The sequence below is a fragment of the Corallococcus sp. M7 genome (genome assembly GCF_054512695.1).
In genome coordinates, this window is record NZ_CM137252.1 from 2,452,013 (window position 1) to 2,567,355 (window position 115,343).

Consider the following 115,343-nt stretch of genomic DNA (forward strand, 5'->3'; position numbering starts at 1 on the left):
CCGTGCCTTGGAGTCCGGAGCGCTGGCGGGAGCATCCGCTTTCGTGGCCTGGAGTTCCTCCCGGACCATGCGGCGCAGATCCTCCTTCAACGCGGGCACGTCCAGCCCCGCCACGACGGCCGGAGTGTGACGGGGCGCCGCCTCCAGGCCGTGCCGCAGCGCCCGGAGCTCCTCTTCCATCCGTTCCAGTCGGTGGGGTTCTTCCGCCGCAGGCGCCACCGGGGCGGCCCACCGGGCCAGTCCAAAACCCGTCCCCACGGCGGCCACCAGCGCGGCCACCTGGAGTCCCTTGGATGCCATCGCCATGGGTCGTCCCCTGGCTACAACTTCTTCGGGGCCTGGGTGGAGGCGTTGCGCACCTCGATGTGCGTGCAGTTGCCGGTGCTGTCGTAGTCCCCCCGGATGAAGGAGTCTGCCGTCACCGTACCCACGAGCGCGATGAGATCCGGGTCGAAGATGCCGCAATAGAACTGGTTCCCGTTCGCGTCTCGGGCCCAGATGTATGCGTAGGTGAAGACGCCCGCCTGGATGCCAATGTCGATGTATTGGAGCGAATCCGTGCTGTTCCGGGCGCTTCCGAAGGAGCCGGTGACGATTTGAAGCGTGGTGTCAATGTCGACAGGGTAGTCGTACCGCCACCCCGCCCACGCGGTGCTGCTCATGGCCAACGCGGCCACTCCCGCCGCAACGACAGACGCCTTCTTCCACATGGAATGTCTCCAGTCTCGATGGGCACGAACGTGAAACGAATCAGTGAGGCCTGGCTCCCGTGCCAGCCGGTGCCGCCATTTCACGTACCATCGGGGTCTGACACTCCAGGTGCTAGGGCTTCTTGTTGCGCTCCCTCAGCGCCTTGCACGGGTCGTCCTCCGGCATGGCCGGCGTGAACCACACGTAGTCGTAGGGCAGGGTGGCGGCGCCAACGACAGCCGCGTAGTCCTGGGGGTTCAGCGCCTCCGGTGACACCTCCAGCAATGCCACGCTCAGGACCGTGACGTCCTTCACGCGGCGCTCCAGGTGCGCGGGGACGCCCCGGTCCTTGCGGACGTGGCCGTTGCCGGTGATGAGGACCGCGCCGTCCGCGGGCACGGTCTCCAGCAGCCGGTCCGCCATCATCGCGTCGCGCGCCCGCTGCGCCAGCGCCATGGGCTCCAGCATCTCTTGGGGAAGCTGTCCGCAGTGCGAGCGGTCCAGCTCCTCACGGACCGCCTTCGCCTCCGCTTCGGGCACGGGCGCCTCCAACCCCAGGCGCGAGCGCAGGTCGGAAGGAAGCGCCTCCGGGCCCTTCATCACCAGCTCCCGCACCTGCGCGCGGGGCAGGTTGGCGGCGACGATGGGCAGGTGTGCCTGGAGGCCCGCGGTGAACACGGGCTCGTAGAGGCTGAAGGCGGGCCAGCCGCCGTGGGCCCAGTCCACCGCCTTCGCCAGGCCCTCCACGTCCTCCGGATGGGCCTTCAGCGCCGCGTCCACGGCGGGCTGCTGCGTGACGTCCAGCATCTCGAAGGCGAGCGCGGGGCGCTGACCGGAGGCCGTCCTCGCGCGCACCAGCTCCGCCTGGAGCCGGTGGTGATCCGGGTGGTCATGACGTTCGCCCAGGAGCACGAAGCGCGCGGGCACCACCGCCGCGCGCAGGGCGCTCTCGTCCACGAAGCGGCCTCCCGCCACGTCCCAGATGCGCCCCACCAGCGGGTGCTCCTGATGCAGCGTCGTGGCCCACTCCCGCGCGGGAGGAGGGGAGGGCTGCTGCCTGCTGGCGCAGCCGAGGGACAGCGCGAGGACGAGGGCGGTCGAGGTTCGCGTCATCCCTTCATCTCACCCAGACCCCGTGTGGATTGCCCGCCGGAAAGCGGTGGGGGTCTCGCTCCCGGACATTGCGTCCGGGAGGACGACCGGCGGCGGCCCGCCTGCCCCACGGGGAATCAGTGGGCGGGTTCGCGGTCCCCCCGGCCGGGAAACCCTGCTCGGTAGGCGACGGAAAAGGCCGTCCTGGCGGAATCCAGCGTTGAAGTGGGGGGAACAGCTGGCTAGGTCCACATCAGGTCACCTCGTCCACGCGTCCCGCACCCCTCGAGTCTCCCCTGAGCCGTCCGACGAACGAACAGAACGCGCCGCAGCCGGTGGAAGCCGCGGGGGCCGCGCCTCGTCCCGAGGGATGGCTGGCGACGTTGCGCGGCGGGAGCGTGATGGGGCGGCTCATCCTGGAGCGGGACTGGTCCGGGACGCCGCTGGGGCCCATCTCGTCGTGGCCGCCGACCCTGCGCACCCTGGTGAGCATGTGTCTGACGACGCGCTTCCCCATGTTCATCTACTGGGGGCCGGAGCGCGTGCAGCTCTACAACGACGCGGGCATCCCCATCATGGGCGCCAAGCACCCGGACCATGCCCTGGGGCCGCTGCGCGACGTCTTCCCGGAGCTGTGGCCCCACCTGGGGCCCATGTTCGACGCGCTGGAGCGCACGAAGCAGGCGAACTGGGCGGAGAGCCAGCCGCTGCCCATCCAGCGGGGTGGCTTCGCCGAGGAGGCCTACTTCACCTGGTCCTACACCCCGGTGCTGGATGACGAAGGCGCGGTGGTGGGCTTCTACACGCCCGCCCTGGAGACGACAGGCCAGGTCCTGGGGCAGCGGCGTCTGCGCACGCTGCACCTCCTCACCCAGCGCGCGGGCGGCACGGGCTCCGTGGAGGAGGCGTGCCGGGCCGGCCTGGACGTCCTGGCGGAGAACCCCGCCGACCTGCCCTTCACGTGGCTCTACGTCACGGAGGCGGACGGCGCGCGAGCCTCGCTCGTGGGCTCCACCGGCATGGGCGCCCGGAGCGCGGCGGTGCCCGCGCACCTCGACCTGCGCGCGCCGGAGGACGGAGGGCTCCTGGCTCCGGTGGCTGCCACCCGCCAGGCCGTGCGGGTGGAGGACGTGAACGGGTGGCTTGGAGCACTGCCTCCTCAGGAGGCCGCGGAGCCGCCCCGGTCCGCACTGGTGCTGCCATTGCCGCACGCGGAAGGGGACCGCGACCTGGGCTTCCTGGTGGTGGGCCTGAGCCCGTCCCTGAACCCCGAGGGCGAGTACCGGGGCTTCCTGGAGCTGGTGGCGGGGGCCCTGGCCACGGCCGCCTCCAGCGCTCGCGCGCGGCAGGAGGCCGTGGAGCGGATGGAGCGGCTCGCGGCGCTGGACCGGGCCAAGACGGCCTTCTTCAGCAACGTGAGCCACGAGTTCCGCACGCCCCTGACGCTGATGCTCGGGCCCGTGGAGGACGCGCTGTCCGACACGGCGGAGCCGCTGGCGCCGCGTCTGGCGGAGCGGCTGTCCCTGGTCCAGCGCAACGCCACCCGGCTGCTCAAGCTCGTCAATACGCTGCTCGACTTCACCCGCGCGGAGGCAGGACGCGTGCGCGCGGCCTTCCAGCCCACGGACCTGTCCGCCTTCACCGCGGAGCTGGTGAGCCAGTTCGAGTCCATCGCGAAGCGCGCCCAGCTCACCCTCACGCTCGACCTGCCGCCCCTGGCGGAGCCCGTCTGGGTGGACCGCGAGATGTGGGAGAAGGTTGTCTTCAACCTGCTCTCCAACGCGATGAAGTTCACGTTCGAGGGGGGCGTCCACGTCCAGCTGCGCACCGGGGACGGCCAGGCGCGGCTGACGGTAAGGGACACCGGCAGTGGCATCCCGGAGGCGGAGCTGCCGCACATCTTCGAGCGCTTCCACCGCGTGGAGAACGCCCGCTCGCGCAGCCACGAGGGCAGCGGCATTGGCCTGAGCCTGGTGCAGGAGCTGACGAAGCTGCACGGCGGCACCGTGAGCGTGACGAGCGTGCTGGGGCAGGGCACGACCTTCCGTGTCGCGGTGCCCCTGGGCACCAGCCACCTGCCGCGCGAGCAGCTCGTCTCCGAGGGCAAGGGGCCTGAGCACTCCGTGGCGCGGAGCGCGTCCGCCTACGTCGAGGAGATCCGCGGCTGGCTGGGCTCGGCGGCGGGCCACGAGGAGGGGGCGCGGGCTCCGGAAGGAGTGCGGGCCACTCCGCTGCTGCCACCGATGTCCGCGAGGGTGCTGGTGGTGGACGACAACGCGGACCTGCGCACGTACATCACGGGGCTGCTGGACGCATCGCTGACGGTGGAGACGGCGGAGGACGGCTACGCCGCCCTCCAGGCCATCCGCGCGCGTCCGCCCGACCTGGTGTTGAGCGACGTGATGATGCCGCGCCTGGGCGGCTTCGGTCTGCTGCGCGAGCTGCGCGCGGACCCCCGGCTGCGGGCCATTCCCTTCGTCCTCCTGTCGGCGCGCGCGGGCGAGGAGGCCTCGGTGGAGGGCCTGGAGGCGGGCGCGGATGACTACCTGGTGAAGCCCTTCTCCGCGCGTGAGCTGGCGGCGCGGGTGCGCACCCAGTTGGAGATGGCGCGGGTGCGCCGGGAGGTGGCGGAGCTGTCGGCGCGCGAGGCGGTCCTTCAGGACGCGGTCCGCGCGCGGGACGAGTTCCTGTCGGTGGTGAGCCACGAATTGAAGACGCCGCTGGCGGGCTTCCGGCTCCAGTTGGATCTCATCGAGCGGGGGCTGGGACCGGACGTGCGCGCACGGCTGGGCGAGCGGCTCCTGTTCACGCGGCGGCAGGTGCACCGTCTGGCCACGGTGGTGGAGACGCTGCTCGACATGTCCCAGCTGTCCTCGGGGCCGGTGCACCTGGACGTGGAGGACGTGGACCTCTCCGCGCTGGTGACGGAGGAGGTGGCCCAGGCACGAGAGGAATTGTGCCGCGAGGGCTGCGAGGTGGCCGTGCGCGTCGCGGGCCCGGTGCGGGGCCGGTTCGACAAATCGCGCGTGGAGCAGGTGGTGCAGGGCCTCTTGTCCAATGCGTTGAAGTACGGCCCGGGCAAGCCGGTGGAGGTGCACCTGGATCAGGTGGACCCGAGCGCGCGCCTGACGGTGGTGGACCACGGCATGGGCGTGCGTCCGGAGGACCGCGAGCGCATCTGGCAGCGCTTCGAGCGCGCGGTGTCCGTGCGCAACTTCGGAGGCCTGGGTCTGGGCTTGTGGATCGCCCGCCAGGTGGTGGAGGCCCACGGAGGCACTGTGGGCGTGTCCGAGACGCCCGGGGGCGGCGCCACCTTCACGGTGTCACTGCCCCTGGCGGGTCCGCGAGACTGACGGAGCGTTACTTCGCGGGCGCGAACGAGTTGATTATCACCGGTGAGGAGCAGGAGATGAGCGTGCCCGGGCCGGCCTCTCCCGTACACGCGCGAATGGTGAGACGAGGGCCGTTGGGGAAGTTCCGGAAGCACTGCACGTCCGTCCCTGCGCCATTGGAGTTCCAACACCTCGTATCGCTTCCCGTGCCCTGGTTGTAGATGGTCGCCACGGCGGAGTGGCCATCCGCCGCAGTGTCCCGGACGGTGAAGGTGTCGGTGTTGGAGTTGTAGAACACGGTGGCGCCAGGGTGGACGATGGTCGTCACCTCGCTCTGGGTGACATTGCCCTCCGAAGGAGCCTGCGAATCACCCTCCTCGGGCATCCCGCCACAGCCGAACAGCAGCCCACCCACCATCAACGCCAGCGCAGGAATCGAACGGGTCATCGTTTTCCCTTTCGTCTGTGAATGCGGGAGCGCATCCATGGATGAAAGGGATAGTTGGATTTGGTTGGTATGTCAAACTAGTCAGGAATTGCTGTTTTGGGTATATCTTTGTGGCGCCCCCGGAAACAGCAAGGCCCGCACTCTCCGTGGGGAGAGGCGGGCCTCGGCTGTCTGGCTATGGGCAAACCGCTACTTGGAATCCACCACCAGCACCATCCACCGGTCGGTGGCGTGGTCGATGCGCACGTTGGCGGCGCCGGCCTCCTGGAGCTGCTGCACCACGCGCTCCAGGAACTGGAGCTGCTCCGCGGACGCGTCCACGAACACGTTGCGCGAACCCGGGCCCTTCGCCTTCGGCTTCTTCGCCGGCGCCGCACCCGCGTGCAGCTCCGGCGCCGCCGCGGCCTTCAGCAGCGTCCCCGCGTCCTCCGCCGTCACCTCGGACCGCTCGTCCTGCACGTCCACGTCCTGCTCCTCCTTGGGGGCGGCGACCGGAGCGGCGGGCTGCGAGGCCAGCTCCTTCTTCGCCTGTTCGCGCAGCTCGTTGAACGTGCGCAGGTTGATGGTGGCGCCGAAGCGGTCCTTGAAGCTCTCCAGGGCGTCCTGGCGGCTCAGGTCGGGCTGGTTGCGGAAGAGGTCGAGCAGGAACGCGTGACGCTCCTGCGACTGCTCCTGGGAAGTCCTGGGCATGGTGGTGTGGCTCCGGCGGTGTGGCCGCTTGAAGAAAGGCGGCGCACCCTATACCCGAGCCTCCCCCCGGAACGAAAGCCGGGCACCCCTACCGCCCGCGAGGCCCCGGACGCGGCGTGCGGCCCCCACCCCGAGGCCCGGACGGACGCGGCTGCGCGGGACGCGGCCACGCGTTCGTCGCCAGGCCCTCCTCGGCATTCGAGCCCTCCGACGAGGCACGGCGCAGGCGCGCGGCCTCCGCGGCGGACTCCGGCGGCACCAGCGCCTTGGGACCCCGGCCGATGAGGTCCTCGCGCCCGGCCAGCTTCAGCGCCTCGCGCGCCAGCGGCCAGTGCTCCGGGTTCCAGTAGAGCAGGAGCGCCTTCTGCAGCCGCTTCTCGCGCAGGCCCTTCGCCGTGTACACGGGCTCCATCTTCAGCGGATCCAGGCCCGTGTAATACATGGCCGTGGCCACCGACATGGGCGTGGGGATGAAGTCCTGCACCTGGCGGGGCCGCTTGCCCTTCTCCTTCAGCCACTGCGCCAGCATCACCATGTCCTCCAGCGTGGAGCCGGGGTGGCCGCTGATGAAGTAGGCGATGTCGTACTGCTCCTTGCCCGCGTCCTCGCTGGCGCACGCGAACATGTGCTGGAAGCGCTCGAAGCTCTCGATGCCGGGCTTCTTCATCTTCTCCAGCACGCGCGGCGACACGTGCTCCGGCGCCACGGACAGCTGGCCGCCCACGTGGTGCGCCGCCAGCTCCTTCACGTACTCCGGCGAGCGCTCCGCCAGGTCGTACCGCACGCCGCTCGCGATGAAGACGTGCTTGATGCCCGGCTCCTCGCGCACCTGCTTCATCAGCGAGATGAGCGGCCCGTGGTCCGTCTGGAGGTTCTCGCACACGCCCGGGTGCACGCAGGACAGCTTGCGGCAGCGGCTCTCGATGTCCTCGCTCTTGCACTTGAGCTTGTACATGTTCGCCGTGGGGCCACCCAGGTCCGTGATCGTCCCCCGGAAGTCCCCCATGCGCCGCAGCTCGCGCACCTCTCGCAGCACGCTCGCGGCGGAGCGGCTCTGGATGACGCGCCCCTCGTGCTCCGTGATGGAGCAGAAGGTGCAGCCGCCAAAGCACCCGCGCATCAGCACCACCGAGTGCTTCACCGTCTCGTAGGCGGGGATGGGCTCCTTGTACATGGGGTGCGGCACGCGGTTGAACTTCAGGTCATACAGCTCATCCATGGCCACCGTGGCCGTGTCCCCGGGCTTCTGTCCGGCGCCGTCCTCCAGCGGCCGGGCGGGCGGGTTCATGTAGATGGCGCGGTTGCCGTGGCGCTGCGCGATGGCGCGCGCGTTGCCGGGGTTGGTCTCCAGCTGGAAGTCCCGGCTCATCACCGCGAAGGCGCGCGTGTCCGCCACCACGTCCTCATAGGAGGGCAGCACCACCACCTTGTCGTGGTCCGCCGCGCGCCTGGCCGGGTCCGCCTCCAGGACCTTCATCGCCGCGTCGTTGATGAGGTGCGCGGTGCCCCGGATGTCCTTCAGGTCCTCGATGCGCTCGCCCCGGTGGAGCCGGTCCGCGATCTCCCAGATGGGCCGCTCGCCCATGCCGAACACCAGCAGGTCCGCCTTGGCGTCGAAGAGGATGGAGCGGCGCACCTTCTCGCTCCAGTAGTCGAAGTGCGCGATGCGCCGCAGGCTGGCCTCGATGCCGCCCAGCACGATGGGCACGTCCGGGAAGGCCTCCCGGCAGCGCTGCGCGTAGACGATGGAGGCCCGGTCCGGCCGGCAGTTGGTGCGTCCGCCCGGGCTGTACTGGTCCTCCGAGCGGTTCTTCTTCTGGGCCGTCAGCCGGTTGAGCATCGAGTCCAGGTTGCCCGCCGCCACCCCGAAGAAGAGCCGGGGCGCCCCCAGCGCCTTGAAGGGCTCCGCCGAGTGCCAGTCCGGCTGGGGGATGAGCCCCACCTTGAAGCCCCGCCCCTCCAGGAAGCGCGCGATGAGCACCGGGCCGAAGGCCGGGTGGTCCACGTAGGCGTCGCCGCTCACGATGATGATGTCGCACTGCTCCCACCCCCGGGCCTGCATGTCGGCGCGGGTGACGGGGAGGAACGGGTGGGCGTAACGCGGGGTGATGGAGGCCATGGCTTGGGTCCCCTCAACAACGGGGGGAGGCCCAACCAACCCCATCAGGGCGGGCGCTGTCCACTGCGACGGCCGCCTGCCCCCCTGTTCCCCGAGGGACCGGCAACCCGTCAGGTCGTCCAAATCCAGACACGGAGTGCGTTGTTTCTCGACTCCTCGCAAAGACAGACAGCCGGGTCATTGGGGCTCCAACAGGGTGTCTGTGTATACCTGGACCTGGGTACAAGATTGCCCGTATTGCTAGAAAAATCCGATTGTGGCAGAGAATTGCTCACGGGCCTGACTGTCATTGTCTGACGTCAGGACCGCTCCCCTCATCCCCGCACCGCCCTTCTCCTTGGAGAGAGTCATGTCCTTGCGCCGTCCTCTGTCGTTCTTCGCCTCCCTGCTGATGCTGGGCGGCTGTGGTGTGGAAACCCTGGAGGAGGGCGCGGCACCGCGTCAGTCCAAGGCCGCGTTGCACACGGGCATCGACCTGGCGGCGACCGGGCTGGGCGTGACGTGTGACGACGGCCAGGTGGCGACGGTGACGGGCTTCATCGTCAACGAGGCGCCCACGGGCATCGACCCCTCGGTGGCGGGCATCTACGCCGGGGACCCGGCCGAGGGCGGCACGCTGCTGGCGACGGTGAACGTGCCGTGGCTGGTGGGCAAGGAGCGCCATGCGTTTGAGGCGGCGGTGCAGGTGCCGGAGGGCACGCAGAAGCTGTTCGTGGTCGCGGACGCGTTCAACTTCTTCCCGGAGGACAGCGAGGAGAACAACACGGCGTCGCTGACGCTGGCGGCGGGCGGTGGCTGTCTGGTGAACCAGGCGCCGGTGGCGCTGTGCAAGAACGTGACGGTGTCCGCGAACGCGTCGTGTGGGGCGTCCGCGTCCATCGACAATGGCTCGTATGATCCGGACGGCTTCCCGCAGCCCTTGAGCATCACGGCCAGCCCGGCGGGCCAGTACCCGGTGGGCACGACGCCGGTGACGCTGACGGTGTCGGACGGGATGGACTCGGCCACGTGCTCGGCCACGGTGACGGTGGTGGATGATGCCGCGCCGGTGGCCGGGGCGAGCAAGAACCTGGTGCTGGCCCGCACGCTGGGCGCGGACTACAAGACGGTGACGCTGGCGGACTGCGCGCAGCCGGCGGTGGACACCTGCGGCGGGACGCTGGACCTGCAGCAGTCGGCCTCCATCATCCGCGTGGAGTCGGATGAGTCCGAGGACGCGCTGTTCAGCCTGGCGCTCTTCAAGTGCCAGGACATCAAGCTGAGCGCGGACCGCAAGTCCGCGCAGCTGCGCGCGGAGTCCAGCCTGCTGGGCAATGGCCGCGTCTACACGATGGTGTACTCGGTGGAGGACGCGTCCGGGAACGCGACCCTCGGCACCTGCAAGGTGAAGGTGCCCAGCCTCCAGGGCATCCTCTCCGTGGGCGTGGGTCCCGCGTACTGCCAGGGCGAGGGTTGCCCGGCGGGCACGGGCGGCGGGCTGCTCTGCCCGCTGCTGTAGCCGCCACGGAGCTTCAATGCGGTGGATGACGGCCCGGGTCCGCGAGTGTGCGCGGCCCGGGCTGTCGTGCGTGAAGGGGTGTGGGCTTCACCGGTGGTGCAGGCGTGCGAGGGGCCCCCGCGTGCGTTGACGCAGATCGCTGCCTCCCCTAGCTTGGCCGGCTCCCGGCACCGCCCCTTTCCGAGGTGAGGAAGGGCCGCGCCGCGAGCACCCCGTATGATGCGCAGGACGGACGAGGAGTCGGGTCAGGGGGAGGCGCCGCGGGACGAGCGTGCTCCGGATGACCTCATGCCCGTGCTCCGCGTGGAGTACGACACCGACGTCCAGGAAGGCCAGGCCGCACCCATGCTCCGGGTCCGCTCGTCATGGCCGCCGCAGGAGTCGGAGGACCCCACGCCCGCGCCGAAGGCGGAGGTGAAGGGCAGGGCGTCCGCGAAGGCGAGGACGCTGACCTTCCGGGAGCTGGACTCCGCGGCGCTGGCCTCCATGCCGGCCTCCCACCGCGTGAACCGCGCGGTGCCCCCGCGTCCCGCTGTGCAGCCTGATGCAGGTGTGGCGGATGCCTTCGTGCCTGCGCGGGACCGCGAGCTGTCACGACCGGCCGGACCTGGCACCGCCAATGCGGAGCCCGTCGCTGCTACCGCCTCGATGAACGCCGTCGAGGCGAACGCCGTCGCCACGGACGCATTGGCGGGAGAGGTCATCGAGGATGATGCTCCGCGCCCGGCCGACGCTGGCGCTGGCTCAGCTCGTGCTTCGAGCAACGAGGCGCTGGTGCCGCCCGGAGTGGGGCCCTTGGACGCTAACGCCGCTTCAGGCGCGTCGAAGGTTCGCGCTCCGAAGCCCCCCGCGCCGAACCTCGTCCGCGTGGATGACATTGCGGACGCGCGTCCCCCGGAAGACGCACCGGCCCGCGATGTGTCCGCCTCCGGCGATGTCACCCCGGCGGAGCGCGAGGCCATGCAGGCCGCCGTGTCCTCCGGGCGCCGCCGGGAACAGTGGGTCGCCCCCACGTACCTTCCGGAAGACCTGCGCGACGCGCTGGTGGCCGAGCGCAGCCAGTACCGCGCGCAGCGGCTCCAGGATGCACGCGAGGTGGGCATGGCCGGGCCCGGTGTGCTGGGACTGGTGCCCGTCCCCGCCGCGGATCCGGACTGGTCCGGTGGCTCGCTGCTCGGCTTCCTGGGCGAGGAGCTGGTCTTCGCCGGCAACATCGTCCACCTGGACTTCGAGTCCGGCCGCGTCTTCGCCTCCTCTGACTCCGGTGAGGACCTGGACCGCCGCGTCCTCTCCTGCGAGCGCTGGTGCTACCGGCCCTATGACTTCGCGGAGGCCCTGTGCGCCGCAGCCGCCGCCTACGAGGACCGCGTCACCGACCTCTCCAACGCCCTGGCGCGCGCGAAGGGCGAGCTCCTCCCGTCCACGCCATCTCCGCGCGACGCGGAGCTCATCCCCGTGGACCGGCTGTGGCGTCAGCCGTGGGGCAGCATCTGGGGCCCTCCCGGCACCGGCAAGACGACGGCCGTCGCGGACCTCATCGCCCGCGCCCTGCGCGCCTACCCCCATGAGCGCATCCTCGCGGTGGCCCCCACCAACCGCGCCGCGGACGAACTGGTGATGCGCGTCAGCGCCCTGCTGGAGCGCGACCCCATCCCCCTGCGCCCCCTGGCCCGCACCATCTTCCGTGGCGGCACCGGAGCCAGCGAGGCCCTCCACAAGCTGCCCACCGTGGCGCTGGAGGAGAACAAGACGAGCAAGCTGCTCAACACCATCCAGGAGCGCGAGCGCGAGCTCACCCTGGAGCGGGCCCGGGGCGGCGCCGCGCCGGAGCTCGCGCGCATGCAGGCGGAGCTGCGCAGCCTGCGTGGCCGCGTGAAGGACCCCACGCTGAAGGAAGCGGAGAAGGGCGACAGCCCCCTCATGGTCCTCACCGTGCACCGCGCCCTGCGGCTGGTGTCGGAGCTGGAAGGCGAGGAGACCTTCCAGCGGCTCGTGGTGGACGAGGCCGGCATGGTGACCCGCGCGGCGACGGCGCTGCTCGCCCCGCTGGCCCGGCAGGTGACGCTCGCGGGAGACCCCAAGCAGATCGGCCCCGTGAGCCGCGCGGCGGAAGGAGCGGGGAAGGGCACCCAGACGTGGCTGCGCGCCAGCGCCCTGTCCCACCTGGAGGACGCGGTGAAGGACGCGGAGCGCCCGGACGTGCTGCTCCTGCGCACCCAGCACCGCATGCACCCGGACATCGCGAAGGTGGTGAGCCACTTCTGCTACGGCGGCGCGCTGGAGGACGGCGACCTCGTGAAGGACCGGGCCCAGAAGCCCCCGCCCGTGCCCGCCTTCCCGTCCCGCGCGATGTGGCTGGTGCTGGATGGCCTGAGCCGCGACACCCGCCGCCTCACGCACGGCCGCGGAGAGACGGGCTCCGGCTACCAGCGCGAGCTGTCCGCGGAGCTCGCCGTGACGCTGGCCCGCCAGGCCGTGCGCCTGGGCCTCACCGTGCTGTGCGTGACGCCCTACCGCGCGCAGGCGGCGCTCTTGCGCAAGCTGGGCAACGCTGCGGGGCTGCGCCACGACATGTTCAGCGCCTCCACCATCCACCGCCAGCAGGGCACCCAGTACGACGTGGTGATGGTGGACACCGTGGCCGGCGGACGGCCCTTCCCGCCGCACACGCTGGTGCCCATCCTCAACGTCGCCGCCAGCCGCGCGAAGGAATACCTGCTGGTGCTCGCCTCGCGCGCGGAGGCCCGCGCCTCGCCCGTGCCCGCGCGCTTCCTGTCGCTGCTCCCCCGCGTGCGCGTCCACGCCGGCACGCCGCCGAAGCTGGAGCTGCTCGCCACCCAGCCGCGTCCGCCTCCACCGCCCCCGCCGCCGCTGGTGCCCGTGGGCCTGGGCGGTGAAATCGCGGGTGGCAAGGACACGGGGCCGCTCTTCACGCAGGAGCAGGTGTCCCTCTTCGAGCGCCGCTTCGATGACGGCCACCACCTGGTGCGCGGCGTGGCCGGCAGCGGCAAGACGTACGTGCTGGCGCACTGGGCCGCGCGCTACCTGCTGGAGAACCCGCGCGCCCGGGTGCTGGTGTCCTTCTACAACCGCTCGCTCGCGCCGCTCGTGGACAAGCTGCTCATGGAGGCGCTCACCGTGCGCGCGGGCCCGGAGCAGCTCCGTCCGCTCCGCGCCCAGGTGACGGTGAAGCACGTGGGCGCGCTGCGGCGCCTGGAGCCGCACACCTTCGACGCCGTCTTCGTGGACGAGGCGCAGGACATGGACGCCAAGGACCTGGCCGCCCTGCACGCGCTGGTGCGCCCCCGCGTGGGCGAGGACGGCCGCGAGTCCCGCTGCTTCCAGTTGTTCATGGACGACTCGCAGAACGTCTACGGCCAGGTGCCCATCGACAGCCTGAAGGAGCAGCTCCCCGAAGGGCTGTCCTTCCGGGGTCGCACCCGCGTGCTCAAGGAGACCTTCCGCGCCACGCGCGACATCCTCGACGTGGCCTTCAACGTCGTGCTGGACCCGCTGCGCCAGCACCGCGTCACCGACCCCGGCATGCGCGAGTACATGAAGGCCGGAGAGCTGGCCCGCGAGCGGCTCCTGTGGCTGCCGGAGGAGACGCTGGAGGGCCTCTACCGCGTGCAGTCCACCGAGCGCGGCGGCGTGCTGCCCCAGGTGAAGGACTTCGCCTCCAGCACCAGCGAGGCGCGCTGGGTGGCCAAGGAGATCGCCCGGCTCGTGCGCGAGGAGGGCGTCCACCCCGGCGACATCCTGGTGGTGGCGCCGGTGATGCCCGCGTCGTTCACGGACGCGCTGCGCAAGGCGGGCGTGCCCGCGGAGGCCTACGGCGGCAAGGGCGGACGGGACGTGACGGACTTCCGGGTGAGCGGCGTGGACCACGTGCGCGCCACCACGGTGTTCTCCTGCAAGGGCCACGAGTGCCCCGTCGTCTTCTTCGCGGGCCTGGAGGCCCTGGACTCCATCGAGGCGTGGATGGCGGGCGCCCGCCAGCGCAACGAGCGCGAGAACGAACGCATCCGCCGCGCGATGTTCTACGTGGGGGCCACCCGCGCGATGAAGCGCCAGTACCTCACCGGCGTGCGTGGGGGCCGCTTCCTCCGGGTGGCCGCGTCCTACGTGGAGACGCTGTCCGGCCACCGCCCGGCGCCCTGAGACAGGGCGCGGGACTTGTTACATCCGCCAGCCGCCAGGAACACCCGCGCTCTTGCCGAACGCCGGCTGCGCGTACACCTCGCGGAAGCGCGCACGCAGCAGGTCGAACGTCTGCTGGAGGTCCGGCGCCGCGGCGCGCGCATCCGGCAGCTGTCCGCCCATCCGCGCGAAGCAGCGGTTCATGGCGCCATCCAACCACTGCGTCACGGCCGCGGTGTCCTGGTCCTGGAGCCGCTCGAACACGGACAGGGCGCGCTCCAGCGTCTCGCCGACCAGCTCCGTGGAGTCGACCACACTCCCAGCGCAAAGCTTCGCGGCCCGAACCTCCAGGGCCGGACGATGCTTGCGAACAAACTCCCCGAAGGCATGCAGATTCACGGTGACCATTCTTAACCCTTCGCCCCCTCGATGTCAGAACGCCGGACGCGAAAATCCTTGGCTGCCGAACACCGTGAATCGTGTCGGTGGAAAAGGGTGGTGGGATGAATCATGTATCACTCTCCGTCCTGGCAAGCGAGGGACCGGGAGCAGTTCCTCCGGGCCGTGGGTCGAGCGGGCCACCCGGTGGGAGCGGGCAGACCCAGGGGGCCGGCGTTGTTCTCCGGCGCGTTTCAAGGAAAGCGAGAGACATGCGGCGCACGGTGGAACTGACGGACATGGCAGGGAATGACGAAGGGCCGCGTGTCCTCTTGTTGCCCGGACTGGGTGCGCGTGGATCGGGCTTTCGTGAGCTCGCCCTGCGGCTGACGGACGTGGCGCGTCCCGTCATGGTCGAGTACCCGGAAGGCGAGCATGCCGCGTGCGGCGCGAGGGCCCTGGCGGAGCAGGTGCTGCGCGTCACGGGGACCGTGGACGCGGTGGTGGCCAGCTCCTTTGGCGGCATGGTGGCGGCGCACCTGGCCGCGGGCGGCGCGACGCGCGGCGTTGCTTTTCTGGGAGCCTTCACGCGTACCGAGCACGTAGGGCCTCGCGGAAGGCTCATCGCGATGATGGGACCCATCGCGGTGCTGGGGCGTCCCGGGCGCGTCGCGGCGTCGCTGGCGGCGTGGCGGCCGGTGGCCTCGCATCTGGTGGCGGACGTGGTGCCCACCACGACGCGGGAGCGATTGACGACGCTGCGGCGCGCGTTCTCCATCCACGCGGAGCCGCCGCCGCCGGACCTGCGCCCGCTGAACGTGTCGTGTCTGTGCATCCAGGGGGACCGCGACGTGCTGGTGCCGCCGTCCTCGCTGGAGCGACTGGCCGCGTCGCTGCCGGAGGGCACGCCCCGGCACCTGCTGCGCGGCGCGGGGCACGTGCCCTATTTCTCGCACCCGGAGGAGTGCGCGCGGCTGCTCACGCCGTGGCTCCAGGCGCTCGCGCCCGCGGGGCTCGCGGCGCTGGCGGCCCGGGAGCTCAGGCCCGACATGGGCTCCGTGGCTTGACACGGCGCGCGTGGGCGACGGATCCACCCGCCTGGCGGGGGGGTGTACGGATGCGGGCCCGGGAAGTAGTTTCGCCTCCGCCGATGTCGACCCGTCCTCTTCGCGCGCTCCTCTTCCTGTCGTTCCTGTCCACGGCCGCACAGGCCGCACCGGAATCGGCCCCCGGGCTGACCGCCTCGCCCGTGCTGCCCACCGCTCCGGCCCAGGCCGCCGCTCCGGCGCCCGCGCCCCAACGCACCGTCCTGCTGCTGGGGGACAGCCTCATCGCCACGGGCTTCGGGGAGTACCTCCAGAACCAGCTCGCCGCGCACCCTCGCATCCGCTGCGAGCGCCGCGCGAAGTCGTCCACGGGCCTCGCGCGGCCGGACTTCTTCGACTGGCTGGAGGTGGGCCAGCAGGAGGTGCAGCAGCACCAGCCGGACGTGGTGGTGGTCATCCTGGGCGGCAACGACGGGCAGGCCCTGCACACGCGGCAGGGGCGCGCCACCGTGGCCTGGGGCAAGCCGGACTGGCAGGGCGAATACCGCCAGCGGCTGACGGACTTCGTCACGGCCATCTCCGCGCCGGGCCGCAAGATCGTCTGGCTGGAGCTGCCCGCCACGGGCCGCCAGCGCTTCGAGCAGAAGCTCACGGTGATCCGCGACCTGCAGCGGGAGGTCATCGCCGCGCGCGGGGACGCCGTGCACCTGGACACGCGGCCCTACTTCACCGACGCGCGCGGCAAGGCGCTGAAGCAGGCCCGCGTGGAGGGCTTCCGCAAGCCCATGCGCCTGCGCATGACGGACGGCGTGCACTTCACCGTGGCCGGCGGGCGCTACTTCGCGAACAAGGTGTACCCGGAGGTGCTGGGCGTGCTGGGCCTGGAGCACGCGGCGCCCGAGGAGCAGCACACCTCGCGCCCCGCTGGCACTCCGGCGAAGCCGGCGATGCAGGCCCTGGCTCCGGTCGTCCCGGCGGCTCCGGAAGCGCCCACGAAGCCGTAGCGGCCTCCCCGCGTCAGGAGTGGCGCGGCCAGGAGCTCTCGCCGCCCGCGTCGGGACGCAGCCGGCGCACGGCGCGCAGGAGCAACTCCTCGTCGCGCGGGTTGGCCAGGAAGCCGCGCGCCTCCAGCTTGCGCGCCCGTTCGAAGCCCTCGTCGTCCGACGTGCCGTGGACGATGAGCGCGCCCTCGATGTGGACCTCTCCCGCGAGCAGCCCCTCCATGGCCTGGAGGGGGGCGAGCACCACGTCGGTGTCGCGCGTGTGCAGCACCTCCAGCGGCGTGGCGACGCGCGACGGGATGCCGTTGCGCGCCAGCGTGCGGGAGATGAGCACCGCGGTGACGGGCGGCCAGCCGTAGAGCATCAGCGGCGGGCTGGGCACTGCGGGACGGCGCGGCTCCTGCGCGGCCCCGGCCGTCTCGCGGATGCCATAGAGGGCGCTGAGCGCGCGGGACAGGGCGCTGTCGGAGGCCAGGTGCGGCTCCACGCGCGCCTTGCCGGACACGGCCCGCACGTCATCCACCGCGTCCAGCGACAGCGGCGCGGGCACGGCCAGGTGCAGGACCTCCTTGTCCTCGCGCGTCTCCAGCCGCAGCGGCACCACGCCGTACTGCCGGGCGATGCGCGCGGGCACCAGGTTCGTCAGCGCACGGTCGAGCGGATGCCGGTCCAGGTCCACGGCCTCCACGTCGAACTGAAGGGCCAGCCCGCGCAGGACGTCCGCCTCCGTGCACACGCCCTCGCTCACCAGGGCGCGGCCCAGGGGGACATGGACCTCATGGTGGTGCACCAGCCCCAACCGGAGCTGGCCTTTGTCGACCACTCCCAGCTCCAGGAGGATCTCCCCCAACGGGCGTCTGGTTCCGATTTCCATGCCCACTCAACGTGGCAACCGGCCCCGCACGCGACGACGGTCGGACGGGGGCCCGTCCGCCCGCCCGCCCTCAAGACGCGTGAAGGGGGAAGAGCGCCTCGCAGGTCTCCGGCTTGAAGCCCACCGTGACGGCGTCCTTCGTGACGAGCACGGGCCGCTTCACCAGCTTCCCGTCCTTCGCCAGCCACTCCACCAGGTCCGCGTCGGAGGCCGCGTCCACCTTCTCCTTGCCCAGCGCGCGGTAGCTCTGGCCGCTGGTGTTGAGCCACTTGCGCACGGACACGCCGCTCTTCGGAATCCACTGGCGCAGCTCCGCCACGGTGGGGGGCTGGTCCACGATGGGGCGCACGCGGTGGGCCACGCCCCGCGCCTCCAGCCACTTCAGCGCCTTCCGGCAGGTGTCACAGCCGGCGTACGCCAGCACGAGGATGTCGTCGGACATGCGCGGGCTTCTACCAGACCGCCAGGCATCGCGGCGCTCGTCTCCCCGCATGGAGGGCAGGCAAGCCGCCATGCTTCAGCACCTGCCCCACGGGGCGGCGAAGCGCATCCTTTCCAAAGCCATCCCATTCCCCGGAAGGAGACGCATGGAGGGCACTCGCGCCGAACCCATCCCCACCCTGGAGGAGCCGCTGGAGGTGCCAGCGAAGCGCCGGCGGGGCTGGTGGATTCCCGGGGTGCTGGTGCTCGTCGCGCTCCTGGCGTTCATCCTCTCGCGGCACAACGAGGAGCGGCAGTTCCTGGAGCTCCTGCGGCAGGCCCGGCCCGCGTGGCTGCTGGTGGCCGCCGCGTGCCAGGTGGGCACGTACCTGTGCGTGGCGGGCATCTGGTGGATGGTCCTGCACCGCGCGCGCATCAAGACGTCGCTCTGGTCGCTGGCGCGGCTGTCCTTGATGAAGCTCGCGTTCGACCAGGTGATTCCCACCGGCGGCGTGGGCGGGTCGCTGCTCGTGGGACGCGGGCTTCGCCGCGAGGGCGCGAGCCCCGGCACCGCCGCGGGCGCGGTGCTGCTCACGGTGCTGTGCTTCTACGTCGCGCAGGCGCTGGGCGTGGGGGTGAGCCTCTACTTCCTCTGGCGCAGGTCCGAGCTGAACGATTGGATCCAATGGCTCGTCACCGGCTTCGGCGTGGTGGCGTTGATCATCCCGCTGGGCATCCTCTGGGCCACGCGGCACCGCGAGTGGAAGCCGGGCCGCTTCGCCCGGCGCATCCCGTCCCTGGGCACCCTGCTCAAGGCCATCGCGGAGGTGCCGCCCGGCATGCTGCTCAACCCCGGCCTGCTCGCGCGCGGCGTCCTCCTGCAACTGGGCGTCTACGTGCTGGACGCGGCCACGCTGGGCGCCATGCTCCAGGCCCTGGGACAGGAGGTCCCCCTGAGCACCGTGTTCGTCAGCTTCATGGTGGCCTCCATGGCGGAGACGGTGTCCATCATCCCCGGTGGTGTGGGCACCTACGAGGCCGCGTCCGTGGGCATGCTCAACCTCTTCGGCGTCCCGGTGGAGGCGGCGCTCGCGGGCACGCTGCTCCTGCGCGGCTTCACGCTCTGGCTGCCCCTGCTTCCCGGCCTGTACTTGCTGCGCCACACCTTCCGCCGCCGCCCCGCGCCCGGTGGGCAGGCAGGCTGACTTCTCCGGAAGTCGCGGAAGGCTTCACGCCCACGCCGCCGCTTCCCGTGGCCGCCCGTCTTGCGCGATGGTTCGCTGTGAGCGTGGACGACACTGGAAGCGAGAGCGAAGCACTCATGAACCTGGGCCCGGCGCTGTTCCTCCACCCCGGCGTGAAGGTCCGGCCGTGTGAGTGGGGCATGGGCGTCTTCACCGACACCTTCATCGCCGCGGGCGAGCTCATCGAGGAGTGCCACTACCTCAAGGTCCCGCAGCGCCAGTGCCGGGGAGAACCGCTGGACGACTATGTTTTCGAGATCCGCTGGCACCGCCACGAGGAGCCCCGCAAGGGGGACTGGGTCGCGCTCGTGATGGGCTACGGCATGATCTACAATCACGCCAGCGACCCCAACGCGTCCTACAGCAGAGCGGAGGATCGCGATGTGTTCCGTTATCACGCACTGCGGGACATCCACCCTGGTGAGCAGATCTTCATCAGCTACGGAGAGAACTGGTGGAAGGCGCGGGGTGAGGAAGTTCCTCCCTGAGTCGCGCGCGCACCGTGTGCGCACCTGACCGGTGCGTTCGCACTTCATGCTCCGTGAGTGCGGCTTCTTCGTCGGGGAAGCCTGGAAACGTCCTGAAATGAATTCACCCGTGTCCGCGTGGGAAGCAACCAGTACAATGCGGGCCGCCTGTGCGCCGGTGCTTCGGGCCGCGCGGATGCGAGGAATGCCAGACATCATGCCATTGCGTCGTTTCTACCTGTCCTCCGCTCTCGTGCTGTCCGCCTCCGCCTGCACCGGCAACATCGGTGGGCAGGACGCGGAGCCTGAAAGCGCGGCGGCGCCCGCGCGGGTGCGCCGTCTGACGCGCGACGAGTACAACAAGTCCGCCTCCGCGGTGCTGGGCACCGAGGTCGACATCGCCCAGGGCTTCGCCGCCGAGGACACCATCCTCGGCTTCTCCACCCACGAGCGGCTCCAGGTGACGTCGCTGCTGGCGGATCAGCTCGACACCGCCGCGGTGACGCTGGCGGAGCAGGGCAAGTCACAACTGAGTGACCTCTACGCGTGCCCCAAGGGAAAGACGCAGGACGAGTGCGCGCGCTCCTTCATCCAGCGCGTGGGTGAGCGCGCCTTCCGCCGGCCGGTGACGGCGGAGGAGGAGACGGACCTCCTGACCCTCTTCAACGAGGGCAAGAAGGGCGGCACCATGGAGACGGGCGCGGAGCTGGTGCTCCAGGCGCTCTTCTCCTCCTCGTCCTTCCTGTACCGCACGGAGCTGGGGCCGGAGGGTGGCCGCAAGGGCCAGGTGGTGGAGCTGACCGCCTACGAGCTCGCCTCCGAGCTGTCCTTCATGGTGACCGGTGGACCGCCGGACGCCACGCTGCTGGCCTCCGCCAAGGCCGGCACGCTGTCCTCGCCCGACGAGCGCGAGGCCCAGACGCGCCGCCTGCTCAAGACGGAGGCCGCGCAGAAGAAGCTGCGCCAGTTCTTCGTGGAGTGGCTGGGGCTGAACGGCCTGGCCAAGGTCAACAAGAACAACCTGGTGTACCCGGACTACAGCGTGGACTTCCGCGACTCCATGGTCCGCGAGCGCGACGCCTTCGTCGACTTCATCGTGAAGGAGCACTCGGGCTCCGTGCAGGAGCTCCTGAGCGCCAACTACTCGTTCGTGGACGAGACGCTGGCGAACTTCTACGGCGAGCTGGAGCGCACCAACGTGGATGACGACACGGGCCTCGGCCGCGTGACGCTGCCGCCGGAGCGCCTGGGCATCCTCACGCAGGCGGGCGTGATGTCCACGTACGCCCACTTCGACTCGTCCTCGCCCATCAAGCGCGGCAAGTTCGTGCTCACGCGCCTGTTGTGCCGCACGGTGCCCGCGCCGCCGGCCAACGTGTCCACCATTCCCCCGGCCCTGTCGGAGGACGCCACCACCCGCGAGCGCTTCGCGGCGCACACCGACAACCCCGCGTGTGCCAGCTGCCACCGGACCATCGACCCCATGGGCTTCGGCATGGAGGACTTCGACGACCTGGGCCAGCACCGCACGGAGGAGAACGGCAGGACGGTGGACGCCAGCGGCGCGGTGATGGCCGCGGACGGCACCACCAACCTGGGCAGCTTCACCGGCGGCGCGCAGCTCGCGCGCTACCTGACGACGAGCGAGGAGCTGGCCAACTGCGTGCCGCTGCAGTTCGTGCGCTACGCCATGGGGCGTGACGAGCACGCCTCGGACAAGGAGCTGCTCGCCGCCATGCGCACCGGCCCCTACCGCACGGACCGCCTGAAAATCACCGAAGCGCTGGTCAGCCTGGTGCGTTCGTCTTCCTTCACCCAGCGGCGTCTGCCCACCCGTTGAGCTTTGACTTCCATGCCCCGCGACTTCTCCCGACGCAGCATCCTGAAGCTCCTGTCCGGCACGGCCATGGCGGCGCCCTTCGCGCACCTGCTCACCAGCTCCGTGGCCGAAGCGGCGGACGCCGCGCCCCTGCGCTTCATCGCCCTGTTCACCCCCCACGGCCTCCTGCCGGAGTACTGGGTGCCCAAGGGCAGTGACACCAGCTTCAACATCGACTTCGAGAACTCCGTCCTCCAGCCGCTCCAGCGCCACCGGGACAAGCTCCTGGTGCTGGACGGCCTGGACTACCGCGTCCTCTACGAGCACGGCCGCACCGGCCACGAGGGCGGCCCCGTCACCTTCCTCACCGGCAGCCAGGTGGAGGTGTCCAGCGGCGACGAGCTGCCCTCCGGCCCGTCCCTGGACCAGGTGATTGGCAACGCGGTGGGCGGCGCCACCCAGTTCCGCTCGCTGCAGCTGCACGCCTTCGAGCAGTTCGGCGCCCAGCACGTCTACAACAGCATCTCCTTCACGGAGAACGGCTCGCGCGTGCCGTTCGAGCTGAACCCCGCCAACGTCTACAAGCGCCTCTTCGGCAGCATGGGCGGCTCCGCGGCGGAGGCGCAGGCCATCCTGGCCAAGCGCAAGAGCCTGCTGGACTACCTCATCAAGGACGCCACCCGGCTGAAGTCGCGGCTGGCGGCCGCGGAGGGCACCAAGCTGGACACGCACCTGGCGGCGCTGCGCGACATCGAGCGGCGGCTCACCAACTCCGGCGCGCTCAGCTGCGCCAGGCCGGAGGCCCCCGGCGAGAGCGACCTGGGCGACATCAGCAACATGCCCGCCCTCACCGAGCTGCACATGGACCTCATCGCCCGTGCGTTCGCGTGTGATTTGACGCGCGTGGTGACCATGACCATCCCCGGGCCGTCCATGCCGTGGATTGGCATCGACGAGGACATCCACAACGACATCGCCCACCGCACGGACACCCAGTCGGAGCCGGCGCGCACCGAAATCCGCCTGCGCATGGTGGCGGTGCAGCGGTGGTACTCCGAGCAGGTGGCGCGGCTGATGGACGCGCTCAAGTCCATCCCGGAGGGCAGCGGCACGGTGCTCGACAACACCGTCATCCTGTGGGGGAACGAGCTGGGTGACGCGGCCGGCCACATGAACGTGTCCATCCCCACGGTGCTGGCGGGCGGTGCGGGCGGGAAGTTCCGCATGGGCCGCATGCTGTCCCTGCGCCCCGGCAAGGACCCGCTGGGCTCGTGGGAGGGCCCGGGCAAGCCGCTGGCGGGCGCGGTGGAGCACAACAAGCTGCTCACCTCCATTGCCCAGGCCTTCGGCGTGAACGTGGACCGCTTCGGCCACCCGGACTACGTGGGCACGCTGCCCGGCCTCACCTAGCGCCTCCACCTGGCGCCTCCTGGCGGCCTGGAAGGGCGCCAGGAAAAGACAACGGGAGCGGACCCCTGGGGCCCGCTCCCGTTTTCATTTCAGCGAGGCGACGGTGGGGACTACCCGCCGAGCGCGCCGTTGATGAGGGGCGCGAGGATGCTCATGCCCGCGTCCTCGTTGTTGTAGTTGTTGGCCGGCTCGTAGATGCGGATGCGCTGGTTGTTGTTGATGAAGCGCGACAGGAAGACGTCCATGGGGACGAACTCGCTGTGGCAGGCCCAGGACTGCCACGGGCTGTCGATGTACTCGTACCAGTACTTCTTCTCCATCCGCTGGCAGGCGTGCGCGCCCACGAAGGTGATGATGGTGCTGCAGTGGCTGGCGTTGATGGCGCGGTGGTGCGGGATGAAATAGCTGAAGTTGTTGTACTTGTTCAGCTCGGTCACGAACGCATCCTGGTCCTGCTTCCAGTACGCGTGGATGGACGCCTCGTCGTTGGGCGTCTTGAAACGCTCATACGAGTAGCGCGAATAGTTGTAGTCCATCGTGTAGCCCGTGTACGCGAGCTGATCGTTCGGGAACTCCGTGGCCACCATCTTGTTGATGGAGCCCATGTCGTTGATGTTGAAGCTGGCCGGCAGCTGGCTGAACACGGAGTCCAGGTTCCACGAAGAGCGGATCTGGTTGTGCAGCGGGCGCGACAGGGAGTTCGCGTTCGGCGCCATGAAGATGGGGCCGGAGTCGTTGATCATGTACCCCTTGGCCGGGTTGATGGCCTTGCGGATGAAGTAGTACCCGGCGGAGGTGGACGTGCCGCCCGCGCTGTAGCCCGTCACCAGCAGCTTCTGCACGCTGGGGAAGTTCTGCTTGGCGTAGTTCGCCGCGGCCAGCGTGTTGTTGTAGCCGTTGTGGTACCAGGTCAGCGGCGCCTGGCCGCCGGTGCTGTCCGTGTAGACCTTGGCGTTGTTGCCAATGTGCACGTCGCCCGTGCAGTAGGGCAGGTAGACGATGTTCCAGCCCTTGGTGACGATGTCCCGGCGGTCGCGGAAGGGCAGGCCCGGGTCCGCCCCGTTGACGATGGGGGACACGTACTTGGCCGTGAACTGCGTCATGTAGTCGTCGGCGATGCCGTTGGGGTTCGCCGCGCCCAGGATGCCCAGGCGGCCGCTACAGGAATCGTAGTCCCAGCACGCGCCACCGCCCTCCATCATGAACAGCAGGTTGGGCGAGCCCGTCTTGTGCACGAAGAACTTGTACTGCGAGCCGTTGCCACACTTCAGGCCGGGAAGCGCCACCTTCTGCCAGGGGTAGGTGTTGCCGCCGTCCACCAGCACGTCGACGATGCCTTCCACCAGCACTTCGGCATGCGCGGCGCCCACGGGGGCGGAGAGGGCCAGAAGGCTCATCCAGAGAAAACTTCTCATGCGGCTTCCTCCAAAGGGGGGAGTAGTGAGTGGGGTTGCGGCCGGGGATGATACGTTTTTGTTTATCAGCCGTAAGCGGGGAAACTTCGCTTGCGATGAAAATAGTGAATTCCATGTCGGGTGCAGCATTCCATCCAAAACGATTGGGATTGCCGTCCCGCGTCAGCCAGGAATTGAGAATTGACGCGCCAGGACATGTTTTAAATGTATCAATTGCGCGGTGCGTTGCCGTGAGGGGATGGCGTGGGTTGCGGCGGGTGCGGGGCGCGGGGTATGGCCTTGAACATGAGCACGCACGCGCGTTGGAAGCTGCCCCTGGGCACTGCGGGAGTCCTGGTCCTGGCGGTGGGGGCGTGGCTTGTCTTTGGCGGGCAGGCTCCGGAGGACGCCAGTCCGGTGGCGGCGCCCGCGCCCGTGACGCAGGCCCCCGCGCCGCCTCCGCCCGTGTTCGCGTCCACGCCGGCGGTGCCCCGCGCGAAGGACGGCGGGCTGGACCTGGTGGGCGCGGCCACGGCCCAGGTGCAGGCGGCGGCGCCGGACCCGGAGGCCGCCCCCTATCCGGTGGACCTGGAGGCGCTGCGCGCGAAGCTGCCGGGCAACCTGTACTTTGAAATGGACGCGCCCACGAAGGACCCGGCGGAGCTGAGCCGCCGCGAGGGCGTGAAGGCGAAGTGGAACGCCCTCTACGGCAAGGTGCTGTCCAACGAGGCCTCGGAGGAGGAGGTGCACCAGTACTACGAGCACCGCCGCCAGGTGTCCGAGGACGCCATCGCCTTCGCCACCACGATGCTGCAGGACTACGGCGACAAGCTGCCCTCGGAGCACCGGGGCCTGTTGGAGCTGAGCGTGAACATGCACCGCACGCGCCTGGCGGAGATTCCCCGCCAGGAGTCGGAGGCGCTGTCGCGCCGCGAGTCCCACGCCCAGCGGCAGAAGGAGTGGCGCGCGGGTGGCGGCCGTCAGCCCTGAAGCTCCCCGTCCGCGCCGGGGAAGGTGCGGATGAGCGGGGAGCGCACGGCGGAGGAGGCCACCCACAGCTGGTGGGAGGAGCGGGTGACGGCCACGTGCAGCCTGCGGCGGGCCTCGTCGTCCGCGGGGTAGGCGCGCGCGGTGACGTCCGGTAGGACGACGTAGTCGAACTCCAGGCCCTTCACGTTGTCCACGTCCGTCACGTCCACGCCGGGCTCGAAGGAGAAGTCGCCCTCCAGCACCAGCCGCGCCCAGGGCATCTCCCGGATGACGCGGTGGAAGGACTGGGCGGCCTCGCGGCTGCTGGCGATGACGCCCACCGACGCGTGCGGCTCGCGCAGCACCAGGTCTCGCAGGGCGTCTCCCAGGAAGAGCCACGCCTGGGCCTCGTCCGGGAAGTGGTGGAAGCCCACGGGCGCGCCCTCGCGGCCGGCCTTCGCGGCGGTGGCGGGGGACTGGGTGCCCAGCACGTGCTGCGCCAGCTCCACCACCGGACGCGGGCAGCGGTAGGACACCTGGAGCCGGCAGGTGGCGGCGTCGCGGATGCCCAGCTCCTCCAGCGCGGCGTCCCAGCCGGCGAAGCCCGCCGTGGTCTGTTGCACCTCGTCCCCAGCGAGCGTGCAGCTGCGGCTGTCTCCGAGCAGCTGGCTGACGACGAAGAGCTCGAAGAGGGAGAAGTCCTCCGCCTCGTCCAGCACCACGTGCGCCAGCCGCTCCGCGCCCAGCGCGCCCCGCTGCGCCTTGAGGAACATGAGGATGGGCAGGTCGTCCGCGTCCACGGTGCCCGCGAGCGCGTCGGGCGTGTCCGCTTCCAGCGCGCGCCCGTCCATGGTGACGAGGCGCTCCTCGTCGAAGCCCTTGTACTGGCGCGACAGCGGCGTGGCGGTCTGCTGTTTGGTGTGCTCCAGCACCTCCGCCACCACGGTGCGTGGCAGCTCTCCCTTCGCGTCCGCCACCACGGCCTCCACGAAGGCGCGGTCCAGGTACGCGTCCGCCAGCTTGATGCGCAGCCGGTCCAGCGTGGGGGGCAGGGCCTTGCCCTTGAACACGGGCACCCGGGCCGCCAGCGCGCGGCGCAGGGCGGGGTGGCGCTTGAAGCGCGAGACGAGCGAAGGCGTCTCCGGGGACAGCTTGATGCCCGGCACGCTGAAGGCGGAGCGTGCGGTGGCCAGCGACCAGGCCTCCAGCGTCTCCACGGACACCTTGCCCAGGCCCAGCGGCGCGAGCAGCCGGCGTGTGAGCCGGGCCAGGCCCGCCTCCGGGACGACGACCTTGGTGCGCGCCTGCGGGTACGTCTTCGCGTCGTCGAAGATGACCTTGGCCAGCCGGTGCAGCGCCACCGTCGTCTTGCCGCTGCCGGCGCTGCCAAGCACCAGCAGCGGTTGCTCCGGGCCGGTGCTGACGGCGGCGTACTGCTCCGCGTCCAGGAGCGCCGTCACGCCGAAGGCGTCCTCCACTTGCATGGCGCCCTTGCCCACGCCCAGGAAACCCGGCCGCGCGGCGGTGCCGCTGCCGCCGGAGAGCACGGAGGCCGCGTCACGGCCTCGCGCGTGCCAGCGGCCCTGCGCGTCGCGCTGGAGCAGGTGGGGGCCGGTGCTGATGCGGGTGAGGACGCCCTTCTCGATGATGACCAGCCGGCGCGCCTCCACCTCGCCTTCGGAGAGCCGGTCTCCGAAGTACTCCTCGAACGCGTCGCCCTCCTCGTAGTTGTAGAAGACGCGGGCGACGGGGGCGAACCTCCAGTCGATGACGCGCACGCCGGCGGCGAGGTTGGCGAAGCTGGTGCGGCCGAGCAGGTAGTCGCGCGCGCCCGTGGGCCCGGACAGGCGCAGGTGCGCGAAGTAGGGCGCGTTCGCGTCCGGCAGCGGGACGGCCTCCTGCCGCTCCAGCATGGAGCGCACCTCGTTCATCTGGGTGAAGACGTGCGGCAGGTCCGCGGCGTGCGCCGTGGTGGCGTCGTCGCGCAGCACCGCCAGCTGGGCCATCAGCCCCTGCGTGTCCAGCGTGCGCTCCGCGGCCTGACGGCGTGCCTCCGCCAGCGCCTGCTGCACGCGTGACAGCAGGGCCTCTTCCTCGGCGATGAGCGCGAGCGCCTCGGGCGACAGCTCCTGCTCCTGGCCGGCCATGATGTCTTTCCTTTCCGCCCGCGGGCGTTCGTGGAGCGGGCAAGGTGAACGCTGGCCACCTCCGGGTCAACCCGTTGGATTTCCGGGCCGACTTGCTAGATTGAGGATCGCGCTGGAGGCGCCCGTCCCTTCTCCCGGGTCCTCCCGCACGCGCGCTCCCCATCCACCCCGCCAGGTTGCCTCCCCAGGGGGTGGGGTGGTTGTCCGCGACTGATCGCTGAAGGGGTCTGTCTGTCGAATGGCGGCGCGCGCCGTGGGCGGGTGGCTTCTAACGGCACGCACGGCTTGCTTCCGTCCGCATCCATCCCGAACACGGAGGATGTACCGGATGACCTCGATGAATGCGCCGTTCCGCTGGACGCTGTCACTCACAGCCGCGCTGGGAATCGCCACGTCGGCGGGGGCGCAGGAGCCGGAGCCCCAGACGGAGACGGAGTCGTCCACGACGACCACGACCACCACGATGAGCTCGGAGGAGATGCCGAAGTCGGGGGGACACCACGAGGGCCGCGTCGGGCCGCAGTTCGCGGTGAGCGGCAACGTGGGCTTCGGCCTGGGCTACGTCTACACGAACGGCCAGGCCCCGTCCGGCGGCCTGGAGGACTTGAAGATCACCGACTCCGCGAAGGTCTCCTTCCCGGTCATCGCGGAGCTGGGCTTCCGGGTGACGCCGCGCTTCTACCTGGGCGTGTGGGGCAGCTGGGAGCCGGTGCTGACCAAGACGAACGAGCTGTCGTGCCCGGAGGGCTTCCAGTGCGACACCTTCCAGTGGCGCGTGGGGCCGGAGGTCCGCTACCACGTCCGGCCGGGCTCGAGCTTTGATCCCTGGATTGGCCTGGGCGTGGGCCTGGAGATCCTCAAGAGCCACGTGGAGGGCGACACGCAGGTGCAGGTCGCGCCGGGGGTGTTTCTCCCCACGCACGTGGACACGCACGTGACGGACCGGGGGCCCACCATCGCGCGCCTCACGCTGGGCGGTGACGTGCGGGTGGCGCGGTCCCTGTCGGTGGGGCCCATCATCACCGCGTCCGTGGGCCAGTACACGGTGCGCACCGGGACGCAGACGCTGGACATCACCGGCGTGGGCACCCGGGACCAGGGGCTTGCGCCCGTGGATGACGGCTTCCACGCGCTGTTCACCGTGGGCCTCCGCCTGGCGTTCCTGCCCCTGTAGCACCGCGTCGCGGTGGAGAACGTGAGGCGCCCCCTTGGAACCTGGGGGCCGGGTGAGGTGTCTTGGGGCGCGGCTCCCCACCTCCCCCGGAGGGTGCATGTCGTCTCGCAAGGTGTTCGTCGTGGTAGCCGGGCTGGCGCTCCTGCTGGCCGGCGTCTTCGTCTGGATGCGCGCCTCCGCGCCCGCCGCGGTGGTGCGCGATGAAGCGGTGGCATTCCCCGAACGGCCCGCGTCCGGCCCGGCGCGGGCCCCGGTGCGCGAAGGGGGCGGGGCGACCGCGCTGGTGGAACAGCCCATGCGGGACGCGGATGGCGCGTTGCGCGTGGAGACCGTCACGGCCTCGGGGCCGTTCGCGGGCGCGGAGGTGACGCTGTACCTGCGAGGGCCCGCGTCCCCGGGCTCACGGCTGCCGTCGTGGCGCGTGGCGGGGCAGGGCCGGACGGATGCGGCGGGAGCGCTGGTGCTGCCCGCGCGTCCGGGGCCCTATCTCGTCACCGCGCGTGCGCAAGGACTGGCGCTGGCGCGCGCGGAGGTGATGCGTCCCCACGGTGAAGCGGTGACGCCGGTGCGCCTCCTGTTGGAACCCGGTGTGTCGCTGACAGGCCTGACGGTGGAGCACGCGGGCGGCGCGCCCGTGCCGATGGCGGAGCTGACGCTGACGCCGCACACCGGCTTCGAGGACGCGCTTCCCGTGTTCCTCCAGACCGGCGCGTCGGTGCCGGACGAGGCGCGGCACGAGGCGCTCAGCGACGCACGGGGCGCGTTCGGATTCCACGGGCTGGCGCGCGGTGAATATCAACTGGAGGCGCGAGCCCCGGGCCACGCGCCCCGCCGCATCGCGCGCGTGCACGTGCCGGGGACGGACCTGCGCGTGGAGCTGGATGGATCCGCGTTCATCGAGGGCTTCGTCACCCGCGCGGATGGAACGCCCGCGCGGGGAGCGCGCGTGAGCGCCTGGGGCGAGGACGGTGCCGTGGAGGTGGAGACTGGAGACACGGGGAGCTTCTCGCTGGATGTGCCGCCCGGGTCGTTCCATGTGACGGCCCGTCTCGGAGCAGAGACGGGCGCGGCTGGGGGCGCGGTCATCGAGGGGCGGGGCATGACCGTGAAGGAGGAGACCGGCGCGGCCAGAGGCGCCATCGTTGTAGGACCCGGCATGACGGCGACGAATGCGACCGGCGCGGCCGAGGGCGCGGTCGTCGCGGGGCCGGGCATGACCGTGAAGGAGCCCCGCGCGGCTGGAGGCGCGATCGTCGCGGGGCCGAGCATGACCGTGGAGCCCCGCGCGGCCGGAGGCGCGGTCGTTACAGGGCCTGGCATGACGGTGAAGGCAGAGACCGGCGCGGCCGAGGGACCAATCGTCGTGGGGCCGGGCATGACGGTGAGGAACGTCCGGATCCGTCTGGGCGGCGCGGCATCGCTTACGGGCGTGGTGCGACGCAAGGACTCAGGGGAGGCCATCGCGGGGGCCACGGTGGGCGTGCGCGCGCATGGCGACCGGGCCGACCTGCTCCAGGCTCGCTCGGAGGCGGATGGACGCTTCGAGGTGGGCGGACTCGCGCCGGGCGCCTACGACCTTCAGGTGCGCGCTCCGGGCTTCCAGCCGCTCACGCGCACGGGGCTGGGCGTGCTCGCGGGACAGCGCTTCGAGCTGGTGCTGGAGCTCGCGGCTCCGGGACGCATCGAGGGCACGGTGGTGGATGGCGCGGAGGCGCCGCTCCCCGGCGTGACGGTGGTGGCCCAGCTCCGGTGGCGGCCACTGCCGGATGCGCTGCCCTCGGTGACGGACGCGCAGGGGCGCTTCACTCTGGAGGACGTTCCGGAGGGCACCGTGTACGTCGCGGCGCGCCGCGCGGACAGCGAGGACGAGGTGCGCCAGCCCGTGCGCGTGGAGGCCGGAAAGACGGCCACGACACGGCTGACGCTCGTGGGGGAAGGCGTGCTGGAGGGCACCGTGCGCAAGGAGGACGGGGCGCGGCCGTCCGGCGCGGTGACAGTCACCGCGCACCGGGTGGGGGCTCCGGCCTCCGAGTCCGTCGACGTGCCCGCGAAACCGGATGGAACGTGGTCGATGCGCGTGGGCGCGGGGCGCTACCAGTTGAGCGCGTGGCTGTCCGCGCTGCGCTTCCAGAACGGCGACCAGCAGCAGGTGGTGGAGCTGGAGGCGGGCGGCCGGCGCCACGTGGACCTCGTGGTGGGCGAGCCCAGGAAGCCGCTCCGCGTGACGGTGCTGGAGCCCAACGGCGCGCCCAGCGTCCACGCGACGGTGATGGCCACGGAATCAGGCCACACGGACATCCAGGCGGAGGAGATGACGGACGCCTCCGGCCAGGCGGTGCTGGCCCTGGACGGACTGGGCTCGGACGCATGGCGCGTCTGGTCCACGAATGGCGGACGGCAGGGCGAGGCCGCGAGCGTGTCCGCGTCCCAGAAGGAGCTCACGCTCCAGTTGAAGCCCGCGGCCCGGCTGAAGGGCACCGTCCGCTCCGCCGGTGGCCGCGAGGTGCGGGGCTTCACGCTGACCGTCACCGCGGCACGCGGCGAGGACGACTTCCTCTCCTCCGTGGAGCGTCAGTTCTCCGGGGCCTCCTTCCAGGTGGACGACGTCTTCCCCACGCGCGTCACCGTCACAGCCACGCTGCCGGATGGGCGCGCGGGCAAGGTGGACGTGACGCTCGCGTCCGGCGCGGAGGCCGCCGTGGAGGTGGTGGTGGAATCGGGCGGCAGTGTGTCCGGACGGCTGGTGGATGCGCGCACGAACGAACCGCTGGCGGGTGCGTATGTGGACGCGGACGGCATCGTGTCGCCCACCACGGGCGCGGACGGGCGCTTCGAGTTGAAGGACCTGGCCCCGGGCGCGCACCGGCTCACCGCGTGGGGCCGGGGGCGGGAGCTGGTGGACCGGCGGGTGCTGCTCGCCGGAGGGGCGACGCTGGCGTTGGGAGACTGGCGATTGGGGTTTCAGCGCGTGGAGCCGGGGCGGCTGGGCCTGAGCTTCGGCATGACGGGACGGGACGTCGTCATCAGCGGCATCGCGGAGGGCGCGGACGTGGCGGGCCTCCAGGTGGGGGACGTGGTGCGCTCCATCGACGGGGCGGTGGTGCTGGACACGGGCGAGGCGCGGCGGCGTGAGCTGGGCGCGCCGGGCAGCCCCGCGGTGCTCGCGCTCCAGCGGGGTGGCCAGGCGCTGTCACTCACGTTCATCCGCGCACGCTGACGGAGGCGCGGCTTGAAAGCGCGGGGCGGGCCCTGCCAGCATCCCGCGCATGGATGAGCGCTTCACCCCGGAGCACGAGGCGTTCCGCCGCACCGTGCGTCAGTTCGTCGAGAAGGAGCTGGCCCCGCACGCGCTGGAGTGGGACCAGGCCGGCGAGTTCCCTCGCGACGTGTTCCGCCGCTGCGGCGAGCTGGGCTTCTTCGGCATCAGCCACGACCCGGCGTATGGCGGCAGCGGGCTGGACTATTGGTACGTGGCCGCCTTCGCGGAGGAGCTGGCGCGAGCGCGCAACGGGGGCGTGGCCATGTCGCTCCTGGTGCAGGGGCAGATGGCCACGCCGGTCATCAACGAGCTGGGCACCGAGGAGCAGAAGCGCGAGTTCCTGGCCCCCGCGCTCACCGGCGAGCGCATCGCGGCGCTGGCGATGAGCGAACCGGACGCGGGCTCGGACCTGGCCCGGCTGCGCACCACCGCGCGCAGGGACGGCGACGACTACGTCATCCAGGGCGCGAAGACGTGGATCTCCAACGGCGCCCGCGCGGACTTCCTGGTGCTGGCGGTGCGCACCGGAGGGGAGGGCGCGCCGGGCATCTCGCTGGTGACGCTGCCCACGGACGTGAAGGGCTTCTCCGTGTCGAAGAAGCTCCAGAAGGTGGGCCACCGCTCGTCGGACATGGCCATCCTCTACTTCGAGGACTGCCGCATCCCCGCCCGCTACGTGCTGGGCCGGGAGAACGACGGCTTCTTCCACATCATGAACAGCTTCCACGCGGAGCGCCTGGTGACAGCGCTCTACACGGTGGCGGTGATGGACGACCTGATTCGTGAAGCCATCCGCTACGGCCGCGAGCGTCAGGCGTTTGGAAAGCGGCTGCTGGACTTCCAGGTGTGGCGCCACACCTTCGTGGACCACGCCACCCGCGTGGAGGCGGCGAGGCAGCTCACCTATCAGGCGGTGCAGCTCTTCAATCGCAAACGCAAGCAGAAGCCGGTGAAGGAGATCGCCATGGCCAAGCTCCTCACCACGGAGCTGGCCCAGCGCGTGGCCTACGACTGCCAGCAATTCTATGGCGGCATGGGCTACGTGGAGGAGTCGCACGTCGCGCGGGCCTGGCGCGACGTGCGCATGCTCACCATCGGCGGAGGCACGTCCGAGGTGATGAAGGAGATCATCGCCGGGACGATGGCGCTGTAGCGTCAGGCGGCCTTCTGGTCCTGGGTGCCTTCCAGCCAGCGGGCCGCATCCGCGCCGTTGCCCTTCCACACCGTCGGCGTGCCGTCCACCGTGCGCCGCGCCACTTCCAGCTCCCAGCCCACCTTCACGGGCCCGACCTTGAATCCGGGCGCCATGGAGACGCCGCGCTGCGTGTACGACGTCTCCTTGTACTCCACGGCCGCGTCCTTGCCGGCCTTCTCGAACGCCCCCGGCACATCCCCCTCGAGCAGCTTGCCGAACGCGCCGTTCTTCACGAGCGTGCCGGGGTTGCCCTCGATGCTGACCTCGTAGGACGTGCCCTTGCCGTTGCCCTGGACCAGGCCGGCGCCCTCCACCGTCAGCGTGACCTTGCTGCGCGAGTTCGCCGCCATGTCCTTGAGCGCGGGGCCGAGCGCGGCCTTCGGGTCCTTGAGGATTTCGTCTGTCCTTGCCCCGGCGGGCAGCGGGATGCGCGTCTCCACCTCCAGCTTGCCGCTGCCCTTGAGCGACGTGCCCACCTTCACTCCGCCCTTGATGGGCAGCTTCATCCGGTCCGGACCGACGATGGACCTGTCCACCTCCAGGTTCCGGTTCGGACCGCCCCCCACCTCCACCTGGACGGCGTCCTTGATGACGACCTCGGGCGGCTTGCCCTCCGGGAACTCGATGCGGACCGTGCGGTCCGAGCGCGCCTTGCCCCCCACGTCCAGGTTGTTCACCAGCGGGCCGCCCGGGACGGGGATGTCCGCGGCGAACTGCGCGGCGCCCGTGCCACGCAGCTCCACGGCGGCCATCTTGCTCTGCAGCCACTCGATGTCCTCCTTGGGAGGCATGTCGGCCGCGCCCGCGATGTTGGCCTGCATGCCTGTCTTCATGCGGTCCATGATGCGATTGGCCCGGGCCACCTCGGCGGGCGTCTCGAACTTGAACTCCACCTTGCCGCCGCCGCCGGCGAGCAGCTTCGCGTCGAGCTTGCTGTTCTCGAAGCCCACGCCGCCCAGGACCTCCGAGTCGATGCTCAGCCGGTAGTTGGGCCCCGGCTCGCGCGCGCCCGTGTCCGGGTTGGTGCGCATGCCCTCTTCGCAGCTGACCTCAATCTGCGCGCGCGTCTGGAGGCGGCCAATCTTGTAGCCGCCGTCGAAGCCGCCGGACGTGGAGAACTTGTCCCCCGGCTTCATGGACTCGATGTCCACCTGCGAGCCCGTCACGTCGGTGCCGGCCCCCAGCACCTTGAGGGCCCCGTCCACCTTGGACTCCAGCCAGGTGAAGCCAGGCACGTTGTCGCGAGCGCTCTGCAGCAGCATGTCCATCGCGCCCTGCGGCTGCGCGGTGCCACCCACGCCGCCCGCGGCCAGGCCCTCCGGCTGCACCTGACCCGCGACGCCGCCCTCGAGCCCCAGGCCTCCCGCGCCATCATTCCCGGCCCCGCCGGCCACGGGGCCCGCCTGCGTGCCGCCGCTGACGCCGCCCGCCGCGATGCCCCCCGGACCTCCGGCCGGAGCCGCGTGGCCTCCAGCTCCGGCCGGAGCCGCCTGTCCCCCTACACCGGCCGGACCCGCGCGCCCGCCGCGCACCTCGAACCCGTCTCCCGGACGCCCGACTGCGGGCCGCTGCGCCGGACGGTTCGCGGGGCCCGGCGACGGGGCCTCCGGAAGCCGGCGGGGGGCGACGGGAGCGGGGGAGGGCTGCATGCGGGACAGGAAGGTCATGACCGGAGCTCCAGGGCGGGTGGAGGCCCGCCTTGCTCCTTCAAGTCACCGGGAACGGAATTGTTTTGCATTTCCGTCCGCCACTTTTCCGAAGCCCCTGGAGTTTCAGGAGGTTGCCCAACGCCCCGGGGTCTACTTCCCCAGGATGCCGCCGAGCATTCCGCCCAGCCCGCCGCCGCCCTGGGGGCCGCCGCCACCGGAGCCGCTCGCGAGCATGGGCGCCACGGCGAGGATCTTCCCCACCAGACCCGGGTCCAGGCGGGACTTGAGGAAGTTGAGGAGCAGGGGCGCGACCAGGGTGGCCTTGCTCGCGTCCAGGTTGAAGCGCTGGAGGATGGCCACCACGCCGGCAATCTCTCCCGCGTGGGCCGCCGCGCCGCCCAGGGCGCCCATCAGGCCGCCACCCCCGCCACCACCGCCGCCACCACCGAGCATGCCGCCCAATGCGCCCATCAGGCCGCCGCCGTCGCCCGCCGGGGCCTGGGCCGCCTGCTGCTGCCAGCCCTGCATCTCCGGGATGGCCTGGTCCATCTGCCGGGCCGCGTCCGGGCCCACCTTCTCCTGCACCGTGCCCTGCACCAGCTTCAGGAGCGAACCCGCGAGCCCCTGTGCCTGCGTGCCATCCACTCCAAGCTGCTGCGAGAGCTGTCCGATGAGGTCCATGCGCCGCGCTCCTTCACGTGAGTCCCAAGAGAGAGGCGGCGGTTGTAGCGGGCCGAGCCGGGGCGCTGGCCGGAAAACCGGCGCGAGCGTTCGTCGGCGGACGCCCGGAGGGGACCCTACAGTCGGGTGAAGGACCAGCTCAACGCTCGGCCGCCCTCGTAGGGCATGACGCCGTGGAAGGGGCGCGGGTCCGCGTCGAACACCAGCGGCAGGAAGTGCCGGTCTCCGTCCCACAGGTTCAGGGACAGGATGGACGACACGGGGACCCAGGACAGGGAGCCCTCGGGGTTCTTCTCCAGGGGCGTGCCCTCGAAGGCGTCGATGCGGAAGATGAAGCCCAGCCAGTCCTCGCCGTGCTTGCCGAAGCCCGGCCAGGACAGGGTGCCGCGCAGGACCATGCGCGTGCACTCGATGCCGGCCTCCTCGCGAATCTCGCGGCGCATGCACGCCGCGATGTCCTCGTCGCGGTCCATCTTGCCGCCCAGGCCGTTGTACTTGCCGTAGTGGGCGTCCTCCGGACGCGCGTTCCGGTGGATGAGCAGCACCTGCTGGCCGTCCGGCGACATCACGTAGCCCAGGGTGGCGACGATGGGGGTGTAGGGCATGGCCCCCGGTTCGTCGCCTGATTCGGGCAGGGCGTCAATAGTTCCAGGCGGTGCAGTCGGTCGTCGTGCGCGTGACGAACTCCGCCAGCGTGCGCATGTTCCGCGCGAACGTGCTCGTGTCCAGGTAGTCCCCCGGCGTGGCGCCACTGCGCGGGCCGCCCGGGCTGTAGGTGGTGATCCACCGCTCGTTGTTCACGGCCGTGTCCACCGCCTGGGCCGTGTCGGCGCGCAACTGCTGGCACGAGCGCTTCATCACGGTCGTGTCGGTGGCCAGCCGGTTGTACTCCGCGCGGATGGCGGCAAGCTGTGAAGGGACCTCCCAGGCATAGTTCTGGTACGTCGGCGGCGCGGTGGTGAACTGGGCCGGGTAGCCGCCCGCCTTCACCGTGTAGAAGCCGATGTTCGACGGGGAGGTGTCGTCGAGCTCGATGTAGCGGGAGAGAAGTGTGTCATTGGCGTAGTCGACGGTCTCCAGATACGTGAGCGCCGTGCCGACCGCGGCGCGGTTCGCCGGGACGCTCGGGTCGAGCTGGTAGAGGCGCAAGAGCGCCCACATGACGTCCTGGCTCTCCTGTCCCGCGATGGCCGGCGCCTCCCAGCTGCGCGCCCAGCGGGGCTGCATCTGGATGTCATATTGCTGCGCCCAGGCGGGCTGGGGCTGCGGCATCTGCGCGCGGCGGAGGAAGTCACCGTACGCGGTGCGCATGGACTGATACGTCGTGGCCTGCGCGGGGTAGATCTCCTTCGCCCAATACAGCATCTCCACGAAGGACGTCGCCAGGTTGTCATTCAGCGTCGGGTCGTCCCAGTACTCGGTCGTGTAGGAGTTCGCGTAGCAAGTCGCGAGGCCGCACGAGGTGCCAATCGACGGCGGGTAGCTCGCGGAGAGCGCGGGCCGCGCGGCGACGGGGCCGGCGAATCCCTGGGGGAAGCCGCCATTCGTGGGGAACTGCGAGGTCTCCACCCGCGCGCGGGCGTACGCGGAGGAGCCGGAGATGTCCGTGTTCGCGAACCCGAGGAGCTGGTCGGTGCGCATCATCGCGATGAGCGCGTTCTGCGTGACCTGGTCGTCATAGGCCGTCACCGTGCAGCCGCCACAGCCACAGCTCGCGGTGGTGTTGAGGTAACAGGCCTTGATGGTCGGCGTCGGCTTGAAGTCCGCGTAGAGCCGCCAGCCGCCGGACTTCACCTGCCCGTGGCGCAGCGCCATCGCCGCGTCCAACGCATAGGTCTTCAGCGCCGGAGTCGCCGGGTCCGCGAGCGCCGCTTCGACGAACGCGATGGTGACATCCGACGTCCCAGGCGACTGGATCATGATCTGATCCACGTCGAGCTGGATGTCGCCCCAGCGTTCATTCAGGTTGGTGGCGTTGTGATGCCACGCATAGCCGCCGTGGCGCGCGACGTTGTCATGGAAGTACTTCGCCGCGTTCCGCATGCGGCCCAACGCCTTCTGCCGGAGCGGCGTCGTGGCCGCCTGTTCGGACTCACCAAGTTCGGCGTCCGGTGAAGCACAAGCCAACGTGGAGACGATGGGGAGGAGTGCGAGCACGAGGTGCTTTTTCATGGGTGTGACTCGTAGCACACCCGGCCCGCACTCCTGGAGGGGCCGCGCCTAGAAGCAGGTGCAGGCGGCCTTGTAACACTTGCCCAGGCGGAAGCCCTTCGCCACACAGCTGGCGTTGCACTCCTCGGCGTAGCACTCCACCTGCGACGCTTCCGCGGTCGCGGGCGTGGACAGCGCCAGCGTGGCGCCAAAGGAAACGAAGGCACCCGCGCCCATCGCGAACAGCACCCGGCCCGCCTTCTTCAACGACGTCATCATGTGTGTCTCCCGGTGAGGATGTTTCGGCTTCAATCATACCTCAACCTGGAATTCAGTTCATCGCCGCAATACAAGTGAAGTCTTCCTCACGTTGAGAATGGGCGAGGAGGGAGGTGACAATGGGGGCGTGCGCGTCCTGCTCCTCGTTCCACTCCTGCTCCATGCCGGTTGCGCCACCGTCGACCTGCTGCGCGGACCGCATCGCTACACGCAGGACGAGATGGCCCTCATCCGGACGGACGCGGCGGCGCGCTTCCGCTGTCCTGAAGCGCAGCTCCGCGTCGTCCCCGAGCACTACATTGAAGCCATCTGTGACGGTACCCCCGACAGCGAGTGGGAGATCGTGCGGGTCGAGGGCTGTGGCCAGTGGCTCCACTACGGAGATGCCGAAGGGGGACTCCAGCCCGTGGAGCGCGAAGTGGGAGATGCCTCCCTGGGCTCTCCCTGGCTCAACGACCGCGTCTACACGCCCGCGTTCCCTTCGCATGCGCATTCGCCGGAAGAGGTGCTGCGCGTACGTGAGCTCGCGGCCACCCACCTCCATTGTCCCGTGAACGCGCTCGCTGTCAGCCGCCGCATGGTCTCCTTGGACAATGTGGAAGTGGACGGCCGGGGGTTCTCTCCCGGGCCACGTGAAGAGATCCTGGTCACGGGGTGTGGGCAGTACGGCCTCTACGCCGTTCATCAGGGAGCGATCATCTCCCTGGATGTGGACCGTCTGCCGTCGAGGCGCCTCGAACGCGTGCCCGCGTGGCTGGAGAAGGCGCTGATTTCGCCCGTCGTCCCCTAGCGGGGCCGTGCGTCTCCCGGGGTGAGCTTCCACAGGCGGCCGTTCGAATCGTCCGTGAGCAGGTAGAGCGCGCCGTCAGGTCCCTGGACCACCTCGCGGATCCGCGCGTTGCGCTCCGTGAGCAGGCGCTCCTCGCCGACCACGCGGTCGTCCTTCAGCACCAGCCGCACCAGCGCCTGGCTGGACAGGCCGCCGATGAAGAAGTTCCCCTTCCACTCCGGGAAGAGCGCCCCCGAGTAGATGGTGAGCCCCGAGGGCGAGATGACCGGATCCCAATAATAGACAGGCTGCTCCATGCCCGCGGCCTGCGTCGTCTTGTGGATCGGCTCGCCCGAATACTCCTCGCCATAGCCAATCGTGGGCCAGCCGTAGTCCTTGCCCGCCTCCGGGCGGTTGAGCTCATCGCCTCCGCGCGGTCCCATCTCGACAATCCAGAGCCGCTGCTGGGCGTCCAGGGCCGCGGAGAGGATGTTGCGGTGTCCGGAGGACCAGATCTCCGGCCGGGCGTCCTTCCTGCCCACGAAGGGATTGTCCTTGGGGATGGAGCCATCCGGGTTGATGCGGACCACCTTCCCGAAGTCGCTCTTCAGGTCCTGCGCCTGGACGCGGCCGGGGAGGATGGAGCGCTCGCCGAGCGTGACGAAGAGCTTGCCGTCTGGCGTGAACACGAGCCGTCCGCCCGCGTGCAGCGTGGACTCGAGCGTGGGCTGCATGCGGAAGATGACCTGGAGACCTTCGATGCGAGGCTTCGGGCCGTCCACCAGCTTCGCGCGCGCCACCGCGAGCCCGTTGCCGCCCTCGCGCGGCTCGTAATAGGTCCAGTAGATGAGCCCGCTCTTCGCGTAGTCGGGCCCCACCTCCACGTCGAGCAGGCCGCCCTGTCCCCGGCCGTCGACCTTGGGGAGCCCCGCCACCGGAGGCGACTTCTTGCCCGCGGCGGTGACGATGGAGAGCGAACCCGTGGGCTTCTCCGTGACGAGGAAGCGCCCATCCGGCAGGAACGCGATGGCCCACGGCTTGTTGAAGCCCGAGGCGATCTCCGTCACCACGATGGGCGTGCGCGTCTTCACCGCCGGAGCGCGCGTCTGCTGCGGGAACGCGGGCTTGAACTCCGGGACGTTCGGGGGCGCGGTCTCCACGGGCGCTCCCGCGGGGATGTCACCCTGTCGCGGCACGGACTGCTGGCTGTCACCCCCGCGGCCCGGGGCGAGGTTGCCCTCCTGTCGCGTGGACGGACGGGGTGTCTGGGCCTCCACCTCGGGGGCGGCGCTCAGCAGGAGGGAGGCGAGGAGCGGGGTCACGAGTCCATGGCGCATGGGGTGACTCTCCGCCGGGACGGGCGGGACGTCACCCGCCGACGCGCATTCATCGCCGCCTCCGTTGCCTGGGTGAACAGTCGTGGCGCCGGCCGCTCAGGGGGTGAGCGACAGGTTCACGGTGAAGCCCGTTCCTCCCTGGACGACGAGGACGTGGGTTCCCGCGGGCAGTGCGCTTCGCGTGAGCACCAGGGGCTCATAGGAGGTGTAGCCGGTGCTGGTGCACGCCGACTCCGGCCCCCCGCAGCCTGCGAGCAGCCCCATGGAGAACGGCTCGCCCGCGTACTGACGCAGGAGCGTGGCCGACAGGTTGAGCACGCGGTCCGTGGTGAAGGTGAAGAAGGTGTCTGACCGGCTGCTGGAACCACACGTCAGCTGAGCGTCCGAGCCATGCGCGGCCGGGTCGACGGTTGCGGTCGCCGTGCCGCCCGCCGCGCCATTCGAGAAGGCCAGGGGAAGGGCCTCCGCGCAGACGTCGCCCGGCGCGAAGTCGTCGACCTCCACGTCCAGTTGGAACGTGCCCCCCGGGTGGGCCTGCGCCGACTTGACGAGGAGGTACGACGTGCCCGCGGGAAGGTCCGCGGACACGCGGGCGCGGCCGTTCTGGGCCACGCTCACGCAGGCGAGCTGCGACGCGGTGTCTTCACAGGGGCCGCGCCGGACGGACAACGCCGGCTGTGTCTCCACCCGTGAGCCCGTGACGCGGGCATGGAGGCGGCGTGGACGGTCGGTGGTGACCGCGAAGACGGCATCGCTGCCATCGACCCTCCCGCAGCCCTCGTGGTCCGCGAAGTCCCCGAACGCACGGGTGACCGTCACGCGGCCGTGGCCTCCCTGGGAGAGCGTCAACGGCTCCGGGTTCGCGCAGCGCTCACCCGGTTCCACCTGCTCCGGCCGGGACAGGCGCGCCACCAGCTCGAACTCACCCACGTCATGGGTGCTGAAGCCGTCGACGACGACGTAGTACGTGCCCGCGGGCAGGTCGCGGTAGCTCGTCCATCCGTCCGGTGCGGAGCCATTCGTCGACGCGCAGCGCAGGTCGGTTTCGGCGCCGCCACACGCCCGGCGCAGCGACACGGTGGGCCGGAAGCCTGGGGTGAGGGCCTTCGTGTCCAGGCGCAGGTTCAGCGGCTCCGTGGTGGTGAAGGTGTAGACGGCATCCGGTGCTTCGCGCCTCACGTACGGCTCGCCGCAGGAGGGCGTCAGGTCGTGGAAGAAGCGTCCCGTGTCGCCCTGGACGGTGACCTGGCCGGGGCCGCTCGCCGGCAGGCCCAGGGGGAGCGCGCTGGCGCAGACGTCACCCTCGGGCATCAAGCCCAGGGACACCTTCAGCGAATAGTCCGCGGGCCCGTCGTAGGCCCTGTCCACGAACAGGAAGTAGGTGCCCGCAGCCAGGTTCGCGTCGCGGATGGACGCGCGCGCCGCGCCGCCCATGGCGCAGGTGGCCGCCGGACCGTCACAGGTGCCGCGGCGCAGGGTGAGGGCCGGGGCCCTCAGGCCGGAGGCGGTGGTGGCCTCGGCGATGAAGCTCGTCGGCGCGGAGGTGGTGAAGGTGTAGACGCGGTCCGCGCCGGCGAGGCCCGCATATGTGCAATCGCTCTGGTGTTCGTCGAAGGCACCCGCGAAGGTTCCGGGGATGACGGTGGTGCCTCCCTCCGGGGGAAGCCCGAGCGGCACCGCGAGCGCGCAGGTGTCACCGGCGGTGGGCGGTGTCAGCGAGGCCTGGAGCGTCACGGGCCCTTCCGCCTGGGAGACCAGGAAGTCCACGGCGAGGATGTACGTTCCCGGCGGCAGGCTTCCCCGCCCGAACGGCTCCGACACCTGGGTGAGCGGCTGGCAGCCGAGCACCTCGCCGCAGGTCCGGATGAGCGACAGCAGCGGCGACCCGTTGGACGCGCCACCCGGCAGGGTCACGTACAGGTCCAGCACGCGGTCGGTGGTGAACGTGAAGTACCCATCCGCCCCGTCGCCAGCGCAATCGAAGAGGGGCGCATCGAAGAACTCACCCGGGTCGAACGTGAGGACCGCGGTGCCTCCCGCGCTGCCCTCGGAGAACACCAGCGGGCGCGGATTCGCGCAGGTCTCTCCCGGCTGGTGCGGGACCGCGGAGAACTCGAGCGAATAGGCGTCGGGGCCTCCGGAGGTGTGGTCGACCGAGAAGAAGTGGGTGCCTGCCTTGAGGCTCCCTGCGCGCAGGGTCGTCACCCCGTCCGCGCCCGGCTGTCCGCACACGTTCTGGGACACCCGGCACGTGGCGTCGACGAGCGACACCATGCCCCGGGCCGAGGCCTGCGCGGATGTCATCTTCACCTTCACGTCCAGCTCGCGGTCGAGGGTGAGCGAGTAGACATGGTCCGGGAAGGAGGCGATGGCCGGAGTGCAGTCGCGGAGGTCGTCCGACATTCCCACGGTCGTCCCCGTGAGCGTGGCGGTTCCACCCGTGGGCCCGCCGGACAGCGTCACCGGGGTCGCGACCGCGCAGGTGTCGCCCTCCAGGGTCGGCGTCGCGGAAACCTCCAGGCGGTAGTCGGTGCCGGCCACCTGCGGGCCCTTCACCCAGAGGAAGTAGGTGCCCGCGGGGACGGCCGTCTGCCGCAGGACGCGCGAGGCCTGGACCGTCGCCTCGCAGTTCTGGGCCACGGGCGTGGCGCCCAGGCACTCCCGAACGAGGGCCAGGGTCGGGGCCTCGTTGCTTCCGCCCAGGGCGGTGGTGGTCACCACCAGGTTCGAGTGCGGATCCGTGAGCGTGAGGCGGTACACGCGGTCGGGCAGGTGGTAGCGCCCGCAGTCATAGTCGTAGCCCTCCTGCGAGCTGCCCCGCGTGCTGGCCTGATGCGTGAGCGTGCCGCCTCCCACGGGAACGTCGAAGCCGATGGGGTTGGCGCATGACTCCCCCTCGGGTGGGGGCACCGCGCTCACGTCGAGCGAGTAGTCGATGCCGGTGGCGGACTCGACGACGAAGAAGTACCTGCCCGCGGGGAGCAGCTCCTGGACGGAGGCGCTCGTCTCTCCCCACTGACAGCCCGTCGAAAGAGACGTCCCGCAGTCGAGTGCCTTCTGGACGCGCAGGGAGAGCGCGCCGCTCGTCCCCAGTCGCGTGGCGGTGGCGTTGACGAGCATGGGCTGCTCCAGGGTGAGTGAATAGATGCGGTCGGGAACGTTGACGGTCTCGCTGCAGCTCTCGGGGACATCGTTCGTCGCGCCGCGGAGGGTGTCGGTGAGGTGGACGGTGCCGCCTGAAAGCGTGAGGGGGACGGCGCGTCCGCACGTCTCGCCCTGGGGGCGTGCTCCGGTGAGCCGCGCGGACAGCGTGAGGGGATTGGATTCGTAGAAGTGCGAATCCGTGAGGAGCAGGTATTCGCCCGGCGCGAGGTCGGTCAGGGAGAGGGCCGGACCGCAGCCCAGGTCCACGCCGTCACATGCGGAGCGCAGGGCGAGCATGCTGCCCCCCTCGAGCCCTTGGTTGCGAAGCGTCGCCTCGAGGTCGCTCGTCTGGTCCACCCGGAAGCGGTAGACGGAGTCGGGACCGGGCGTCCAGGTCATGCAGTCCAGCGTGAAGTCGTCCTCGCGCTCCTGGGTCGGCACCGTGGCGGTGGCCTGGTGGTAGGCGTCGAACGTGAGCAGGGCCGCGTCCGAGCAGCGCTCCCCGCTGGATGGCCGGCGCGTGCCGAGGGTGAGCTCGAACTCGCCAGCGGCGAGGGTCCGCGTGGACACGACGACGAAGTACGTCCCCGCGGCCAGCACGCCTTCGAAGCGGGAGCGCTCCAGGCCGGAGGCGTTGCAGGCCGGGCGCGCGCAGGTGTTGCCCACCCTGACCACGGGCTCGAACCCCGGGGTGCGCGAGACGACGGAGAGGTCCACCTCCGCGGTGGCCGCGAGCGTGAAGGCATACACCGCGTCGCGCGAGCCCTCGACGCAGCCGAGCGCGTCGGGCCCATGGCGGCGCAGGTCGCCTTGAAGCGTGGCGTTCCCCTCGACCAGCGTGAGTGTGTGGGGCGTGGCGCAGGTATCCCCGAGCGGCTCCACGGGCGTCTCACACCCCCCGGTGACGCAAGCGGCGGTAAGGCAGTCGCTGCATGCCGCCCCGGCCAGGCCACAGGCGGTCACTTCCGTGCCCTCGCGACACTGACCGGCGGCGTCGCAGCAGCCCGCGCAGTTTCCAGGGCCGCAGATCACGCCCGAGTCGGGCTCGCCGGCATCCGGCCCGGTGGTGGTCTGCGAAGGACAGGCGAGGAACGTGACCGCGAGCAGGATGAGCAGGGGGCGCATGAAAGGCATTCCGGGGAGGAGGCTTCATGCCCATTGGATGTGTCCCCCCCGTCTTCGGCGCGGACTCTACCCGACGCGGGCCTTCCAGGTGGAGACCCCGCCCACCGTGAAATCAATCACCCGGTCCCACAGGGCCTGGAACTGCGGCTCCTGGAAGTGGGAGCCCGACTTCAGCCAGCTGATGTATTCCGGGGGCTGGTCGAAGTGGCCCATGACGTCCATGTGGTCCGCCTGCGCCACGTGGAGGACCTCTCCCCAGACCTGGGCGCGGCTCGGGACGATGCCATCGCTGCGGGACTCGAACCTTCTGCCAAGGACATCCTGGAGGGCCTGTGTCTGGGCCTTCGTGCGCTCGGGAATCTGGAGCTCCCGGGACAGGGGCGCGCTCTTCCCATACAGGAAGGCGAAGATGCCGTTCAGGAGCGCGTCGGCGGTGAGCAGCAGGTGGAGTGACAGCCTGGGCGGCGGCGCGCCCGTGACGATGCAGCCGTAGCGCACGCCCTCCCGGTCCGCCGTGTTCGCGTTGAAGGCGCGCATGCGGATCGGCATGAGGTCCTGGATGAGCGCCTGGTTCTCGCCCACCTGGCCGAAGAACCGGATGAGGTCCTCGCGCTCGTGCTCGGAGAGGTCCGCCGTCAGCCGGACGACTTGATTGAAGAGGTTGGGCGGCAGCTTCGCCTCCTCGCTCCGCAGCACGAGCCAGTAGCACGCCTGGAGCGCGGCGGCCCGCAGGGGCATGGCCTTGCGGTGCAGGGTGAGGAAGGTGAAGAGCCACAGGTAGCGCAGCAGCGTCTTCCCCACGCCGCCCTGGTCGAAGTAGCTGGCCAGCGGGGTGCCGAAGTGCGGCGTGGCGATGGTCACCACCGAGCGCACGCGCTTCACGAATTCCGGGGCCTCATGCGCCATGCGCGGTGAGACGACACTGCGCGCATCCAGCCCGCCCGTGGAGTGTCCGACGAGGTGTATCTGCGCGTCGTCCTCGTTCGCGGTCCGGGCCAGCTCCCGGAACACGTCGCGGGCCCGCGCCTCCAGCCCGGCGGTGGGGGCGGAGGCGATGGCGTGCACCCGTGCATTGATGCCGCGCTCCTTGAAGCGCTGCTCGAGCAGCCGGGGGACGTTCTGGAAGTAGGCGATGCGCTCCGTTTCCTTGTCCCCCATCTGCGTGAAACCAAAGAAGCCGGGGACCAGATAGACGCGGTGCCGGTTTGCCATGGGGCAATCCTGGCAAGCCTCACGCGAGGCCCGCCCCCGACGCCGGGGAGGGGTCAATGTGAAGTCCCGAACCCCTGCCCCGGAATGTCTGTCTGGATTACTGGGTGATGATGTCCGTGTACTCGCTGCCGCTGATGGAGTTGCGCCACTTGGAGGAGAAGCCCAGCGCGTGCTGCGGATCCACCACGTGCGGCGCGGCGATGCGCGCCACGTCCAGGCGGGTAATCTCATTCTTGAACAGGTCCAGCACCATGCCGAACTGCACCGCGGTCAGGTAGACGCGCTTGAGCATCTTGTCCGCCTTCTCCTGGCGGACGATCTCGTTGTTCTCGCTCTTGAGCGACTGGTAGAAGCCGCTCCAGGTGGAGGCGTCCATCGGGTACTGCCCGTCCCGCCGCATCATGCAGCCCTCATCCGAACGCGTGCCACAGTCGCGGTGGGAGGGCTCGGCGGCCATCGGCATCTCATGCCGGGGCTCCATCCGGGGCTCGCGGCGCGTCTCCGTGGTCCGGGTCTCGCGGTGCTCGCCGTGGCTCTCCGACTCCGTCATGCCGCCCGTCATCCGCACGTCCATCCGGGCGCCGCCGCCGCGCACCTTCACGGTGGTCGTCTCCTCGCCATCCACGTTCGTCGTCGTCTTCATCTTGATGCGCGCGTTGGGCATCTCCTGATCATCGATGTCCACCTGCATGTTGAACTCCGCGTCCTGCGCGAAGCTGGCGGACGAAACGAACAGGGACGAGACGAGCACGGCACGGGCGATGCGATTCATGTGAGGTCCTGGTGGGAAGCGGGTTCGGTGCGGCCGGAGCGCTGTGCGCTCTCGCCGCCGTGCCCTCTCCACGCACCAACCGTGCATTTATTCACATGAAACATACGGCTCGGCCGGGCGGACCTGGACTCACTGTCTGAGAAAACAGAAGCCCCGACGATCCACGAGGGATCGCCGGGGCTCGGTGCGGCCTTGGCTTCGTGCGGCCTTACTGGACGGCGCGGAGCGCGGGCGGCTCTTCCGCCAGCGAGGTCAGGAGCCGGTCGCCCTCGGTCTCATCGATGGGGACGAAGCGGCCGAGGTCCTCACGGTAGGCGTGGACCTGCGCCGCGCCGATGTCGAACCACCAGCCGTGCAGCCGCAGCGTTCCCGCCGCGAGCCGGTCGCGCACGATGGGGTAGGTCTTCAGGTGCTCCAGCTGCTCGAGCACGTTCAGCTGGGAGAGGCGATCCGCGTCGGGCAGCCCCTCGCCCACCTTGGAGGTGCTCTCACGCAGCTTCTTCATCGAGGGCGAGCCGTGCGCCAGCCACTGCTCGAGGTTCGGCGCGCCGTCCACGTTGCCGCCGGCCAGGATGGCCTTCATCGCGCCGCAGCTCGAGTGGCCGCAGACCACGACGTCCTCGATGGGCAGGAAGCCCAGGGAGAACTCGATGGCCGCCGCCTCGCCGCGGTCCGCCGAGGGCTGCCCGCCCGGCTTGGCCGGCGGAACGAGGTTGCCCACGTTGCGCACGGTGAAGAGGTCACCGGGGTCCGTGGACACCAGCAGGTTCGGCACCACGCGGCTGTCCGCGCAGCTGATGAAGAGGCAGTCAGGGGATTGTCCCTTGGCGAGCCTCGCGAAGGTCGCGCGGTACGAGGGGAGCGTGTGGCGCTGGAAATCGAGCAGACCTCTGATGAGCTTCTTCACTGCACACCTCCGGGAGAGAGAGTCGAAACGTGATGAACCGAGGAGGAAGGGGATGAATCCGTGGAGCCCGGCGCGGGGCCCGCGCGCGCGCTGCGCCGGGTCCAGACGTCTTCGAGCGGCTCCATTCTCACGGTGCCGCCCGTCTTGCGGTACGTGTCCGCCCAGCTCTCCAGCGCCTCGAAGCCGGAGTGGTCGAGCGTGTTCACCGCCACGTCCACCTCAACCCTGGAGCCCGCCGGAATCTTCGCGAGCGCCGTCGAAAGCTTCGGCACGCCGACGAACGTCAGCGCGCCGCTGATGCAGACCTGGTGCACGCCCTTGTCGGCATGGATCTCCACGCGCACCTGGCCCAGCTGCCACAGCAGCCGGAGGATGGCCGCGCCGAGTCCCAGGCCGATGCCCGCGAGCAGGTTGATGCCCACCACGCCAGCCACGGTGATGAGGTAGACGGGCAGCTCGCCGCGGTGACGGAGCTCCCGGATGTGGGCGAGGTTCACGAGCTTCAGGCCCACGTGCACGAGCAGGCCCGCGAGCACCGTCAGGGGCACGTAGGACGCGAGCCCGCCCAGCAGGGTCACGAAGGCCAGCATCCACACCGCGTGCATGACCGCGGACCAGCGCGTCTTCGCGCCGGCGTTGATGTTCGCCGCGCTGCGCACGATGACGCCGGTGATGGGCAGACCGCCGACCAGACCGGAGACGGTGTTCGCCACGCCCTGCGCGAGCAGCTCGCGATCCAGGTTCGCCCGCGGACCCGTGTGCAGCTTGTCGGTCGCCACCGCGCTCAGGAGCGACTCGGCGCTCGCCACGAGCGCGAGAGACAGCACGGCCACGATGAAGGCGCCCCACATGGAGCCTTCCGGAAGGGACGGCAGCTGGATGGCCGACAGCGCGTTCGCCGCCAGCTGCACCCGGGCCACGTCCGCGTTCAACACCGCCGCGACCGCGGTCCCGCCCACGACCGCCACCAGCGGCCCCGGGACCTTCTTCAGCCGGCCGTTCGGCAGGAACCCCCACGCGATGAGGATGCCCAGCGTCAGCAGGCCCAGCAGCGTGGCCGTCCCGTGGAGGTTGAGCACCTGCCCGGGCAGCTCCCGCAGGTTGTTCCAGGCGTTGCTCTGCGGAGAGCCACCCAGAACGATGTGGACCTGCCCCAGCACGATGAGGATGCCGATACCCGCGAGCATGCCGTGGATCACCGCCGGCGAGATGGCCAGCGCCGAACGCGCGACCTTGAGGCCGCCGAGCGCCACCTGCACCAGCCCCGCCGCGGCCACCGCCGCGCACGTCACGGCGAAGCCCAACTGCTGGATGAAGCCAAAGACCATCACCGCGAGGCCCGCCGCGGGACCGCTCACGAGCAGCGGCACGCCGCCCATCAGGCCCACCACCAGGCCTCCCACGACGCCGGCAATGAGACCCGCCATGATGGGCGCTCCAGAGGCGAGCGCGATGCCCATACACAGGGGCAGGGCCACCAGGAACACCACCAGCGAAGCTGGCAAATCCGAAGCGAGAATCGCCTTCAACGAAGGCTTCGCCTCTGCTGCCTTTACACCCGAAGTCATTGCTTGAGCTCCCCTGCCATCTGCCGGGCCACACCAGGGCTCGACGTGACAGGGGGGCCTACGCAAGCGTTGTGCCAGCCAGTCCCGGGCGCTTTCCTCCGAGGGCGGCGGGCCCCGGGACCGGGCGATGAAAGAATCTTGAAGCCCCCGGTCCGGGCGATGAACGATTTTTAAAGTCCTTCACTCCGAGGAGGGGCTCTCCTCCAGGCGGCGGAGGAATGTCGGATAGGACAGGCCCAGTGCGCGGGCCGCCTCCATGCGCCTGCCTCCCAGCTGTTCGAGCACGTGCCGGACGTAGAGCCGCTCCACTTCATCGAGCGGCCGGGGTGGGCCCGACACGGAGAAGGCGTTGGGGTCGACGGAGGCCGGCGTGCCGCCTCCCTTGGCGAGCGACTGCAGCTCGAGCGCGGGCCCGCCTTCGAGCACGAGCGCTCGTTCGAGCACGTTGCGCAGCTCCCGGACATTGCCGGGGAAGGGGTAGCTCACCAGGCGCTCCTCCGCGGCGGGGGAGAAGGGGACCGGGCGCCGGCCGAGCTCCGAACAGAGCTCCAGCACGAGCGTCCGCGCGAGCGGCAGCACGTCCTCGCGGCGCTCGCGCAACGGAGGCACGTCCACCCGGAACACGCTCAACCGGAAGAGGAGGTCCTCGCGAAAGCGCCCGGCGGTGACCTCCGCTTCGAGGTCCTTGTTGGTGGCGGCCACGATGCGCGCGGTGCTCGTGAGCTCCGTCATGCCACCGAGCCGCCGGAAGGCGCCCTTGTCGAGGAACGTGAGCAGCTTGGCCTGGAGCGCGAGCGGCAGCTCACCCACCTCGTCGAGGAACAGGAGCCCATCGCTCGCGAGCTCCACGAGTCCGCGCCGCGCCGTCTTCGCGTCCGTGAAGGCGCCGCGCTCGTGGCCGAAGAGCTCGCTCTCCATCATCGTGTCCGGAAGCGCCGCGCAGTTGATCTGCACGAAGGCGCCCTGCTTCTGGCGCAAGGCGTAGAGATGGCGGGCGAGCACCGCCTTCCCCGTCCCCGTCTCTCCCAGCAACAGGACGGGGCTTCGCGGCGTGGTGGCGATCCGCTCCAGCATCTGGAGGGTCCGCTGCATCGCCGGCGAGCGGGACTCGGCCAGCCGATGACGCCCTTCGAGGACGCTCTCCGCCTGGCGCAGCCGCTCCTGGAGCTGGAGGTCGCTCGCCGCGCGGCGCGCGCGCATCACCAGGTCGTCGATCTCGACCGGTTTGCTCAGGTAGTCGCGAGCCCCCGCGCGGATGGCCTCGACGGCGCTCTCGATGTCGCCGTGCGCGGTCACCATCAACACGACGGTCGTCGGGAGCTGGGCTCGCAGCTCGGGCAGGAAGACGAGCCCATCTCCGTCCGGCAGCCTCCGGTCCAGCACCACGAGGTCCGGCGCCTCGGCGGCGAGCGCGACGCGGGTCTCGTGCAGCGAGCGCGCGACCCGGACGCGGAAACCCTCCTGGCTCAGCATGGAGGCCGCGAGCGAGGAGAAGGTCCTGTCGTCATCGACGAGCAGCAGGGAGGTGCTCATGAAGCCATTTTCTCAAGTGGAAGGCGGACCGTGAAGCGGCTGCCTCCGGGCACGCGCGTATAGGAAACGCTTCCTCCATCATGCGCACGGATGGCCGTGCGCACCATCGGAAGCCCGAGCCCGATGCCCTTCGAGCGGCCCACGGCGAAGGGCTCCCAGAGCCTGGGCTCGAAGGCCAGGGGCACTCCTCCTGCGTTGTCCTCCACGACGAGCACCACCTCCGCGCCTTCGCGCAGCAGCCGGACCTCGACGCGAGGCGTGGGCTGCTGGCCTGTATCATGGGCCACGGCGCCGGCTTCGACGGCGTTGCGGATGAGATTGTCGGCGGCGGAGACCAGCAGCGTCGGGTCCCCCTTCACGAAGAGACCCTCCTGCAGTGTCGTGTCGATGGTGACATCCGCGGCCTCCGGCAGGAGCCTCACGGCCTGGAGCGCGTCCTGCACCAGCAGGTGCATCTCGCAGCTGCGCCGCTGCGTGGACTGGGGGGAGGCGAAGCTCAGCAGTGAGCGGGCGAGGTGGCCGAGCCGGTCCGCCTGGGAGCGCAGCGCCTGGACGGGCAGGGTCGTCTCGCCGCCCTTCGCGCGAATCATGCTGAGCGCGGCCTGCATGCTGTTGAGCGCGTTCTTCACCTCGTGGGCGATGAGCGAGGAGGCCGTGCCCAGCGCCGCCATCGTCTCCTGGCGCCGCAGCTGTTCCTCGGCGGTCATCAGCGAATGGTAGGAGCGGCGCAGGAGCAGGGTGAAGAGGAGGAGCACGCCGCCGAGCAGCGCGGTGTGAACGCCGAACTGACCGAGGTAGCGGCGCTTGAGCAGCTCGCGGTCCCGCGCCTCGTCCTCGAGCACGGCGAGCAGCATTTCGGTTCCGGGGACGAGCGCCGCCGCGCCGAGCAGCCGCGTGCCTCCGAGCGTGACGGCCCCGGGCGCGTCCACCAGCGGGCGAAGGTGCGCGGCGAGCTCCGGCTGGCGCAGCAGGGGTGGGGGCGTCGCCGGGAGCAGGAGCCGGCCGCGCTCGCCGAGCAGGGCGACCATGGACTCGTTCTTCCCGCGGTGGACCGGCAGCAGCTCGCTCGCCGTCGCGAGCTCGCCCACGAGGAGGCCCACGACGCGCTCGTCGCGCACGATGGGGACCGCGACCGCGATGAGCCCTCCGCCTTCCTCGTCCAGCAGTCCGACCGAAGCGGACCGCTTCTCCATCATCCGCTGGAACCACGGGCGCGAGGCGAGCGCTGTGCGCCCGAGCGGCATGTTCACTGGGTCGCTCCAGATGCGCTGGCCGTTCGAGGACACCAGCGCGACGCCCGCGGAGAAGAGGGAGGTGTGGCCGAAGGCATTCTCGAGGAGCGCCACCTCGGGGCCGGCTGCTCCGTCCTCGGGTCTGAGCGACGGGTGCTCCGCCAGCCGTTGCAGCTCCGAGCGCAGCAGTCCCAGATGCGCGCCCAGCGCCTGGGCCTGGAGGCCCGCGCGGTCCGACAGGTGGACGAGGAGCTCGTCCTCCGCGGCCTTCACGTCCGCCTGGTAGGTCACGAAGGGGCTGACGAAGGCGGCGCACCAGAGGAGCATCAGCCCGACCACGGCGGACCGGCCCGCTTTTCTCTGCGTGCGGAGGAGCTCTCCCGGCGGTGGAACGAGAGAGGTCAGGGAGGGATGGGCCGGCGGCGACGACATGCGCCCATCATCAACACATTTCACCGCGCACGGCAGGCGCTCGTGGAGGCCGCGTGGAAAATGCCTCAGGCCGGGAGGAGCTCCACCGGGAGCGTCCGGGGCCCGTGGATGGTGAGCCCCGGGAGCCACTCGATGGCCGGGGAGCGGAGCCGCAGGGCGCGAATGCGCGGGACGAGCGCCTCCAGCGCGAGCCGGGCCTCCATCCGCGCGAGCTGAGCGCCCAGGCAGAAGTGGATGCCGTGGCCGAAGGAGAGGTGCTGGCTTCCCTTCTCCCGGCCGGGGAGGAAGGCGTCCGGCTGCTCGAAGACGCGCTCGTCGCGGTTGGCGCTTGCCACCAACCCCATGACGAGGCTGCCCGCCGGAATGGGCGTCCCGGACAGCTCCACGTCCGACGTCGCGACGCGGAAGGCGAACTGAGCGGGCGGCTCGCAGCGGAGCACCTCCTCGATGAAGCGGGGGATGTGCGCGTGGTCCGCCCGGGCCTGCTCCAGCTGTTCAGGATGGCGCGCGAGGAGGATGGCCGCGTTGCCGATGAGCTGCGCGGTCGTCTCCATGCCCGCGGGCAGCAGCAGGAAGAGGAAGGCGAGGACCTCCGCGTCGGTGAGCCGCTGTCCCTCCACCTCGGCGCGGAGCAGGTCGCTCACCATGTCCTCCCCCGGCTGACGGCGACGCGCGGTGATGACGCCCCCGAGGTAGTCCTCCATCTCCTTCACGGTGTCGCGGATGCCCGCGTGCTGCGCCGGCACGGCGGAGGTGATGAGGCCCATGTTCACCGACCAGCGCTTGAACTCGGTGAAGGTGGACGGCTCCAGGCCGAGCATCCGCCCGATGATGTTGCGGGGCAGCACGAAGGAGAAGGCGTCCACCAGGTCCACCTCGCGCTGGGAGACGGCGGACTCGGCCAGCGTCTGGGCCTCCTGGCGCACCTGGGCCTCCAGCCGCGCCATGCCGGTGGGGCCGAAGGCGCGGTTGACCATGGCGCGAAGCTGCGTGTGGCGCGGCGGATCCCGCGTGACGAGCGATTGCGCCACCGGGTTGGGGCCCAGCCAGGGCGGCTCCGCCGTCGTCGCGAGCGCTTCGGAGGAGAAGCGCTGCGCGTCCTTCTGGAGGGCGCGCACGTCCTCGTACCGGGCGGCGGCGTAGGCGCCAAAGGGGGCGATGCGGCAGAGCCCGGACTCCGCGCGCATGCGCGCATACAAGGCGTGGCGCTCCGCATCGGTGGTGGGGGCGAACAGGTCGTACGTCTGCAACGGCGTCTCCGTGGGCCTGGGCTTCACGGAGGGATACGGACGAAGCCCCCGGGACTGGCTGCGCTGACGGCTTCCGCTGCTAGTAGGAGTTGTACGACTCCGAGCGCACCCAGAAGGTGGCGCTGTAGTTGAACGGCTCGGCCGCGAAGTTGGTGACCGCGTACCAGGGCCGGCGTGCCGCGTTCGGGTTCGCGAGCGTGATGCCGCTGCTGGACACCGCGCCGAACTGCACGAAGGTGACGGGATCCTCGAGCGACGCGGACGCGCTGCACGTCGTGCCCACGCACGACACATAGATGCCAACGCGCAGCTTCCACACGCCGTTCAGTGCCGCCTTGTCGAACGACACGCAGTGCAGGATGTCCGACCCGTAGATGTCGTTCCAGGCGAACCGCTCGATGGCGAACTCCACCTTCGAGTCAGACGGGTCCACGGGGCAGCTCGGGTGAGACGCGGTGTCGATGCGCCCCAGCGCGATGCCGATGCCACCGTTCGGTGCGTTGGTGCCGAACGCACCGCTGGAGGTGAACGGTTGGCCGTTCGCGAAGCCGCTGATGGCGATGTGCTCGCTGCTGGACTGCAGCAACTGCGTCGCCGCCACATCCACTTCGATGTACTGCGAATCCCCCACCGCGCCCGCCGGCTTCGTGGCCGCTCCACCCAGGCGCGACGCGCCACAGAGCCCCGGTGCGCAGGGTGGGGTGAGGGAGAAGCTCGTCTGCGCGGACGCGGACGCACCCCAGGACAGCACCGCCACGACGAGACCCCGAATCAATGACATGCGCATGGACGTTTCTCCGGTGAGCAGGCCCCGGGCTGAGGCCATGATTCCGGAATAGCACGGGCCTCAGACTCAATTCATGAGCGCGTCCGCCACCGAGTGCGACAGCTCACGCCACTTTCGCATCGAGCGGCGGAAGTGTTCCTCCGGTGGGTCCTCGATGCCGAAGGTGTGGAGCAGCACGGGGCCCGCGTAGCCGGCCCGGCGCAAGGGGAGCAGGTAGTGGGTCCCCACGTCGAGATCGCCCCGGTCCAGTGGCTGGATGACCTCGGACCAGGTGGGGGCGTTCGGATCGAACTCGCGCGCGGCGCCGTGGATGCTCACGAGCGCGAGCTGGGGAGCGGCGGCGGTGATGACCTCCTCCAGCCGGTCGCGGTTTCCCGCCCGGAGCTCGTGGCAGAGGTGGAGCGAGGTCTTCAATTGGGGACGGTCGACCGCGGCCATCAAGGCGAGTGACTCCTCGACGTTCTCGATGGCCTCGCCGTCGTGCGGGTACAGCACGACGTCCACGCCATGCACGGTGGCCAGGTCCACCACGTCACGAACCGAGGCGACCATGGCTGTCTTCGCGTCCGGCGGCCCGCTCAGGATGAGCCAGAGCGCCGTCCGCGTGGGCGCGAGCGCCGCCAGGATTCCATTCAGCTCCGCTCGGTCCCAGGCCGTGTTGAAGGGCAGGACGAAGAGGACAGCCGGAAGCCGCACCCGCCCCGCCTCCACCGCGGGCTGGTGGGCAAAGCTGTCAAAGGCCTCACGGCCCGGCCAGAACTGCGTCACCCCTGAGTAGCCAAGCGAGTCGAGCAGCTCCACCTGCGCGGCGACCGGCCGCGACTCCAGCGTGAAGTTGAACGCACCGAGCGGGGCCTCGGGTGGAGTCTCGCGTCGTGACTCGGCGCAGCCCACGAGGGCCAGGAGCAGCGCGGGCGCGAGCCACTTCAGATACAAAGGTGCGGACATGATGAGCCCTCATTCCAAGACGAACCGTCGTTCCCGCCGCTTCTCTCCCAGAGGACTCCTTGCCCTGGTGATGTTGTCACTTCCCGCCTGTGATTCCGATGAGCCCCTTGGAGAGTTGGGGACGATCCATGCGGAGTACGACGGAGAATGGAAGTACTTCAGTGACGTCCAGCAGGGGTTTCTCGCATCACCAGACGACCCCGACTGGCCGGAAGTCAGCAGCCTCACGATCTGCGGAACGGAGACCGCCGGTAGGGGCCTGTTCGACGATTCGGGCCTTTGCTTCAGCCTGCGCTTCGACACGGCACTTCTGGGAACGGGGCCGGCGACCTTCGTCATCGACGGAGCGGTGAAGGTGCCCCTGCAGCCCGGGTTCGATCCCACCTTCACCCCGGACGAGGCAAACAGCCCGGGCATGCGGGCGGTGTGGGCACGGACGGCCTGCTATGGGCCCATCCAGGAGGATGACGTGAACCAGGAGCTGACCGGGACGCTGGAGCTGCGTGAATGATGCCACGCGCTTCGCGGGCCATCTCGTCCTGGAGGTCTCGGGGACCTCGTCGGGACAGTGCGCCACCCACAATGCCCGCACCGACGTGGAGTTCAACCTCCCGCGATGACCGCCATTCCATCTCATCCTGTGGACGGGAAGGTCTGCTACTCGTCGTCGCCCCAATCAGGCCTGACGTAATCGAAGTCAACAACCAGGCCGCTGTCCTCTATCTCGACTTCAGACGGCACAGGATCGTCGATTTCTCTCTTGGGCAAGGTGACCACGAGCGGAACCTGAAAGAGTATCGTTACCTTGCTGGATGCAGATCCCAGTGAGACGTAATCGCGGTCGACCCCGTCGCGGACGGAGAAGCTGAATTGCGCGGAGAACTCGGCTTCGACCTCGACTTCAAAAGCGAGGCTGAGCGACGCGCTGTCGGAATCGACCACATCGAAGGTGGTGTCTTCAAGAACGGTCCAGCTCAGGATTTGAGAGTGGTGGGGTTCCGCCTCGTACATGAAGTCGGAGTTGGCCTCGACCTCGAAGTTTTCAATGTAGCGCTCCAGTCCGTTTTGAATCGACTGAGAGAGTTTGGGTGCTTTCCGCTGCTTGAGCTGAGAGGCGACCCGCGCCGCGACCACACTGCTCTCTGTATTGAAGAAGTTGAGGCTGGCGGCCAGGTCCTTGACGCATACGATCCGATTGGACTTCTCCGCATAGCGGGACCAGTCAGTATCCTTGCTCACAGCCAGCACGTACCCGCCAGCCTTCTCAGCCCAGGCTTCGAGCGATAGAAGAGCAATGGCGTCGGGGAACTCACTTTTCTTTCCGTCCTTGGACGAGAAGGGGACCTCGGCCGAGAAGTAGAGCCTCGTCAATTCAGCAACAGAGACGCCCGGTTCAACCGGAACCTCGATGGCGCGGATGAGTTCGCAGAAGGCCGACACCTGATTCCTGGCGTGCTCTGCTGCGTCGTTGTTCAAGCCGAGCGTCGCGGCGATCGCGCTCCGGTCTTGATCACTGCGCCATGCTTTGAGGTATTGATTGATGGCCGCACGCGCTTTTTCAGCGGAAGCACTGGCACTCTGGGCGATATGGGCTCGCACTTCGCCCAAAGTGATGGACGAGAGTACAACCTTGATGTTGCTCCCCTTGAACTGCCCGAGCGCGGTGAGGGTCTTGGACGCCAGATTGCATCCGACCTGATCGAAGATGCTCGTGTCGAGCGTCAGGGCGGTGATCTCTCTGTTGTCCACCAGTTCTTGGATTTGTTCGGGAGCAAGAGCAGGCATTGGAAGGGGCGCCGGTAGGAGAAGCTGCGGGCCTGATTCCTGCCTTTTCCATCCGAGGAGGTCCAGCAATCTCGAGGACGGACTTCTTTAAAATCCCCGTGACATCCCCGAATGACGCATTGCGCACGCGCGCGGCCGGGGGCACAAGGCGCGCGGCGGTTGCCCGGCGCACTCCCGCGTCCGGCCACCGTTCGCCGGAGGGGAAATGTCCCGCATGTGCATCATCGCCGCGGTCGTGTGGCTCGCGGCTTGTAACCCGCAGGTTTCCATCCCAGAGGACACCGCCCGTGAGCAGGTGCTCCAGGGCGAGCTCGAAGTCCGGGTCGTGGATGCGCCGTCGTTCAAGGCGTCTCGCGAGGAGTACTTCCTCGTCGCCGGAGGCAGGCATCTGCCGCTGGCCTTCACCGGTGGAACACCGGAAGGGTTGCGCGCCGGCCAGCGGGTGACGCTGCGCGGAACCCAGGGGGCGCAGCGCTTCCTGGCCCGGACCGTGGAGGTGGACCGCCACGCCTCGGCCATGCAGGCCACTTCGGGCGCGTGTGGCGTCACCGGGGTGCAGCGCAGCCTCGTCATCCTCGCGGCCTTCCCGGGCATGCCCCAGCCCGCAGCCACCCCGCAGGGGATTCAGGATGCGTTCTTCTCCACCACGCAGCGCTCCCTGGCAACCTACTGGAGCGAGGTGTCCGAGGGCCGCACCACGACCACCGGCAACGTGGTGGGCTGGTACACGCTGGACCGTGCCTATTCCTGCTCGGAGACGGACGCCATGCGCGACGCGGCCATCCGGGCGGCGGACGCGGACGTGGACTTCCGGCAGTACGACCGCATCTTCATCGTCCACCCCAATCCCTCACAGGGCTGCTCCTACGCGGGGCAGGCGACCTTGTCCTGCGGACAGGTCGCGACGGCGGATGGCACCGTGACGGCCTCCATGGCCTGGCTTGTCGCGGACTGGATGACGAACCACGACTCCGCCGTGAAGCTGGTGACACATGAGGCAGGTCACAACCTCTCGCTGAACCACGCGAGCTCACGCGACTTCGGCGCGGAGCCGCTGGGCATGCCGGGCGCCCTGGGGAGCATCGACGAGTACGGGGACCTCTTCTCGTCGATGGGCAACTGGAACCTGGGTCACTACGCGGCGCCGCACAAGGCGCGCATCGGCTGGCTGGACGCATCCGCGGTGGCCCAGGTGGATGGCACGGGCGGCACCTTCACGCTCGCGCCGGTGGTGGCGTCCGGTGGACTCAAGGCGCTCAAGGTGCGCCGCCGCGCTGGCGCCAACGACTGGCTGTGGGTGGAGTACCGCCGGCCCGTGGGGCTCTACGAGTCGACGTTGGCGTCCCAGGTGTTCGGCGGCGCGCTCATCCACCTGGCGGACGCGGAGACTCGGGACGGCACCCACCTGCTCGACTTCACGCCGGGGACGTCCTCCTGGAGCGACCCGGCCCTGTTGCCGGGCACGACGTGGAACGACCCGTACAGCGACCTCTCCCTCACCGTGGATGCGGCGACGGCCACGGGGCTGACGGTGAGCATCCAGTACCGCACGGCGACCTGCGTGCAGGCCGTGCCGGAAGTGCGGGTGACGCCGCTGGAGCCGACCTTCTTGCCCGGAGCGCGCCCGGAGTTCGCGCTGGAGTTGATCAACCGGGACTCGGTCGGCTGCGCTCCGAGCACCTTCCAGCTCTCCGCGATCGTTCCTCCGGGCTGGGGCTCCGACCCGTTGCCCGCGCAACGCACGCTCGCCGCATCCAGCTCCGACACCCTGGGCCTCCAGACGTATGTGCCCTACAGCACGCCGCCCGGGCCCTACACGGCGGGTGTCACCGTCACGCGGGGCAGCCAGACCGTGCAGGGCACGGCCACGGTGGAGGTCGTCGAGCGTTGCATCGCGACGCCGCCCACGCTGTCGCTCTCTCCAGCGACCGTGACGGCGGCCCCGGGCTCGGACGTCACGTGGACGGTGAGCGTCACCAACAACGACTCTGCCTCGTGCAATTGGGTCTGGTACGACTTCTGGTCGACCCTGCCAGAAGGCTGGGACACGTCCTGGTCCGACTGGGGCGTCAACCTGCCTCCGGGCGGCGCCCATACCTTCACGATGACCAAGACCGTGCCCGCGGACGCGCGCGGCGCTCACACCGTGGACGTGGTCATCAACCAGGATGAGTACGGCATCGCGGCCAGCGCCACGGCCACGGTGAACGTGGTCAGCACCTCCGCGAGAGCGCGCTGACGCAGGCGGCGGTCCGCGTGCGCAGCCCGACGCGGACCGCCTGGTTTGACCCCGCGTGAAGGTGTCTTTTGTCGTTCCCTGGGAGGGAAGCGCGCCGCCTCAGGGACGGAAGCGGACCTCCCGGGCGTGGCGACTCATTGCCATGTATCGCGGCCGTGTCCCGGACTTGCTGTTTGCCTTTGTGCAACCCGGGGGTGGCACCGGCCCTGCAGTCGGAGCCTGTTGGAACTTTGTCGACGGGAGCAGGGACCCATGGGGATGAGACGCGGGTGGCTGGGAGCATTGGTGGCGTTGGTGTCGGGGTGCGGGCCGATGGAGCCAGTGGAGAGGGAGGACGGGCCGGACCCGACCGCGCCCGCCGAGGCGTCCGACCTGGGCCAGGCCGAGCTCGCGGCGACCACCACCACGCGCACCCTCACGGCGTACGCGGACACGATGGCGGACGCCACCCAGCCGGATACCGGCTTCGCCTCCGCGCAGACGCTCTACGCGGATGCCTCGCCACAGCGCCAGCCGTACCTGCGCTTCGTCCTGTCGGGCGTCGAAGGGGTCATCACCTCCGCGAAGCTGCGCGTGTATGTGGTGGATGGCAGCAAGGACGGCCCGGCCGTGTATGGGGTGCGTCCGGACTGGAGCGTCTCCTCGCTCACCTGGAACAAGGCGCCGACTGTCTTGACGCAGAAGCTGGCGGACGTGGGCGCGGTCTCCGCGGGCACGTGGGTGGAGTACGACGTGTCCTCGTGGGTGAAGGCGAACTATCACGACTATGCCTTCACGCTCGTCTCCACCACGAGCGATGGCACCGGCATCGAGGCGAATGACGCGCCGGGCAGCAACAACCCTCGGTTGATCCTCACCATCCAGGATTGCCCTGAGCCGCGGACGGCCGTCTTCCCTCCCAGCTTCGACACCTGGGTGTCCCAGGAGGAGCCCACGCGGCGCAACGCCGGGAGCACGGCGCTCACTTCGGACGGCGCCCCGGAGAGCGAGGCGTACCTGTCCTTCGACGTGTTGACGGGGAGTCGCACGGTGACGGGCGCGCGGCTGCGCGTCTTCGCGACGGGCGGAACGGGGAACGCGCCGGCCGTCCACGCGACGACGAACTGGAACGGCGGTGACTTCGACTGGACGAGCCGCCCGGTGGTGGACCCCACACCGCTGGCGGACAAGGGCAGCGCGAGCAGCGGCACCTGGGTGGAGTACGACGTGGGGTCGGCCATCACCGGAGACGGGCGCTACGGCTTCGCGCTGCGGCCCCAGAGCACGGATGGGATGACCTTCACCTCCAACGAGGGCCCGTTGCACCAACGGCCGCAGCTCGTCCTTTCGTACGCGGAGTCGACGTGCGCGTACCGGGGGCTCAGCCGGGTGGGGGGCACCCTGTCGGGCGTGACGCACGTGTCCGCGGGCGGCGACGAGCGGGTGGTCTCCACGGCGGCGACCTCCGACGGGGGATGGGTGGCGCTTGGCTCCTACGTGTCCAATGGCAGCGCCTACCCCTCTTCATTTGGTGAGGGCCCGTTGCCGGGCACGCAGGGCCTCGCGGTGACGCGCTACCGCGCGGACGGCTCGGTGGTGTGGAGCGTGGGCCATGCCGGCCAGTACCTCCCGGCGGAGCTCGCGGTGACGCCGACAGGCCAGGTGCTCGTGGTGGGCCGCTATTACGGCGCTCCGGACCTGGGCACGGGCCCGCTGCCGCAAACCATGTCGACACGCCTCTTCGTGATGCGGTTGAGCACTGACGGGACGACGGAGTGGGTGAGGACCTTCGCCTCCACGGACAGCAGCAGCGGACAGTTGGGTGTGCTCGAGCCCACCGGCCTCACCACGGACGCGGAGGGCGCGCCCATCGTCGCGGGCCGGTTCTCCGGTGAGGTGGATTTCGGCGGCGGGCCGCTGCGCTCGGACGCTTCGGCGTCACAGGGGACCATCGCCCTGTACCTGGTGAAGTTCGCGGCGGACGGCTCGCACGTGTGGTCGCGGACCTTCGCGGCCTCCGATGCTTCGTCCCAGCTGGAGGTGGCGGCGGACAGCGCGGGCAATCTCTATCTCAGCGGCTCGGCGCCGGGCGGCACGGAGCTGGCGCCGAGCGGCAGCGGGCCCACGCCCTTCGTGGCGAGGCTCACCGCCGGGGGCGAGCGGGTATGGACGCGCGCCTGGGCCGGTGCCAATGGCGCCACCGTGGCGGTGGTGCCCTACGGCGATGACGTGTTCTTCAGCGGCACCTTCACGGGCGCCTTCACCTTCGCGGGCACGACGTACACGCAGGTGCCCACCGATTACAGCAGCGCGCCGGACGACCTGTTCCTGGGGCGGTTGACGGGGGATGGCGCCGACGTGTGGCTGAAGCACGTGGGCGCGCCGTATGGAGAGAGCGCCCAGGGGCTCGCGGTCACCCGCACCGGCACGGTGGTGCTGTGGGCGCGGACGAGCGGTCCGGTGAGCTTCGGGGGCGGCACGTTGCGCGGCGGCCCCCTCTACGCGGGCTACTCGACGGGCGGCACCCACCGCTGGTCACGCCATCTGCCCCTCACCGGACAGCCCACCGCGCTCACGACGGGGGAGCTCCTGGTGGGCGCGACCCTGCAGGACACGACCCAGATGGACGGGGTGGACTACCTGCCCTTCGCCTGGCACGACACGTTCGTCACGAGCGACGCGTTCTTCATGCGGCTGCGGTGATGCGGAGGGCAGGGGCAGCGGCGGCCCTCTCAGGAGTCGCTGCCCTCCTCAGGGCCAGTGATACAGGAAGGAAGCCCCGGGAATGAAGGCGGGGGTGTCCTGTCCCTGCAATTGCGTTCCGGCGAGGACTCCCAGGTCCACGGACCACCGCGGCCCCATGAAGCGCGTGCCCGCCGTGGCGAAGGCGAACGCGTCGGCCATGGCCGGCACCGGTGAGATGGCGATCTCTCCCGCGAAGCCCCAGTGCTCGCTGACTCGCAGGAAGCCTCCCACCATGGGCATCACCATCAAGCCCCCATTGTCGTCCCGGGCCCAGACATAGATGGGCTGGACCGTGAGGGAGAGGTTCGCGTCGGCTGTCCCATAGGTGAGGGTGCCGTAGAGGGCGGCGGCGTTGTGGAGCCCCAACGAGCCCGGGAGGTCGCTGTCGTAGGAGCCGCCCTGCGCGCCGAACGCCAGATGCAGCTTCTCGGTGAGCTGCGTGCTCACCTTGATGCCTCCCATGAGGCTGAAGGCCGTGTCGGTGTACACCAACTGGAACAGGGAGGCCGTGGCCAGGTGCACGGACACGCGCTCGCTCAGGCCCACCTCCGCGACGGTGGCGAAGAACGCCTTCTGTCCGATGTAGCCCTCGCCCGCGTGCAGCGGCAGCGCCGTTGAACCGAGCAGCCCGCGCGTGCGGGTGGGATTCTCGAACCAGCCTTCGGCGGACTCAGCGCCCTCGGAGGATTCCTGGGCATTGGCGGAGGCGACAGGAATGGCCAGCGACAACATGAGCAGACAGATGAAACGGGGTGTCATGATTCCCTCTCGGTGCGCCGCCGGCTCAGCGCCAGTGAAACAGGAATGAGGCTCCTGGAAGCACGGAGGGTTTGTCCGTGTCCTTCCATTGCTGCTCGGCGAGGAGCCCCAGGTCCAGGGACCACTGGCGCCCCATGAGCCGCGCGCCCGCCGTCGCGAAGCCAAACGTGCCGCTCATGCCCGCGACCGGTGAGAGCGCGACCTCTCCCGCGAGGCCCCATTGCTCGCTCAACCGGACGAAGCCTCCCAACATGGGCAGGACCATCAGGCTGCCGGAGTGGTGGGTCCCCCAGGCGAAGAAGGGCCGGACCGTGAGCGATACATGCGCGTCCGGCGTCCCATAGGTGAGGATGCCGTAGACCGAGACGGCGTTGAGCGAATCCACCAGATAGAGGCCGGTGTCGAAGCTGCCGCCCTGGGCGCCGAATGCCAGGTGCAGCCGTTCTGTCAGCGGGTGCGAGACCTTGATGCCCCCCATGAGACTGAAGGGGATGTCGTCGAAGACACGGGCCATCGAATAGATGAAGCCGGCCGTGGCCACGCTCACGGACACGCGTTCGCTCAGGTCCACCTCCGCGACGGTCGCGAAGAGCGCCTGTTGCCCCGCGAAGCCCTCACCCGCGTGCAGCGGCAGCGCCGTTGAACCCAGCAGCCCGCGCGTGCGGGTGGGGTTCTCGAACCAACCCGAGGCTGATGCAGGAGGAGGCTCGGGCGCCAGCTCCGCGGCGCTGACGGAAGCGCCAGGAAGGGCCAGCGACAACATGAGCAGGCAGATGAGACGTGGCGTCATGGGTTCCCCGTCGAAGTGGCGAATCCCATACGCAACCACCATGCCAGGATGGCTGTGCACAGGACGGGGGGCGTCGCCCTGGTCAGCGGAGTGCTGACAGGCGAGTCATGCCGCCACGGATTCCCAGCGCTCGACCCGGGCAGAGGTCCTTCCCGGCCCCTCCATCAACTTCGGAGTGCCGCGTCCGCCGGAGTGGGCTTAGCGCAGCCCCAGTCCTTCGATCTCGGTGTTGCACCGCTGGAGGCTCTGCTTGTCCTGCACGCGCTCGAAGAGCCTCGCCGCTTCCTCGAAATGGATGCGGGCCATTTCCGGCCGTGCACGCTGGACGGACAACCTCCCCAGCCCCATGAGGCAATTGGCTTCACCTCGGAGGGACCCCACTTGCTTCAGCAGGGGGCGCGCCTGTTCATAGAGGGCCTGCGCATCGTCCAGGTTCGCGCCTTGGAGCGCGAGGTCTCCCAGGCTGCGCAGGCAGTGCGCCTTGCCGCGCAGGTTCCCCACTTCGGAAAAGAGCCTGCGTGCCTCTTCCAGCAGCGTGGCCGAGGCCTCGAGCTCACCCAGGCTGCGCAGGCAGTGCGCTCTGCCGAGGCGGTCTCCGGAGTGCCCGAAGAGGCTCTTCGCCTCTTCAAACCGGAGGCGCGCATCGCTGACCTGTCCCCGGTCCAGTGCGACCTTTCCAAGGCCATGGATGCAGTTGGCCGCGCTCAGAGGCGAGTTCGCCATGTTGAAGTATTGAAGCGCGCTGCTGAAGCTGGACTCCGCCTCATCGAGCCGCCCCTCATCCAACGCAAGTGAGCCCAGTCCTCGGATGCATCGCGCATAACCGAGGGTCGCTTTCAGGTGCGTGTGCTCGGGGTCGAATCGCTCGAAGAGCGGCAGTGCCTGTTTGAAGAGGTGCTCCGCATCCTGGTGCCGAGAGCGCTCCTGGGCGACCTGGGCTTCCACCTGGAAGCAGAGCGCCTCGCGAAGGAGATCCTCCTGCTTGCGCGCGACCTCCCGGGCCTGCCCGAGAATCGCCGGGGAGCCATACCCCGAGAACCGCCAGAAGTTGTTGAGTGCCAGCAACGGGTCGATGAACCGGTGCCCCTCGAGTCCCTGGAGCCCTTCCAGGAACATGGCTTCGATGTTCTCCACTTCGGGCCGGAGGCGTTCGATGGCAATCGCCCCGCGGGAGCCGCCGACCTGGGGACCGAAGTGACTGGCAAGCCCGCTGTAATGCAGGAGGGTTCGCTCGAGGTCCGTGGGCTCTGGAGGCACGGCGCCGCGAAGTGCCTCGCGTATCAGGGGCTGAACATGCCTCCGGTCGGACGCGTCAATGTGGACAAACCCAAGCTTCGTCAACTCCGCGAGGGCGGTCTCTTCCGTGACGGGAAACAACAGGGAGAGGTCTTCCCGTGATGCACCCTCCGGCAGGTGGGCGAGGAGCGACAGCAACCGGAAGCCTGCCTCCGTCAACCTCGCCCTGATCCTCTCGGGTTCGATGAGGCTCTCCAACCTCCTGGGAGGATCCGAAGGCGGCTGGGTGTTGCGCAGGACTCTCTGCCAGATTTCCCCGAGGAGCTTGGCGTCGGGGTGGAGGGCCAGCTGGCTCCTCGCGAGGCCGGCGAGCAACTGGATATAGAACGGCGCGACCCCCTCACCGATCAACGCCAGAAGCGCCGGGTCAGTGATGTCGACCTGGGGGACCATGTGTTGGAGCAGGCTCGCCGACGCGGGCCCGGTCAGGGGCAGGACTTCAATCGCTCGCTGGGGCCTTCCCGTGCGCGGACAGGGAGGGTGCCTGCCCGCGAGCACGAGCGTCAAACCCTCCATCCGGACGAGCTCCGATAAATCCTGGGGGCGCAAGCCTTCAGATGCCTCGTCGACGCCATCGAGGACCAGCACGGCGGAGCCTTCTGAAAGGGCGGCAAGGATGCGGGCTCGCAGGTCGGAACCGGGCGCAACCTCCATGACTTCCGCCATGGCCCCGAAGATGGAGTCCCCTTGTGTCCCGGCTCTGACACGGACGAAGTACCTGGCGCTGCCATAGCGGTCGGCGACGCGCGCGTCATGCAGTGCCTCGATGAGGAGCCGGGTCTTGCCAACGCCACCGCTGCCTGAAACACACAGGATTGGCGGGTCGGCCGCGAGTAATGCCCCCACCATGTGTTCCAGTGCGTCCTCGCGCCCGACGAAGGGCGACCCCTCGCGCGCCGGAAGCCGCGGGGGAGAATGCGCACGGCGACGTGTGACGACCGGAGCCGTGTCCGCTCCCTTGAGCCTGAACGCGGAGTCTGGCCAGCGTTGCTCGCGTGTTTGATCCAGATCGCTTCGGGCCTGCATCTGCGCGAGGGCTTCTTTGGGCAGCCACGGGAAGTCCAGTTCCAGGGATGGCTTGGGCCCATGGCGGAGGATGACATGGTCAAACCGCATGGGCGACGCGGAGGCGAAACCCACCTCGTACTCACCGTCAATCCGAAGGGGAACGCTTATGGCTCCGGGGCGATATCGGACGCCGAGCGTGAACAGTCGCGAAACCAGGAAGCGATTCAAGATGCTGGCATTGCCGCTCAGCGGGTCCGCTGGCTGTCCATTGAGTACGGCCTGGATGCCGGGCCGCAATCGCTCCCGGAGCCAGTCGTCGAGCGCCTTCGGGACCCGCAGCGCGCGATAGCGCTGGGAAAGCGCGTCGGCGCGGACGTGGCCGTCCTGGAGCTCGTCCTCGATCTCGAGCAACTCATCCTTCAGGGACTGGGGACAGGTGGGGTTCAGGAGCTCCCGGAGCACCTTCTCCTGGTTGAACTCACGGAGCGTGGCCCGGCAGAGATCCATCAGCCCGCCATCACCCGTGCCTGAGATGAGGATGCGGGTCTGTCGCTGACGGCCGAATCCTATCTCCTGATCGAGCTCATCGTTTTCCCAATAGGAGCGACGCCCTACCTCCGGCTCGCGTCGCTCGACACCGAAACCCACCGCGAGGACCAGTGCGTCCACCGGAGAGGGAGGGGTATAGCCTGTCGAATCATTCCATCCGACGCTCTTCAGGTTTCCATCTGGAGAAAGAGTGGGATGGATGTCTCCAGCGCCCAGGTGAACCGCAAGCTCCACACCGGTCGTGGTTCGCACTGCCTCCCAGGCGTTTCGGAGTTGTTCCACGACTTCATGAACCCTTCCCGCCGTCCAGTTGAGCACTGGAAGCTGAGCGGAGGGTTCCTCGGACCCCGGCGCGGGCCAGTCATAGAGATGGGGGTGAATCCAGCGGGTGCGATTCTCCGCGAGAAGGGGAAGGAGCACGTTCTGCTGCTCCAGCACGTCCACCTTGCACCCGCGCAGTGCCGCTCCAGCGGCGAAGGTCATTCCACCCGCGCCTGCGCCGACCACCACCACCCGGGATCCCGGCTTGAGCCGTTTGCGCTCGAACATGGCATGGACGAGGTTCAGCGCCCGGACCTGCTGGGAGTACAGGGTGACGCGTCGCTCGAAGCACCCCAGCAGGAAGACGCCTCTCAGCGTGGGGACTTCCATGTGCTTGAGGATGTCGCGCAGGTGGTTCCTCATGAGTGTCTACCCGTCTGGTGCATCTCGTCCGTTCGCGACGCCGCCGCCCGCCTGTCAGTGCGGTACCCCAGAAGTCCGTCCCCGGGTCCCCGAAGGTGAAGCAATCCGCGGGTCGTCAGTCCGGAGGTCCGCTTCGCTCAGCATGATGGAATGGGCTGTTTCCAGGAAGCGGCTCAATCGTTTATTGAGTTCGTAGAGCACGCCTTCCGCGATGTCGGCCACGCTTCCCTCCCATTCAAAGTCAGCTGGTTGCGCCTGTGCATCTTCCGTCAGGGAGCGGTGGCAGACGCTGTATGCTACAATCTCCGCAAGGAGCGCACGGAAGTGGAGTGAACCCTGGCCCGGGTAGCCATCTTCCGCCGAGCCCAGATAGCGCGCGATGGAGGGATGTCGTCCAGCGATCTTCAGCAGCCAGGGCTTGTTCTCGTTGCTGGCCCACCTGGCTCGGTAGTGCACGTAGTCCTCGGGAACGATCTTGATCTCGATGCGCGGGATGCCGCCTTTGGAGACGTGGACCTGCGTGGTGGCCAGTTGCCCTTTCACCTTCGCTTCAATCTCGACCGTTGAACCGGGCCTTCTTCCTTCGACGACCACTCGCCCTTCCGCATAGTTGGTCCCCGTGACGGGGCGCAGCCAGCAGTCCCCCAGCACCACCACCCTGTCCTCATCATGGGAACGCAGGATGACCTGGGTGTCCGTGGAGATGAGTTGGGGCCAGCGAGCAAGAAGCCTCAAGCGTCGCTGTTGGCCTACGCGGACTGAGTACGTCTTGCGGTCAAACTCCAGCGGCGTCCCGAAGAGATGGTCAAGTGACACGGCTCCAATCACCTTGACGGAAGCCCGTGCCGTGAGCCCGCCAGCCATCGCGGTGACAACGACTCCCACTGCAGGTCGAATCCCTCGTGCGTGGAAGACACCCAAGAGCCGCGCCTCATCCCTTTGAGCCGCGACCAGATGAACCCGTTCCGTGTCGAGTTGAAGCGCTTCCGGGTCGCTACAGTTGACCGTGACCACATCGCCCGGCTTGAACCGCGACGTCCGAGCGAAGATCAGAAACTCGCGTTCATCCCCTACCCGGAGAGCCGTGGCGAGCGGCGAGATGGACAATTCACTAGCGGGGCCTGGAGCTGGCCCCGCCTCATCAGGGAGGGGCCCGGGGCGCTCCTCCGTCCGTGAGAACAGGAAGCGGCTGGCCATCTCTCCCAACTTGTCGAGTCTCCTCCGGGTGTCCTCGCTGCTGATGTCCTCGCTTCGGGCACGCTCGGACTCGTGCTCCTTGGCCAGCAGATCCCGCAGCACCTCGCGCGGCTTGCGGAAGAGGGCGTCAACGAAGGGGTGGCTGAGCTGAAGCCCGTAACGCCGGCTCGGATCAATGATGGTGGTCGGATTGTTAGGCGGGTGGGTCTTTCGCCTACGAAGTCGCTCGTCATACTCACGGAGCATCCGATCAATGTCGGGGCACTCGATGCGGCCGAAGAAGTACGCAATCCGTGGCTCCTTCTTCAGCTCCTCGAAGATGATGTTCTGATGGATGGCGCGGGTGCTCTTCACCAGGAGCCCCGTCTGCTGGAACCGGGACCGTTCATCGGTCAAGGGCGCGGGCGCCCTGAAGATGGACACGCGGACCTTCGCCCCAGCGTAGCCTTCGACCGGATACGTCTCCTGGTAGACGAGCCGTCCCTCGGGGGGCCTGGAGATGAGCCGCCGCACGGTGCTGGGCCTGCCTCGCTCCCGGAGCGTGACGACCGTGGGCGAGTCTTCGGCCATCAGGTCACGCAATGCGAAGTGCAGGGGAAGGTTCTCGAACAAGCTGTCGAGTCTCGGCAACGTCACGTTCTCGTCCAGCACCAAGGTGACCGAGGTTCCATTCCCTCTGACTCCCCCCAGACTTTCGCGCAATTTCTGCGTGGCCCTGGCTCCATCCACCAGGAGCGTCAGCTTGAGGTCCCTGCCGAGCTTGCACTTGTAATAGAGGCTGTTCTTGATGGACTCGTAGGTGAGGTCTCCGAGCGCCGTGCAGTCCTTCGCGCCACGCCCCATGACGCCGCGATTGCCTTCCGCGCTCTGGCGTCCTCCGAGGTGGCCAAGCTTTCGCTCCATGTCCCTGGCGTCCATGCCCTCGGCCTGATCTCGGATGATCAGCGAGGAGGGTAGGCCGCCGCGCCTCTCGTGATGTTCAATGAGGATGGGGCCGCCATCCCGATCCCGGTGGTGGGTTTGGAAGAGGCGGTCGTACGAGTCGTCGGCGTTGGTCAGGAGTTCGGCCAGTGCGTCGTAAACGTCGCCTATCGCGTAACTACGGTTGAAGAGCAGGTATCGGCGGTCAACCTGGATATCGACAGCCTTTCCGATGGCGAGGGTCATGACGATTCCTCCCGGATGGGGGACGGGTTGGGGCTCACCTCGGTGAGCTGGGGGAAAGTCCGGGCGCAGGCCTCGAGGAACTGGATGACGTCCGCGTCGCTCGTGAGCTCCGCGAGGGACCGAAGCTTGTCGAAGCGGGTCCTGACCACTTCCTGTGAGGCATCCGGCCGGATGTGCAGGAGGTCGGCGAGTTGGTACCAATCCTCCTCCGACACATGAGCTGTTCCACGGAAGGAGCTGAAGAGCGGGTGTGGGTAGATCTGCCGCCGGAAGCGCTCAAGATCCTGCTTGGGGAGGATGTGCCGAGGCGCTTGTTCCGAGGTCTCATGATCTCGCAGTTCGTCCTGGAGCCACTGCGCATTGGCTTGCAGCCAACGGGCCCCCTCGGTGGTGAGCCTCCATCCATCCTTCCTGGGATCCACGGCATAGCTGCCAGCCACGAGGTGCCCCAGTGCGCGCTTCTTCGCGTCCTCCAGTGCGGTCTTCGCGATGTACTTGTCCGGGTAGTGCCGATACTTCGGCAGCCTCCAGCAGAAACGGTCCGGGGCCAGTTCAAAGGCCTTCGCGGCGATCTCCTCACTGTGGATGGGGTGCCTGGCCCCGTCGAGCAGTCCGAGCGCGTAGACGACCAGATCGACGTTCGTCAGCTCCCGGTTGCCCTTTGCGCTCGCCATGGCTCATCCCTCCCTTTCGTGCAGGAAGGTCCATCCTTCTGGGGTGACCTCATAGGAAACATGGGTTCCCTCTCGGACCCGGTTCGCGAGGCCCAGGTCCGCCATCCTGGAGATGACCCCGGAGCGCTGGGTGGCAATGAAGGTTGGCTTGAGCGCGCGCCGCGAATGACGTTGCGCCAGTTCCCTGTCCAGCGCCTCCGGCGTGGTAGCTCCGTCCCGGATGGCCCGCAGCACAGCCCGATAGGCCCACGCTTCAATGGGCACCCAACGGACGATGTGTGCCAGGAGCAAGGCTTGTTCTTCAGGGCCCAATCGCGCGTTCGAGCCGTGCTCTCCTCCATCCAGGACCGGACTGGAGAGGAGCGCGAAACGCCAACCCGGTTCCGTCAGTGAGATCCGGTCCGACCCGACAGGACCAGCCAGCTTGAGCCCAGCGAGGAGTCCCGTCATCTCACCGGCCTGGGACAGGGCCCCAACGAACTGGTTGGCGTAGCGCCGCAGGCCCTTCCACTGATCGCCAGTCCGGACGGGGAAGGCCGTGGCGAGCCAGTCATCGCGTGCGCGTTGTGCACGCTTGTCCCATTCCGCCAATTGCCCACCGAGTGCCATGGCGCTTCGGGCAATATGTTCCGCGGCCTCATCGAGCCGGATGCCGTCGGGATGTATCTGATGGAGATGGGCGAGTGCACGGCAGCTCGCCTTGCCCGGAAGAAGCCTGTTGAGTTGGCCCCAGAGCCACCCCTCCAAATCCGGGCACTCGCTCAACCCAGGGGCTGTCTGGCCCACCTGCGCGAAGGTCGCGGGAGGCTTGGCCAGGCCTTCGAGTGAAAAGAGAGAGGGAATGCGCACCCGTGGCTCGACCAACTCGCTTGCCGGCGGCGCACTCGCAAACGCGGGCTCTTCGCGGCGGGATGGAAGCTCGCTGGGAGGTGCCCGCCGGGCGCCTTCCTGTTCCGGGGGCGGACCTCCGGGGACCGGCATGCCGGGAGGGTGGAGAATGGCGACGCCCCGAGTCCGGACCTCCGTGATGAGGACGAAGAGGTTCTGGATGGCCGACTGGATCGCGTCTTGATAGCTGGCGTAGACACCCTGTCCCAACAGGGCGTCGAGCGCTCGCCGCGTTTCATGCGAGCATTCGAAGCAGATGACCATGGCATATCCCTTCCGGCTTCATCCAATGCATGCACATTGGGAACCGCCATGTGCAACATCGGGAGACATCAAACGCATTGATGTCCATCCATTGGTCCAGTTGAGCGCGCTCGGGCTGCTCTCCGCGGATGATCGCCATGCACTCGTGCAGGCCGTTGCTCATGGGCACGTTCTCCCGGTGCTAGCTCCCACACCGGGCGGCGATTCCCGTCAGGACGAGGGCACGCCTAGAGTGCGCGCCCATGCGCGGGTGCTTGGCGTTTCTTGCAGGGCTGGGGCTGTTGTCCGGATGCAGCCACTACGGCCTTCCTCCTCCCACTGCGAGCCATGGTCATATGGACCTGGCGATGGAGTTCTACCTGCGGCACAAGGGCTCCTATCCGCATCTCCTCGATGTGGAGAACATTGGGGAGCCCTTTCCCCGTCTGGCTCAGACCGCTGCTCCGGCCCTGGAGCTGGATGCCGGACAGGCGGCCCTCGTCCACTCTGAAGTCATCCAGACCTTGAAGGGCAAGCCCACGGAAGGCGAGGTCCTCCGGGTCCTGGAGGACCTGCGGGCTGCTTGTGACGCGGGCCATGAGCCGGCATGCACGTACCTGGAGAAGGAGTTCCAGGCTCCCCAACGCAGCGATCACCCATTGCGGTACCCGAAGGTCGAGAAGCTTCCAGGCGGCGTCGAGTTCGCGGTGGTCGTCCTCCAATGCCATATCGCCGCGGACGGACGGATGGAGGGCTGCGATGTCATCGAGGATGGGACGCGCGAGTTCTCACGGAGCTTCATCGAGCAGTTGGGCGCGCATCCCTTCCGGCCCGCGACGCTCGCTGGCCACCGGTTCGCCTCGACGTACATGTTCGCCGTCACATGCAGCAGAGGAGGGAATTCCAAATACAAGCTGCCCCTGGCGCAGAGGATGGGATGGGCCCGGCTGAGGGTGTCCCGCTTCCCGGAGAGCTCGTCGGCCTGGACCAACCTGGCCAAGCAGCTCGCCCTGCACGAGCCCCAGGCTCCGGAGTATCCGGCGGTCTTCGAACGGGCGTACGCGCTGGCACCCCGGGCGCGGTGGTTCGCCACGGAGCAGGCGTGGCGGCAGGTCCAGGCAGGGCAGTACGCGGCGGCCCTGACGGCCATCCGCCCCGCGCTGCATGACTCCGCGCAACGGGAGTACCCCAATCCCTACGTGCTGGAGACCGCCGCCGCCGCGCACTTCGGGCTGCATCAGTGTCCCGAGGCGCTGGCCGCGCAACGACAGGCCTTGGACGAGATGCCCGGCGAGTGGCCCGCTCCCGAACGCGAGCGCTTCGAGCGCAGGCTCCAGGAGTACGAAGCCACGTGCGGCGTCAGCTCGCGATGAAGCGTGACAGCCAGTCCGCCGCGTCGCGCGTCGCCTCCTGCCAGTCCGCTTCTCGCATCATGTGGCCGGACTCCGGGAACTCGCGGTACCGCAGCCGCTCCGGGGCCTGGGCGTAGAGCGGCTCCAGCCGCGCGTGGAGCGCCTTCGCGGGGCCGGGAGGCACCACGTCGTCCCGCCCTCCGGTCTGGCTGAAGAGGGCCGTGGGGAAGAAGCGCTCCAGGTGACGGTGTGGACTCGCCGCCCTGGGCAGGCCCCACTCCGGTGAGCCGAGGAATGGCACGGCGGCACACAGCCGCTGCTCCCGCATGAGCGCCGCGTAGGTGATGTATCCGCCCAGGGAGACACCGCCGATTCCCAGGCGAGCCGGGTCGGCGCCGTGCTCACTCACCAGCGCATCGAGCAGGGCGGGCACCTCGCTCGCGGTGGACTCGACCACGTCGAGGAGCTCCTCCATCCCGCGGGGATTCCCCTCGGCGAAGCGCGCGTCGAAGTCCGGGAAGCGGCGCTCGCCGTGCCCCACGGCGTCCACCCCCACCGCGAAGAGCCCCTGCTCCGCGAAGAGCCGCAGCTCTCGCTCGTGGACCTCCTTGCCCCCGCCCAGTCCGTGGAAGAAGAGGACCACGCCCCGGCGGAGTGCTTCTTCCCTCGACCCCTGGTGGACGCCCAGCACGGGGACCTGGGCCAGGACGAAGCGCGATGTGTGGAGGCTCATGGCCCGGCTCTTCTAGCGCATGGACCTTCAAGTCATCCAACGCGTGAATCCAGGGATTGAGTCGTTGGAGACACCGTGAGGCCAGACGGACCGTGATTCCGGGTGCTATTGACCGTCTGAGATGGCTTGCTAGAACGCGCGCCGTGGGTGTGGGGTGAACGCGGGGCCGCCGGGTCCTCGTTGCCTTCGCCAGAGGGGGAACCATGCATCGTGGCATTGTACGCAAACACAGGGTCCGCACCCGCGTGAGCATGCTGTTCGACCCATGCAACGGGTTGTTTTGTCTCACCGACGAAAACGTCGCCTGTCTGGATTGAAGACCTCGCGGGACTTCCGCTTCACCTCTGCTCAGCCATGTCACCTCAAATGCCATTTCGCGCTCCGCCACCCGCATGGGGGCGGTTCCTGGTCGTCGTGTCCGCGTTGCTCACCCTGGCCGCCTGTCAGGATGCGGCTGCTCCCACAAAGCCTCAGCCCGAAAACGTGGGCGCCGCGCGGCTCGTCGTCGCCGTGCACCAGGGGGTGAGCGCCTCCGACGTGCAGCGGGTGGACCTCACGGTGGATGGCCCGGGCCAGCCGGAGCTCACCGTGCAGCTCGCGCAGGACGGTTCGGTGTGGACGGTCCTCATGAGCCAGCTTCCCGCCGGCACCGGGCGCCGCTTCCGGGCCTTCGCGTATGACGCGAGCGCGAAGCTCCTCTTCCGGGGCGAGGCGGCGGACGTCACCATCACCGCCAACCAGACGGTCCAGGTGAACATCCTGCTGCAGCAGGTGGACCCGCCTCCTGACTTCGAGAACGCCGGCCCTGTCATCACCTCGCTGGTGGTGTCGCGCTCCTCCGTGGAGCAGGGCGGCTTCGTGGACATGCGAGCCACCGCCGAGGACCCGAACGCCGGGGACGTGCTCACGTACGCGTGGACCGCGACGGCGGGCACCTTCAGCACTCCTTCGGCGCTGTCCTCGCGTTGGACGGCCCCCATGACGGAGGGCTCGCAGACGGTGACGCTGACGGTGACGGATCCGCTGGGCGCGTCCACCGCGGTGAGCTTCCCCATTGTCGTGGAGGGCGCGGACACGGGTGGAGTCGTGGTGTCCGGGCAGTTCAACTCCTGGCCGCAGGTGGTGTCGCTGACCGGCTTCCCGACACAGGTGGTCCCCCACCAGTCCGTTGGCGTGAGCGCCCAGGGCGTGGACAGCGACGACCCCGCGGCGAACCTCCACTACGCCTGGAGCGCGAGCTGCGCGGGCACCTGGACGGACGAGGGCACCGCGAACGCGCGCTTCACCCCCACGGCGCTGCCCTCGCAGAGCACCTGTGCCAACTGCCAGCTCACCGTGCGCGTGACGGACGGCCGCGGCGGCGAGGGCCTGGGCCACCTGGGCATCTGCGTGGGCGCGCCGGTGTCACCCAACGCGCTGCCGCGCATCACCGACGCGTCCCAGTCGACCACCACCGTGGGCCCGGGCGGCGCCGTGCATCTCACCGTCCGCGCCATGGACCCGGAGGGCACCGCCCTGGGCTTCGCCTGGGAGGCGCCGGTGGGCACCCTGGGCACGCCGAGCTCCACCGCCGATGGCAGCGAGGTCACCTGGACGGCTCCCGAGTGCATCGACGGGCAGATGACGCCGGTGGTGCGCGCCCGGGTGACGGACGCGGAGGGCCTGGAGGCGCTGCGGACCTTCTCCCTCACCTGGACGGGCCCCGCGTGCGCCACGGCGGTGCAGGGCGTGGTGAACCACCGCTACTTCGCCACCGGGAATGCGTCCGTGACGCGGGGACAGAGCCTGTCCGGCGTGGAGGTGGAGGCCCTGGTGGAGCAGGGGGACGGCACGTTCGTCCTCTACCCCGGCACGGGCGCGGCGGATGGCACGTTCACGGTCGCGGGCGTCCCCCAGGGGGCCTACACCCTGCGGTTGGGCAACGCGTACGTGGTGACGTCCTCGCGCGCTCCGGACCTGGGCAGTGACATCCAGGGGCGTCCGGATCCGGTGGCCGCGAACACGAGCACGTTCCTCTCCGTGGACCTCCAGGGCCTGGCTTCGTGGCAGGGGAGTGACTTCATGGAGATCTACTCCCCGGGCACGGCGCTCTACGCCGCGGGCACGAACGCGCTCGTGCAGTCGGGGACTCCGCTCAGCGCGGGAGCCCAGCGGTGGACCCAGACGCTGAAGTACTCGGGCATGGTGAACGCGGCCCTGGTGGACGCCAGCGCGGGAGATTCAGTGACCTTCCATCAGCTCTCCGCGAAGACCGATTCGACGTATGGCGCGCCCATCACCTACAACGCGGCCACCCGTGCCTTCACGGCGCCGCTGGTGGTCACCCAGGGGAGCACGGCGAGTTTCACGGGCACGATGACCGCGCTGCGGGACCAGTCGCTCACGCTGGACCTGCGCTCTTCGAACTTCGAGGCGCTGCGCACCGAGGTGCACCCCACCGCCAGCGTGGTCCGTCACGACCTGTACTTCATCGCGGTGCCCGACGGCACGCGGGCAGGCTATGCGCTGGCGCCGGACCTGCTGTCCTGCTCGCTGCCGGCGGGAAGCGCCTCCCGCGTCTATTCATTCGTCTATGGCAATCCCTATCCGCAGTTCACGCAGGCGGGGATGGTCAGCACGGCCTTCAACGTGGCGCTGATGGCGCCGGGCTCGACCCAGCCGCTGAACCTGCGTCTTTCGGTGGGCTACAACGACGTCATGCCCGCGTTCGCGGTGTCCGCGGTCGTGCCCCGGCTGAGCCCGGCGCGCGGGGCGACGCTGGCGGGGCAGGCCGCGTCCGGGAACCTGACGGGCGTGGGGCTGATGCCGCAACTCGCCTGGGGGGCGCCCTCCGTGGGCACCGCGACCTTCTATGGGATTCACGTCTACGAGGTCTTCGTGAACGCCCAGGGGCGCACGTCGCAGGTCGCGGGCGGGCCGGTGGCACAGATGTACACGGAGGGCACCTCGCTGCGGCTGCCCCCCGGTGTGCTGAGGCCGGGCAAGTCCTACTTCGCCATCATCGAGGCCCGCGCCTCCGGTAACGCCGACTTCCAGGGCCACCCCTTCCGCTCCAGCTACCCGGAGGCGAAGGCGATGACCGTCACGGGTGTCTTCACCCCGTGAGCGGCGCGTACGGCTGACGCACGCATCCTGGAGCCCCCATGACGCGTTCGTGGGGGCTCCTCGCCGCGGAAGAAGTGTTCGACGGAGCCATTCGAGCCGCATCATCATCGGCCATGCCCATCAGGACACTGTCTGCTTCCCACGCACGCTCCCGCCTGGCCCTGCTTCGCGGCGGCTGCGGCCTCGCCACCCTGCTCGTGTTGACCGCTTGTGGCACCGACAAGCCTTCACCGCCCGGGTGCGCGAGCGCGTCGCCGCTCTGCGAGAGCCCGCGCTGGGAGGCCGTCGAGCAGAAGGGAGAGCTTCCGCCCGCGCTCTGGGAGGCCAGTGCCTCCTTCTCCCGCACGAGCGGTGATCCGTCCGTCGTCTACCGCTTCGGCGGCCAGAGCGGGAACTTCCCGGATGACTTCACCGTCAATGACTTCCATGCCTTCGACATCGCCACGGGCACCTGGAAGAAACTGGCATCGCCGCCGCCTGCCGCGCGCGCCGAGGCCGTGATGATTCCCGGTCCGTGCGAGGACTGCGTGAGCATCATGGGAGGGCGGGGCCGGTTCCGGACGGGCTCGGACCAGATGTTCCCGGAGATGTGGACCTACCACGTCCAGAGCCAGCTCTGGGAGCAGGTCTCCTCCGAGAAGCTGGGAGACCCGTTCGCCGTGCGCCGCTCCTCCGCCCTGGTGGTGGAGGTTCCCCAGACAGGCCCGTCCGGCAAGAAGACCTATTATGCGTTTGGCGGCGTGGGCAACACGCTGCCGCGATTCGCCACGACGCCCACCGGCCTGCGCAACGATGTCGCCGTCCACGACGAGGACACGGGCTGGAGGCTCGTCACGACAGTCGGTGAGAAGCCTGCGCCTCGCGCTTGGGCCGCTGGTGGGTACGACCCGGGCAGCCACTCGCTGCTCGTCTTCGGGGGCTACCGCCTTGGAGCGGATCAAGGTCCCGATACGCCGGCCGGGGAGCTCTTCGGCCCGACGAACTACGAAAACGACCTCTGGTCGCTGAGCCTCGAGACGCTCACGTGGACCCGGCTCCAGCCGTCGGGGCCCCTGCCTTCGCCGCGCGACAACGCGGTGTCTTTCTTCGACACCGCCCATGGGGGCCTGGCCGTCTTCGGTGGGCAGCGCTTCGACGGCCTCTCCAGCGAACTGTGGTTCTACTCGGTGAAGGACAACCGGTGGACCGAGGTGGCCTTCGGCTCCGGCTCGCCCATCCCGCCGCCACGCGTCGGAGGCATCTCCTTCGTGCGGGAGACGCCCACCGCCTACGAGCTGTACCTGAACGGTGGGGCCACGTCCGACGGCGGCGAGAGCGAGTTCTTCGATGATCTCTGGAAGCTGACCTGGCCGAAGCGCTGACCGCCCCGTCCTGGAGTCAGCCGTACAGCTCGCTGAGCGGTCCGGGCGCGATGCGCGTAAGGAATTGGGCGCCACTGAATTCCGTCAGCGCAGGCTTCCTGGCAGAGTGTGTGCTTTCGCTGGGGGCCCGCCATGCAGAGCAGTGCCATCACCGAGGTGTTCCTGCCGATTGCCCTGGGAGTGATCATGCTCGGCCTGGGGCTGAGCCTCACCCTCGCGGACTTCCGCCGCGTAGCGGTGTATCCGCGCGCGGCGCTGGTGGGCCTGGGGTGTCAGACTCTGCTCATGCCCGCGGTGTGTTACGCCATCGCGACGGGCTTTGGGCTGCCGCCCCAGTTGGCCGTGGGCTTGATGTTGCTCTCCGCCACGCCGGGCGGTGCGACCGCGAACCTCTTCAGCCACCTGGCCAAGGGCGATGTCGCGCTGAACGTCAGCCTGACGGCGGTCAACAGCGTGCTGTCGCTGCTCACGCTGCCGCTCATCGTGAACTTCTCCCTGGCGCACTTCATGGGGGAGGAGCGCGCCATTCCGTTGCAGTTCGCGAAGATCGTCCAGGTGTTCGGCATCGTCCTGGTGCCCATCTCGCTGGGAATGTGGGTGCGCGCGAAGCGGCCGGCGCTCGCGGATGGCCTGGACCGTCCGGTGCGCATCATCTCGGCGCTGTTCCTGGTGCTGGTGGTGCTCGCGGCGACGCTCAAGGAGCGGGATCAACTGGTCACGTACTTCCAGAGCGTGGGGCTCGCGGCGCTGGCCTTCAACCTGGCCAGCATGGCGGTGGGGTTCGTGGTGCCCGTCCTGCTGCGCGTCGAGCGCAAGCAGGCCGTGGCGATCGCGATGGAGGTGGGCATCCACAACGGAACGCTCGCCATCGCGATTGCCTCCAGTCCCCGTTTGCTCAATGACGGCGTGATGGCCATTCCCGCGGCCATCTACAGCGTCATCATGTTCTTCACTGCCGGAGTCTTCGGAGCCCTGGTCGCCCGGAGGCAGGCCACGAACGCGGCCTCGGAGGAACTTCATCCGCGCAGGGCTCCGTGAACGTCCTGGCCCGTGTATCCGCTCAGGACAGCCGCTGATAGTCGTAGGTGTTCTCGACGTGCCGGGACGAGTAGTAGGTGGTGACCTTCTGTTTGTTGTTGAAGGTCTCGGTGCGGATGGTGACGCGGCGGCCCTCGGGGCCATTGATGTAGAGTTCAATGACATCCACTCCCGGAGCCTTGGGCGCACCGGTTTCCGGGTCGGATTGGTGGGGCTGACGGTTGGTGATGCCGTGGGCCGAGGCTTCGTTGGCGCGACTCGAGGAGTAACCGTTGTCGAGCAGGTAGGCGATGGCCGCCTGGTCGTTGCGATTCACGGTGAGTCGGGTCAGCGGAGCCATGACGATGGCGGAGTTGGGGGTAGGGGGCGTGCCGCGGTACCTGGCCAGCGCGCGCTGGTAGTCCGCCTCCTTGGGGAAGGAAGCCTGCTTGGGCTCACCCATCACCAGACCGCCCAACTTCAGGATGAGGCCACCGAAGTCCGTGAACGTGGAGTTCGAGGCATTGATCTGCATCAAGTAGTACTCATACGAAGCCCGCCACGGGGTGTTGTTGTCCTTCTTGATGATTTCGACAAGCTCGGAGGGCACATGCGCCACGTTGTTGATGAGGATCACGGTCGTCTCCCATCGGCGCCAGGCGCCGGGAAACACCGCCCGGGTTCAATGTGGACGGTGTCACCGTGAGACGAACGTCGATGGGTGCTGTGAAAGCAGCGGCTGGGACACGAACTTCGACAGCATCCAGCCTGCCGCCGTTGCCTTGAGCCGTTGACAGGGGCTCGCTACTTCGGCGCTTCCTCGGGAGGTGCCTTGGGGAAGGCGAGGTAGCCCTTCTCGGTGTACCAGGCGAGCACCTCCACCTGGAGCCGGCCCGCCTTGACCATCGGGTCCTGCTCGGCGAGCTGCCGCGCCTCCTGCTTCGTGGCCGTGCGGTAGATGCACGCGCCGCGCAGGCCCACATCGTCCTGCTCGTCGAAGGGGTCCGCGAGCACCATCTTGCCGCTCTCCCCCATGCGGGTGAGGTGCGCGAGGTGCTCGCCCTGCAGCTTCTGGAGGGCGTCAGGCTCCATCTTGGGCGCGTTGGGCGCCCGCTTGAGCAGGACGAGGTAGTGCTTGTCGAACTCGAGCTTCTTCTCCGCCGCGGCCGCTGGCTTCGTGGCCGGCGCGGCAGGGGCGGAGGAGAGGGTCAACAGCAGCAGCGTGGTGGTGAGCATGATGTGGGGCACGCTAGAGGGCGGGCCCCACATCACGCCATGGTCCCGCGGTGAACTAGCGGGCCTGCCCCTCGAGCGCGAGCCCGCTGCCCTGCGCGGCGCTGTACACGTGCGCGGGGTGGGCGACCGGCTCCTCCAGGGGCGCGGGCTGCATGAGCCCCGCTCCCAGGAGCGCGCCCTCCAGCGATCCGTGCATCCGCTTCTCGAGCAGGAACTGCGCGAGCGGCTCGAGCGCGGACTCCAGGTGGGGCGGCACCTTCACCAGGGCCAGGTGCGAGCTGCGCACGGCGAGGAACTCCGCCAGGTACTGGAGCGTCGCCACACCGGCGGCGTCCACGAGCGACACGCGCGACAGGTCGACGACCACCAGCTTCGCCCAGGGCGGACCTTCGACGAGGTCGTAGAGCTTCAGGTGGTTGATGAACAGGATGGGCCCGTCCACGCGCGCCACCATGAGGTCCAGCGTCTCCGGGGGCGTGGGTGCTTCCGGGGTCTGCATGTGCAGGCCGCGCTGCAGCTGCGACGCATCCGCCACCCGCTGCACTTCCAGCCGCAGGGCGCCATGGCGCCGCACGTACAGGAGGCTCGCCAGCGCGAGCCCGGCCCCGATGCCGACAAACACGTTGAACATGGCGATCCCCAGCGCGGTGACGAGCACCACTCCCAACGTCGACTTGGACTGATTCCACATGGCAACAAGGCCCTCCAGATTGAGCAGGCGCACCCCCACGACCAGCAGGATGGCGGTGAGTGCGGCAATGGGGATGCGCGCCACCAGCGGCGCGAGCAGCGCCATGGCCACGAAGAGCCACAGGGCGTGCAGAACGGAAGCGGCGCGGGTGCGCGCACCCGCTTGAATGGACGCGCTGGCGCGCACGATGGCGCCCATCACCGGGAAGCCGCCGAACACGCCGGCCGCGATGTTGGCCAGACCCTGCGCGATCAGGTCCTGGTCCAGGTCACTGTGGGTGCGCGCACCGGTGAGCGTGTCGAGCGAGCTCGTCGCGAGCAGCGAGCCGAGCGACGCCAGCAGCGCGAGGCCGAAGGCCGCCGGCAGGAGCGCCGCGAAGTTCACGCCCTCGAAGGACGGCAGCGTCGGCATGGGCAGCGAGCGCGGCAGGGCACCCACCGCGTCGTAGCCCGCCCCGAGCGTGACCATGAGCACGGTGCCAATCGTCAGCCCGACGAGCACCGCGGGGATGCGCTTGTGCACCTTGGGCAGGGTCACCATGGCCAGCGCCGTGAGCGCTCCGGCCGCGACCCCGAGCCAACCCACGTGCGCGCCCCAGGTGCGCTGCATCACGAGCGCCACGGCGTTCGCGTGCGTGTCCTCCACCGCGAACAGCCGCGGCAGCTGCGTGTTGAGCAGCAGCAGGCCGATCCCCACCGTGAAGCCCATCACCACCGGCCGGGGGATGAGCCGCGCGAACCGTCCGGCGCGCACGAGCCCCAGCGCCACCTGCATGAAGCCCGCGAGCACCGTGGCGATGGCGAGGCCCACGGCCCCATGCGTCGCCACGATGGCCGCGGCCATGGGCAGCAGCGCCGCCTCCGGGCCCGTGACCTGGTAGCGGCTGCCGCTGAGCAGCCCGCCCACGACGCCAGCCACCACGCCGGAGACAAGGCCCACGCTCGCGGGAAGTCCCGCGGCGGTCGCGAGCGCGACGTTGAGCGGGAGGGCCACACACGCCACGCTCAAGCCGGCGGCCGCGTCGGCTGGCAGGCTGCTGGGCTGCACCATCTCGCGCCAGCTTTGGAGAAGCTCGCCCGTACGCCGGGTCGAGAAGTGTCGCTTGGAGAGAGCGGTCGTCGAAGACATGGAGGACGGCCTCTTTCAGGCGCCGTGCCAGACGTCCTCCCAGAGGGGAGCGGACCCCGCTGTCGGTCCCTCCCAGCAAGCCCCCTGTCGGTCCGGACCGACACTGTTGGGACCGACAGACGGCCGTGAGAACTGACGGGCCGCGCGCACGGACGCGCGCTAGATTGCGCGCCATGTTGGTGCTCCGACTGCGTGCCCGCCTCCTGTTGTCCTACGCGGTGGTCACCGCGCTGCTGGTGGCGGCGTTCTCCCAGATGGCCGTGGGCCTCATGCAAACCCACGAGGTGGTGGCGAGCGTGGGGCAGGAGGAGCTCGCGGCCTTCGAGCGCGAGCAGCGGGTGTACGTCGCGGCCTGGGCGCTCGAACTGGCGGTGCGGCGCGGAGTGGTGGCCTGCGAGCAGCACGACAGCAGCGCGGCGGCCGTGCACCTCGCTGTCGCGAATGCACGACAGGATCTCCAGACCGCGCTCGGCGCCGGCTCGGAGCAGCTCGACGCGGGCTTCCGGGCGAGCGCCCAGGACTATGTGCAGTACGCCCTGCAACTGGAGCAGGCCGGCACCTGCGAGTCGATGCTGTCGTTTCCCCTGAGGGAGCGGCGGCTGCAACTGGATGAGGTCCTCACCACGGTGTGGTCCGAGCGCACGCGGGACATGCGCCTGGCCATCCAGGCGAAGGAAGACCAGGCGCGGTCCATTGGCTCGGCGGCGCTGCGCTCGGGCGGGCTCTTCGGCCTGCTGGGCATCCTCGCCGCGGGAGCGCTCGCCTTGTCGCAGGCGCGCGCGGTGTCGAACTCGGTGGCGCTGCTCTCCACGCATGCGCGCCGCATTGGCCAGGGCGACTTCAGCCCGCTGCCCCCGCTGCGCGGGCCCGAGGAGCTGCGCGCGCTCTCACTGGACCTGGACCGGATGCGTGGGCGCCTGGCGGAGCTGGATCAGCTCAAGAGCGCGTTCGTGGCCTCCGTGTCCCACGACCTGCGCACGCCGCTGGCCCGGGTGCGCGAGGCCCTCTCCCTGCTGGGGGATGGCAGCACGGGCCCCCTGACGGCTCAGCAGGCCCGGGTGGTGAAGCTCGCGCAGGCCGCGTGCGAGCGTGAAATCCGCATGGTGACCTCCGTGTTGGACTTGTCGCGCGTGCAGTCCGGCCAGCCGCTGCAACGCAATGCCGGCGCCTCGGTGGACCAGATCGTCCAGAACGTCCTTCGGGACCTCGCCTTCGAAGCGGACGAGCGCAAGGTCCAGCTGGTGTACGAACCCGCCGCGAAGCCCGTGCGTGCGCCCATCGATGACCCCCTTGTCGAGCGTGCCCTGTCCAACCTGGTGAGCAACGCCATCGCTGTCTCCAGCGCGGGCAAGACGGTGCGCATCTCGTGTGAGCTGGTGAGCCGCAAGCGCCCCGGCGCCGCCAATCCCGTGCCCGCGGTCCAGCTGTCCGTCGCGGACGAGGGGCCGGGCGTGCCCGCGCATGCGCGCGAGTGGATCTTCAGGCCCTTCGCGAGCCTGGAGGTCGGCGGGCGCCGCAGCACGGGGCTGGGCCTGACCATCGCGCGCGAGATGATCACCGCGCACGGGGGTGAGCTGTCGCTCGCGGACACGTCCGGGCCTGGTGCCACCTTCACCTTCTGGATTCCCCTTGAAGACCCCGCGTCCCCCGGAGCCCGTCTTGACGCCTGAGCCCCCCATCCAGCAGCCCCATGTGCTCCTGGTGGACGATGACCTCCAGCTCGCGGAGCTGATGTCCATGCGGATGACCTCACGCGGCTACCGCGTGACCGTGGAGGGCGAGGGCAAGAGCGCCCTGCGCAGGCTCTCCCAGGAGCGCGTGGACGCGATGGTGCTCGACCTGCGCCTGGAGGACATGGATGGCATGGACGTGCTCCGGGCCGCGCGGCAGCGTGCGCCCGAGCTGTCCGTCATCATGCTCACCGCGCACGGCTCCATCGAGACCGCGGTGCAGGCCATGCAGGAGGGGGCCTACGGCTTTCTCACCAAGCCGTTCCACGACCATGAGCTCATGCAGAAGCTCACGCACGCGCTCGAGCGCTCGCTTCTGCGCAGGGAGGTGGCCGAGCTGCGGCGGCGCATGGGGGAGGAGGGCGAGCCCCTGCTCCTGGGCATCAGCGAGGCCATTTCGCGCGTGCGCGAGGTGATTGCCCGCATTGCCCCCACCGACGCCACCGTGCTGCTCACCGGTGAGAGTGGCACCGGCAAGGAGCTGGCGGCGCGGATGATCCACGTGCTCTCACGGCGCGGCAAGGAGCGCTTCGTCGCCGTCAACTGCGGCGCCCTTCCGCCCGAGCTACTGGAGAGCGAGCTGTTCGGGCACGTGAAGGGCGCGTTCTCCGGTGCGGTGCGCGAGCGCGAAGGCCTGTTTGGCGCGGCCAACGGCGGCACGCTGTTCCTGGATGAAATCGGCGAGGCGTCTCCGTCCGTGCAGGTGAAGCTCCTGCGCGTGCTACAGGAGCAGCGGCTCACGCGCGTGGGCGCGGACGTGGAGGAGCCCGTGGACGTGCGGGTGGTCGCCGCCACCAACCGGGACCTCGCGGAGGAGGTGGCCGCGAAGCGCTTCCGTCAGGACCTCTACTTCCGGCTGCACGTGGTGCCCATCGAGCTGCCGCCCCTGCGCGAGCGGCTCGAGGACATCCCCTTGCTGGCGCAGCTCTTCCTGGAGCGCACGGCGAACCGCTACGGCCTGCGTCCGCCGCGTCTGGCGCCCGCGACGGTGGAGCTGATGCAGCGCTATGGCTGGCCCGGCAACGTCCGCGAGCTCATCCACGAGATGGAGGCCGCGGTGCTCCTGGCCGGCGCGGACGAGCTTCAGCCGCGCCATGTGCCTCGCCTGGGTCAGGCGCTGGAGCGGCCCCCAGCCGCCGAGAGCGCGCAGCTGCCAGGGGTTCCCGCCGGGACCGCGGACCTGCCCTCGCTGCGCGAAGCCCGCGATGCCTTCGAGCGTGCCTACCTCGCGGAGGCCATGCGCCGCAGCAATGGCAGTGTCAGTGCCGCGGCTCGCATGGCCGGACGCAACCGCAGCGACTTCTACGACCTGCTCAAACGGCACGGACTTTCCGCCGCTGACTTCAAGGGAACCGCCTAGGGCGGCCCCCTTCAAATCGCTTCGATGGAGAAGAGCAGGCGCCGCACTCCGTCCTTCGCGATGGCGGGCGAGCGGTGAACGACGCCGTTGCCGGTGTTTCCGGGCCACGCTTCGCCCTTGAGGAGCGCGACGTCGAAGCGCTCCAGGGACTGGATGGGGGCTCCCGGACGCGCCACCTGACCGGAGGGTCCCAGCGCGCTCCGGAGGACCTGGGGGTTCTCCAGCCACTCGGTGGCGGGGCCCGCATAGGTGCACAGGAGCCGCACCCCCACCCGGTCCACGTGGAAGCGCGGACACATGTCCCGCGCCAGCGTGTGCAGCCGCACGCCGAGCGTCTCGGCTCCGAGCAGGTCGACGTAGATCCGCATCAGGAAGTTCAGGTCCTCCACCCACGCGTCGAACAGCGCGCCCCCGGGCAATTCCGGCAGACAGCCGCGCAGGTCCGGTGCGTCGCCGCGCACGCGCGCGACCACGTCCAGTGGCTGCTCCCGCGTCAGCCGCGTGAGCCAGGCGGACATGGGGTTGGCGAGCCCCCGACGCCAGACGCAGAGGTTGACGCCATCGTGGTAGATGTCGGTGAACTCCTCGGGCGACCACACGAAGCGGTGCGCGCCGGACGGCGCCTCCTCCACCGAGGGCCGTGACAGGGCAGGGCGCATCACGCCACCTCCCCGGCGGGTGCTTCGTCCCCGGTCCGTTCCAGCACCCAGGCCGGAAAGGGGTCCTTCATCCGGGCCCAGCGCGCGGGTCCGCGCGCCAGATCCTCGGCGGTCAGCAGGCACGCCTCGAGCTGCCGCGCCATCACCTCATGGTCCGCGTCCCGGGTGATGAAGACGATCTCCTGCCGCCGGTCTCCATGCGGGTCCACCTGCTCGCGTTCGATTTCCGCCCGCGCCTCCGCGTCGTCCGGCCACTCGGAGCGGGGGACGGCGTCCCACCACATTCCGCCGGGTTCGAAGCTGCACGCGCCCCCTGCCTGGGCCCACAGCCCGGCCAGGTCATGGCGCGTGGCGAGCCAGAAGAATCCCTTGGAGCGGAGCACGCCCTTCCAGCTTCCGTGGATGAAGCGCCACAGCCTCGCGGGATGGAAGGGCACGCGGCTGCGGAAGACGAAGCTGCGGATGCCGTACTCCTCCGTCTCCGGGGTGTGCTCGCCCCGCAGCTCCTTGAGCCACCCCGGAGCCCGCCGGGCCCGCTCGAAGTCGAAGCGGCCCGTGTTCAGCACCGCCGCCAGTGGAACGCGCCCCCGCTCCGCCGTGACGAGGCTCGCCTCCGGGTTGAGCTTGCGCAGCACCTGCGCCAGGCGGGCCACGTCCTCCGCCGGGATGAGGTCCGTCTTGTTGAGGACGAGCACGTCCGCGAACTCCACCTGCTCGACGAGCAGGTCCACCACGGTGCGCTCGTCCTCCTCCGCCGCGGTGAGCCCCCGCTCCGCGAGCGCGTCCGCCGACTCCCAGTCCTTCAGGAAGTTGAGCGCGTCCACCACCGTCACCAGGGTGTCGAGCCGGGCCACGTCCGACAGGCCCTGCCCGGATTCGTCCGCGAAGGTGAATGTCTCCGCCACGGGCAGCGGCTCGGAGATGCCCGTGGATTCAATGAGGAGGTAGTCGAAGCGCCCCTCCCGCGCGAGCCGGGCGACCTCCCGGAGCAGGTCCTCGCGCAGCGTGCAGCAGATGCAGCCGTTGGACAGCTCCACGAGCTTCTCGTCCACTCGGCTCAGCGCCGCGGCGCTACCGACGAGCTTCGCGTCGATGTTCACCTCGCTCATGTCGTTGACGATGACCGCCACCCGCAGCCCCTCGCGGTTGTGGAGGACATGGTTGAGGAGCGTCGTCTTCCCCGCGCCGAGGAACCCGGAGAGGACGGTGACGGGCAGCCGGGCCGCGGTCTCCGGCGCGCTCATGGCTTGCCCTCCACGAAGAGCACGTGCTTGTGGAAGCGCGGGTCGTACTTCTTGAACGAGACGAGATGGATGAGGGTGCGATTGCCCTTGGGCATGGCGCGGGTCCTTCAAGGCGTGGTCAGGGTGCGAAGGCGCGAGCGGGCGCACGAAGGGCGCCATCGCACCGCGCCGGGAGACAGCACGACAGTGACTACGCGCGGGGAGGCGAGCCCTTCGGAGCGATGAGCAGCGGCTCGAGCTGGGGCGGCACCCGCGGCTGGCTCACGCTCCGGCACACCGCCTCGGAGGGGACACCCGTCACCCAGATCTGGTCCGGGACGGTCAGCCCCTGACGCGCCCAGAGGCCGAGCAGTGGGCATTCCTCATGCGCGGACAGCCCGGGCTCGTCACCCGGTGTGGAGTCCGCCTCCTCGAACGTCCCATGCTCGGCACAGAAACGATGGGCGTGCGAGCCATGCAGCAGCGCCAGCAGGGGCACGAGCAGCCACACGGCCGCCAGGACCACCGCTCCGAAGCGCCAATGATGTGGAAGCCGTGTCCGCATGGGTAGGGCTTGTTAATGTAACTGGGTTGCAATTAAAGGCAAGTCACTTCCTGGGCTCGCGGGCATCCAGGACCACCTGTCCGCCCTTCATCACGAACCGGACCTGCCTCAGTGCCCGGATGTCCTTGAGCGGATTCCCCTCCACCGCGAGCAGGTCCGCGAGCTTGTTCTGCCCCAGCGAGCCCACCTGGTCCTGCATGCGCAGCAACTCCGCCGCGTTCACGGTCGCGGCACGCAGGATGTCCACGGGTTTGAGGCCCGCCTCGGCGTAGGCGATGAACACCCTCACTGTTGCCTGGCCACGCGTCAGCCCTGGCATCGCGATGTACATGTCCGAGCCGGCGGCGATCCGGACACCCGCGGCCACCGCGCGGCGGAGGCGTTCCTGGGCCCGGGTGATGGCCTTCTTGCAGCGCGCCTCGTTCACAGGCTGTGCCTTGAAGGCGTCACACGCGTCCATCGGGCCATCCGTCGGGACCAGGAAGATGCGATTGCGGACCATGGGGGCCAGCACGTCGTCCGGGAGCGAGTACCCATGCTCGATGGAGTCGACGCCCGCCTGGACCGCGATGCGGATGCTCTCGTCGGTGGTGGTGTGCGTCGCCACCGGGCGCTTCTTTCGGTGGGCCTCCTCGACGATGACCTTCAGTTCCTCCAAGGAGAGGAGGTTGTGCCCGTTGTCGACGATGACCTTGATGCAGTCCGCGCCGTCCGCGAGCGCCTGCCGCACGGCGCGCCGGGCCTCCTCCACACCGGAGACGGTGACGTACTCCTGCTCGATGAGGGACTGCGCCGGAGGTTGCAGCGTGGGGAACTGACCGCCTTGGGGCGCGAGCGCGCGGGTGCAGGCGGAGATGCGCGGGCCCTGCACCCAGCCCCGCTGGATGGCATTGCGCAGCGCCACGTCGCCGTTGACCCCTGAGTTGCCAACGTCGCGCACCGTGGTGACACCCGCCTCGAGCATCTCGCGGCCCAGCTTCGCGCCCAGGAGCGCGCGCTCGGCGGTGCTGCTCTGGGCGACGTGGGTGACGAGGCTGTCGCCTCCGTTCTCCGGGTCGACGTCCAGCAGCAGGTGCGAGTGCGCGTCAATCAGCCCCGGAAGCAGGGTGACATCGCCCAGGTCGATGACCCGCGTTCCTTCAGGGATGGCGAGGCCGGTGCCCACGGCCTGGATGGTCGAGCCTTCGATGAGCACGACCGCATCCGGAAGGAGCCGGTCACTCTTCCCGTCGAAGAGCCTGGCGGCGCGGAGGGCGATGCGCGTGGGCTCCGCGGAGGAGGGCGTCTGGCCCCATGACGGCAGGGAAACACAGCACAGGACGAACGTGCCAATGACTGTCGTCAACAGGCGTCGGGAAGGGGAGGGCAAGACATGGCTCCGGATGGCAGACCCAGGAAGAATGCGAGCGGCTCATGATGCTGGCAGCCGTGCCCTGGAGCCCGAGCCTCCGCCCTGGCGGCCGAGCAACCTCGCGATGAGGGCTGTCCGGGACTGTACGCCGAAGCGCCGGTAGAGGGTCTTCGTATACTGATTCACGGTGAAACGGCTGATGCCGAGCCGGGCGGCGATCTCCTTGTCGCCGAGCCCCTGCAGGAGCAGCTCCAGCGTCTGGCGTTCACGCGGCCTGAGCCGCACGCCCGAAGTCGTCTCCTCCGTGGGCTCCGGCAGGTCGAGCAGGGCCTCACATTCGGCGTGAAACAGGTGTAGCAGCTCGCGGTCCGCTTCATCGAAGGGACGCTCGTTCCACCCGCGGTAGATGCCGATGCCCCGCACCACGCCAGGCACTCCGGACCACCGGACCGAATACACCGAGTCGTCGAGCTGTGTCGGCCGCAGGTAGTGCTCGACATAGGGGGCGCCGTACCAGGCCCGGTCTCCGACGAGCTCCCGTCGCAGCGCGGTGAAGACCGCGCCGGGCACCGGGGGCAGCTCCCTCAGCGCGCGGATGCTCGGGTTGCAGCCGCTGCCCATGCGCTGGAGCGCCTCGAGCGCGGGCTGCGCGGCGCCGTCCCAGCCCTCCAGGACGGCGGCCATGAGGCCTCCGTGACCTTCGGGCCTGAAGTCGCACTCCAGTACGAAGGCCCCCGCATCGGCGCCCAGGATGCGGCACATGCCGGAGAGCAGATGATGCGGCCTCTCCCCTTGCTCCTCGGGCAGTTCGTGCGCTTCGTTGACCAGGCGAACCAGGGCACGGACTTGAGAACAGCGAAGGCTGTCAGCGGCCATGGGACCTCCGGGCGTGTTCCCTTGATTTAGGGAATGGCTGTTTCAACAGCTCGACATGACTGTTCGCGCGCAGCACCCCACCCGAGGAGTGAAGCGCATGACAAGGCAGCTCAAGCAGGCAGTTCTCACGATGGTGGTCCTCCTTCCGCTCGCGGCGATGGCCCGCACCGTGCCCGCGAGCGCCGGCAGGTCCGTCGTCTGGGGCGACGGCACCTGTTTCATCATGTCATACAGCACCATGACCAATGGCTGTTCGACCCGGAGGAGCTACGAGATTCCCCTGACGGTCGACAATGCCGGTGGCAAGACGGTGAACGTCACCGCTCGTGGTGGCGCCACGTCCTCGAACAGGGTTGGCTGCATGGCGATTGGGATGAACCGCGAGGCCACCCTCGTCTGGGGCGGGACCCGCAAGTGGACCACCCTCTTCAATACGTCGCAGGTCCTCACGCTGACGGACGCCTACGTCCCCAACAGTGGCTACCTGTACGCCAATTGCCTCGTTGACCCGTCCGGCCAGGTCAACACCGTTGAACACAATCCCTAGCAACAGCCGGATGCGTCCATGATTCTCGGAGCGGGGTGTCCGCGTATTCGCGGGCACCCCGATTCATGCGACATGACAAGAACCTGGGGATGGATTGGCGCGGTCCTGTTCGTGGGACTGCTTTCCTACGGTGTGTCCCGGCTCGCCGGCACCAGTGACGTGAACGCAGGGGAGGCCGGTGCGCGTGAGACCACCGAGTTGCAGCGGTTGAAGGCGCAGGTCCGCGAGCTCAAGTCCTCGGTCGCCCACTCCGAGCGACTGGCGCGTGAGGCCCGGGCCACGGGCCCACGCGTGGACATGCCCATGGCGCCAGGGCCGTCCTCCGTGGACATGCGTCCGTCCGACGCGGGCCTCTCCACGGAGGGGGAGGGCATGGCCGCAGTCCAGCAGGAGCCGACGCCGGACGAGGAGGTCGCACGGATGGACGCGCGCTTCTTCAGTGAGGGCGTGGACACGGCCTGGAGCCACGACGCCACACGGCGCGCGGAGCGGCTCGGTGCTGCGCTGCCTCAAGGCGCGCGCATCGTGTCCCTGGAGTGCCGCAGCTCCATGTGCCGGCTCCAGATGTCCCATCCGAGCCAGGACGCCTTCCGGAAGTTCCTCCGCGAAGGCCTGATGGATGACGCGGACGCGTGGGACGGGCCGTTCATGGCCGCGCTCACGGGCACTCCAGGCCGGTCCGGAGAGGTCGAGGCGGTGGCCTACCTGGCGCGGGCGGGAGTGGACCTTGCGCCTTGAGCAGGCAGCGGAGGGCCAGAAAAGCGAAAGGCCCGGAACCTTTCGGTTCCGGGCCTCTCTAGTGGCGAGGAGTACGGGACTTGAACCCGTGGCCTCCGGCGTGACAGGCCGGCGTTCTAACCAACTGAACTAACTCCCCACAAAACTCTTATGGGCGGAACAGGGATTGAACCTGTGACCATCGCCTTGTAAGGGCGCCGCTCTACCGCTGAGCTATCCGCCCCTGCGCGGCCCCGCCGTGACTCAGTGACGCGGCTTGTACCGTCCCCATCCGCCCCCGTCAAGCATCTGTTTTCGGGGGCCCTGAATCGCGCTCCGCTCCCTCGGTGGGGAGCGGATCCGACGGGCGCGGATCCGCCTGCTACCCGGCCCGCACCTTCCACCGCCGCACGCGGCGGCGGGAACGGGGAATCATCACCACGGCGCCCACCAGCAGGGCCACCGGCACGAACACCAACATCGTCTGCATCATCGCCTCCATGCCCCGAAACATACGGAGGCCGTCTGACATCCTGACGGGGAGTTCGTGACTTTCAGGAAACGACACTTCAAGCCGCCGGGTTTCCGGCCGTCCTGGCGAGCAGGCGGCCGGACTGGCGGTGAGAGGCTATTCGCCTCGGGGAGGACCGCCCCGGCCGCCGTGGCCCGGGCCGTGGGAGCGACGCTCCGACTCCAGGATGGTACGGGCCTGGGTCTTCTGCGCGTCCGTCAACACCTGCTCGGCCTCCTGGTACGCCGCCATGTCGTTGGCGCGGAGCTGCTCGAAGAGGCCGCGGGCCTGCTCATGGTGGGCCGGGTCCTGGGCGGACGGCGCGGCCTGGGCGTTCCGGTCGGGCGGCGCGGACGGGCGCAGGGCCTCCAGCGACTGCTTCACGGGCGCGTTCTTCGCGTCGAGCGCCGTTTGAATCCGGGTCAGGCTCGCGGCCTGGGCGTCGGTGAGGGCCAGGTCCTGGCGGTGGTCGATGAGCAACTGCACGGGCGACTTGCGCTCGAACGGGGGCGGCCGGCGCGCGCCCTGGGACGCGTCCTGCGTCGTGGTGGTGGATCCGGCGAAGGTGGGGACGGCGAACAGCAGGCCCAGCATGAACAGGTGACGCTTCATGGTGTCGGGTGCCTCCAGATTGCGCGTGATGACCGCACCCGGAGAACCCATGGCCTGCTGGCACGGAGGACACCGTGAGGGACTCATGGGAGGGGTTTGTCCCCCACGGCGTCCCGTGCCGCTCAGGCCCGGGGCTCCCGGGCTGACACGGTGCAAGGTGCTCCCGCCATGTGCCGCGAAAATGTCTCGCGCGTTACCGAATGTGTTCGCGGCCGCTATTCAGACGCGGTCTGGAGCTCCCCCGCCGCAGCGGGCTTGTCCGCCGAGGCAGGGACGGTGCCGTCGAGCGCCAGGTAGATGTTGAACCACGCCAGATAGGCGCGCCACGCCGGGTCGCGCTGCTCGATGAGCTTCCGCCGCGCCTGCTCCATCCGCTGGGGCACGTCGAAAGGCATCCGCGTCTTGTCCTCGGATTGCAGCTGCGCCGCGAACCAGAGCACGTCCAACTGGCCCGCATCGACCGGCGCGTGCGTGCGAGCCATGAGCGAGTCCGCGTGCTCCAGCGCCTTGCCCAGCCATTGCGCCGCCTGCGCGGGGTCGCGGCGGTCCACGGCGTTCTCGGCCAGCCGCAGCTCCGCCAGCGTCACCGCGCGGATGTCCTCGTCGCGGTCCAGTTCGTCGAACTGCTCCAGGAACAGCGCGCGCCGCTGCTCCAGCGCGCGGGCCGCGGCGTCCATGCGCCCGAGCCGCGTCTCCGCGTTGGCGCGCAGCCCCGCGGCGATGATGCGATACGCGCGCTGGACGAATTTGGGCGTGGCGTGTGCCTGCTTCAGCGTGGCCCTCACGGCGGGCGTCGCCAGGTCCCGGTCCACCTGGTCCAGGTCCTCCAGCGCCCGCTGGGGCTGGTCCGCGCCCAGTGCCGCGCCGCCGCGGGCCAGCCTCAGCACCAGCCGGTTGCGCAGGCCCTCCTCGTCGCGGGGGCCGGCTTCGACGCTGGGCAGCGCGCGGTCGTAGAGCGTGAGCGCCCGTTCGAACCGGCCCGCGGCCAGGTTGTAGAGCGCCGCGCGGTCCGTCACCAACGGGAGGAACCGCTCCATCTTCGGCGTGGCCTCCACCGTGGCCAGGGCCTTGTCCGCCGCCTGCGCGGCCTCCGCCTCGCGGTTGACGTGCAGCAGCGCCCGCGCCCGGGCGAGGGCGACCGACAAGCCCGCGCCGTTGTCCGTGTAGGGCAGCTTGTCGCGCTCGTCCAGGTAGCCCAGGGCGATGTGGTAGTTGCCCACCTGCGTGTGCAGCAGGCCCAGCGCGCCGAGGATCATGGCCTTGTAGCGCGGGTTGTTGCGCACCAGATCCAGGGCGACCAGGTAGTGCCGGTTGGCGCGCTCAGCGGCGGCGGGCGTCCGGTTTCGCAGGAAGTCCTCGTGGTGGATGGCCCCCATCAGGGCCTGCACCTCGCGTTGGTTCTTGAGCTCCTGCCACGCCGCGCGCAGCTCCGCGAGGCCGGTCTTCACCGCCTGGGCATGGGCGTCGTCATCCAGCTTGGACAGCCGGCGCGTCGTCACGTAGGCCTTCACGAAGTGCGAGAGCGACACGGCCTTGCCCGGCACCTCCGTGGTGACCTCCTTGATCACCACGTCAGGGGCGACGCCTGCGCGCAGGCGCAGGCTCATGGACTCGACCGCGCTCTCCAGCGAGGCCGTCCGGCGGGTCACGAGGTCGAAGTCCACGCGCGCCTCGTCCATCCGGTCGCGGGCCATGCGGCGGTAGGCGCGGCCCATCAGCGCGCGGCGGAACAGCCGCTCCGCCCGGCGCCGCTCCTCGGTGCCGACCGGGGCGTCGTCGACGTAGAGCGTGGCCAGGGCCTCCATCACGCCGTCAGCGCCCAGGCTCGCCGCGCGCTCGGCGGCGTCCTGCACCACCATGCGGCGACGGAGCGGATCCGTCTGCTGTTTGTAGAACGCGACCAGGGCGTCCCGGACGGGACGGGGAGGGCGCTCCACGTTCAACGCATTGACGTGGCGGCCCAGCTCCAGGGCGAACGCATACGGCGTCCCGGCGGGCTCCGCCGCGAGCGCCTGGGCCATGGCGGCGTCCGCTTCCGCGTAGGGGCGCCCCCGGTACAGGGCGCGGACGGCGCCGCGCGCGAAGTCGAGCTGGTCGTCCTGCTTGAAGACCTTGTTCTGGGAGAGCTTGCGGCCGGCGGCGACCAGCGCGTCCCGGTCGTCCAGCTCGCGGTACAGCGCGTCCGCCTGTTCGTACCAGCCCTCCAGCACCGCGCGCGGCGTGGTGTCCGTCAGCTCGGCGGCCTCCAACTCCTGGCGGGCGAGCGTGAAGTCGCCGGACGACTGCGCCAGCTCGCTGCGCACCACGTGCCGGTAGACGGCGGAGGGCGGGCTGGGCGCGGTGGCGGGATCCAGGGCCGCCATGCGTTGGCGTTCGCCCTCCTGAAGCTCGTCCACCATGCGGCCCCGGTCGCGCTCCTTCAGGGCCTTCCGGTGGGCGATGAGGATGCGCAACGGCTCCGACAGCCCGGCGGTGACGGGGTCGTCCACCTTCGTCATCTGGCGCGCGTAGAAGTCCGCGGCGTCGAAGTCGCCGTAGGCCAGGTGGAGCTGGCTCAGGCGCATCATCAACAGCCGGCGGAGCTTGGGCCGGGTCTCGAGCAGCAGGCGCTGGCGGTAGAGGATGAGCTGATCCGCGCGCCGGCCCACCATGCCCAGCTCCTCGTTGAGGCGCTTCAGGTCCCATGCGCCGGGCACCTGGCCATCCAGCGGCAGTTGATACACGTCCAGCGACTGGCCCCGGGAACAGGTGGTGATGAGCGACGCGGCGGTGGGGGCGGGGTACTCGCAGTTCCACGCCTCGCTGGTGAGCTGGTCCGGGCTGGCGGCGGAGGCCTGGGCGGGCGCGTCGTCACGGTCGGAAGGGAAGGGCACGCGGAACAGCACCCCGCTGTCGCTCGCGTCAATCACCCCGTCCCCGTTGGAGTCGGTGAAGAACTGCACCACGTACAGCGAGCGTCCGTCGCGCGCGAACACCGGCTGGCCCGTCTGTCCCGGGATGTCCAGCGTCAGCGGGATGGGGGCCGCGCCGGGGACATCCAGCCGGACGGCCTCCAGGTGCGGCGCTGCCCGCGCGGCGAAGCCCGGCCCCACCTCCTGCACGGAGCGTTGGACCGGCACGTACACCAGCCAGCGCCCATCCGGAGAGAAGGTGGGGCTGGTCAGGTTGCGGTCGAGCAGCGGCGTCACGTGCCACCCGGCCCCGAGCGCCACCTTCGACAGCCGCAGGTCACCCTGGATGGTCGCGCGGCTCACCAGCGCGATGTGCGTGTCGTCGATCCACTCCGCCTGCAGCGCGCTGGTCTCCTCCTCCAGGCAGTGGCGCTCCTTGGCCTCTGGCAGGTCCCTCACGCAGAGCTGGCCGCCGGCCTGGGTGCGGAAGGAGATGTAGAGCAGCTGCTTGCCATTGGGGCTGATGCGCGGCCACGTCACGTCCGCGCCTTCGTCGAAGAGGCGGCGCTCGCGGCCCTTCTCCAGGTCCTGGACGAAGATCTCCGTCGCGATGTCCCGGTTGGACACGAACAGCAGCGAGTTCTCGTCGGGCTCCAGCTGCCCCAGGAACTGGTCGCCCATGCCCACGGTGAGGCGCTCGGGCAGGACCATGCCTCCGTCGTTCTCGTCGTCCTGGGCCCAGGCGCCGCCCGCGACGAGCACGGCCAGGGCCAGGATCCAGGGGCCTGGGCGCGTCAGCACTTCTTCTCTCCCCAGGTGCCGTCCTCGGCCTCCACCCAGCCGCCGCAGACGACGCCTTCCGCGTGCGCCTGCCGCCAGTTCTGACGCAGCGTCGTCTCCGGCACGCCGGGGCGCACGGTCTTCATCCACTGCCACAGTTGGCGCCGGGCCCGGTTCACCCGCTCCACCAGCGCGCTGTCATCCGCGGACACGCGCCCGGCCGTGCACTGCTTCCGGGTGACCACCAAGAGCCCGTCCTTGCCCTCGCCCACACAGTGGCGCCGCACCAGGTCGTCCACGCGGTCCGCCTGCGTCTTGCCCAGGTTCTCCACCAGCGGCGGCGGCTGGATGCCCAGGTCCTCCAGTTGGTTGGGCGTGAGCGGCACCGGCGTGGGGTTCATGCCCGCGCGCGCCAGCCGCTGCTCCACGTCCTTGTATGAGCCCGCGGCCTGCTCCTCGAGCGCCGTCGCCCGGTCCACCATGACGATCTCCGGGGCGCTGATGCACCCGGACGCGGTGAGGGCGGCCACGAGCAACAACCCACGGTGTCTCATTGCAGGGCCTCTGGAGGGGTCATGGAGGTGATGAGGCGGTCGACGATGGGGCCCAGGGGGATGCCCCGGATCTCGTCGATGCTGACCAACCGGGCCAGCCCGCCCATGGTGATGAGCAGGCTGCCGAAGCCCTGCTTGAAGCTCACGCGCACGTGCTCCGGATACCCCAGGCCCAGCGCGTAGCGGACGCGGTTGGTAGCGGGGTCGGTGTGGTGCGGGTCCTCCAGGTCCAAGAGGTCCAGCAGGTGCCGGTTGCCGATGCGCAAGATCTCCGCGCGCCCGTTGATGCTGCGGTCCCTGGCGGAGATGACCATGGCGGCGTTGCCGTCGAAGGGCTCGCCCCGGGAGGACTTCACGCCCGTGGCGCGCACGTGGGCCTCCAGCGTGGAGTGCTTGCCCTGGTAGTCGAGCATGCACTGGCCGGTGATGCGCCCGCCGCGGACGCCCATCTCCAGCTGGCTCATGGAGAACACGTTCTGGTTGATGGCCAGGTTGCCCGCCAGCGGCGCGATGGTCACCCACGGCGTGGTGATGCGGTCCGCGGACATGAAGCCGCTGCGCGTGAGCAGCGGGTGCTGATCCGCGAAGCGCAGCATCGAGTACGGATTCACGGTCAGGTCGTTCAAGAGCCGCACGCCGTCCTGGGAGACCTCCACGTTCTCCGTCAGTGGCACGTCGCCGTTGAGCGCCTCCACCACGATGCCGGACTCGGGCATCCGCACGTTCACGTCCTGGAGCTTGAGGTTGGAGGTAGTGCGGAAGACCACCAGGTCCGGCGACGCCACGCGGAAGTCCACCGTGACCTTGCCGCTGCCCTCGACCTGGCCGGGCCGCGCGAGGTGCGCCAGGTCCTGCTCCAGCGAGCCCCTGAGCCCCATGCGCTGCTGCTCGTTGCTCAGGTCGAGCCGTCCCCGGACCTTCAGCAGCGTCTGGGTGCCGCCATTGGACAGCTTCAGGTCCGGGATGCGGATGACGCCGGTGGGCTTGCGCACCACGGAGAACGACGCCTCCACGTCCTGGACGGGGTAGGGCAGCGCCGGCTTCTGCTCCAGCGAGCGGACCTTCACGAGCTGCTTCAGCTCGATGTCCCCCTTCTCCCATTGGTCGGTGAAGGTGGCGGTGCTGTCACTGGACAGGTCCGCGAAGGTGAACCGGCGGTCGTTCATGCTGACGGTGAGCTTCTCCACCGCCAGGGTCGTGCGGACGGTGCGCTGGGCGCCCTCGGCGTGCGACTCGCCCTGCCAGCGCAGGGTGGGGACGTTGATGGTCTGGTCCGCCTGCTTCCAGCGCACGCCGCGCAGGTCCATGTGGGCCTTGCCCTCGAAGCTGGCGGCGCGCGGAGGCATGGGGGCCAGGCGGAAGCTTCCGTCGGAGCCCAGGTGCGTGAGGAGGCCCGTCAGCGTGCCGTGCAGCTCGCCGGTCATCGCGAGCTTGGAGGGATCCACCTCCGGGGGCACCCGCGCCTTCGCCAGGAGCGGCGACAGGGGACCCAGCGGCGGGAAGTCGCCCTTCACGTCCATGCGGAGCGCGCGGGCCTTCGGGTTGAACGCCAGCGCCGCGTCGGCGGCGATCTTCAGGCCCTCATGGCCGGTGAGCCCCAGCTTGAGGGAGAGCTTTCGGCGGTCCACGTCGAACGTCAGCGTCTGGTGCTGGGTGCCCGCGTCGGTCTCTCCGATGCGCAGCCCTTCGACCTTCAGGGACAGGTCTCCCTTGTGCTTCCACTCGTCTCCCTGGGAGCGCAGCGCGACGGTGGTGCTGGCCGCCGAGATGTCGTCCCAGCCCGCCTTCTGCAGGCGCAGCTCCGTCTGGTGATCCACGCGCGGCGAGGGCGCGAAGAGGGCCGTCAGCCTGCCCTTGGAGGCCAGCGTCACGGCCAGGCTCTTCCAGGGGAAGCGCGTGGCGACGTCATCCGGGATGAAGGGCCGGGCCATGACGAGGTCCGGCAGTTGCGCGTCCAGCGTGTACGCCACATCGTCGGTGCCCTTCGTGGCGTCCAGCGACGCGTGCAGCGTGCCCACGTCCAGCTCCAGCCGTGCGCGGGCCCTGCTCAGCCGTGGCTCCTCCATCGTGGGAAAGGCGTCCGTCACGTGGAGCTGCACGCGCGCGGGGCCCTTCAGCACCTCCTTGCCCTCGGCGGTGACCCGCAGTGACTCCACGGGCAGGTCCGCCTTCAGCGCGAAGGGGGGCTTCGCCGTCAGGGGCACCTGGAGGTTGAAGCCCAGGCGCTCCGCCAGCGCCCGGTAGCCGGAGGCGCGGACGTCCAGGGACTCCACCCTGGCGGAGAGGGCCGCGTCCCCCGCGACCCGGAAGGGCGAGGCGAGGTCGGGCCGCAGCTGATGTCCGGTCAGCTCACCGGAGGCCTTCGGAACGCGGACCGGCGTGGCCCCCCCGACGTCGAGCCCCTGGAGCGCGAACGCGAGCCGGGCGGCCAGTCCCTGGGGCGCATCCGGGGTCGCCGTCAGCGAGATGCGTCCATCGCCCAGCTCCACCTTGAGCGCCTCCTGCACGAGGAGGAGCTTCGCCACGTCGACGTCCAGCCCGAGCCGGCCCTGGGCTCCCAGCTGGGGCACGTCGCTGAGCGTGACCTCCCGGGCCTCCAGGTGCACCTTGCCGCGCTCCAGGGTGAATGGACGCAGGTCCTCGGGGATCCATTTCAGCAACCGTCCCAGGTCCACGTCCGCCAGGGCCTGCGTCAGGACGGGGGGAACTTCCGTCGCATCCGGGAGCACCAGTTGGGCCTGCACCTCGGCGCTGTCGGTCAGCCGCGTGCGGTCCAGCTCGAGCGTGGTGTGTTGCTTCTCCGTGTCGAACTTCGCCGTCACCGCGCCGTGCAGCAGCGAGCGGAGCGTGAAGCGCGGATCAAAGGTCTGCTTCGCGACGTCCAGGTCCACCTTCACGTGCGCGGCGTCCGTGCTCGCGTCCACCGACAAGGCCAGCTCCAGCAGGGCCTCGGCGGCGGGCGCTTCGCGGTTCAGCGTCAGGGCCAGCGGCTTGCCGGGCTTGCCCAGGTCCACGAGGAGCTTCCAGCTCTTCTCCTGGGGCTTCGCTTCGATTCCGGCTTCGAGCCCACGCAGCGACCAGCGGTCCACCACCGCGCCGCTCTGGACGCGGACATACGCCAGCGACACGTTCGACAGCTCGATGCTGGAGACGGGGAACGGGGCGGCGAAGAGGTCCGCGACCTGCCGGGTGGTTCCGGGGGATGTTTCATCCAGCGGCTCCGGCTCCGGCGGCCCGGTCAGGTTCGTGAGCGACGTGGTCCCTTTCTCATCCGCGACCAGGACGATGGCCGCGTCGCGCACCACGACCCGCTCCACCCGGACCGGTCCCTTCAGCAGCGCGCCGAACGACCACGCCGCCTCCAGCGTGCCGACGCGCAGGAACTCGGGCGCGATGTCCTGGAACGGCGGCGGGGTCCGCACCACCAGACCTTCCAGCCGCAGCCCGGAGAGCACGTCGATCCGCGCCGTCTGGTAGTCCAGCCGCACGCCCGAGGCCGCCTCCACCTCCGAGACGACGCGCGGCTTCAGCCAGGGGTGGTCGAGGTTGTGGAGCGCGGTCACGACCGCGATGAGCAGGAGGACGAACGTCGCGAGGAGGATCAGGCACGCGCCCGCGATGATTCGCGTCAACCGCCGACGAGGCCGCTCAGCACCGGGGGAGTCCATGATGTTCCGTCGAGGCGACCGGCCCGCCTCCTCCTACCATGCGCCGGAATCGGGCTTCAATCCGCGCGCATGCCTGGCGAGCCGGGCGGCGTCGTGCACCCGGGAAAACGCTTCAACCAAAGCTGGACGGAGTCATTCCCGCCGTGCCGCCCGCGAGCGGTTTGTAGGGGAAATAGAGGTTTCGCACGAAGCGGGTGAACAGGTGCTCCTCGTTCCACCGCTGGCGGGCCATGCCGTACACGCCGGGGGCGCGCAGGTCGTGCGCAGAGACGCCGGTGACGAACTCGCGCTCGCTGTAGATGGCGAAGACCTCGTCCACCGCCGCGCGGCTGCGGTACGTGCGGAGCATCGTGCGGTAGATGAGCTCGCTCTCCTTCTGGGTGAAGGCCAGCCCCTGGATGGCGTGCGCCATCTCGTGGAAGACCAGGTACTGCTCCGACTCCATGCGGTCCTGCCGCAGCGCGATCCGTGCCCGCGGCCAGTCCGGGTGGTCCCAGAACAGGCCCGCGGCCTGGGGAGACACGGCCCGGGGGTAGCCGTATTTCGCCAGCGTGTGACCGGGGGGAATCAGCTCCAGCGTCAGGGGCCTCGCGGCCTCCAGGCGGGCGATGAGCTGGAGGTTGCCGGCGAGCTGCCGGGTTATTTCCTCCTGCACCCGCTTCACCTGCGCCGCCGGGGCGCCGTACGGCTTGAGCTCCAGCTTCGCGCTCACATAGGCGCGGGCCCGCGCGGGGCCTTCCGCGGGGGGACGGCCTCCGCGCGACTCGAAGACGTCGCCTCCCTCCAGCAGGGTGAAGGCGCTCAACGGTTGCTTGAGCCCGACCTCCGCCGCCAGCGGGGTGACGTCCGGCGTGGAGCCGTCCAGTGTCTCGTAGCGCTCCGGGGCCATGGGCTCAGGAGCAGGTCTTCGCCTGCTGCTTGCAGGAGTCGGTGCAGGCCGGCGTCTGCGTATCGGGGGTGAGCCGCTCCGCGTAGCCCTGCGCGGAGTCCGGGGGCTGTCGCGAGGCGGGCCGGCCCCGTGGCTGACAACTGTCGAGGCAGGCGTCGTACTGGTCGCGGCAGGCCGGCGACATGTTCGACGTGTCGAGCGTCGCGCAGCCGGACAGCAGGGACAGGGCGGCCGCGAAGAGGAGAATGCCTCGGACGAGGTTCATGCCTGGAGTCTAGACTGGGAGCCCCGGATGGGCATCCGGTGGAGGAGCCTGCCGATGGGAAGAACCCGGAACCGGAGCCGCGTCCCGCCCTCGCTGTTCGCGGCGCTCCTTGGGATGGCACTGGTCGCCTGCTCCTCGAAGCCCGAGCCCTCCGCGCCGCTGCCAACACCCGACGCGGGCGTGACGGTGGCCGACGCGGGCGTGGCGCCGGTCGCCACCGTCAAACGCCGCCCCGACGTCTGGTGCGAGGGCCTCCCGCCAGAGCGGTGTGGCGAATTCCCAGAGGTCTGCATCCGGCTGACGTACTGCGATGGTCAGCCGTTCTGCGCCTCCCGCGGGAACCGCCCGAGGGACCGCGAGTGTGGCTCGGTGAGTGTCTACGGCCTGGGCGAGCCGTGCTGCCCCGGACTGGTGAGCCGCTGCGGTGTCCTGACGCCGGACGACACCTGCGAACCGCAGCGCGACCCGACCGACATGCCCAGCTGTCTGGCGTGTGGCGATGGCGTGTGTGATGTCCATGAGCAGCGCTGCAACTGTCCCGAGGACTGCGCCGTCACCGCGAAGCGGCCCGGCATCCGCTATCGCGGCAGCGAGCCCGAAGGGCCGTCCGGCCATCGGCGCACCGAGGGCGTCACGCGCCCCGGGCAGTGCCTGGAGGTGCTGGAGACGCCAGACGCCGTTCGACACTGTTTGAGGGAGTGGGTCATGGCCCGCCTGGGACGCAGGTCCGCCAGGGAGCTGCGGCAGGCCGTGGACATCCAGCCACTCACGCGCTTCGACCTGGAGCTGCTGGAGTGCCTGGACGAGGACGGGGAGCCGGCGGGAGCCCGCTCCCGTCGCGCGCTCTGCCTGGAAGCGCTCCAACGGCGGACGAAAGACACGCGGCTGCGAAAGCTGATGAGCCCCTAGCCATGCCCCCCGAGCACTCCATGTCCCCCTGTTCCGCCCGCCGTGCGACCTTCCTCTCCGTGCTTCTGGGGCTGCTGATGTGCGGGCGTACCGCGCAGGCGACCTTCCCCAGGCCTCATGTGCCGCCGGTGATGCGCGCCATCCTGGATGACAACGCCGAGGCTTTGCGTGCGTTGCTGTCCAAGGGCGCGTCCGTCAACGAGACGGATGAGTTGGTGCATCCTCGCGTGCATTCCCCGCTCATGGTGGCGTGCGAGGAAGGGAAGGAGAAGGCCGCCAACGTCCTGCTGGATGCGGGCGCGGATCCATTGCTCATCGTTCCCCGGCATCAACGGTACTGGCCACCGCCGGGATGGAGCGCGGTGTGCTTCGCGCGCTTCAAGGGGCTGAAGCGCATCGAGAAGCGTCTGGTGGACGCGGGCGCTTCCGCCCGGACCGCGTGTCTGTTGGATGCGGACTTCCTCGCCGCCGCCGTGGCTCGCCAGACTCCCCAGGTGGAGCGGCTTGCCCGGCAGGGGCGGGGGGCCATCTCCCCCTCCGTCATCCAGTACGCCATGGGGCAGGCCCTCGCCCACAAGGACGTCGCGCTGATGCGTGCCGTGCTGGTCGCGGGTGGGCCCGACCCATCCCGCGACGGGGTCGCCATGCTCCAGCGTTGGCTCAGCGACTTCGACACCGCGAGTCCCGCGATGGTGGATGCCCTGCTGGAGGGTGGGGTGCGTCCGCCGCTCCAGCCGCTGGCGGAGGCGGGCCTTGGCGCGCAGGTGGCGCGAGTCCTCGAGATGGGCGCTTCACCCCGCAGCCAGTCGGGTGAGTTGGACTCCTCGTTGCAAATGGCCGTGAGGAATGGACACGCGGAGGTCGTGCGGCTCCTGCTGAAGGCGGGGGCGGACCCGAATGGGCCGAGGTTCGAGAAGCCCATCCTGCTGCTGGAGGCGGCGCGGCGGCTTCGTGAAGACAAGGGCGACCCCACGATGGTGAAGCTGTTGCTGGAGGCCGGCGCGCGCGTGGACGTCACGCTCTACAACAGCTCTCCGCTCAACCTGGCCGCGAACGGCTGTAGCGCGCAGGCCGTTTCGCTGCTGCTGGGCAAGATGTCTCGTGAGGCCATCGCGGAGGAGCCGGGCACCTATCTGTATGCCCAGGCCCTGCGCGCGGGGGACTTCTGCACGGAGGCAAAGACCGTGCAGGTCCTCCAGGCCCTCGTCGCGGGAGGGGTCCGCGTCCGGGAGCAGCGAGGCATGCACGGGGACGTCCTCGTGAAGCGGGCCCGGGAGTCCCGTGCCATCCGTGCGGAGCTGGTGAAGGCGGGGCTTCAGGTGTCCGAGGCGCCTTGAGCGGACCGCCGCCCTCGCGCCCTGCGACGCCGGCCCAGCGCCCAGGCCGCCGATAGCAATGCTCCCGCCACGGAGACGCCGGGGGCCGCGCCGCAGCCGCCCGCGTTTCCCTGTCCGCCCGACTCCCCCGGACCGCCTGGGACCTGTGGCTCCAGGGGCATGGTCACCGGATGCTCACCCATGCGCGGGGCGTACGGGTTGCCCGCGATCAGTTCCTGGTAGCGCCGGATGAGCCGCAGCCGCGCCGCATCGAAGGTGGCGCCGTCATCCGGCACCTGCGACGCGCTGGGAAGCAGCTCCCTCGCCACCTGGCGCGCGAAGGCCGGGTCTCCCGCGTCACTCACCGCCTTGAGCCATTCATAGTCCTGCATGCCCTGGCGGATGAGCTTCAGGCGCAGGGAAGCCACCGGCACGTCTGTCTTTCCGCCAATGGTCGCGGGCGTGCCCGGGTAGAACAGCGTCCCGTCCCCGTTGCCACCGTAGTGGTTCTGGTCCGTCCACGCCGTGGGGAGCATGGCCCCGGTCTCGTAGTACAGCTCGCCCTTGCAGCCGAAGAGGAAGGACAGCCACTCCATCGCGCGGGCCTTCGACGAGGGGACGTCCACCATGTATGACGGCCAGCCCGCCCCCGGCCGGGTCTCCGGCATGGGGATGTCCGCCCCGCAGCCGTGGCTCAGGCAACTCTGATACATCCACAACTCCGTTCCGGGACGCGTGAGGAAGGCCGTGTACGTCTGGCTCTGGTCTCCCGCGAAGTCCGGCTCCGTGCCCTCCAGGTGGTTCACGATGGGCACCACGATGTCCACCAGGGGCTCCAGGCCGTTGAGCCTCATCTGGAGGGAGTTCACCGTCAGCAGGGTGCGAAGTCCGGGCGCTGCCTGCCGCACCAGCGTCCCGGCGGCCCGCACCTGCTGGAAGGTGGCCACGTCGAACGGCTCATCGCCAATCTTCGCGTGGGCCCGGTCCAGCCAGCCGCGCTCGTTCATGTGCCCGGTGAAGTCCGCCAGGCCCTCGGCCGTGAAGAGGCCCGTGTACTCCACGCTCGTCATCCGCGCGCCGGACAGCCGCGTGGGCGCGGTGCCATCCAGGTACGGTCCCCACGTCGCGTCGAACCCGCTCCATGCCTGGGGCCCGGCGCCGCCCAGGAAGAGCCGGGGCTGCGTGAGGCGGTGCTCCAGCGACAGCTGCTGGTAGCGCGCGAGCAGCGGCTGCAATTCCGCGGGCGAGCAGTCATCCCGGCCCAGGTGCGCGCGGCACACCTGCGTCGGCAACATGGAGAACGACGAGGCCAGCGAGGACGTGCTCGGCATCACCGCGTCCACCACCGTCAGCCTCGCGGTCACCTGCCGCTGGAAGCCACCTTCCGCCTCCACCGTCACCGTGCCCGTGTATTCACCCGGCGGCGCGTCCTCGGGCACGTGCACGTCCACCCAGATGGCTCGCGCCTCACGCGCGGGCACGTCGAAGGGGAAGGCGTTGCGCTGCTCCCTGACGATTTCATCCGTGTCCGGAACCAGCCCGTCCGGCCACCGCCCCACCGGCTGCCCGGGTTCGGAGGGCTGCAGGAGGGTGAGGTAGGCCTGCCGGTACAGCGTCACGTCCGGCCCCGTCAGCGTCGTGGGGCCCTCCAATGAGGGCAGGCGGGCGCGCACGCCCCGCAGTCCCATGTCACCACCGTGCAACGCCACCTGGAAGGAGGCGAACTCATTGCGCGCGGCGGTGAGTCGTACCTCGGTGCTGTTTCCCGGCGCGGTGTCGTTGGGACGGACCTTCACCATCATCCCTTCGCCCCACACCACGGGGTCCGCCGCGTACACCGGCCAGGCGGCGGACAACGCCAGCCATCCGAGTCCACAGTGTCGAAGTGCCAGCATGGGGAATGAATGCGCACGGGCCCTGTGCGGCTCCAGCCTCCCGGCTGTCCCGTCATCCAGGCCCGCCAGCGCTCCCTGGCCCGGATGCCGGAGGGCGGCACCATGGGCAGACAGGTCAGGTCGCTGATGGCCTGCTTCCACGTCTGGTCGAGTAAGGTGCGCGCGTCGAATGACGGCGTGAAGCCTGGGAGATTTCCGGTGGATGGCAGGGAATGGCGGGTGCGGGTCCTGGGGCTGGCGCGGTTGTGTGGCCCCGACGGTCAACGGGTGCGGCTGGAGCGGCGCACCGCGGCGCTGCTGGCGTGGCTGGCATTGCAGGGGCCCTCGCCCAAATTCGCGCTTGCGTCCCTGCTGTGGCCGGACTCGCCGCCTACGACCGTGCGCAGCAACCTGCGGCAGTTGCTGCGCCGCCTGCGGGTCGCCACGGGGGAGGCGCCCCTGGTGGAGGGCGACACCGACCGGTTGGCACTGGTCTCGCCGTCGTCCGTGGACGCCGCGTGCCTCAAGGCCGCCGCGGAGGCCCGTGCGCACGCGGAGGCCCTGGCGTGTGTCGACGCCGAAGGCAGCACGTTGCTGGCCGGCTTCGACTTCGACGACTGTCCGGAGCTCGCGCGCTGGCTGGACGGTGCCCGCGCGGGCATCGAGGGGTGGGTGCGCGAGGCGCGCGAGGCCCACATCGCCCGGCTCACCGCCGCGGGGGACTGGACCGCCGCCCTGGGGCTCGCGCAGGCGTGGGCGCGGCAGGAGCCCGAATCCGAGCAGGCCGGCCGTCACCTCATCCGGCTGCACTACCTGCGGGGTGACCGGGGCGCCGCGCTCGCGACCTTCGAGCACCTGCGCGACGTGCTGGACCGGGAGCTGGGCGTCACCCCCATGCCGGAGACGCTCGCGCTGGTGCGGGAGGTGGAGCAGGCCCCGCCGCGCCCGCGCGCCGCTCCAGGTTCCCGGCCCTCGCTGCCCCTGTCCGTGCTGCGCCCGCCGGTGCTGGTGGGCCGGGACGCGGCGTGGCGGCAATTGGAGGCCGGCTGGGAGGCGGGCCAGTTGCTGTTCATCTCCGGTGAGCCCGGCAGCGGCAAGACGCGGCTCGCGGAGGAGTTCGCGGCCACGCAGGGCCGCTGGGGGCGCATCGAGGCGCGAGCGGGAGACCGGGACGTGCCGTTCGCCTCCCAGGCGCGCGCCTTCCGCACGCAGCTGCGGCGCTGGCCGGACGTGAAGCTGCCGGACTGGGTCCGCACCGAGCTGTCTCGCATCCTCCCCGAGTTGGGAGATGCGCGGCTCCTGCCGCCCCTGGCCTCCGAGGCCGGCATGCTGCGCTTCTATGACGCCATCGTGGCGGCGCTCCAACTGCTCCACGAGCACGAGGACATCAGCGTCGCGGACGACGTGCAGTACTGGGACGCGGCCAGCGCCCGGGCCTTCACCTTCGCGCTCTCCCGGCTGGCCGACACCGCCCCTCCGGGCGCACGCAGCCTGCGCTTCATCGACTGCTATCGCCGGGGGGAGCTGTCCCCCGAGACGCGCATGCACGTGGCAGGGCTCGTCGAGGCGGGACTGGCGCGCGTCGTGGAGGTGGACGCGCTGACGGACGAGGACGTGAAGCGCATGGTCGCGGGCATGGGACTGCCGGGCGCGGAGGCGCACCTGGAGGCCCTGGCCCGCTACACGGGAGGCAATCCCCTGTACGTGGTGGAGACGCTCAAGCACCTGCTGGAGACGGACTCGCTCCAGCGCGAGTGGCCCCAGCGGCTGCCACCTCCGGGGCGCGTGGGCCCGCTCATCCAGCGGCGCTTGGAGGGTTTGTCCCCACTGGCGCTCCAGTGCGCGCGGATCGCGGCGCTGGCGGGGGCCTTCTTCCGGACCTCGCTCGTGGCCAGGGGGCTCCAGGTGAAGCCGGCGGAGGCGCACGAGGCGCTCGCGGAGCTGGAGGCGGCCCAGGTGCTGATGGGCGAGCGCTTCAGCCACGACCTGGTGATGGAGGCGGTCCTGGCCGGCATGGGGCCCGGCGAGGAGCGCGTGCTGCATGCCCGGCTCGCCACGGTGTTCGAGGAGGACGGCGCGCCCTCCATCCTCCTCGCGCACCACTGGCTCGGGGCCGGACGGACGCAGCAGGCACTGCCCCATCTGCTGGCGTCCGCGCGCTCCGACGAACAGGTCCTGCCGCCCGAGCTGGCGGCGGAGCACTACGCGCGGGCCGCGGCCCTCATGCTGTCACTGGGACAGCACGAGGCCGCCGTGCAGGCAAGGGCCGCCGAGGCGCGGTGCCGGCTCCAGGCCACCTCGGCGGGAGTCCTCACCCCTGGAGGCGCTCGCGGTCGCCGCGGCTGAGCTTCAACTCAGGCTCAGGCACAGTAGTAGGTCGGGGCCAGCTCCAGCACGCGCTGCTCCGCGACGGGGGAGAGCGCGCGCAGGCGGGAGAGGAAGAGGGGAGCCTTCATTCCCATCCCGATGAAACCCCAGACATACGAACGCTCCTGGGACTCGGACAACTGCTGGCGTTCGGCGGGCGTGAACGTGCGCCCCACCGCCTTCTCCAGCGTCTGGAGATCCAGCGCGAGCTGCGCGTTCAGGGTGCCGCGCAGTGCCTGGAGCAGCTCCGCGTACTCGGTCAGGGCCGCGTCCAGGGCTTCGGGCGCCTCTGCGAGGATCTTCTGGGCCTCCAGGAAGTCCAGACGGGTGTGCTGCGCCTCTTCCAGCCAGTGGTGCTTGAGCAGGTTGCAGAACAGCGGATCCAGCGTCTCGTCTTTGTTTCCGCGAACCGTCTCCTGGTAGTGCTGCTGGGTCATCAGCTCCATGTGCAGGTTGAAGATGAGCACGCCCAGGTTCGACTTGGACATGATGGCGCGGGCCACCTCCACCTGGTTGTCGAGCAGGGCGGGGGCGACCTTGAAGCCCTTCGCGAACGCGCTGGTGAAGCGCGCGAAGAGCTGCTGGTGCTTCAGCTCCTCCTCCGTGAAGCGCAGCAGCGCCCGCATGTGCGTCCCGTTCCCGTGAAGCTCCAGCCCGGCGCGCTGGGCGGCCAGGGCGACGGCGTACTCCTCCAGGAACAGGAACAGGTGCGCGTAGCTGTTGGAGCGGATGTGATTCAACATCAGCCGCTCCTCCGCGCTCAGGAAGGGAATGGCTTCCGTCCCGGTCAGCGCATCCGAAAGGAACCGGTGGCTGAAGTCGAGCACGGTGTCCTTGGGCAATAGCTCATCCAGACGCCAGGACACCCGTTCGGAACTCTGGATACAGGACTGGTACTCAGGGGTTTGATTGAGCATTGATGAATCAAACGGGTTTTCCCTGCCTTGGGTCAATAGGTGGGAGTCTTCACCCCTGGGCCAACAGCAGACCCAGACGCTCCCGGTAGCCTCGGCTGAGCTTCAGCGTGGTGCGGTCGCGCAGGATGACCTGGTATTCGCCATGGAGCAGCGGGCGCAGCTCCTGGACCCGCTGGAGGTTGACGAGCGTGGAGCGGTGGATGCGCACGAAGCGCTCCGGATCCAACCGGGCCTCCAGCTCCCGCATGGGCTGACGTAGGAGCCAGGTGTGCTCGCCCACGTGCACCTGGACGTAGTTGTCCTCCGCCGCCATCCAGTCCACGTCGTCCACGGCGAGCAGCGTCACCCGTCCCACCTCGCGGATGACCAGACGCTCCAGGTAGCGCGGGGCGGGGGAGGGTTCGGGGAGGGTCCTCATGAGGCCCGCGAGCTGACGCACGAGCTGCTGGATGCGCCCCCTGCGCACGTGCTCCTTCGCCCGGCCCAGCACCTGGGCGAAACGCTCGGGCACCCGGGGCTTGAGGAGGCAGTCCAGCGCGCCGGCCTCGAAGGCGCGCAGCGCGTGTTCCTCCTTCGCGGTCATCAGGACGACGGCGCCCGCGCACGCGCTTCCCGCCTCGCGCAGCACCTGGAAGCCGTCCAGGTCCTCCAGGTCCACGTCCAAAAAGAGGATGTCCACGGGCTCGCGCCGCAGGGCTTCCACGGCGGCGCCTCCCTCGGAGTGGACCGCCGCGACGTGCACGTCGGCATCCGCCTCCAGCAGCGGCAGCACGGACCGCCGCGTTTCGGAGGCGCCTTCCACCACCCCCACCCGGATGGGCACGGACTCGAACACCGCTTCTTGAAGTCCCATCGTCTTCCCTCCGCTCCTCGATGCCAGCTCACCCCCGTCCTGGAGCGCCTCGTCCCATGCAGGGAGCGGCTCACGGCAGCGTGATGGTGCGTGTCTGTCCATGCCGGTACTTGTCCCGTCACTCCGGTTCGCCGGAGTGGTGGCCGCCCCGTGGGAAGCGCGGGCCGGCTGCCTGGCGTTTCCCTTTCGCTGTCTGGAGTCAGCCATGATGCGTCGATTCATGTCGTACGTCGTTCCGGCCGCGCTGTTGCTCGCGGGCTGCGGTGGTCCCGAGACCCTGGAGCAGCCGGCGGAGACGCCCGTCGCGCCGGAGGTGGGCACGACGAAGCAGGGCCTGAGCGTCGTCGTCAACAGCTTCGCGCTGCCGTTCTTCGTCCCGCCGAAGGTGTCGGGAGACGCGGACTTCGCGGGTCACGGTCCGCAGATGGACGTCAACTTCGAGCTGCAGATCCGCAACGAGAACGAGCTGTGGATCGTCATGGTCATCTGGGGGAGCGAGGTGCCCGGCACCACCGGCGTCCACGGGGAGCGCGCCTACCACATCGCCACGACCCCGAGCAAAATCACGGCGCTGTCGCCGAACCCGTGCGGCGGCCTGGACTTCCCCGGATGCGGTCCGGAGTTCGAGTACCACTACTTCGACACGGGGCACGCGCTGGACGCGTTCCAGTTCCCTCAGACCCTCACGAACTCGCGCATCGTGAAGAGCCTCACCTGCGTGGGCGACACGTCGGGCAACGAGGCGGGGAGCAGGACGGGGTGCGAGGCTGTTTTGCATGACCTGACCATCAGCTTCTGATGGCAGGCGTGACGACGGCGTGACTGGCGTCCGGGAGTGGGGCCCGGACGCCGCGTGTCAGGGTTCAGCGCGCGCCACCACAGGTCGTGCAGTCGGTGCCGCAGCTGTCATAGGTCCTGCCCGTGCCACACGACTCGGTGAATTGGCAGACGCCATCCCCGCAGTTGAAGATGTCCTGGGCGCGCAGCCGGGTGGTGAGGGCCTGGTACGAGACGCCATTGACGACACAGCGCTCCCAGAAGCCGTGCGTCGCATTGCGAGTGCAGACGCTGGCGCAGTAGCCCACGTGCTGGAGTGGGGCGCACCCCGTATTCTCACCGGCGCCCTTGGCGGAAAGAGCGCAGCCCCGGGGCGTGCTCTCCGCCCGCTTGAGGTTGCGGTCGTTGCCCACGAAGACGCCCTCGCCGGTGAACAGGTTGCCGAAGAAGCACGCCTCCTTCTCCGGGTAGTCCGTGGCCTCGTTGGCCGCCATGGGAATGACCCCCGCGGAGTCATGGCCCTGGATGGACAGGGGAACCGAGACGCCGTACTTGTTCACGTGCGCGGCGAGGCACGCGGAGATCCGCTGCTGCTCCGCCACGGTGGCGGCGGCGCCCTGGGCCCAGGCGGTGGCCAGGCCCAGGCGGCCCGGCCAGGAGTAGGTGACGCCCGTGACGGGATTGGTCCAGACGCGCGTCTGGCCGGCGGGCAGGGCGCAGGCAACGACATACCGCATCACCATGTCGGAGTAGGCGACGGACTCGTTGCCGTTGAACCAGGTCGAGAACGAAGTCGCCGCCAGCCCATTCGTGGACAGGCCGTTGGTGGACAGCCCATTCGTGGACAGGCCGTTGGTGGACAGCCCGTTGGTGGACAGGCCATTCGTGGACAGGCCATTGGTCGTGATGACCTCCTGCGAGAGCTCGCCCAGCTCCGGAGGTGCCGCCGCGTCCCAGTCACTCCCGACGCAGCCTCCCACGCCCAGCAGCCCCAGCCATGCGGCAGCCACGACCCAAACCTTGATCGACGTCCATGCCTTCATTTGAGCGCCCCCCGGCGAGTGCAACGTCAGGTCCTTAGCGAATGTCGGACGTCCCCGGAGTTCACGGCCTGTCGCGCATCACCGAGCCTAGCGGGCACCGCGCGCGCGGGCCTCTGTCCTCCCGTGAGGGGTTGAATCGACCTGGAGAGGCCTTTCGGCCGTGGCATTGGGCCTCCAGGGGGCGTGCGCTATGAATGCGCCATGCCCAAGACCCTCGTGTTGCCTCTGCTCGCGTTGCTGACGTTGGTTGGCTGTACCCATCAGGTAAGGCCGAGCCCCGCGCCCATGTCCAACGCGGGGACGCCGTTGGCGCTTCGCGCGCGCTACTTCATCTCCCCCGAGCAGAAGGCGCTCATCGATTCGGGCAAATACTTCGCCCTGGGCTACACGCAAACCTGGGACATCTACATCGGCGAGGCCCTCACCCGGAGCTTCCCGCAGATGATGGGCACCGTCTTCCAGTCCGTCCAAGAGGCGTCCAGCCCCGACGACCTGGGTGACGCGGATGTACTCATCATCCCGGAGATCCAATTCTTCAGCGTCCACGCCGGTGGCTTCGTGTCGGAGCTGAAGCTGACGGTCCGCTCCATGGGAGGCCAGGACTCCATCCCGATGAGCGACCTGTTCGAGGGCGCGTCCCAGAAGAGCAAGGGGGCCTCCGCGTGGCTGGGCGGGGCCGCCAGCGGCGAGGAGACCCTGGGGCAGTCCGCCGCGTTCGCCTTCGAGGACGTGATGCCCAAGGTCGCCACGCGCCTGCGGGAGGTCTTCGCCAAGGCCCAGGCGAAGGCGTCTCCAGGCATGCTCTGACCCCAGACGCCAACGTCGACGAACACGAAGGGCCCGGAACACAACCGTTCCGGGCCCTTTGTTTTTCCCAGACACGCTAACGCGCTGCGTATTGAGGCCCGGGAATCCGGGGCCTACAAGGTTTCTTGTTGTCAAAGTGCCAATAGGCGCGGAGGCAGTGCATGAGACTGCGATGGAGCCGTACGTGGGCGTGTCCGAGTTCCCTGGTCCTCTTCCTGGTCGGCTCCGCGGCAGCCGCCGACCCGCTGCCGCTCTTGGAGAGCACGGCGGTGCGGTCGCCGTTCGTGGCGGCCTGCAACGGGAAGCCGGACTCCACGCCGCTGCCGGTGGACCCGCGCACGCTGGTGGTGCCGGGCGTCAACAAGCCCGGGGCGGCGGTCCAGTTCAACGCGTACTGGGTGGACCTGCACAATCCGCCGCCGCCGTTCGTCTCCACGCTGCCGCCCAATCCCACGACGTGCGGCGAGTTCCGCGCGAGCGTGGCCCGGGGGCGCAACAACATCGAGACGCGCGCCTACTTCCAGCCGTTCACCACGGCGCTCGCCTACTACAACCTCTACACGCTCTGGGGCTACCTCATCCGGCCCTCGGACTTCGACGAGCAGGTCATCAAGCGCTACGGCCTGGCGAAGGCGCCGTTCCGCAATCCCTATCCGCTGCCGTGGGAGAACCCCAACCTCACCAACGGGGGCAGCGGCCAGCTCCCCCTGGGGCTCGTGCAGGAGCGGGACGCGAACGGGCGCTTCACGGGCGCCATCGCCTCCAGCTGCTCCGGGTGCCACGACTCGCGGCTGGGGACCGAGCAGGAGGCCGGCTTCGTGTGGGGGCGCTCGAACGACGCGCTGGACGCGGGGTTGATCCAATCCGACTTCTTCCGCTCGACGGGCGTGGGCACCGTGCTGCAACTGGCGCCCGTGCCGTGGAGCGTGGGCCGTGGCACCAGTGACGCCATTGGCATCGTGGACCTGCTGCCCGCGCTCTTCGACATGGACTCGCTCGCGCTGGCGCCCAGCCTGCTCGAGTACTTCCCCACCCACGCGGGCGGCCAGTCGCGCGCGCCCAGCTGGTGGCACCGCGCCTTCAAGACGCGGCAGTTCTGGGATGGCGCCCTCACGTCGGACAACGTCCGCTCGGAGATGGCCTTCGGCATCGCGAACCTGGGCCGCTCGCCCGCGCAGCGCCGGGCGCTGACCGTCGAGTTCGAGGACAACGACAACTTCTTCATCTCGATGTCGCCCCCCACGTACCCCAAGACGGTCAACACCGCGCTCGCCGAGCAGGGCGCGGTGCTCTTCCACGAGCGCGACCTCTGGGCCAATGGCGCCAACGCCAACATCCCCAAGGCGCCGGGCAACGGCTCCTGTGCGTCCTGCCACGGCGTCTATTCGCCGCGCTACGCCGCGGACCCCGCGTACCTGCCGGACCCGCGTCTGAAGGGCGTGGCGGGCGTGATCACGCCCATCGAGATCATCCGCACGGACCCCGCGCGCAAGGACCTGATGGCGGACATCCGCAAGCGCCGGGCCTGGAACACGTCCTTCCTGGCCTACAACGACGAGCACCCCGACCACGGCCCCTTCTACGACGACATCATCATGAGCGCCCTGCGGCGCGTGCCGCGCAGCGCGTATGACAACGGCCTGGGGCCCGTCTATTCACCCGAGGGGCCCAACGAGTGGCTCAGCCCGTTCGGCTACATCGCGCCGCCGCTCTATGGCGCGTGGGCCTCCGCGCCGTTCTTCCACAACGGCAGCGTGCCCAGCCTCTGGGACGTGCTGAAGCCGTCGGACCGGCCGGCGGTGTGGAAGCGCCAGCAGACCTCCGCCAACATCCTGGGCACCAACGCGGGCTACGACTCCAGCTATGCGTCCTATGACTTCGCGAAGCTGGGGTGGAAGGTGACGGCGCTGGCCTGCGCCGACCGGCCTGCCAATGATCCGTTCATCCCGTGCAGCGAGGAGATGGCGACGGCCGACGTGCTCTTCGCGAACATCGCGAACCTGGCCGCCAACTACAACTCGCTCGCCTACCAGTCGCCGCCGCCCATCACCCAGAAGCAGATCCGCTCCCGGATGATCTTCAACACCCACTTCTACGGCATGGGCAACGAGGGGCATGACTTCACCCAGTCGCTCACCGACCCGGAGCGCTGGGCCCTCATCGAGTACATGAAGACGCTGTAGTCAGCGGGGAAGGGGGCGCGGAGAAGGGACCGCGCCCCCGGCCCGTCACAGGAAGCGGCGGAAGAGGCCCAGCTTCCCCGTGTAGGGCGGATAGCGCAGCTTCATGTCCAGCGCGAAGGGCCGCTTCACCACGCTCTTCTTGTGGCTGAAGGCGTCGAAGCTGGCCTGGCCGTGGTAGCCGCCTAGGCCGGACTCGCCCACGCCGCCGAAAGGAAGCCCCTCCGCGGCGAAGTGGACGCACACGTCGTTGGTGACGGCTCCGCCGCTGGAGGTCTGGGCGAGCACGCGCTCATTCACCGCGGCATCCCGCGCGAAGGTGTAGAGGGCGAGCGGCTTGGGGCGGGCGCGCACGAAGCGGATGGCGTCGTCGACGTTCTCGCAGGCGACCAGCGGGAGCAGGGGGCCGAAGATCTCCTCCTGCATCAGCGGGCTGGTCAGGGGCGCGTCGGTGATGACGGTGGGAGAGAAGTAGCGGCTCCGCGCGTCGCGCTCTCCACCGAAGGCAATCTTCCCGTGGGACGCCAGCGCGCTGACGCGCTCGAAGTGGCGGTCATTGACGATGCGGCCGTAGTCGGCGCTCGCGCTCGCGTCGTCGCCGTAGAAGCTGCGCACGGCCTTCTGGACCAGCGCGGTGAAGCGCTCCTGGAGGTCGGCCGGGATGAGCACGTAGTCCGGCGCGATGCAGGTCTGCCCGGCGTTGACGTACTTGCCCCAGGCGATGCGGCGCGCGGTGACCTCCAGGTCCGCGCTCCGGTCGACGATGCAGGGGCTCTTGCCGCCCAGCTCCAGGACGGTGGGCGTCAGGTGCCGGGCCGCCGCTTCGGCGACAGTGCGGCCCACCTGCGTGCCTCCAGTGAAGAAGATGAGGTCCCAGCGCTCGTCGAGCAGCGCGCGGCTCTCCTCCACGCCGCCCTCCACCACGGCGACGACCTCGGGTGGGAAGGCCTCGCCCAGCATCCGCGCGAGCACGCGCGAGGTCGCGGGCGCGTGCTCACTGGGCTTCAACACGGCGGTGCAGCCCGCGGCCAGCGCTCCGATGAGCGGCGCCAGCGAGAGCTGATAGGGATAGTTCCAGGGCGCGATGATGAGCGTCACGCCCAGGGGCTCCGCGTACTGCCAGGCCCGCGCCGGCTGGATGACGAGCGGCGCGGAGCCCTTGCGCGGCTCCATCCAGGCCTTCACGTGCTTGAGGGCCGTCTTCAGCTCCCCGTAGATGCTGCCCACCTCCGTGAGGTAGGCCTCCTCCGGGCTCTTCGCGAGGTCGGCCTTGAGGGCGGCCAGGATGGCCTCCTCGTGCTTGCGCGCGGCGGCTTCCAGCGCCCGCAGCTGCTCCTGCCGCCATTTCAGCGGGAGCGTGACGCGGGTTTCGAAACAGGCGCGCTGCCTTGAAACGAGTGCCTTCACGTCATGCTCCCGCTGATTCCTCATGGGACGACCCTTTATGTGAGTGAGGGGTTACTCGAGCAGCTCTCCACGTTCAGCCTTGGCGACCAGGGACGCGGGCGGCAGGAAGTGCTTCCCGTAGCGCTCCGCCAGCTGGCGCGCGCGGATGACGAAGCCGCGCGGCCCCGTGCCGGACGGGCCTTCGTAGCCGTTGATGTACTGCACCACGCCGCCCGTCCAGGGCGGGAAGCCGATGCCCAGGATGGAGCCCACGTTCGCGTCCGCGGTGGAGCGCAGCACGCCCTCGTCGAAGCAGCGCACCGTGTCGATGGCCTCCGCGAAGAGCATCCGCTCCTTCATGTCCTCGAAGGGGATGGTGTAGCCGGGCTTGGTGTAGTGCTTCGTCAGCCCCGGCCACAGGTTCGTCCGCTTGCCGTCCGCGTAGTCGTAGAACCCGCCGCCCGTGGAGCGGCCCTTGCGGCCGTGCTGGTCGATCATCGCGTCCATC

At 69.6% G+C, this 115,343-nt stretch carries 87 protein-coding genes and 2 tRNA genes (2 of these 89 running past the window's edge); 31 read left to right on the forward strand and 58 right to left on the reverse strand.

Features of this window, described 5'->3' with window-relative positions; all coding sequences use genetic code 11:
- The 3 genes from ACX114_RS10320 to ACX114_RS10330 form a co-directional block, all read right to left on the reverse strand.
- Positions 1-306, reverse strand: partial view of a hypothetical protein gene (locus ACX114_RS10320; RefSeq protein ID WP_459297123.1) — the 5' portion only. 225 nt of this gene lie to the left of the window's left edge; the window shows 306 of its 531 coding nt (coding positions 1-306); the start codon lies at positions 304-306; the stop codon falls past the left edge of the window.
- A gap of 14 nt (positions 307-320) precedes the next feature.
- Positions 321-710 (reverse strand): hypothetical protein, encoded by a 390-nt coding sequence (locus tag ACX114_RS10325; RefSeq protein ID WP_459297125.1) that lies wholly within the window; start codon positions 708-710, stop codon positions 321-323.
- A 112-nt stretch (positions 711-822) separates the two neighbouring features.
- A complete protein-coding gene (locus ACX114_RS10330; RefSeq protein WP_459297127.1) occupies positions 823-1,803 on the reverse strand; it encodes a ChaN family lipoprotein in 981 nt (326 codons plus the stop codon).
- 380 nt (positions 1,804-2,183) lie between these two features.
- On the opposite strand from ACX114_RS10330, the gene ACX114_RS10335 reads away from it, so the two are divergent.
- The gene (locus ACX114_RS10335) at positions 2,184-5,135 is read left to right on the forward strand and encodes a hybrid sensor histidine kinase/response regulator (protein WP_459297129.1); all 2,952 of its coding nucleotides are present in this window, start codon (positions 2,184-2,186) and stop codon (positions 5,133-5,135) included.
- A gap of 7 nt (positions 5,136-5,142) precedes the next feature.
- On the opposite strand, the gene ACX114_RS10340 is transcribed toward ACX114_RS10335, so the two are convergent.
- The 3 genes from ACX114_RS10340 to ACX114_RS10350 form a co-directional block, all read right to left on the reverse strand.
- Positions 5,143-5,562, reverse strand: coding sequence for a hypothetical protein (locus tag ACX114_RS10340; RefSeq protein WP_459297131.1), 420 nt, complete (start codon positions 5,560-5,562; stop codon positions 5,143-5,145).
- Positions 5,563-5,751: 189 nt separating this feature from the next.
- Positions 5,752-6,252, reverse strand: coding sequence for a hypothetical protein (locus ACX114_RS10345; protein ID WP_459297133.1), 501 nt, complete (start codon positions 6,250-6,252; stop codon positions 5,752-5,754).
- An 88-nt stretch (positions 6,253-6,340) separates the two neighbouring features.
- Positions 6,341-8,371: a YgiQ family radical SAM protein gene (locus tag ACX114_RS10350; protein WP_459297135.1), complete on the reverse strand. Its 2,031-nt coding sequence runs from the start codon at positions 8,369-8,371 to the stop codon at positions 6,341-6,343.
- Positions 8,372-8,720: 349 nt separating this feature from the next.
- On the opposite strand from ACX114_RS10350, the gene ACX114_RS10355 reads away from it, so the two are divergent.
- Complete coding sequence (locus ACX114_RS10355) at positions 8,721-9,869, forward strand: hypothetical protein (RefSeq protein WP_459297137.1); 1,149 nt, start codon at positions 8,721-8,723, stop codon at positions 9,867-9,869.
- 288 nt (positions 9,870-10,157) lie between these two features.
- Complete coding sequence (locus tag ACX114_RS10360) at positions 10,158-14,030, forward strand: AAA family ATPase (RefSeq protein ID WP_459297139.1); 3,873 nt, start codon at positions 10,158-10,160, stop codon at positions 14,028-14,030.
- 18 nt (positions 14,031-14,048) lie between these two features.
- Here ACX114_RS10360 and ACX114_RS10365 read toward each other — a convergent pair whose 3' ends face one another.
- Positions 14,049-14,324: a hypothetical protein gene (locus ACX114_RS10365; RefSeq protein WP_459297141.1), complete on the reverse strand. Its 276-nt coding sequence runs from the start codon at positions 14,322-14,324 to the stop codon at positions 14,049-14,051.
- Positions 14,325-14,659: 335 nt separating this feature from the next.
- Here ACX114_RS10365 and ACX114_RS10370 point away from each other — a divergent pair, with 335 nt between their 5' ends.
- Positions 14,660-15,454 (forward strand): alpha/beta fold hydrolase, encoded by a 795-nt coding sequence (locus tag ACX114_RS10370; RefSeq protein WP_459297143.1) that lies wholly within the window; start codon positions 14,660-14,662, stop codon positions 15,452-15,454.
- An 83-nt stretch (positions 15,455-15,537) separates the two neighbouring features.
- Positions 15,538-16,437 carry an SGNH/GDSL hydrolase family protein gene (locus tag ACX114_RS10375; RefSeq protein ID WP_459297145.1) on the forward strand — a complete coding sequence of 300 codons (900 nt, stop codon included), beginning with the start codon at positions 15,538-15,540 and terminating at the stop codon, positions 16,435-16,437.
- A 13-nt stretch (positions 16,438-16,450) separates the two neighbouring features.
- Here ACX114_RS10375 and ACX114_RS10380 read toward each other — a convergent pair whose 3' ends face one another.
- Together ACX114_RS10380 and ACX114_RS10385 are read right to left on the reverse strand one after the other, a co-directional pair.
- On the reverse strand, positions 16,451-17,308 hold the full coding sequence (locus ACX114_RS10380) for a GspE/PulE/PilB domain-containing protein (RefSeq protein WP_459297147.1): 858 nt from the start codon (positions 17,306-17,308) through the stop codon (positions 16,451-16,453).
- Positions 17,309-17,378: 70 nt separating this feature from the next.
- Entirely contained in the window at positions 17,379-17,750 is a 372-nt protein-coding gene (locus ACX114_RS10385) for a Spx/MgsR family RNA polymerase-binding regulatory protein (RefSeq protein ID WP_459297149.1), read from the reverse strand.
- A 145-nt stretch (positions 17,751-17,895) separates the two neighbouring features.
- On the opposite strand from ACX114_RS10385, the gene ACX114_RS10390 reads away from it, so the two are divergent.
- The 4 genes from ACX114_RS10390 to ACX114_RS10405 all read left to right on the forward strand — a co-directional run bounded on the left by ACX114_RS10390 (position 17,896) and on the right by ACX114_RS10405 (position 22,668).
- A complete protein-coding gene (locus ACX114_RS10390; RefSeq protein ID WP_459297151.1) occupies positions 17,896-18,933 on the forward strand; it encodes a lysylphosphatidylglycerol synthase transmembrane domain-containing protein in 1,038 nt (345 codons plus the stop codon).
- Between the two features lie 116 nt (positions 18,934-19,049).
- A complete protein-coding gene (locus tag ACX114_RS10395; RefSeq protein WP_120564838.1) occupies positions 19,050-19,460 on the forward strand; it encodes an SET domain-containing protein-lysine N-methyltransferase in 411 nt (136 codons plus the stop codon).
- A 196-nt stretch (positions 19,461-19,656) separates the two neighbouring features.
- Positions 19,657-21,279 (forward strand): DUF1592 domain-containing protein, encoded by a 1,623-nt coding sequence (locus ACX114_RS10400; protein ID WP_459297154.1) that lies wholly within the window; start codon positions 19,657-19,659, stop codon positions 21,277-21,279.
- Positions 21,280-21,291: 12 nt separating this feature from the next.
- Entirely contained in the window at positions 21,292-22,668 is a 1,377-nt protein-coding gene (locus ACX114_RS10405) for a DUF1552 domain-containing protein (protein ID WP_459297156.1), read from the forward strand.
- A 110-nt stretch (positions 22,669-22,778) separates the two neighbouring features.
- Here the strand turns inward: ACX114_RS10405 and ACX114_RS10410 are convergent, their stop codons facing one another.
- Positions 22,779-24,065 carry a pectin acetylesterase-family hydrolase gene (locus ACX114_RS10410; RefSeq protein WP_459297158.1) on the reverse strand — a complete coding sequence of 429 codons (1,287 nt, stop codon included), beginning with the start codon at positions 24,063-24,065 and terminating at the stop codon, positions 22,779-22,781.
- 303 nt (positions 24,066-24,368) lie between these two features.
- On the opposite strand from ACX114_RS10410, the gene ACX114_RS10415 reads away from it, so the two are divergent.
- Positions 24,369-25,052 (forward strand): hypothetical protein, encoded by a 684-nt coding sequence (locus ACX114_RS10415; protein WP_459297160.1) that lies wholly within the window; start codon positions 24,369-24,371, stop codon positions 25,050-25,052.
- Here ACX114_RS10415 and ACX114_RS10420 read toward each other — a convergent pair.
- Positions 25,043-27,178 (reverse strand): ATP-binding domain-containing protein, encoded by a 2,136-nt coding sequence (locus tag ACX114_RS10420; RefSeq protein ID WP_459297162.1) that lies wholly within the window; start codon positions 27,176-27,178, stop codon positions 25,043-25,045. The genes ACX114_RS10415 and ACX114_RS10420 overlap by 10 nt on opposite strands.
- A 328-nt stretch (positions 27,179-27,506) precedes the next feature.
- Here ACX114_RS10420 and ACX114_RS10425 point away from each other — a divergent pair, with 328 nt between their 5' ends.
- The 3 genes from ACX114_RS10425 to ACX114_RS10435 all read left to right on the forward strand — a co-directional run bounded on the left by ACX114_RS10425 (position 27,507) and on the right by ACX114_RS10435 (position 32,764).
- A complete protein-coding gene (locus ACX114_RS10425) occupies positions 27,507-28,352 on the forward strand; it encodes a hypothetical protein (RefSeq protein WP_459297164.1) in 846 nt (281 codons plus the stop codon).
- 97 nt (positions 28,353-28,449) lie between these two features.
- Complete coding sequence (locus ACX114_RS10430; RefSeq protein WP_459297166.1) at positions 28,450-31,569, forward strand: carboxypeptidase regulatory-like domain-containing protein; 3,120 nt, start codon at positions 28,450-28,452, stop codon at positions 31,567-31,569.
- Positions 31,570-31,618: 49 nt separating this feature from the next.
- On the forward strand, positions 31,619-32,764 hold the full coding sequence (locus ACX114_RS10435; protein WP_459297168.1) for an acyl-CoA dehydrogenase family protein: 1,146 nt from the start codon (positions 31,619-31,621) through the stop codon (positions 32,762-32,764).
- A 2-nt stretch (positions 32,765-32,766) separates the two neighbouring features.
- Here ACX114_RS10435 and ACX114_RS10440 read toward each other — a convergent pair whose 3' ends face one another.
- From ACX114_RS10440 to ACX114_RS10460, 5 genes are all read right to left on the reverse strand, one after another.
- The gene (locus ACX114_RS10440) at positions 32,767-34,473 is read right to left on the reverse strand and encodes a hypothetical protein (protein WP_459297170.1); all 1,707 of its coding nucleotides are present in this window, start codon (positions 34,471-34,473) and stop codon (positions 32,767-32,769) included.
- A gap of 132 nt (positions 34,474-34,605) precedes the next feature.
- A complete protein-coding gene (locus ACX114_RS10445; RefSeq protein WP_459297172.1) occupies positions 34,606-35,136 on the reverse strand; it encodes a DUF2780 domain-containing protein in 531 nt (176 codons plus the stop codon).
- Between the two features lie 116 nt (positions 35,137-35,252).
- Positions 35,253-35,741 carry an NUDIX hydrolase gene (locus ACX114_RS10450; protein WP_223761716.1) on the reverse strand — a complete coding sequence of 163 codons (489 nt, stop codon included), beginning with the start codon at positions 35,739-35,741 and terminating at the stop codon, positions 35,253-35,255.
- Between the two features lie 34 nt (positions 35,742-35,775).
- Positions 35,776-37,308 (reverse strand): pectate lyase, encoded by a 1,533-nt coding sequence (locus ACX114_RS10455; RefSeq protein ID WP_459297174.1) that lies wholly within the window; start codon positions 37,306-37,308, stop codon positions 35,776-35,778.
- 48 nt (positions 37,309-37,356) lie between these two features.
- Positions 37,357-37,566 (reverse strand): hypothetical protein, encoded by a 210-nt coding sequence (locus tag ACX114_RS10460; RefSeq protein ID WP_014394946.1) that lies wholly within the window; start codon positions 37,564-37,566, stop codon positions 37,357-37,359.
- A 127-nt stretch (positions 37,567-37,693) separates the two neighbouring features.
- On the opposite strand from ACX114_RS10460, the gene ACX114_RS10465 reads away from it, so the two are divergent.
- Positions 37,694-38,356 carry a hypothetical protein gene (locus tag ACX114_RS10465; protein WP_459297177.1) on the forward strand — a complete coding sequence of 221 codons (663 nt, stop codon included), beginning with the start codon at positions 37,694-37,696 and terminating at the stop codon, positions 38,354-38,356.
- Here ACX114_RS10465 and ACX114_RS10470 read toward each other — a convergent pair.
- From ACX114_RS10470 to ACX114_RS10520, 11 genes are all read right to left on the reverse strand, one after another.
- A complete protein-coding gene (locus ACX114_RS10470) occupies positions 38,353-39,672 on the reverse strand; it encodes a PQQ-dependent sugar dehydrogenase (protein ID WP_459297179.1) in 1,320 nt (439 codons plus the stop codon). The genes ACX114_RS10465 and ACX114_RS10470 overlap by 4 nt on opposite strands.
- Before the next feature lie 96 nt (positions 39,673-39,768).
- Positions 39,769-43,941, reverse strand: a complete 4,173-nt coding sequence (locus tag ACX114_RS10475) for a hypothetical protein (RefSeq protein ID WP_459297181.1) — start codon at positions 43,939-43,941, stop codon at positions 39,769-39,771.
- A 66-nt stretch (positions 43,942-44,007) separates the two neighbouring features.
- On the reverse strand, positions 44,008-45,153 hold the full coding sequence (locus tag ACX114_RS10480; protein ID WP_459297183.1) for an esterase/lipase family protein: 1,146 nt from the start codon (positions 45,151-45,153) through the stop codon (positions 44,008-44,010).
- A gap of 97 nt (positions 45,154-45,250) precedes the next feature.
- Positions 45,251-45,925 (reverse strand): DUF4476 domain-containing protein, encoded by a 675-nt coding sequence (locus ACX114_RS10485; RefSeq protein ID WP_459297185.1) that lies wholly within the window; start codon positions 45,923-45,925, stop codon positions 45,251-45,253.
- Between the two features lie 208 nt (positions 45,926-46,133).
- Positions 46,134-46,832 (reverse strand): carbonic anhydrase, encoded by a 699-nt coding sequence (locus ACX114_RS10490; protein ID WP_459297187.1) that lies wholly within the window; start codon positions 46,830-46,832, stop codon positions 46,134-46,136.
- Positions 46,829-48,400, reverse strand: coding sequence for a SulP family inorganic anion transporter (locus ACX114_RS10495; RefSeq protein WP_459297189.1), 1,572 nt, complete (start codon positions 48,398-48,400; stop codon positions 46,829-46,831). Before ACX114_RS10495 ends, ACX114_RS10490 begins: the two co-directional genes overlap by 4 nt.
- 180 nt (positions 48,401-48,580) lie before the next feature.
- Positions 48,581-49,933: a sigma-54-dependent transcriptional regulator gene (locus ACX114_RS10500; protein WP_459297191.1), complete on the reverse strand. Its 1,353-nt coding sequence runs from the start codon at positions 49,931-49,933 to the stop codon at positions 48,581-48,583.
- Positions 49,930-51,492 (reverse strand): sensor histidine kinase, encoded by a 1,563-nt coding sequence (locus tag ACX114_RS10505; RefSeq protein ID WP_459297193.1) that lies wholly within the window; start codon positions 51,490-51,492, stop codon positions 49,930-49,932. Before ACX114_RS10505 ends, ACX114_RS10500 begins: the two co-directional genes overlap by 4 nt.
- A gap of 170 nt (positions 51,493-51,662) precedes the next feature.
- Positions 51,663-52,874 carry a cytochrome P450 gene (locus tag ACX114_RS10510; RefSeq protein ID WP_459297195.1) on the reverse strand — a complete coding sequence of 404 codons (1,212 nt, stop codon included), beginning with the start codon at positions 52,872-52,874 and terminating at the stop codon, positions 51,663-51,665.
- Between the two features lie 52 nt (positions 52,875-52,926).
- The gene (locus tag ACX114_RS10515) at positions 52,927-53,628 is read right to left on the reverse strand and encodes a hypothetical protein (RefSeq protein WP_459297197.1); all 702 of its coding nucleotides are present in this window, start codon (positions 53,626-53,628) and stop codon (positions 52,927-52,929) included.
- A gap of 72 nt (positions 53,629-53,700) precedes the next feature.
- Positions 53,701-54,582 (reverse strand): sugar phosphate isomerase/epimerase family protein, encoded by an 882-nt coding sequence (locus ACX114_RS10520; RefSeq protein ID WP_459297199.1) that lies wholly within the window; start codon positions 54,580-54,582, stop codon positions 53,701-53,703.
- Positions 54,583-54,697: 115 nt separating this feature from the next.
- On the opposite strand from ACX114_RS10520, the gene ACX114_RS10525 reads away from it, so the two are divergent.
- The gene (locus tag ACX114_RS10525) at positions 54,698-55,093 is read left to right on the forward strand and encodes a hypothetical protein (protein ID WP_459297201.1); all 396 of its coding nucleotides are present in this window, start codon (positions 54,698-54,700) and stop codon (positions 55,091-55,093) included.
- A gap of 146 nt (positions 55,094-55,239) precedes the next feature.
- Here ACX114_RS10525 and ACX114_RS10530 read toward each other — a convergent pair whose 3' ends face one another.
- Complete coding sequence (locus ACX114_RS10530) at positions 55,240-56,436, reverse strand: PIN domain-containing protein (RefSeq protein WP_459297203.1); 1,197 nt, start codon at positions 56,434-56,436, stop codon at positions 55,240-55,242.
- A 136-nt stretch (positions 56,437-56,572) separates the two neighbouring features.
- On the opposite strand from ACX114_RS10530, the gene ACX114_RS10535 reads away from it, so the two are divergent.
- Positions 56,573-58,606 (forward strand): M6 family metalloprotease domain-containing protein, encoded by a 2,034-nt coding sequence (locus ACX114_RS10535; protein WP_459297205.1) that lies wholly within the window; start codon positions 56,573-56,575, stop codon positions 58,604-58,606.
- A 252-nt stretch (positions 58,607-58,858) separates the two neighbouring features.
- Positions 58,859-61,288, forward strand: a complete 2,430-nt coding sequence (locus ACX114_RS10540; RefSeq protein WP_459297207.1) for a CBM96 family carbohydrate-binding protein — start codon at positions 58,859-58,861, stop codon at positions 61,286-61,288.
- 48 nt (positions 61,289-61,336) lie between these two features.
- On the opposite strand, the gene ACX114_RS10545 is transcribed toward ACX114_RS10540, so the two are convergent.
- The 6 genes from ACX114_RS10545 to ACX114_RS10570 all read right to left on the reverse strand — a co-directional run bounded on the left by ACX114_RS10545 (position 61,337) and on the right by ACX114_RS10570 (position 70,606).
- Positions 61,337-62,089, reverse strand: a complete 753-nt coding sequence (locus ACX114_RS10545; protein WP_459297209.1) for a hypothetical protein — start codon at positions 62,087-62,089, stop codon at positions 61,337-61,339.
- Between the two features lie 25 nt (positions 62,090-62,114).
- Positions 62,115-62,879 carry a hypothetical protein gene (locus ACX114_RS10550; protein WP_459297211.1) on the reverse strand — a complete coding sequence of 255 codons (765 nt, stop codon included), beginning with the start codon at positions 62,877-62,879 and terminating at the stop codon, positions 62,115-62,117.
- 198 nt (positions 62,880-63,077) lie between these two features.
- Entirely contained in the window at positions 63,078-66,416 is a 3,339-nt protein-coding gene (locus ACX114_RS10555; protein WP_459297213.1) for a tetratricopeptide repeat protein, read from the reverse strand.
- Between the two features lie 54 nt (positions 66,417-66,470).
- A complete protein-coding gene (locus ACX114_RS10560) occupies positions 66,471-68,780 on the reverse strand; it encodes a hypothetical protein (protein ID WP_459297215.1) in 2,310 nt (769 codons plus the stop codon).
- Positions 68,777-69,454: a hypothetical protein gene (locus tag ACX114_RS10565; protein ID WP_459297217.1), complete on the reverse strand. Its 678-nt coding sequence runs from the start codon at positions 69,452-69,454 to the stop codon at positions 68,777-68,779. Before ACX114_RS10565 ends, ACX114_RS10560 begins: the two co-directional genes overlap by 4 nt.
- A 3-nt stretch (positions 69,455-69,457) precedes the next feature.
- Complete coding sequence (locus ACX114_RS10570) at positions 69,458-70,606, reverse strand: hypothetical protein (protein ID WP_459297219.1); 1,149 nt, start codon at positions 70,604-70,606, stop codon at positions 69,458-69,460.
- 242 nt (positions 70,607-70,848) lie between these two features.
- Here ACX114_RS10570 and ACX114_RS10575 point away from each other — a divergent pair, with 242 nt between their 5' ends.
- Entirely contained in the window at positions 70,849-71,958 is a 1,110-nt protein-coding gene (locus ACX114_RS10575; protein ID WP_459297221.1) for a hypothetical protein, read from the forward strand.
- On the opposite strand, the gene ACX114_RS10580 is transcribed toward ACX114_RS10575, so the two are convergent.
- Positions 71,945-72,670 (reverse strand): alpha/beta hydrolase family protein, encoded by a 726-nt coding sequence (locus ACX114_RS10580; protein ID WP_459297223.1) that lies wholly within the window; start codon positions 72,668-72,670, stop codon positions 71,945-71,947. The two genes, ACX114_RS10575 and ACX114_RS10580, sit on opposite strands and share 14 nt — an antisense overlap.
- A gap of 483 nt (positions 72,671-73,153) precedes the next feature.
- Between ACX114_RS10580 and ACX114_RS10585 the strand changes: the two genes are divergently transcribed.
- The 3 genes from ACX114_RS10585 (at position 73,154) to ACX114_RS10595 (ending at position 78,174) form a co-directional block, all read left to right on the forward strand.
- Positions 73,154-75,775 carry a hypothetical protein gene (locus ACX114_RS10585; protein ID WP_459297225.1) on the forward strand — a complete coding sequence of 874 codons (2,622 nt, stop codon included), beginning with the start codon at positions 73,154-73,156 and terminating at the stop codon, positions 75,773-75,775.
- A gap of 113 nt (positions 75,776-75,888) precedes the next feature.
- Positions 75,889-77,136 carry a Kelch repeat-containing protein gene (locus ACX114_RS10590; protein WP_459297227.1) on the forward strand — a complete coding sequence of 416 codons (1,248 nt, stop codon included), beginning with the start codon at positions 75,889-75,891 and terminating at the stop codon, positions 77,134-77,136.
- 132 nt (positions 77,137-77,268) lie between these two features.
- The gene (locus ACX114_RS10595) at positions 77,269-78,174 is read left to right on the forward strand and encodes a bile acid:sodium symporter family protein (protein WP_459297229.1); all 906 of its coding nucleotides are present in this window, start codon (positions 77,269-77,271) and stop codon (positions 78,172-78,174) included.
- Positions 78,175-78,196: 22 nt separating this feature from the next.
- Here the strand turns inward: ACX114_RS10595 and ACX114_RS10600 are convergent, their stop codons facing one another.
- The 3 genes from ACX114_RS10600 to ACX114_RS10610 form a co-directional block, all read right to left on the reverse strand.
- A complete protein-coding gene (locus tag ACX114_RS10600; protein ID WP_459297231.1) occupies positions 78,197-78,790 on the reverse strand; it encodes a hypothetical protein in 594 nt (197 codons plus the stop codon).
- A 167-nt stretch (positions 78,791-78,957) separates the two neighbouring features.
- Positions 78,958-79,401 carry a YciI family protein gene (locus tag ACX114_RS10605; protein WP_459297233.1) on the reverse strand — a complete coding sequence of 148 codons (444 nt, stop codon included), beginning with the start codon at positions 79,399-79,401 and terminating at the stop codon, positions 78,958-78,960.
- 43 nt (positions 79,402-79,444) lie between these two features.
- A complete protein-coding gene (locus ACX114_RS10610; RefSeq protein ID WP_459297235.1) occupies positions 79,445-81,208 on the reverse strand; it encodes a SulP family inorganic anion transporter in 1,764 nt (587 codons plus the stop codon).
- Between the two features lie 173 nt (positions 81,209-81,381).
- Here ACX114_RS10610 and ACX114_RS10615 point away from each other — a divergent pair, with 173 nt between their 5' ends.
- A complete protein-coding gene (locus tag ACX114_RS10615; RefSeq protein WP_459297237.1) occupies positions 81,382-82,878 on the forward strand; it encodes a HAMP domain-containing sensor histidine kinase in 1,497 nt (498 codons plus the stop codon).
- Positions 82,868-84,298 carry a sigma-54-dependent transcriptional regulator gene (locus ACX114_RS10620; protein ID WP_459297239.1) on the forward strand — a complete coding sequence of 477 codons (1,431 nt, stop codon included), beginning with the start codon at positions 82,868-82,870 and terminating at the stop codon, positions 84,296-84,298. The genes ACX114_RS10615 and ACX114_RS10620 overlap by 11 nt, the downstream gene beginning before the upstream one ends.
- An 11-nt stretch (positions 84,299-84,309) precedes the next feature.
- Here ACX114_RS10620 and ACX114_RS10625 read toward each other — a convergent pair whose 3' ends face one another.
- From ACX114_RS10625 to ACX114_RS10650, 6 genes are all read right to left on the reverse strand, one after another.
- Positions 84,310-84,957 (reverse strand): DUF1826 domain-containing protein, encoded by a 648-nt coding sequence (locus tag ACX114_RS10625; protein WP_459297241.1) that lies wholly within the window; start codon positions 84,955-84,957, stop codon positions 84,310-84,312.
- A complete protein-coding gene (zigA, locus tag ACX114_RS10630; RefSeq protein ID WP_459297243.1) occupies positions 84,957-86,201 on the reverse strand; it encodes a zinc metallochaperone GTPase ZigA in 1,245 nt (414 codons plus the stop codon). The genes ACX114_RS10625 and zigA overlap by 1 nt, the downstream gene beginning before the upstream one ends.
- Positions 86,198-86,296 (reverse strand): 50S ribosomal protein L33, encoded by a 99-nt coding sequence (locus ACX114_RS10635; protein WP_459297245.1) that lies wholly within the window; start codon positions 86,294-86,296, stop codon positions 86,198-86,200. The genes zigA and ACX114_RS10635 overlap by 4 nt, the downstream gene beginning before the upstream one ends.
- 95 nt (positions 86,297-86,391) lie before the next feature.
- Positions 86,392-86,745: a hypothetical protein gene (locus ACX114_RS10640; protein ID WP_459297247.1), complete on the reverse strand. Its 354-nt coding sequence runs from the start codon at positions 86,743-86,745 to the stop codon at positions 86,392-86,394.
- A gap of 43 nt (positions 86,746-86,788) precedes the next feature.
- Positions 86,789-88,114, reverse strand: a complete 1,326-nt coding sequence (locus ACX114_RS10645) for an amidohydrolase family protein (protein WP_459297249.1) — start codon at positions 88,112-88,114, stop codon at positions 86,789-86,791.
- 42 nt (positions 88,115-88,156) lie between these two features.
- A complete protein-coding gene (locus ACX114_RS10650; protein ID WP_459297251.1) occupies positions 88,157-88,780 on the reverse strand; it encodes a helix-turn-helix transcriptional regulator in 624 nt (207 codons plus the stop codon).
- A gap of 289 nt (positions 88,781-89,069) precedes the next feature.
- Here ACX114_RS10650 and ACX114_RS10655 point away from each other — a divergent pair, with 289 nt between their 5' ends.
- Positions 89,070-89,519 carry a hypothetical protein gene (locus ACX114_RS10655; protein WP_459297253.1) on the forward strand — a complete coding sequence of 150 codons (450 nt, stop codon included), beginning with the start codon at positions 89,070-89,072 and terminating at the stop codon, positions 89,517-89,519.
- A gap of 72 nt (positions 89,520-89,591) precedes the next feature.
- Positions 89,592-90,257: a hypothetical protein gene (locus ACX114_RS10660; RefSeq protein WP_459297255.1), complete on the forward strand. Its 666-nt coding sequence runs from the start codon at positions 89,592-89,594 to the stop codon at positions 90,255-90,257.
- A 62-nt stretch (positions 90,258-90,319) separates the two neighbouring features.
- Here the strand turns inward: ACX114_RS10660 and ACX114_RS10665 are convergent.
- From ACX114_RS10665 to ACX114_RS10700, 8 genes are all read right to left on the reverse strand, one after another.
- Positions 90,320-90,396: transfer RNA gene (locus ACX114_RS10665), tRNA-Asp, on the reverse strand.
- A 12-nt stretch (positions 90,397-90,408) separates the two neighbouring features.
- Positions 90,409-90,480 (reverse strand) — tRNA-Val (locus ACX114_RS10670).
- Between the two features lie 384 nt (positions 90,481-90,864).
- Positions 90,865-91,359 (reverse strand): Spy/CpxP family protein refolding chaperone, encoded by a 495-nt coding sequence (locus tag ACX114_RS10675; protein ID WP_459297257.1) that lies wholly within the window; start codon positions 91,357-91,359, stop codon positions 90,865-90,867.
- A 215-nt stretch (positions 91,360-91,574) separates the two neighbouring features.
- A complete protein-coding gene (locus ACX114_RS10680; protein WP_459297259.1) occupies positions 91,575-95,051 on the reverse strand; it encodes a hypothetical protein in 3,477 nt (1,158 codons plus the stop codon).
- Positions 95,045-95,584 carry a DUF1318 domain-containing protein gene (locus ACX114_RS10685; protein ID WP_206798348.1) on the reverse strand — a complete coding sequence of 180 codons (540 nt, stop codon included), beginning with the start codon at positions 95,582-95,584 and terminating at the stop codon, positions 95,045-95,047. The genes ACX114_RS10680 and ACX114_RS10685 overlap by 7 nt, the downstream gene beginning before the upstream one ends.
- Positions 95,581-99,252, reverse strand: coding sequence for a hypothetical protein (locus ACX114_RS10690; RefSeq protein ID WP_459297261.1), 3,672 nt, complete (start codon positions 99,250-99,252; stop codon positions 95,581-95,583). Before ACX114_RS10690 ends, ACX114_RS10685 begins: the two co-directional genes overlap by 4 nt.
- A 112-nt stretch (positions 99,253-99,364) precedes the next feature.
- Positions 99,365-100,141: a hypothetical protein gene (locus ACX114_RS10695; protein ID WP_459297263.1), complete on the reverse strand. Its 777-nt coding sequence runs from the start codon at positions 100,139-100,141 to the stop codon at positions 99,365-99,367.
- A 4-nt stretch (positions 100,142-100,145) separates the two neighbouring features.
- Positions 100,146-100,406, reverse strand: a complete 261-nt coding sequence (locus ACX114_RS10700; protein ID WP_459297265.1) for a hypothetical protein — start codon at positions 100,404-100,406, stop codon at positions 100,146-100,148.
- 54 nt (positions 100,407-100,460) lie between these two features.
- Between ACX114_RS10700 and ACX114_RS10705 the strand changes: the two genes are divergently transcribed.
- Both ACX114_RS10705 and ACX114_RS10710 read left to right on the forward strand, forming a co-directional pair.
- On the forward strand, positions 100,461-101,315 hold the full coding sequence (locus ACX114_RS10705) for a hypothetical protein (protein WP_459297267.1): 855 nt from the start codon (positions 100,461-100,463) through the stop codon (positions 101,313-101,315).
- Positions 101,316-101,317: 2 nt separating this feature from the next.
- Entirely contained in the window at positions 101,318-102,652 is a 1,335-nt protein-coding gene (locus tag ACX114_RS10710) for an ankyrin repeat domain-containing protein (RefSeq protein ID WP_459297269.1), read from the forward strand.
- On the opposite strand, the gene ACX114_RS10715 is transcribed toward ACX114_RS10710, so the two are convergent.
- Positions 102,631-104,526 (reverse strand): DUF4091 domain-containing protein, encoded by a 1,896-nt coding sequence (locus ACX114_RS10715; RefSeq protein WP_459297271.1) that lies wholly within the window; start codon positions 104,524-104,526, stop codon positions 102,631-102,633. The genes ACX114_RS10710 and ACX114_RS10715 overlap by 22 nt on opposite strands.
- A gap of 9 nt (positions 104,527-104,535) precedes the next feature.
- Here ACX114_RS10715 and ACX114_RS10720 point away from each other — a divergent pair, with 9 nt between their 5' ends.
- Positions 104,536-106,851: an ATP-binding protein gene (locus tag ACX114_RS10720; protein ID WP_459297273.1), complete on the forward strand. Its 2,316-nt coding sequence runs from the start codon at positions 104,536-104,538 to the stop codon at positions 106,849-106,851.
- A gap of 14 nt (positions 106,852-106,865) precedes the next feature.
- Here ACX114_RS10720 and ACX114_RS10725 read toward each other — a convergent pair whose 3' ends face one another.
- Both ACX114_RS10725 and ACX114_RS10730 read right to left on the reverse strand, forming a co-directional pair.
- On the reverse strand, positions 106,866-107,789 hold the full coding sequence (locus tag ACX114_RS10725) for a diiron oxygenase (protein WP_459297275.1): 924 nt from the start codon (positions 107,787-107,789) through the stop codon (positions 106,866-106,868).
- A gap of 49 nt (positions 107,790-107,838) precedes the next feature.
- Positions 107,839-108,642 (reverse strand): LytR/AlgR family response regulator transcription factor, encoded by an 804-nt coding sequence (locus tag ACX114_RS10730; protein ID WP_459297277.1) that lies wholly within the window; start codon positions 108,640-108,642, stop codon positions 107,839-107,841.
- 205 nt (positions 108,643-108,847) lie between these two features.
- Between ACX114_RS10730 and ACX114_RS10735 the strand changes: the two genes are divergently transcribed.
- The gene (locus ACX114_RS10735; protein ID WP_459297279.1) at positions 108,848-109,441 is read left to right on the forward strand and encodes a hypothetical protein; all 594 of its coding nucleotides are present in this window, start codon (positions 108,848-108,850) and stop codon (positions 109,439-109,441) included.
- Positions 109,442-109,505: 64 nt separating this feature from the next.
- Here the strand turns inward: ACX114_RS10735 and ACX114_RS10740 are convergent, their stop codons facing one another.
- Complete coding sequence (locus ACX114_RS10740) at positions 109,506-110,429, reverse strand: hypothetical protein (RefSeq protein WP_459297281.1); 924 nt, start codon at positions 110,427-110,429, stop codon at positions 109,506-109,508.
- A gap of 234 nt (positions 110,430-110,663) precedes the next feature.
- Between ACX114_RS10740 and ACX114_RS10745 the strand changes: the two genes are divergently transcribed.
- Together ACX114_RS10745 and roxA are read left to right on the forward strand one after the other, a co-directional pair.
- Positions 110,664-111,269 carry a hypothetical protein gene (locus ACX114_RS10745; protein ID WP_459297282.1) on the forward strand — a complete coding sequence of 202 codons (606 nt, stop codon included), beginning with the start codon at positions 110,664-110,666 and terminating at the stop codon, positions 111,267-111,269.
- 161 nt (positions 111,270-111,430) lie between these two features.
- Positions 111,431-113,452: a rubber dioxygenase RoxA gene (gene roxA / locus ACX114_RS10750; RefSeq protein WP_459297283.1), complete on the forward strand. Its 2,022-nt coding sequence runs from the start codon at positions 111,431-111,433 to the stop codon at positions 113,450-113,452.
- Positions 113,453-113,497: 45 nt separating this feature from the next.
- On the opposite strand, the gene ACX114_RS10755 is transcribed toward roxA, so the two are convergent.
- Together ACX114_RS10755 and ACX114_RS10760 are read right to left on the reverse strand one after the other, a co-directional pair.
- Positions 113,498-114,880: an aldehyde dehydrogenase family protein gene (locus ACX114_RS10755; protein ID WP_459297284.1), complete on the reverse strand. Its 1,383-nt coding sequence runs from the start codon at positions 114,878-114,880 to the stop codon at positions 113,498-113,500.
- Positions 114,881-114,907: 27 nt separating this feature from the next.
- Positions 114,908-115,343 carry the 3' portion of a 3-hydroxyacyl-CoA dehydrogenase NAD-binding domain-containing protein gene (locus ACX114_RS10760; RefSeq protein WP_459297285.1) on the reverse strand. Its footprint extends 1,742 nt past the window's final position, so 436 of the gene's 2,178 nt are visible here — the last part of the coding sequence; its start codon lies off the right edge, out of view — the gene reads right to left on this strand; its stop codon occupies positions 114,908-114,910.

Excerpts from the sequence above, each read along its gene's own strand:
- ACX114_RS10325 (WP_459297125.1), bottom strand. The coding sequence starts at position 710 with ATGTGGAAGAAGGCGTCTGTCGTTGCGGCGGGAGTGGCCGCGTTGGCC.
- ACX114_RS10330 (WP_459297127.1), bottom strand. The coding sequence starts at position 1,803 with ATGACGCGAACCTCGACCGCCCTCGTCCTCGCGCTGTCCCTCGGCTGC.
- ACX114_RS10335 (WP_459297129.1), top strand. The coding sequence starts at position 2,184 with ATGGGGCGGCTCATCCTGGAGCGGGACTGGTCCGGGACGCCGCTGGGG.
- ACX114_RS10340 (WP_459297131.1), bottom strand. The coding sequence starts at position 5,562 with ATGACCCGTTCGATTCCTGCGCTGGCGTTGATGGTGGGTGGGCTGCTG.
- ACX114_RS10345 (WP_459297133.1), bottom strand. The coding sequence starts at position 6,252 with ATGCCCAGGACTTCCCAGGAGCAGTCGCAGGAGCGTCACGCGTTCCTG.
- ACX114_RS10350 (WP_459297135.1), bottom strand. The coding sequence starts at position 8,371 with ATGGCCTCCATCACCCCGCGTTACGCCCACCCGTTCCTCCCCGTCACC.
- ACX114_RS10355 (WP_459297137.1), top strand. The coding sequence starts at position 8,721 with ATGTCCTTGCGCCGTCCTCTGTCGTTCTTCGCCTCCCTGCTGATGCTG.
- ACX114_RS10360 (WP_459297139.1), top strand. The coding sequence starts at position 10,158 with ATGCCCGTGCTCCGCGTGGAGTACGACACCGACGTCCAGGAAGGCCAG.
- ACX114_RS10370 (WP_459297143.1), top strand. The coding sequence starts at position 14,660 with ATGCGGCGCACGGTGGAACTGACGGACATGGCAGGGAATGACGAAGGG.
- ACX114_RS10375 (WP_459297145.1), top strand. The coding sequence starts at position 15,538 with ATGTCGACCCGTCCTCTTCGCGCGCTCCTCTTCCTGTCGTTCCTGTCC.
- ACX114_RS10380 (WP_459297147.1), bottom strand. The coding sequence starts at position 17,308 with ATGGAAATCGGAACCAGACGCCCGTTGGGGGAGATCCTCCTGGAGCTG.
- ACX114_RS10385 (WP_459297149.1), bottom strand. The coding sequence starts at position 17,750 with ATGTCCGACGACATCCTCGTGCTGGCGTACGCCGGCTGTGACACCTGC.
- ACX114_RS10390 (WP_459297151.1), top strand. The coding sequence starts at position 17,896 with ATGGAGGGCACTCGCGCCGAACCCATCCCCACCCTGGAGGAGCCGCTG.
- ACX114_RS10395 (WP_120564838.1), top strand. The coding sequence starts at position 19,050 with ATGAACCTGGGCCCGGCGCTGTTCCTCCACCCCGGCGTGAAGGTCCGG.
- ACX114_RS10400 (WP_459297154.1), top strand. The coding sequence starts at position 19,657 with ATGCCATTGCGTCGTTTCTACCTGTCCTCCGCTCTCGTGCTGTCCGCC.
- ACX114_RS10405 (WP_459297156.1), top strand. The coding sequence starts at position 21,292 with ATGCCCCGCGACTTCTCCCGACGCAGCATCCTGAAGCTCCTGTCCGGC.
- ACX114_RS10410 (WP_459297158.1), bottom strand. The coding sequence starts at position 24,065 with ATGAGCCTTCTGGCCCTCTCCGCCCCCGTGGGCGCCGCGCATGCCGAA.
- ACX114_RS10415 (WP_459297160.1), top strand. The coding sequence starts at position 24,369 with ATGAGCACGCACGCGCGTTGGAAGCTGCCCCTGGGCACTGCGGGAGTC.
- ACX114_RS10420 (WP_459297162.1), bottom strand. The coding sequence starts at position 27,178 with ATGGCCGGCCAGGAGCAGGAGCTGTCGCCCGAGGCGCTCGCGCTCATC.
- ACX114_RS10425 (WP_459297164.1), top strand. The coding sequence starts at position 27,507 with ATGACCTCGATGAATGCGCCGTTCCGCTGGACGCTGTCACTCACAGCC.
- ACX114_RS10430 (WP_459297166.1), top strand. The coding sequence starts at position 28,450 with ATGTCGTCTCGCAAGGTGTTCGTCGTGGTAGCCGGGCTGGCGCTCCTG.
- ACX114_RS10435 (WP_459297168.1), top strand. The coding sequence starts at position 31,619 with ATGGATGAGCGCTTCACCCCGGAGCACGAGGCGTTCCGCCGCACCGTG.
- ACX114_RS10440 (WP_459297170.1), bottom strand. The coding sequence starts at position 34,473 with ATGACCTTCCTGTCCCGCATGCAGCCCTCCCCCGCTCCCGTCGCCCCC.
- ACX114_RS10445 (WP_459297172.1), bottom strand. The coding sequence starts at position 35,136 with ATGGACCTCATCGGACAGCTCTCGCAGCAGCTTGGAGTGGATGGCACG.
- ACX114_RS10450 (WP_223761716.1), bottom strand. The coding sequence starts at position 35,741 with ATGCCCTACACCCCCATCGTCGCCACCCTGGGCTACGTGATGTCGCCG.
- ACX114_RS10455 (WP_459297174.1), bottom strand. The coding sequence starts at position 37,308 with ATGAAAAAGCACCTCGTGCTCGCACTCCTCCCCATCGTCTCCACGTTG.
- ACX114_RS10460 (WP_014394946.1), bottom strand. The coding sequence starts at position 37,566 with ATGATGACGTCGTTGAAGAAGGCGGGCCGGGTGCTGTTCGCGATGGGC.
- ACX114_RS10470 (WP_459297179.1), bottom strand. The coding sequence starts at position 39,672 with ATGCGCCATGGACTCGTGACCCCGCTCCTCGCCTCCCTCCTGCTGAGC.
- ACX114_RS10475 (WP_459297181.1), bottom strand. The coding sequence starts at position 43,941 with ATGCGCCCCCTGCTCATCCTGCTCGCGGTCACGTTCCTCGCCTGTCCT.
- ACX114_RS10480 (WP_459297183.1), bottom strand. The coding sequence starts at position 45,153 with ATGGCAAACCGGCACCGCGTCTATCTGGTCCCCGGCTTCTTTGGTTTC.
- ACX114_RS10485 (WP_459297185.1), bottom strand. The coding sequence starts at position 45,925 with ATGAATCGCATCGCCCGTGCCGTGCTCGTCTCGTCCCTGTTCGTTTCG.
- ACX114_RS10495 (WP_459297189.1), bottom strand. The coding sequence starts at position 48,400 with ATGACTTCGGGTGTAAAGGCAGCAGAGGCGAAGCCTTCGTTGAAGGCG.
- ACX114_RS10500 (WP_459297191.1), bottom strand. The coding sequence starts at position 49,933 with ATGAGCACCTCCCTGCTGCTCGTCGATGACGACAGGACCTTCTCCTCG.
- ACX114_RS10505 (WP_459297193.1), bottom strand. The coding sequence starts at position 51,492 with ATGCTCCTCTGGTGCGCCGCCTTCGTCAGCCCCTTCGTGACCTACCAG.
- ACX114_RS10515 (WP_459297197.1), bottom strand. The coding sequence starts at position 53,628 with ATGTCATTGATTCGGGGTCTCGTCGTGGCGGTGCTGTCCTGGGGTGCG.
- ACX114_RS10520 (WP_459297199.1), bottom strand. The coding sequence starts at position 54,582 with ATGTCCGCACCTTTGTATCTGAAGTGGCTCGCGCCCGCGCTGCTCCTG.
- ACX114_RS10535 (WP_459297205.1), top strand. The coding sequence starts at position 56,573 with ATGTCCCGCATGTGCATCATCGCCGCGGTCGTGTGGCTCGCGGCTTGT.
- ACX114_RS10540 (WP_459297207.1), top strand. The coding sequence starts at position 58,859 with ATGGGGATGAGACGCGGGTGGCTGGGAGCATTGGTGGCGTTGGTGTCG.
- ACX114_RS10545 (WP_459297209.1), bottom strand. The coding sequence starts at position 62,089 with ATGACACCCCGTTTCATCTGTCTGCTCATGTTGTCGCTGGCCATTCCT.
- ACX114_RS10550 (WP_459297211.1), bottom strand. The coding sequence starts at position 62,879 with ATGACGCCACGTCTCATCTGCCTGCTCATGTTGTCGCTGGCCCTTCCT.
- ACX114_RS10555 (WP_459297213.1), bottom strand. The coding sequence starts at position 66,416 with ATGAGGAACCACCTGCGCGACATCCTCAAGCACATGGAAGTCCCCACG.
- ACX114_RS10560 (WP_459297215.1), bottom strand. The coding sequence starts at position 68,780 with ATGACCCTCGCCATCGGAAAGGCTGTCGATATCCAGGTTGACCGCCGA.
- ACX114_RS10565 (WP_459297217.1), bottom strand. The coding sequence starts at position 69,454 with ATGGCGAGCGCAAAGGGCAACCGGGAGCTGACGAACGTCGATCTGGTC.
- ACX114_RS10570 (WP_459297219.1), bottom strand. The coding sequence starts at position 70,606 with ATGGTCATCTGCTTCGAATGCTCGCATGAAACGCGGCGAGCGCTCGAC.
- ACX114_RS10575 (WP_459297221.1), top strand. The coding sequence starts at position 70,849 with ATGCGCGGGTGCTTGGCGTTTCTTGCAGGGCTGGGGCTGTTGTCCGGA.
- ACX114_RS10580 (WP_459297223.1), bottom strand. The coding sequence starts at position 72,670 with ATGAGCCTCCACACATCGCGCTTCGTCCTGGCCCAGGTCCCCGTGCTG.
- ACX114_RS10590 (WP_459297227.1), top strand. The coding sequence starts at position 75,889 with ATGCCCATCAGGACACTGTCTGCTTCCCACGCACGCTCCCGCCTGGCC.
- ACX114_RS10595 (WP_459297229.1), top strand. The coding sequence starts at position 77,269 with ATGCAGAGCAGTGCCATCACCGAGGTGTTCCTGCCGATTGCCCTGGGA.
- ACX114_RS10610 (WP_459297235.1), bottom strand. The coding sequence starts at position 81,208 with ATGTCTTCGACGACCGCTCTCTCCAAGCGACACTTCTCGACCCGGCGT.
- ACX114_RS10615 (WP_459297237.1), top strand. The coding sequence starts at position 81,382 with ATGTTGGTGCTCCGACTGCGTGCCCGCCTCCTGTTGTCCTACGCGGTG.
- ACX114_RS10625 (WP_459297241.1), bottom strand. The coding sequence starts at position 84,957 with ATGCGCCCTGCCCTGTCACGGCCCTCGGTGGAGGAGGCGCCGTCCGGC.
- zigA (WP_459297243.1), bottom strand. The coding sequence starts at position 86,201 with ATGAGCGCGCCGGAGACCGCGGCCCGGCTGCCCGTCACCGTCCTCTCC.
- ACX114_RS10635 (WP_459297245.1), bottom strand. The coding sequence starts at position 86,296 with ATGCCCAAGGGCAATCGCACCCTCATCCATCTCGTCTCGTTCAAGAAG.
- ACX114_RS10640 (WP_459297247.1), bottom strand. The coding sequence starts at position 86,745 with ATGCGGACACGGCTTCCACATCATTGGCGCTTCGGAGCGGTGGTCCTG.
- ACX114_RS10650 (WP_459297251.1), bottom strand. The coding sequence starts at position 88,780 with ATGGCCGCCGTCCTGGAGGGCTGGGACGGCGCCGCGCAGCCCGCGCTC.
- ACX114_RS10655 (WP_459297253.1), top strand. The coding sequence starts at position 89,070 with ATGACAAGGCAGCTCAAGCAGGCAGTTCTCACGATGGTGGTCCTCCTT.
- ACX114_RS10660 (WP_459297255.1), top strand. The coding sequence starts at position 89,592 with ATGACAAGAACCTGGGGATGGATTGGCGCGGTCCTGTTCGTGGGACTG.
- ACX114_RS10675 (WP_459297257.1), bottom strand. The coding sequence starts at position 91,359 with ATGAAGCGTCACCTGTTCATGCTGGGCCTGCTGTTCGCCGTCCCCACC.
- ACX114_RS10685 (WP_206798348.1), bottom strand. The coding sequence starts at position 95,584 with ATGAGACACCGTGGGTTGTTGCTCGTGGCCGCCCTCACCGCGTCCGGG.
- ACX114_RS10690 (WP_459297261.1), bottom strand. The coding sequence starts at position 99,252 with ATGGACTCCCCCGGTGCTGAGCGGCCTCGTCGGCGGTTGACGCGAATC.
- ACX114_RS10695 (WP_459297263.1), bottom strand. The coding sequence starts at position 100,141 with ATGGCCCCGGAGCGCTACGAGACACTGGACGGCTCCACGCCGGACGTC.
- ACX114_RS10700 (WP_459297265.1), bottom strand. The coding sequence starts at position 100,406 with ATGAACCTCGTCCGAGGCATTCTCCTCTTCGCGGCCGCCCTGTCCCTG.
- ACX114_RS10705 (WP_459297267.1), top strand. The coding sequence starts at position 100,461 with ATGGGAAGAACCCGGAACCGGAGCCGCGTCCCGCCCTCGCTGTTCGCG.
- ACX114_RS10710 (WP_459297269.1), top strand. The coding sequence starts at position 101,318 with ATGCCCCCCGAGCACTCCATGTCCCCCTGTTCCGCCCGCCGTGCGACC.
- ACX114_RS10715 (WP_459297271.1), bottom strand. The coding sequence starts at position 104,526 with ATGCTGGCACTTCGACACTGTGGACTCGGATGGCTGGCGTTGTCCGCC.
- ACX114_RS10720 (WP_459297273.1), top strand. The coding sequence starts at position 104,536 with ATGCGCACGGGCCCTGTGCGGCTCCAGCCTCCCGGCTGTCCCGTCATC.
- ACX114_RS10725 (WP_459297275.1), bottom strand. The coding sequence starts at position 107,789 with ATGCTCAATCAAACCCCTGAGTACCAGTCCTGTATCCAGAGTTCCGAA.
- ACX114_RS10730 (WP_459297277.1), bottom strand. The coding sequence starts at position 108,642 with ATGGGACTTCAAGAAGCGGTGTTCGAGTCCGTGCCCATCCGGGTGGGG.
- ACX114_RS10735 (WP_459297279.1), top strand. The coding sequence starts at position 108,848 with ATGATGCGTCGATTCATGTCGTACGTCGTTCCGGCCGCGCTGTTGCTC.
- ACX114_RS10745 (WP_459297282.1), top strand. The coding sequence starts at position 110,664 with ATGCCCAAGACCCTCGTGTTGCCTCTGCTCGCGTTGCTGACGTTGGTT.
- roxA (WP_459297283.1), top strand. The coding sequence starts at position 111,431 with ATGAGACTGCGATGGAGCCGTACGTGGGCGTGTCCGAGTTCCCTGGTC.
- ACX114_RS10755 (WP_459297284.1), bottom strand. The coding sequence starts at position 114,880 with ATGAGGAATCAGCGGGAGCATGACGTGAAGGCACTCGTTTCAAGGCAG.